The organism is Lonepinella koalarum (assembly GCF_004565475.1).
Classification (GTDB): Bacteria; Pseudomonadota; Gammaproteobacteria; order Enterobacterales; family Pasteurellaceae; genus Lonepinella; species Lonepinella koalarum.
The window spans coordinates 1-115343 of the sequence record NZ_SRHX01000003.1; the positions used below are offsets into that span (position 1 = coordinate 1).

Below are 115343 nucleotides of genomic sequence, written 5' to 3' on the forward strand. Positions count from 1 at the left end.
GCACGGCACTGCCGTCTGAAACCTGTCATCTGAACCCTGATTTCTGATGGTCATAATGCAGTAGCGCCACCTGATTCCATGCCGAACTCAGAAGTGAAATGCTGTGATGCCGATGGTAGTGTTGGGTTTCCCAATGTGAGAGTAGGTCACCATCAGGTTTTTAATTTAAAGCGAACCCCAGTTACGATTGTGACTGGGGTTTTGTCTTTTTATATTTCCTTCAACATCTTCAAAAAATAGGTTGCACGAACAAGATGAGTAGGGGCGTATTGCATACGCCCATGCTTGATATATTTTTCTCAAATCATGGAAGTATCACGTTCTAGGGCGTATGCAATACGCCCCTACAGAAGCCTAAAAAATAATCTATTTTCAAAGGAGTATACTCCTTTACCTATCCTGTAGTCACTTGATATACAAGCAAAAAATACTTGCATAGGATTATGATTGTCTATATAATATACAATAATTCTTATTATATAGGTAAGCATAATTATGACAACCAGCAACCAGCAACCAGCAACCAGCAACCAGCAACCAGCAACCAGCAACCAGCAACCAGCAACCAGCAACCAGCAACCAGCAACCAGCAACCAGCAACCAGCAACCAGCAACCAGCCATATTTGTCATTAGTCTAAAAAATTCCAGTCGCAGAAATATTATTGCTCAACGTTTTAATTACTTTAATATCCCCTTTCAATTTATCGACGCCGTTTATGGTAACTCCTTGAGTGAAGAAGAACTTTCGCTGGTTGATTATGAATTTTATCCTAAAAAATATAACGCCAACAAACCACTCACCCTAGGTGAAATTGGTTGTGCCATGAGCCATATTAAGGTTTATCAGCATATGGTTAAAAAAAATATTGAACAAGCCATTATCTTTGAAGATGATATTATTATTCATCATGAATTTAACAAAATCATCACTGATGTATTAAAAAAAGTGCCTGATAGACGTGAAATTATTTTTCTTGATCATGGCAAGGCGAAATCCCATTTATTTAAACGTAATCTCCATGAAAATTATAAATTAGTGCGTTATCGTAGCCCTTCAAAAAATTCTAAACGTTGTATTATTATGGCAGATGCCTATTTACTTACTCTCAACGGTGCAAAGAAATTATTAAATCTTGCCTATCCCATTAGAATGCCCGCGGATTATCTAACGGGGTTATTACAATTAAATAAACTTAATGCTTATGGTGTTGAGCCACCTTGTATTATGCGACAATCTTTACCCTCTGAAATCGATCAAATTGGAGATAGATATGATTAGGATTAAATTTGGGCAGACGCATCGGGTCTGCCTCTTAATCTAAATTATACCCTTTTGCTATTTCCCCCAAACTGCGCTAAAATCAACCGCACTTTTCATCAATATATTAGAACCTATGCTACTGTCCATTCTTTACATCATTGGGATCACTGCCGAAGCCATTACGGGGGCGTTGGCAGCCGGGCGGGAGAAAATGGATATTTTTGGGGTGATTATTATTGCATCCATGACGGCTATTGGTGGTGGTTCAGTGCGGGATGTCTTATTGGGGCATTATCCATTGGGTTGGGTGAAACATCCTGAATATTTTATTATTGTTGCCACGGCTGCGGTGTTGACGGTGTTTATTGCTCCCTTTATTAATCATTTCATGCGATATTTCCGTACAATCTTTTTAGTGTTAGACGCTGTGGGATTAATTGTGTTTTCCATTATCGGAGCGCAAGTCGCTTTAGATATGGGGCATGGTTATACTATTGCGATTATCGCAGCAATTATTACTGGTGCATTTGGCGGTGTTTTGCGTGATTTGCTGTGTAACCGTATCCCACTAGTATTCCAAAAAGAACTTTATGCTAGCGTTGCTTTATTGGCGATCTGTATTTATATCGGATTGCACGAGCTTGGTATTCAGCACGATCTTGTGGTGATAATAACCTTACTTAGTGGCTTTATTATCCGCTTGTTGGCGATTCGTTTTGAATGGGGACTACCTGTGTTTGATTATCAAGAACAGGAAATTGAGAAAAAAACGGACATTGATCATTTGCCTAAAAAACGTCAATAAGGAACGTTATGGATATTCAAATTGAATTTATTGTACCGCAGGATTTTGATCGTCTATTTACAATTGAACAAGAGGCACATCTTATACCTTGGTCATTAGGGACGTTAACAAATAATCAGGGCGAGCGTTATCATAATCTAAAGATTTTACTCAATCATCAAATTGTTGGCTTTGCCATTAGCCAAATTGTGCTTGATGAAGCGACGTTGTTTAATATTGCTATTGATCCTAAATTTCAGGGAAAAAAACTCGGTTCTATCTTGCTTAATCATTTACTTCAACAGTTACAGCAAAAAGGCATAAAAACACTGTGGTTAGAAGTACGCGAAAGCAATCAAAAAGCCCAAAAATTATATGAACAATGTGGCTTTAATACCGTTTGTGTGCGTAAAAATTATTACCCTACTCTTGATGGAAAACGTGAAAATGCTATTGTAATGGCAGCTTATCTCGCTTTTTGATTTGGCTTGATAAAGTCAGTATAATCACAGAATGAAAAATTAACTGATCTGAAACATAATATGTCTGAAGAAACCACCTTAAAACAAACCGCACTTTTATCATCTATTCCAGTATTATTGCCGGTAATTATTGAGTGTTACGCTATATTCTTACAACAGCAAGTTGAGATAACTTATTTTTCATGCGCTTTTTTAACAGCGCAATTACTTTGCCTTGTGGTTTTTATAAAAGGGGAAATCTGTCCCGGACAACGTGGGCGTTTAATGGCTAGCCAAAGTTTGTTTGCGATTTATTGGTTATGTTCAGGTATTATTGGTTTATTTGGCACGCATCAAGTTGCAATATTAGCTATGTCAGCTTGTGGGTTAATCATGACAATTGTGGCGTTAAAGCAACCTAAAGAAGATGAAACGTTACGTAATAAACGTCTATTTGGGGGGATTATTATAGGGCTGAGCGGCGTTGCTATATATCTATGGTTAATTTTTACTCAACCCATATCTAACGCTATTATTTATAGCCCACTCGCTCAACTGTTCATTGGTGTGATATTAGCAAATTTTGCTTTGCTGATTTCTCGTAACCGCTTGCAAGCGTTTATTGCGTTATTACCCTTTGCGATGTCAGTCTTGTTATTGTTGAATATCATTAGCGTGTTAATTTTTATGTCCATTACTACCAGCCAAAGTGCGGTGCTTTTTACAAATTATTTTGCTCTTTTGGTTTATTTTATTTCCCATTTGGTTTTAATGGCTATTTTAGCGCTGCATATTATTAGAAAAATAAAATTGCGTTACCAAACCCTAGTTGTTTTATTGTTTATCGCCTTATTTTTACCCATTTGGTCTATTTTTTCTTACGTTAGCTAATCTATATGGTTAAGAAATTTCTTGCTTTCTCATTATTACTGTTTATCAGTATGTTAGGGATTGTGACCATATTAATTATTTCACCCCATCATATTGAGCGATTGGTGAATTATTTTTTAGGACAAGAAATTTCCGTTCAAATTGCCGAAAACACACAAGTTTCAACGACAGAGGTGAATTTGAGTTCATTGCTTGTGAAGCTCAATCAACCGTCTTCTTGTGCTTTAGTGCAACTAGAAAATGTACAGGCTCAATGGTGGTATTCCCGATCTTTGCGCGCAGACAAAGCGATTGTGGATTATGCTTGTCTTATGCAATTATCTACATCTGATGAAACACCAAAAAGTCAGCTAAATTTAACCGCGCTTTTGGCTAATGTGCCAAACATGGAGCTAGACATTGCGGATTTACAAGTCATTAATACAGACAGCATAACAGCTGCAGCTGTGCAGCAATTATTACAAAGTCAGTTATCGGCAAAATTGATTTATCAAGATCAGCAAATTAGCTTGCAAGCGAACGGTAAAGAGGGCAATCAGGATCTTGTTAAACTGAATGCCATATTAAAAAATCAGCAATTAACTGGCGATTTAACCTATCAACCCGAAGCTGAACAGCAACATCAATTAAATTTTCAGCTAGCCTTAGCACAACATATATTAGATTTGCCAACACAGGGAAAACTAGATTTACATTGGCAGCGTGATGATTTACCGATAAGACAAGCAGATTTAACTTTTCAATGGCAAGATCAACAAGGTACATTGAGTTTGCAGGATCTTGAGCATCAACAACAGATTTTAAATGTACCGTTTAAATTTGAGCAAAATCAACTACAAATTGAACAAAGTCGTTTTTATTGGGATATTGATGCATTACAGCAACCTTTGCAAGGGGTGTTAAATTTAACCTTGCGAAAACCTACTGAAAATTGGTTGCCACTTGATATAGATATGCGTTTGAGTCTGTTTTCTGCGGGGGAAGCGGGTAAAGGTAATATCGTGATTTATGGTACCAATGGTTCCATTACCAAAGAAAAAATAAATATACCATTGGAAGCACATGGTAACATTAAATATGATCAATCTATTGCTTATGTCGATGCGGTGTTTGATGTACGCGGTGATGAAAATGATTTGTTTGCCTTATTTAAAGAAAAATCCACCTTACGTGTGAATTGGAAAGAACCGAATGCTAATATGAATGTGCGACTACCATTAGCTGATGCGGTTATTGGAAAATATGGGGTTGGCGGACGTTTACAGGCATTTTTACAAGGAGATACCGCTCAATTTTCCGATATTGATTTACATTTAGATGGTGAAGCAAATCAATTTGTGGCGGGGGTAACATCTTTATTTTCCTTGCGAACGCGTGATTTTCAACGTAATGGTGTCACCTTAAAAGGGCGCGATACTAACTGGTGGAAATGGAATTTTAAAGGAAAAGCTACGGTTAAAGCCTTAAAAAGTACCCTTAAGGTCAACGGAAAAGGTGCATGGCAATCCGATAAAGTGGAGATTCATCAGTTGAATGCAAATATAGCACAATTCCATCGGTCGGGTATGTATGTACCGAAAATTGACCTTGGACTAAAAGAAATCATTCGGTGGGATTATGAAGAAAAGCAACTACAAGGATTGTTGCAAGCTAAAATCCCTGAAGTTCGTTTAGATTATGGTGGACATTTTGTACAGCCTATTTTGAATCTTGCTATTAATGGGACGGATATTAAAGATGTGAATTTGGCTGGGGATATGACAGCCGGTGGATTAGGACCAATAAAATTATTCGCCCATTATCGTCATGACGAATTAGTCGGTCGCATTTATTGGTTGGAACAATCTGCTAAGGTATTCCAACCATTGTTTCCACACCATTGGGAATGGGCGATTATTAATGGTACGATTAAAGGACAAACATCTTTTGATGTCAGTTTGGAACGTGGTTTACAAATGGGGGGACACTTTTCTATTCGACAAGGAGAAATTGCTTTTCCAGATGGTGAATTGAAAGGTATTGAATTTGCCCTACCTTATCGCTATATCAATGGCACCGTTGAGCTGGTGAAAAATCCAGTTCAAGTCTCGGTAAAGCATTTAAAATCTGGCGTATTGGTGGCAGAAAATTTACGTGTAAAAGTACAAGGTTATTACCCTTATACTAAAAAGCGACCTTTGACCTTAAGCGAACTTAAATTAGATTTGTTGGGGGGGGATGTGAGCATTAATAAATTTGCCTTACCACAACAGAAAATCGCCAATGTGCAATTACATAATATTGACTTATCTCAGGCGTTAGCCATGGCAGAATATACGCAAGTCGGTTTAACAGGGCGAGTGAATGCCATTTTCCCATTCTGGTTGGAAAATGCCCGTTGTATTATTTGTCATGGTAAAATTACTAAAACTGAGCATCAAGATGTGAATTTAAAATTGGGTTCGGAATTGATCAAAGGGTTAAAATCAGGCGGACTTACCGAAGGGATTTTGGCAGATGTAGTCAGTGAAATGAATTTGCAAAATTTAACTGCCACGGTGAATCTTGAGCCAAATGGATTGTTAATATTATCTTCCCATATAATGGGGTATAATCCAACCAAGAAGCATAAAAATCCAATTACGTTGAATTATAATCATCAAGAAAATGTGTATGAATTATGGGATATGCTTAACTATGGTTCAGCATTTGAACAGAATTTGAAATATGACTTTTATCAAAAACTGACAAAATGAGAAAAATAATTAAATTTACACCGCAGTTTATGCTAATTGCCTTATTGGGGCTCACCGCTTGTACGCCAACCGTGCAGCTAGAAACGCCGAAAGAAGGGATCACGATCAATATGAATGTGGTAGTCGATCACAAAATTAATGTAGAAATGGACGATAAAACCAAACAAGTGTTGGAAAAATAAGCCCTATTGATGGCAAAATTTTGTTAAACTAAGGGGAAATTTACAAGGAAATTATTATGCATTGTCCATTTTGTTCCGCCGAAGAAACCAAAGTCATAGATAGCCGTTTGGTTGCCGAAGGTTATCAAGTTCGTCGCCGTCGTGAATGTACGCAATGTCACGAGCGTTTTACGACCTTTGAAAGTGCTGAATTGATCGTCCCTAGAGTCATCAAGACCGATGGTTCTCGAGAGCCTTTTGATGAACGTAAACTCCGCTATAGTATTCAACATGCCGTTGGTAAGCGTCCTGTTAGCGAAGATGATATTGAAAAAGCAGTAAGTCATATTATTCACCAACTACAAGCCACAGGTGAGCGTGAGGTAGCTAGTAAATTAGTGGGAAATTTAGTGATGGATGAATTAAAGCAGCTTGATAAAGTCGCCTATATTCGTTTTGCATCAGTCTATTTGAGTTTTGAAGATATTAACGAATTTTCCAAGGAAATTGATAAAATCAAGGATTTAGCCTAATGACATTTAGCCCACAAGATCAAGAATTTATGCAACTGGCGTTAGATTTAGCGGCACGGGGACGTTTTACCACATCACCCAATCCGTCGGTAGGTTGCGTATTAGTGAAACAAGGACAAATTATTGGACAAGGTTTTCATTTTAAAGCGGGCGAACCCCACGCTGAAGTAATGGCGTTACGTCAAGCCGGTGTGCAAGCCAAAGACGCCACTGCTTATGTCACATTGGAGCCTTGTTCCCATTATGGTCGTACGCCGCCTTGTGCTAAAGGACTCATTGACGCTGGTGTGAGTAAAGTGATTGCGGCGATGTTGGATCCTAATCCACAAGTAGCAGGACGTGGTTTGCAAATGTTGCAGGATGCAGGCATTGAAACTGCGGTGGGATTATTGCAAGAAAAAGCGGAAGTGCTGAATAAGGGCTTTTTACACCGAATGCGAACAGGTCTGCCTTTTGTACAGTTAAAACTGGCAATGAGTTTAGATGGTCGTACCGCCATGGCGAATGGTGACAGCAAATGGATTACGGGTGAATTAGCTCGATCCGATGTACAACAAGAACGGGCCAAAGCATCCGCTATTTTATCAACATCAGCCACTGTTTTAGCCGATGATCCTAGTTTAAATGTACGTTGGCAACAGTTACCCGCTGATATTCAGCAGCAATATGCCATTGAAAATCTACGTCAACCGATTCGTATTATTTTGGATTGCCAACATCGAGTTTTACCAACCCATCAACTTTTTAAGACCGATTCACCGGTTTGGTTAGTGAGTGATAAAGTACGTGATTTATCGGATTATCCTGATTTTTGCCAGCACATTCAGTTAAAAACCATCGAAAATCAGACCGCACTTTTTACCTTAATGCAAGAACTGGCAAAGCGCCAAGTTAATAATCTGTGGGTGGAGAGTGGTGCGACTTTAGCCGGTACATTAATTGAACAGAAGTTAGTCAATGAATTGATTGTTTATATTGCTCCTAAATTATTAGGTGATCAGGCTAAGGGGTTGTGTAAGTTACCTAATCTGCATCAACTCTCGCAAGCTCCACAATGGCAATTACAATCTGTTGAACAACTCGGTGATGATCTCAAAGCCATTTACCGTAGAAAAGCATAGGAAAAGCAATCATGATAAAAAAATTATTACAATCAGCGTTAATCGGCTTAATTTGTGCAGGTCTTATTTTATTTGTGATTCCTAAATTTACTGGTGGGAGTGGATTAAAATTAACCAGTGAAGTGATCAGCTTCAAAGATGCTGTACGAATTGCATCGCCGGCAGTAGTGAACGTCTATAATCGAACCTTTACCAGTAATTCTAATTTAGATACTGGAACCGTTTCTACCAATAATCTAGGTTCCGGTGTGATTATGAGCAAAGACGGTTATATTCTTACTAATAAACACGTGATTCAAAGTGCAGATCAAATTATCGTAGCTTTACAAAATGGACAAATATTTGAAGCCAATCTGATTGGTTCGGACAACTTGACTGATCTTGCAGTATTAAAAATTCGAGCGGATAATTTATCGACTATCCCACAAAATCCAAAACATCAAGTTCATGTGGGTGATGTGGCTTTGGCAATTGGCAATCCTTATAATTTAGGACAAAGTGTCTCGCAAGGTATTATCAGTGCCACGGGACGGAATGCGATTGGTGAAACCGTAGGGAGACAGAATTTTATTCAGACTGATGCATCGATTAACCGAGGTAATTCTGGTGGTGCATTGATTAATTCCTTGGGTGAATTAGTGGGAATTAGCACGTTAAGTATTGGCAAAGATGCAACTGAAATTGCCGAAGGACTTAGTTTTGCCATTCCCATTGAAATTGCCAATGATGTAATGAAAAAAATTATCCGTGATGGTCGAGTGATCCGCGGTTATTTTGGGGTGCAAAGTAATATTTTATTTAGCAACGGACAAAGTGATGCAAGCAGCAGTGGGATTTTAATTGAAAATGTGGTACCTAACGGTCCGGCTGCCAAGGCGGGTATTCAAGCGGGTGATGTAATGTTGAAATTTAATGATATGGCGGCAAATTCACCGGAGCAAATTATGCAAGTGATTAGCAATACAAAACCTAATACACAGGTTAAGGTGATGATTTCTCGTTTAGGGCGAATTTTTGAATTACCGGTGACCATTGAAGAATATCCGGTGAATTAACATATTTAGCAATAAGGCAAAACAGATGAATAGGATAAAATTCAGCAAATTATCTATAACGGCAATTTTTAGCTTAATTTGTCTTTCTGCTTGTGAGCCGAATAAATCAAATTCAACACAGCTTCATCCGACTTCGCCATCAGTCACACCAGAGCAATCATCTAGCTATCAAGCTGATGTTTTAGTTCGTGGTGTCTATGATCCTTTTATTTTACAACCAGCAGAAATTCGGCAACCTGAACAAAGCGCTTTATTACGAGATTTATTTGAAGGTTTGGTGATTTACGATCCGCAAGGAAATATTGTCGCAGGTATGGCAGAAAGTTGGGAAAGTGCGGATCAAAAAACATGGATTTTTCATTTACGTCAAAATGCCAAATGGTCAAATGGTGAAGATGTAACAGCACAGGATTTTGTCCGAAGTTGGCAAAATTTAGCCTTGTCGGATAATCCGCAGAAAGAATTTTTGCTCTATATGAATATGCAAAATGCTAAGCAAGTGATTGAGCAAAGTATGCCCGTGCAACAGCTTGGTGTACAGGTCTTAGACGAGCATAGTTTACAAATTCAACTAGATAAATCAACGCCTTATTTACCTAAAATGTTAGCGCATATTGCCTTGTTACCGAGCTATCAAGCAACCCCAGAACAAAAAAAGGCGTTTATTACCAATGGTGCTTATAGCGTGGTTGAACAAACGGCAGATCGTATTCAATTAAGCCAAAATCCGTATTATTCAAATGACCATAGGCGAGCTTTTAGCAAAGTAATTTATCAAAAAATTGATGTGCAACATTCTAGTCAACCTATTGATATTATTCAGAATGTTAAACATAAATCGGATAATATCAATTACTTTCCACAGCTTTGTACTTATTTTTATGAATTTAATTTCCGTCATCCCATATTAAAACAAAAAGCGGTGCGAAGTGCGTTAATTTCAATGATTCCAAGTGATATTGTGTCCCAATATCCTTTTGTTATGCCAAATGGGATTAATTATTTACCAAATAATATGCAATTTGAACAGCAACGAGATTTTGAACCGACGCTGGTAGAACAGAAATTACAACAAGCCGGCATTACTGAACAAAACCCACTGAAGCTACGTTTAACTTATGATAATAATGGGTTACATCAACAAATCGCAGAACATTTAATTCGTGGTTGGTCGCAGTCAGATTTAATCCGAGTACAAGCTGAACCGGTGTCTTATCAAACCTTATTAGAAAAACGAGTGAAAGGGGATTTTCAAATTATCCGTTCGGGTTGGTGTGCGGATTATAATGATCCGTCCGCTTTTTTATCTATGTTACATTCCCAAAGCGCGGATAATAAAATGGGATTTTCTGATCCTGAAATTGATCAGTTATTAGCGCAAACCCTATCTCCTGATATTTCTGCACAAAAACGCACCGCAGTTTATCAGCAAATTATTGAACGTACTCAACAAGAATATGTGGTGATGCCGATTTTTCAATATGCTACGCCAGTGAGTATTGCTCCAAACGTGGCTGGCTATAATGTCACTAATCCGACAGGAGTGATTTATAGCAAGGATCTTTATCGCTTAAATTTACCTAAGCCAACTGATATAAAGTAATAATTAATGGCATGGTAATTACACATAACATGGTGGTTACACCATAGATCGCACTGGATTTTTGCGCATCTTTACCATGCAATACAGCAATTTGCGTCACCGTTGCCGCCGCGGGACTAATGGTGGCTAAGAAACTGATTAACGCAATGGTTTCGCCATGTTCGGCAAAACTAGCGAAATGCCCTAATTTAATCACCACCATTAAGCAAAGCGGTACAAAAATAAGACGTAGGAAAGTGACTAAATAAATCCGTTTAGATGACAAAATACTGCGTAATGGAATGCCTGCAATCAACATACCCGCAATCAACATGGCATTGGGTCCGATAAATGAACCGACCGATGATAACGTGCCTACAATAATAGACGGTAATTTTATCTGAAATGCAAACAAAGTAGCACCGATAATAATCGCCCAGATATTAATGTTTTTAATGATTTTACTTAAAGATAGCGACTTTTCACCACAGATCAGACCACGACAATGGGTCCAAAATAATACGGTTTGCACCACGATAAAACAGGTTGCATAAATTATCCATTCATCGCCAAACATAGACATGACCAACGGAATAATCAAATTACCCGAGTTGGAATAAATGGCAGACGCATGCTCCACACCATCTAGTTTAAATATTTTTTTGAGAATAATCCCCATGATAATTAAGATAATATGCAATAAAATTGCCATGGAAACAGAAAGTAGTAAGCCGCGCAATAATTCAGGGCTGTAATCAATTTGGAACGCTTTGAGCATCACTGCTGGGCTAATGATATACACACCGACAGCGGAGAGCGGAAAGGTATCTTTCGGTTGCAATAATTTTGATTTCACCAAACCGTAACCTAATAACACTATTAAGGTGAGTTCAGTGATTTTACTGGCTAAAATTAAGGCAATATCCATAATAGTCGATCTCTTTAACACATAGAATGTCAGTGTACCGACTTTTTTTGAAAATGAAAATAAAAAAGCATGGGGAAAGGGAGAATTTGTTATAATATACAGAAATTTTGGAAAAAAGACCGCGCTTTAAAGGAGCAACTATGTCACTACAATTTAATGCTATCGCCCTATTATTAGTGATTCTCATTTTACTCGGCGTACTTAGCAGCAACAGCTCCATCACTATTTCCGCCACCATTTTATTGTTAATGCAACAGACATTTTTAAGCAAATATATTCCTTTTATGGAAAAAAATGGCGTGGCGATTGGGATTATTATTTTAACCATTGGTGTGCTTAGCCCGATTGTGTCAGGCAAAATTCCCATACCGAATTGGTCGGCGTTATTGCATTGGAAAATGTTTGCAGCTATTGCGGTGGGGGCGTTAGTGGCGTGGTTTGGGGGACGTGGGATTCCTTTAATGAGCAGTCAGCCAATTTTGTTGACGGGCTTGTTAATTGGCACTGTGCTTGGCGTGGCGTTTTTAGGCGGTGTGCCTGTGGGTCCGTTGATTGCAGCAGGGATGCTATCCTTGGTGGTGCTGGGGAAATAAACTGTGAAAGTAAATAAATCAAACAAAACCCCGTTAACGTCGTTACAAAAAACCTTATTCAGCCAACTCAGGGATGTGATGATCCTTGATGAGCGAAAAATTGCTGCTCGGATCAAAGGATTGTCGCAAATTAAACATGAACAAAGCCAACAAGCCGTGGCGGCTGAAATTCAAAGCCAAATTCAATTGGCTCAGGAACGTTTAAACCAACGTAAAACTGCGGTGAAAAAAATAGCATTTCCTGATAATTTGCCTGTTAGCCAACGAAAAGCAGAAATTCAAAAACTGATAAGCGAAAATCAAGTGGTGGTGATCGCAGGCGAAACAGGATCGGGCAAAACCACCCAATTACCGAAAATGTGTTTAGAACTGGGTTTAGGCAAAAAAGGCTTGATCGGACACACCCAGCCACGCCGTATTGCAGCTCGTTCCGTGGCGGCTCGTATTGCGGAAGAATTGCAAACGGAACTTGGCGGTATGGTGGGCTATAAGGTGCGTTTTAACGATCAAGTAAGCGAAAACACGCAAATTAAGCTGATGACAGACGGGATTTTGCTGGCAGAAATTCAAACCGATCGCTATTTAAATCAATATGATACACTCATTATTGACGAAGCCCACGAACGTAGCCTTAATAACGATTTTATTCTCGGCTATCTCAAACAGCTTTTGCCACGCCGTCCTGATTTAAAAGTCATTATCACATCAGCGACTATTGATGTGGAACGTTTTTCTCAGCATTTTAATAATGCTACCATTTTAGAAGTATCAGGGCGAACCTATCCAGTGGAAGTGCGTTATCGTCCAATGTTAGACAACGATGAAGAAGATCAATTACAGGGCATTGCTAACGCAGTAGATGAACTACAAGCCGAGGGCAGAGGCGATATTCTGATCTTTTTAAACGGCGAGCGAGAGATTCGGGATACGGCGGAAATGTTGCAAAAACAAGATCTTCGCCATACGGAAATTTTGCCTTTATATGCACGGCTGTCCGCTCAAGAACAAAATAAAATTTTCCACCCGAGCGGACTGAATCGTATTGTGTTGGCAACTAACGTGGCGGAAACGTCCTTGACTGTGCCAGGGATTAAATATGTGATTGACCCAGGCACCGCACGCATTTCTCGTTACAGTTACCGCACCAAAGTGCAACGCCTACCCATTGAGCCGATTTCGCAAGCATCCGCCAATCAACGCAAAGGGCGTTGCGGTCGGGTAAGCGAGGGCATTTGTATTCGCCTGTATTCGGAAGAGGATTTCAACAACCGCCCTGAATTTACCGATCCTGAAATTTTACGCACCAATTTAGCCAGCGTGATTTTGCAAATGACGGCGTTGGGTTTGGACGATATTAATGCTTTTCCTTTTGTGGATGCCCCCGATAAACGCCATATTCAAGATGGCATTAAGTTGTTGGAAGAATTGCAAGCCTTTGAATTTAGACAAACTAAATTTGGCGAAAAACGCTTTTTAACCCAACAAGGTAAACAGCTCGCCCAGTTGCCAGTGGATCCCCGCCTTGCCAAAATGCTCTTAACAGCGGTAGAACAAGGTTGTTTACACGAATTAATGATTATCGTATCTGCCCTGTCTATTCAAGATCCCCGAGAGCGACCGCAGGAAAAACAACAATCCGCAGACGATAAACATCGCCGTTTTGCCGATAAAAAATCCGATTTTATGGCGTGGCTGAACCTGTGGAATTATATTCAAACCAACCAAAAAGAGCTGACCAAAAACCAATTTCGCCGTTTATGCCAAAAGGATTTTCTCAATTATTTGCGGATTCGGGAATGGCAGGATATTTATCATCAAATCAGAACCCAAGTGCGAGAATTGGGCTTGCCGATCAATTCGGAAGCGGCAAAATATCCGCAAATTCACACCGCACTTTTAAGCGGTTTGCTGTCGCATATTGGCTTGAAAGATAATGAAAAAAGCCAATATTTAGGGGCAAGAAACGCACATTTTGCGATTTTTCCTAATTCGGTATTGTTTAAAAAACAGCCGAAATGGGTAATGGCAGCAGAATTAGTGGAAACGTCTAAACTCTGGGGGCGAATGGTGGCGGAAATTGAGCCAGAATGGATCGAGCCGCTTGCCAAACATTTAACCAAAAGCAGTTATTCCGAACCCCGTTGGTCAAAATCCCGTGGGCAAGTGATTGCCGATGAAAAAGTGAGCCTGTATGGCGTGCCGATTGTGGCAAGTCGCCCTGTGAATTTTAGCCAAATTGAACCGCAAACCTGCCGTGCGATTTTTATCCAATCCGCCTTGGTGGAGGGGGATTGGAATACTCGCCACAAATTCTTTTTTGCCAACCAAAAATTAGTGCGTGAAGTTGAAGAGCTAGAGCATAAATCTCGCCGCCGTGATATTTTGGTGGACGACCGCACCTTGTTTGAGTTTTACGATGAACGCATCGGGGCGGACGTGGTGTCGCAGAAACATTTTGACAGTTGGTGGAAAATCGCCAGCCAAAAAGATCCTGATTTGCTCAATTTTGAAAAATCGTTCTTGATGAATGAAGATGCACAAAAAGTGAGCCAACTGGATTTTCCGAATTTCTGGCAACAGGGCAATATTAAGCTCAAATTGACTTATCAATTTGAACCTGGGACGGACGCAGACGGCGTGACGGTGCATATTCCATTGCCGTTGCTCAATCAAATTGAAATGACAGGTTTTGACTGGCAAATCCCCGGTTTACGCCAAGAATTGATTATCGCTTTAATCAAAGCCTTACCGAAAACGCTCCGCCGCAATTTCGTGCCAGCCCCCAATTATGCCGAGGCGTTTTTAGGGCGAGTAACCCATTTTGATAAGCCTTTGACGGAAACTTTAAGCCACGAGTTCCGCCGAATGACAGGCGTAACCGTTGAACCTGAGCAATGGAATCTTGAACAAATTGCCCCGCACTTAAAAATGACCTTCCGTGTGGTGGACGACAAAGGCAAAAAAATTGCCGAAAGTATGAATTTGGACGAGTTGAAATACTCCCTCAAAGATCGGGTGCAAGCCAGCATTTCCGCCGTGGCAGATGACGGCATTGAGCAATCGGGGATTCATATTTGGAATTTCGACCAACTGCCGCAATGTTATGAGCAGAAAAAACAAGGGTTTACGGTCAAAGCCTTTCCTGCTATTACGGACGAAAAAGATGCCGTGGGGATTAAATTATTTGAAACCGAATACGAGCAAAGCGTGGCAATGCAGCAGGGGTTACGCCGTTTAATTTTGCTCAACGTGCCATCGCCGATCAAATATTTACACGAAAAATTACCCAACAAATCCAAACTGGGGCTGTATTTCACCCCGTTCGGCAAAGTGCTGGAATTAATTGATGACTGTATCGCCTGTGGTGTGGACAAGCTGATCGCCGATTTTGGCGGTTTTGTATGGAATGAAACGGATTTTGACAAACTACGAGATTTCGTGCGAGAAAACCTCAATGATATTACCGTGGACATTGCTCAACAGGTAGAACGCTTGCTCACGCTCACCTTTGAAATCAACAAACGCCTAAAAGGCAAAATGGATTTTACCCAAGCCTTTGCCCTGTCTGACATTAAAGCCCAACTGAACGGCTTGATTTATCAAGGCTTCGTAGAAAAAACAGGCTACGGCCGCCTGCCCGATTTACAGCGTTATCTCCAAGCCATAGACAAACGCCTAGACAAACTCACCCAAGACACCAACCGAGACAGGGCGGCAATGCTGCGAGTAGAACAATGCCAACAAGCCTACAATCAACTGTTAGCAAAACTGCCAAAATCTAAACCTCACTCTGAAAGCGTATTGGAAATTCGCTATATGATTGAAGAACTTAGGGTGAGTTTGTTTGCTCAACAGTTGGGGACAAAGTACCCGATTTCGGATAAAAGGGTGTTGGGGGTGATTAATGAGATTTGATTATTCTGCTTTATTCTGAAAATAAGTTGATTTAATTTTTTAAAATAGTTATATATAAGCCTTAGTCATATTTGTGTCCTACTTGGCAAATATTTGATTGATGTATTGAATGTCTAAACCATCAATTTGATTTAGGAAAATAGAGATGCACTTAAATAAATTATATTTTATATTCACACTATACATAATGTGATTTTTTGGGGATTTTGATGAATACTTACGATTTAGAAAGAGTGTTTTCCAATGAAAGATTTCAGTATGAACTCAATAAAGTAGTAATTGATGTAAAAGAACAAGCGTTAATTGCTCCTAATGAAAAAACTATTGAAACTAAATTTGATAATTTGTTATATAAATTATTTGATGAATTTTTTAAACCTTTGGGTTATGAATATCGACCAATAAAAGAACAAAGTATAGCTCAACCTACGTCAAATTTGTCTTTAAAAACAACCAGAGTAGATACCGCTCTTGAAAATGTATTAATCGAGTTTAAGCAACCTAAGACTTTATATTCTCAAAAAGCCAAAGAAAAAGCCTTTCAACAAACGTTAGATTATATTACTAACATAAATAGAGACGGTGTAATAAAAACTTTCGCAATAGCAACTGATGGCATGGTTTGTGCGGTATTTACTATTGACAGTAAGGGTGAAATAAGAAGTGAACAATATACAGATATAACATATGAACATTATGAGCGTTTAATTAAAGCTATTGTTGGTCTTAATCAAAAAACTTTTGATTCTTCAGCTTTGATTAATGATTTTGCACCAATTAATAATGCTCCAATTCGTAATTTAGCTATTTTACTCTATGAAACAATTAATAATTCAGCAACGACTAAAACTCAAATGTTACTTAGTGAGTGGAAAAGCTTATTTAAATTATCTCATGATGATCACTCACAACAAAAGGATATTATTAAGCGTAAAGAGTCATTGGGCGATTACTTAGGATTATTTTTGACAACAAGGGAAAGTGAATACAATGCTCTTTTTGCCTTGCAAACCGCTTATTCGATTTTAATTAAATTAATTGCTTTTAAAGTTGTGTCACAAATAAAATTTGATGATTCTTTAGTTAGTTATACTGAATTGCTGAATGCTGAATCTAATGCTCTACAAAGTAAAATGGTAGAGTTGGAGTCAGGTTCAATTATTAGAGATTATGGCATACAGAACTTGCTAGAAGGAGACTTTTTCTCTTGGTATTCTACTTCATCTCAATGGACTAATGAAATTGCTGAACAAATTAAGTTGATTATTTTAAAACTCAATAAATATACTACTTTTGATTTCTTTAACTCTCAATTACAAGCAAAGGACTTCTTTAAGAATCTTTATCAGACTGTTATGCCTAGTCCTGTACGTCACGCACTTGGTGAGTATTATACGCCCTATTGGTTATCTGAGCATGTAGTGAATAAAAGTTTAGATTTTTATAATTTAAATAGTAATAAAAAGTGGCGATCTTTAGATCCAACTTGTGGTTCTGGGACATTTATTACAGCTTTAATTAATGCAATTATAAGTTCTTTACCTAAAAAAGATATGGATAAAGGTGATATTTTACGGGAAATTACATCAAGGGTTGTAGGCATTGACTTAAATCCCCTTGCTGTTTTGACAGCTAGAGTTAATTACTTTTTAAATATATCACCTTTTATTACCTTTGATTCTGAAATTGAAATACCGATATATTCAGGTGATTCAGCATATACGCCAGAAATAGTTACAATAGACAAAATAAATTTTATTAAATACTCTTTAGATACTAATCTTCCTAACCATAACCAAGAGGATATGACTTTTCCTGTATATTTTCCTGAAGCAGGGTTACGAAATCTAAAAAAATTCTCTCGTTGTATGATTGAAGTGGAATTAGATATCCTATCCCAAAATATTGACATTGTATATACACGGTTAATGACTTTAGTTCCAGATGAACTGAAAGATAAGAGCATTATTAGTGAAAAAATCTATGATCTTGCTTATCACTTTGTAAGGTTTGAAAAGAAACAATGGAATGGTATTTGGGCAAGAATTATCACTAACTACTTAACAACATCAAAGATAGGGTTGTTTGATATTATTGTTGGTAATCCTCCTTGGGTAGATTGGAAAAATCTACCATCACAATACAGGGAAAAAATTAAATCACTTCAAATAACAAAAACAATTTTTTCAGGTGATGTTAGGACAGGGGGGATTAATCTGAATATTGCTGCTCTTATCACCAATGTTGTAGCTAGTAACTGGCTACATCAAGAAGGTGTAATGGGAATGCTTATGCCCAATACTTTTTTGGTGCAAAAAACCTATGAAGGATATAGGAATTTACTGCTATCAGATGGTAAAAAGGCATATTTTTTAGGTTTTGACGACTGGAGTAAAGCAGGAAATCCATTTGATGGTGTGACTCAAAAATTTTACACTTATTATTTTAGTAAAAATAAGCAAGATTATGCCCAAGGTTTGACGATAGATCGCTATGTTAGAGATAACAACGTGAATACGAATGTAGAGCGGTTAGATGTTAATCAATCTTTTATTAAATATAAAGGAATAGCTTTACAAGGAAATGAAAAAACAACCAATTTTTCTTTGCTATATAGTGACAGTAAGAGCTGTACTCTCAATTTAGATAATATTAAGTTAATTTCAGCTAATTGTTCAGATTATATTGGCAGAGAAGGAGTAGAAGTTTATCCTTTAGAGTTAATGTTGTATGAATTTGTAGAGAATGGCAAAAATACCGACAATTGTGTTACTTTAAAAAATGGGCAATTCCCAAAATCAAAATTTAAAGTAAGTCCAATGCGAATTTTCGTGGAGAAAAAATACTTACGTCCTTTAGTTCGTGGAGTAGATATAATTCCATTCCATGTAGATAGTCAATACATCGTACCTTTTGCTTATGATGAGCAAGACAGCAAACGTGTTGCTATAACACTACAAAAGTTACGAGAAACATCATCATTATTATTTAAACATTTTTTAAATCATCAAGCTATGTTTGAGTCTCAAAATGCTTATAGTAAAAAAATCATCAATGGTGGAGTTGTACCTTTTTATTCAATGGCTCGTGTTGGTGATTATACTTTTGCTCCGTATCATGTCGCTTTTAGAGATAACACTAAAAATGTAGCTTGTGTTGTTCATCAAATACCTATGCCTTGGGGTGAACAAAGAAGCCCAGTGTTTCAAAACCATGCCGTAACTATATCACAACGCCCAGATGGTTCATATATTAGTTTAGATGAAGCATACTATATAGCTGGCATAATCAACTGTGATATTGTTTGTGATTACGTTAAGATGTCATCAGATCTACGCTCATTGCCTATTCGTCCACGGTATCAAATACCTTTATATGGTCTGAATCAAGTAAAAATTCATCAACAAGCAATTACTGCTTTTTCAAAACAGGCACATATACATTATACTAACGTTGAAATTGTAAACAAAATAAAGCAAAAGATCACAGAACATTACTTACTTATGTTAAATATTTTAGCTAATATTTAGCTATTTGAGCCTATTTGAAAGATCAAATAGGCTTTTAACTGTTAATTTATTCTCAAAATATGGAATTATTTTATGTTCCAGCTTGAAAGCTAAACCTCCACAAAATGCGGTGTGAAAAATAGCGTACACAAAAATACGGAAAATATCTATCAAATCCTCCCTCTTTTTACATTAGATAAATTAGAAACGAAAAGTTACCAATTAGCTCATCAAGTATTAGATTTCTAAAAGACGTAATGCAAGCTATCCCTAACCAACATATTTTGTTAGGGATATTTGCTGATGTAAGAAGCTAAAGAAAGTTCTGAAATTGAGAATATTATCACCACACAAGATGATTTGTATCAAAGCAATTTTTCTACGCAGCAATTTGCCACAGTGGCGGCGAAAGAAAGGCAGAATTATGTTCAAGCAATAAGATTGAAATTTAATGTTGTTGAGGCGAATGGATTGATTACGTTTAATTTTAAAAGCATTAATTACCCCACAACTTCCGCCTGCTCCAATACCACTTTCTGCAATACCTTAATTCCCGCCTCAACATCTTTCCATTCAGTAAATTCTAATGGATTATGACTGATACCTTTGTGTGATGGTACAAAAATCATGCCTGTTGGACAAAGGGTCGCCATGTGCATGGCATCATGCCCTGCGCCACTTGGCATCATTTCGAACGAATAACCTAATTCTTGACTGGCACGGCTAATATTTTCAATCATATTATCAGGTAACAAAATTGGGTTATCTGTTGAAATAAGCTGTAATTCAATTTGTAAACCGCGTTTTTTACTTATGATTTCAATTTGTTGTTTCAGTGCTGTAAAAACAGATTGTCGAGCTCCAGTATGTATGCCACGAATATCAACGAGTAATTCGCAATAGCCGGGTACTACATTCATTACCCCCGGTTTGGCGGTTAAATTGCCTACGGTTGCCACAGTGGAATGTCCAGCATCAATGGCGGCTTGTTCCACGGTTAACGCCAGTTCGGCACCGCCTAATAAGGCATCGTGGCGATAGTGCATGGCGGTGGCTCCCGAGTGATCCGCTTGCCCTTGGATATTGACAATACAACGAATCGGAGCGGCGATACCCGTCACCACACCAATCGTTTTTTGTTCATTTTCTAGGCGTGGACCTTGTTCAATATGTAATTCTACAAAGCATTTAAATTCATTTGCTTGACGTTTGGCTTGATCTATTTTATTAAAATCCAAGCCTATATTCGTCAGTGCTTGTTGTAATCCATTACCTTGTTTATCACGTAAATGGCTTAATTTTTGTTGGTTAGCAATGCCACTCATTACTTTACTGCCTAAGGTTGCATAGTTAAAACGGCTAGATTCTTCACAGGTAAAAATAATTAATTCTAAAGGGTGACGGGTGTGTATATTTTGTTCGCAAAGTTGCAACAAAATTTCTAAACCGCCAATAGAACCAAGGGGACCATCAAATTTTCCCGCATTCACCACACTATCAATATGAGAACCAAAGGCTACCACCGGTAGGTGATCTTCAGTTCCTGACTTACGAATAAACAAGTTGCCGATTTCATCATAGCGAATTTGCAGATTATGACCTTGGCATAATTCGACGACATAATTATGGGCTATTTGATCTTCAGGACTAAAGGCAAGACGAGTGAGTTCTCCTTGTTCAGCAGAAATCGTAGATAATTTATCAATAATTTGTTGGACTCTTGACATATTAATAAACATAGAGCTTTATTTTTCCTTATTATTTTTGTGACACAGTTCAAAAATTTGACATTTGCTCCTTTTTATTTTGGTTATTAAGGTACATAATGATGTTGAGTTTAAAAAGGAGGTCAATAATGAAAAATATGTTATTACTAAGTGGTTCAAAATACAAGGACACTGATTATTTAATTCATGCATTACCTTGGTTTGAGGCTTTTTTAAAGGATTATAAAGGTAAAAAAATGGCTTTTGTTCCTTATGCTGGTATTGTTCGGTCTTATGAAGAATATGAACAGATAGTGCAACAAGTCTTAGCGTGTTTTGATATTGAAGTGGTATCAGTACATAGGGGTAAAAAACATCAAGATATTATTGAACAAGCGGATGTGATTGCGGTAGGTGGTGGCAATACATTTTGCTTATTAAAACAAATGTATGAACATCGACTGATAGATGTTATTAGAGAAAAAGTCAATGCTGGCACGCCTTATACAGGTTGGAGCGCAGGTTCAAATGTAGCAGGAAGTTCCATTATGACGACCAACGATATGCCGATTACTTTCCCACCATCTTTCAATGCATTAAATTTATTCCCCCATCAAATTAATCCACATTTTATTTCAGGTAAACCAGCTGGTCATAACGGTGAAAGCCGAGAAGAAAGATTAGCAGAGTTTTTAATTGTTAATCCCAATGCTTATGTTTATGCCTTACCAGAGGGAACGGCATTGCGTATTCAAGGTGAAAAAGCAACAGTATTAGGTTCAACGGATATTTTGAGATTTAGTAACAATATGCAATTAACTACATTACCTGTTAATTCAACATTTCAATATTAGAACTAGCGTAACAATTTAACTGTTTGTTATTACAGTTTATTTTCTTACTAAGGAGAGAATATTATGAATGACGAAATGGGTCAAAAAAAACTTATTGTAGGGACGGTGTCTTTAGTCTGTGCCATTATTTTCTTTGGAGGGGTTGCCAAAGACTTATGGGGTGGCATCTTTGATTTTAGTCAGCTAGCTGGCAAATTTCCTGAATGGTTAAAAACATCGGGTGGGTCAGGTGCTAGGGGCGGCTTTTTATTCGCTTTAACCTTAGCACCAAGCGTCATGTTGGCACTCGCTTTTGTGGCGGTTTTTGAACATTATGGCGCATTATCGGCTGCTTCCAGATGGCTTACACCAATTTTAAAACCTATTATTGGTATTCCCGGTATTTGTTCAATTTCAATGATAGCCAGTTTTCAAAGTACAGATGCCGGCAGTTCAACGACTAAAATGTTACGCACGGATGGGAAAATTAGCTATAAAGAAATGTTAATTTTTGCTGCTTTCCAATTTAGTGGTGGTGCAATGATTACTAATTTCCTTGCTTCTTTCGCGCCATTATTATCTCTTTCTGATAATGAAGGGCATTCTGGTGTTACGTCAATAGCTTTATGTTTAGGTATTATTTTTGTATTTAAGATTTTTGGTGCAAATTTAATGCGTCTTTATGTAAAAAAATTTGTGAAAGATGATGAGGTGGAAGTATGAGTACAGAAAATGGAAAAAAATTGATCACCGATATTTTTGCGGCAGGTGCAAGAAATGGTTGGAACTTGTCGGTACATAGTATGATCCCCAATGTATTAATGGCATTTGTGATCATTTATATACTCAATATGTCTGGGATATTAAAAATCATTGCTGATTATACTGGCTTTATTATGGCACCGCTTGGGCTTCCGGGGGAATCCATTGCTGTGATATTAGCTACTTTCTTAAGTTCTGGTGGCGGTGCAGGTGCATTAGTAGCGTTAGTGCAAGAGGGCATATTAAATGCACATCATATTGCCATTTTATTACCGGGTCTTGCCTTGGTGGGTTCAATCGTACAATATATGGGACGCATATTAGGGGTATTAGGTGTACCGGGAAAACATTACTTTTTCTTATATGGGATTTGTATGATTAATGCCTATTTAGCTATGTTGGTAATGCGTTTTATTCTTTAAATCTGAAATAGTTATAAAGGCAAAGTAATGTCGTGGTAATCCAAAATAGTATTGCCACGATTTTTGATTTTAAATGTGCGGTCTTATGTGTATTTACAGACTCAACATATGATTATTAAGGAGTTATTATGGCTGGATTTAATTCTATTATAGCGATCTTAGGTATAATCGTGACGATTTATCTTCTCATTAAAAAATACGAAACGCGTACCGTATTAATTGGTGTGGGTTTAATTATGGCAATTGTCACCTTGAAACCCATGGAAGCCTTAGATGCGTTTGCCAAATCTATGACATCAGGTGGCTTGATTATGGCGATTTGTTCGAGCATGGGGTTTGCCTATGTAATGAAATTTACTCGTTGCGATAGCCATTTAGTGCATTTACTGACTAAACCATTGAGTGGTTTAAAATTCTTTTTAATTCCTATTGCGACCATTCTCACGTTTTTTATTAATATTGCCATTCCATCCGCCGCAGGTTGTGCGGCGGCTGTGGGGGCAACCTTAATTCCAGTGTTAAAAAGTGCTGGCGTACGTCCTGCGACGGCTGGGGCAGCAATTTTAGCAGGGACTTTTGGTTCAATGATGAGTCCGGGGTCATCTCATTCTGCGATGATTAGCGAAATGTCAGGCTTAACCATTACCCAAGTTAATCTTTCCCATGCGCCTTATACTATGGTTGCGGGAGCGATTGGGGCGTTAGTATTGACAATTCTGGCTATCATACTTAAAGATTATGGTGAGCAACATCGGCAAGCCTATATGCAAGAAAACAAAGAAACCGAAGCACATTTTGAAAAAGTCAATCCATTCTATGCACTTGCGCCGTTAGTTCCTTTAGTGATTTTGGTGATTGGTGGTACATCATTACAACAGGTTTCAGGTTTGGAATGGACCAAAATGGGCGTGCCACAAGCCATGTTAATCGGAGCGATTTATGCCCTTGTGGTGACACGTATTTCACCGATTAAAATCACCGAAGAATTTTTTAATGGTATGGGGAATTCCTATGCCAACGTATTAGGTATTATCATTGCAGCAAGCGTCTTTGTATCAGGTTTAAAAGCCACTGGTGCGGTGGATTCTGCCATCGAATTTCTAAAACAATCTAATGATTTTGTGCGTTGGGGAGCGACCATCGGTCCATTCTTAATGGGGGTAGTGACAGGTTCTGGCGATGCAGCCGCTATAGCCTTTAATACTGCCGTAACACCGCATGCCGTCGAATTAGGTTATACTCATATTAATTTAGGTATGGCGGCGGCGATTGCTGGGGCGATTGGTCGTACCGCTTCACCAATTGCAGGAGTGACCATTGTTTGTGCAGGATTAGCCATGGTAAATCCGGTAGATATGGTAAAACGTACTGCGCCGGGAATGATCTTGGCGACTTTATTTTTAGCGTTGTTTATGTTGTAAAACCCACGCAAAATACACCGCACTTCGCAAAATATCGTAGGGTCGGACCGATTGTCCGACCGAAAACTACGATTCGAATTTAACAGGGGCGGGCAACCGGTCCGACCCTATGATTACCTAATAATAGTTAAAAGGAATGATAAATGACAGATTTAAACCAATTAATTCAATGGCGACGTGAATTTCATCGTTTTCCTGAAACAGGTTGGAGCGAATTTTGGACAACCAGTCGTATCGCCGATTATTTAGAGGAAATGGGAGCAGAATTGCTATTTGGTAAGCAGATTATTAATTCTGAATTTGTGCGTGGACGTAATCAAAAAGTGGTGGATAAAGGGATTCAAAATGCCCTTGCTTATGGTGCAAAGCAAAAATGGTTAGATAAAATGGACGGCTACACAGGTTGCGTAGCCATTTTTGATTCAGGCAAAGCGGGCAAAACCGTAGCATTACGTTTTGATATTGACTGCGTAAATGTGGGCGAAACCAAAGCAGAAAATCATATTCCAAATCAGCTTGGTTTTGCCTCTATCAATGACGGGTTTATGCATGCTTGCGGGCATGATGGACACATTACCATAGGTTTGGGTACGGCGTTATGGTTATCACAAAATAAAGACAAATATACAGGCAAAGTGAAAATTGTATTCCAACCTGCGGAAGAAGGTGTACGTGGAGCAGCCGCGATTGCTGCCAGTGGCGTAATTGATGATGCCGATTATTTTGCTAGTTCGCATATTAGTTTTTGTGCCTTTAGTGGTACAGTCATCCCTGATTTAAAAAATTTCTTATCTACTACTAAAATTGACATTCGTTATCGTGGTAAACCTGCTCATGCAGGAGCAGCTCCTCATTTAGGACGAAATGCTTTGCTAGCCGCCGCTCACGCTGTCACTCAATTACACGGTATTGCTCGCCACGGTAGCGGTATGACTCGTATCAACGTAGGTGTATTAAATGCAGGCGAAGGGCGAAATGTGGTGCCGAGTAAAGCGGAAATTCAGCTCGAAGTGCGGGGTGAAAATAAAGAGATTAACCAATATATGGTGGATCAGGTTATGCAAATCGCCAGAGGGGCTGCCATCAGTTTTGATGTAGCTTACGAAACTGAAATTATGGGGGAAGCAGTGGATATGAGTAACGATAAAGCGTTAGTAGAGTTAGTCAGCGAAATTGCTTTGCAGCAGCCACAAGTCAACGAAATTGTGGATTATGCCTTTAATGCCAGCGAAGATGCCACCATCCTTGGCAGACGAGTACAAGAGCAGGGTGGCAAAGCCATTTATTTTATTCTCGGTGCTGACCGCACCGCAGGTCATCACGAAGCCGAATTTGATTTTGATGAACGCCAGTTAGAAACAGGTGTAAATGTTTATACGGCGTTGGTGGGACGGTTGTTGGGGGATTAAATAAATCATGGCAATAAAATAATATTGCCATGATGTTTATTTAGTAACAACTTTGTTTTTTATTCACAATTCTTACCGGATTATTCTGTTTTTTCCCCTGTTGCTTACGTAACGTTGAATATTCCGGTGGAATTTTTTTTACCGCACTTCTAGCGAATAAACCACATTTCAGGTACAATTCCTCGATTATCTTTTAGGGACTTATTATTTAATTATTTTATATGCAAAATATTCGTAACTTTTCTATCATCGCCCATATTGACCACGGAAAATCAACCCTTTCCGACCGTTTGATCCAAACTTGTGGCGGTTTATCAGATCGTGAAATGGAAGCTCAGGTATTGGATTCCATGGATCTTGAGCGTGAGCGTGGAATTACTATCAAAGCACAAAGTGTCACCTTAAACTATAAAGCTAAAAATGGTGAGACTTATCAATTAAATTTTATCGATACACCGGGACATGTTGACTTTTCTTATGAAGTTTCTCGTTCTTTAGCTGCTTGCGAGGGGGCATTATTGGTGGTTGATGCGGGACAAGGGGTAGAAGCTCAAACCTTAGCGAATTGCTATACAGCGTTAGATATGAATTTAGAAGTGGTACCGATTTTAAATAAAATAGACTTACCCGCAGCTGAACCAGAACGTGTCGCGGAAGAAATTGAAGATATTGTAGGCATTGATGCCATTGAAGCGGTACGTTGTTCCGCTAAAACGGGTGTGGGGATTGAGGATGTATTAGAAGAAATTGTAGCAAAAATTCCAGCACCAGAGGGTGATCCAAATGCCCCATTGCAAGCTTTAATTATTGATTCGTGGTTTGATAATTATTTGGGCGTCGTTTCCCTTGTTCGTGTAAAAAATGGCTCAATTAAAAAAGGTGATAAAATTAAAGTCATGAGTACTGGACAAGCCTATAATGTTGATCGTTTAGGAATTTTTACGCCAAAGCAGGTGGATACGGCAGAGTTAAAAACCGGCGAAGTAGGTTGGGTGGTTTGTGCGATTAAAGATATTTTAGGGGCACCTGTAGGGGATACCTTAACTCACCAACACCATTCTGCCACGCAAGTATTACCGGGCTTTAAAAAAGTAAAACCACAGGTTTATGCGGGTTTATTCCCGATTAGTTCAGACGATTATGAAGCGTTCCGTGATGCGTTAGGTAAATTAAGTCTGAATGATGCATCATTGTTCTATGAACCTGAAAATTCCACCGCACTTGGGTTTGGTTTTCGTTGTGGTTTCTTAGGTTTATTACACATGGAAATCATTCAAGAGCGTTTAGAACGTGAGTACGATCTTGATTTGATTACCACTGCACCTACCGTAGTGTACGAAGTTGAACTCACTAACGGTGATGTTGTCTATATAGACAGCCCAGCGAAGTTGCCACCATTAAGCAACATTGCGGATATTCGTGAGCCGATTGCGGAATGTAATATGCTGGTGCCACAAGATTATTTGGGTAATGTGATCACCCTTTGTATTGAAAAACGTGGGGTGCAAACCAATATGGTATATCACGGTAATCAAATAGCATTGACTTATGAAATTCCGATGGGCGAAGTGGTATTAGATTTCTTCGACCGTTTGAAATCCACATCTCGTGGTTATGCTTCGTTAGATTATGGTTTTAAACGTTTCCAGTCTGCTAATATGGTGCGAGTGGATATTATGATTAATGGTGATCGGGTAGATGCACTGGCATTAATTGTACATAAAGATAATGCTGCCTATCGTGGGCGTGAATTAGTGGAAAAAATGAAAGAATTGATTCCACGTCAACAATTTGATATTGCGATTCAAGCTGCCATTGGGAATCAGATTATTGCACGTTCTACTGTAAAACAGTTGCGTAAAAATGTGTTAGCAAAATGCTATGGTGGGGACGTGAGCCGTAAGAAAAAACTGTTGCAGAAACAGAAAGAAGGTAAAAAACGTATGAAACAACTCGGTAATGTGGAAGTACCACAGGAAGCGTTTTTAGCGATTTTACACGTTGGAAAAGACTAAATAAGGGAAACTATGTCAAAACTTTTTCTACCTATTTTATTAGTGGTGGGCTTTGCGGTTTGGAAAGTGTTAGATTATTTGCAATTACCTAATACATTCTCCATTTTATTGATTTTATTCACCGCACTTTCAGGTGTATTGTGGTGCTATCATCGTTTTTCCGTGTTGCCACGTCGTCGCCGTCAAATTGCTCGTACGGAACAACGTACCGGGCAAACCTTAAGTGATGAAGAAAAAGCCCAAATTGAGCCGATTGGTGAAGGAGAAGAATTTATTTCGTCTTTATTCCCCGTGTTAGCCTTTGTGTTAATTTTGCGTTCTTTTGTATTTGAACCATTCCAAATTCCATCACAATCCATGGAGCCAACCTTGCGAGTGGGCGATTTTATTGTAGTGGAAAAATATGCTTACGGTATTAAAGATCCTGTGTTTCAAAATACCTTAGTTGAAACTGGCAATGTGCAACGTGGTGATGTGGTTGTGTTTAAAGCCCCGCCTCAACCAAATGTTGATTATATTAAACGTGTGATAGGTATTGGCGGAGATCGTGTGCTGTATAATGAGTTGGAAAGAAAACTCACGATTATTTATGCTAAAGATGGCGAGCCTTGTGAAGAAAATTGCGAAAGTAAGGAATTTGCTTATAGTCAGCCACAACAAAATGATGAATTCAAAGCTATTATTGGTAGAAATCCAGACGGTAGTTTTATTTATGGTCCGAGTATGTTGGAATTAACGGAAACGGGAGATGTAGATCATCAAATTCATTGGTTCCCAGAACCAATTTCTGAAGGTTATCGTTATAAAGATTACGAGAAACAAGAGTATTATGTCACCGAATGGATAGTACCAGCCGGGCAATATTTTATGATGGGAGATAATCGTAATATGAGTGAAGATAGTCGTTTCTGGGGTTTTGTACCAGAAAAAAATATTGTGGGGAAAGCCACTTATATTTGGTTGAGTTTAGATAAAAAACCAAATGAATGGCCAACCGGTATTCGTTCTGAACGCTTATTTACGAAAATTAAATAATGAATGATTTAACCAGATTACAAGACAAGATTGGTTATCAATTTACTGATCTTGCTTTGCTAAAACAGGCTTTAACGCACCGTAGTGCGGCCAAAATACATAATGAACGCCTAGAGTTTTTAGGTGATGCTATTTTAAATTTAACTATTGCTCAATCCTTGTATCAGCAGTTTCCAAAATGTAATGAGGGGGAATTGAGTCGTATGCGAGCAACATTAGTTCGAGAACAAACCCTCGCAGAATTAGCACGTCAATTTGAACTTGGTCATTATTTAGTACTTGGTTCAGGTGAGCTTAAAAGTGGTGGCTTTCGCCGAGCCTCTATTTTGGCGGATTGTGTCGAAGCGATTATTGGGGCAATGTCCTTAGATAGCGATTTGAATAGTACTATGGTGATTATTTGTCATTGGTATGCAAAACAATTAGGGGCAATTAAACCGGGTGAAAATCAAAAAGATCCGAAAACACGTTTGCAAGAATATTTGCAGGGTAAAGGATTAAGCTTACCAAGCTATCATATTATTAAAACCGAAGGCGAAGCCCATTGTCAAACCTTTACTGTAGAATGTAACGCGGAAAATTTAGACCGCACTTTTATCGGTGTAGCAGGCAGTCGTCGTAAGGCGGAACAAGCGGCTGCCGAACAAATTTTAAAAGAACTGGATATTACCTAATGACAGAAGAAATTTTACATGATGTAAACAACGATAATCAACCAGCCACTGAAACCTATTGTGGCTTTATTGCTATTGTCGGTCGCCCTAATGTAGGAAAATCTACCTTATTAAATAAAATTCTAGGGCAAAAAGTATCTATTACTTCACGTAAAGCCCAAACTACTCGCCACCGCATTGTAGGGATTGATACGGACGGTGCTTATCAAGCGGTTTATGTCGATACTCCGGGATTACATATTGAAGAAAAACGCGCCATTAATCGTTTAATGAACCGTGCGGCTAGCAGTGCTATTGGCGATGTGGATTTGATTATTTTTGTGGTGGATGGTACGCACTGGAATGAAGATGATGATATGGTGTTAAACAAATTACGCCAAGTAAAAACGCCAGTGGTGTTAGCTATTAACAAAATTGATAACGTAAAAAATAAAGATGAATTATTGCCGTTTATTACTGAATTAAGTGGAAAATTTAACTTTAAAGAAATTGTACCAATTTCTGCTCAACGTGGTAACAACGTACATAATTTGAAAAAAATTGTGCGAGATTCGTTGAAAAAAGGCGAGCATCATTTTCCAGAAGATTATGTCACTGACCGCTCACAACGTTTTATGGCATCCGAAATTATCCGTGAAAAACTCATGCGTTTTATGGGCGAAGAATTACCTTATTCGGTGACGGTGGAAATTGAACAATTTAAACTCAATGAACGTGGTACTTACGAAATTAACGGCTTGATTTTAGTAGAACGTGACGGTCAGAAAAAAATGGTGATCGGTCAAGGTGGACAAAAAATTAAAGTGATTGGTACCGAAGCTCGTCAAGATATGGAACGTTTATTTGATAACAAAGTACATTTAGAACTTTGGGTTAAAGTGAAATCGGGTTGGGCTGATGATGAAAGAGCGTTGCGTAGTTTGGGGTATGTGGAAGAATATTAATATTCAACGCTAAGTCTAAATAAGCTGTATTTGATGTGCAAGTTTTATAATTATCAAAAATTATTGATAATTATAATCAATTAAAGTATATTTGAACTCTTTTTCATTAAGGAAAATAATCTAAAGATCAATAGGAAATATAGAGTATGACACAACAACAAAAAACGTTTTCTGAACGCTTAAAAGCGGCTAATCGTATAACACATGACAGTGTGGATAATCTGGTGATGTCGGTAGAACCGTTTAAGAATAATGAAAATTATGCGAAATTTCTACAATTACAATCGGTTTTTCATAAAGTGGTGGATGGTATTTACAAAGATCCTGCGCTGAATAAAAAGATTCCAGAGCTTGAATACATGGCTCGTTATGATGCCGTAGTTAAGGATTTAGAGGTATTAAATAGCCAACCTTATGAATTTAAAGGCAACTTACCAACACCGCAAGGTAATGCTGCCGTTGGTTGGTTATATTGTGCAGAAGGTTCAAACCTGGGTGCGGCTTTCTTATATAAAGCGGCAGAAAAAAAACTCAATTTTGACGCAGAACATGGTGCGAGTCATCTTGCCGGTCATCCAGAAGGTCGTGGTAAACATTGGCGTGAATTTAAGGTGTATTTGGATAATTTAGGTTTAGATCCAAAAGCTGAAGATGAAGCTATTCAAGGGGCGAAAGACGCTTTTGCTTTTTATAAAGTGGTATTACGTGAGGTGTTTGGTTTGCCTGAGGGATATGAATCCCCGAATCAAAGGGCTTTTCACCCTTAAATAATCCCATAAGAAAGAGCAAGCCGATTAAAATGGCTTGCCTTTTTGTTTATTATACCCGAATATTAGCTTTTTTCTGATAGAGAGCAAGTCAAAGCATAGTAAATTTGGAGTATGCTTTTTTACATGATTGCTCAACTATACCATTGCAATATAGCCATATAACTGGCAATCATTAATAAGATCCATGCCAATAATCTTGTGGTTACTTGGGAGCTGAGTTTTCCCCTTAATTTCATTGAAAAGAAACTCATTGCAAAGGATGTGGACACTACAATAGCTACAATGGTAAAATTGACATAACCAATTTGCCAACTTCCGCTTAATTCTTTAGGTAAATCAACTTGGCGTGAAATATAGCCGATTAAGCTCCCCAATCCACCAATAAACATCATATAATTGGTATAAACAGCGATTTGTTTGGTTTGGACACTCTTTAATTGATTCACCAAAGGTGCCATTATAGAACCGCCACCGATCCCTGTAATACCTGCGATAAATCCCCCAAAAGCACAAACTAACATTCCAGTAAAATGTTCTTTTTTATCGGCTTTTTGTGTATTTTCGTAATTTTTTCTTTTAGATAAAAATGTTTTGAGTGCCAACAGGATTAATGTGATAACAAAAATGCTCACAATGCCTGTTTCTGCCAAAATAAAGCTTAATTCAAAGCCGAGTTGTACACCAATAATCATTCCAATTGACCACAGCAACATACTTTTGATATTAATACTAATATGTTGACGGCGAAATAAAATCAGATTAATTAAGGACGTGGACATCACAATAGTTAAAGATGTGGCTGCAATAATCTGCATTGGTATATTTGGGAACAGGGTTCGCAAAATTGGCACCATTAACACGCCCCCACCAATACCGAAGAGTGCGGAAACGATATTTGTCATTATTCCACTTAGCATTAAAACACTAATCATTGTTATCGTCATTGTTATCTCTCACAAAATATTTTTGTGAGTATTTTGCCGTTATCGGATTTCTTGGTGTTATGATAAAGATCATATAAGTTAAAATAATCGTCATTTATACTTGGGTCATATTCCTAAAGTGCGGTTCAAATAAGGACATTTTATGCAATCTCAACCTTTTCAAATTATGGCAAAACCCGCAGGTTCAATCTGCAATTTAGATTGCCATTATTGTTTTTATTTAGAAAAGCCGCACCTTGCTCAACGTCATATGGATTTTAACTTGTTGGAAAAATATATTGAAAATTATATTCACCAAACGCCACAACAAGAAGTGACTTTTCTTTGGCAAGGGGGCGAACCCACCTTGGCAGGTATTGATTTTTATCGCCAAGCAGTGAAATTACAACGGCGTTATGCAGGGCGTAAAAAAATCTATAATGCGTTGCAAACCAACGGCGTATTGCTTAATACAGAATGGGCAGAATTTTTGCGAGAACATCAATTTCTAGTAGGACTTTCTATTGATGGTACGGAAGCCATGCACGATGCTTACCGTGTTAGCAAAAGTCAGAAAGGCACGTTTAAACAAGTGATGGATGCCTTAAATTTGCTTAAAAGCCACCAAGTAGAATTTAATACACTTACCGTGGTACATAAAGGCAATGTAAAATCAGGGGCAGAAGTTTATCAATTTTTGCGAGAAATCGGCTCAACCTATATGCAATTTATCCCCTTAATGGGGGAATGGGAACAAAAAGCAAGTAGCGAAGACTATGGAAAAATGATGCGGGATATTTTTGATCAATGGTATCCCAATGATATTGGTCGCATTGGCGTACAGTTTATTGAGCAATGGTTAATGGCATATTTAGGCTTAGAACCGAGCCTGTGTATTTTCCGCAAAAATTGTGGCGATCAAATGATTATTGAACAAAATGGTGATATTTATAGTTGCGATCATTATGTTTATCCCGAATATAAATTAGGCAATTTAGTAGAAACCCCCTTGTTAGATATGACTTATTCACCGCAACAACAACGATTTGGACAAATGAAATCCCATCTTTCTGCACGTTGCCAACAATGCCGTTTTCAATTTGCTTGCCACGGTGGTTGCCCGAAACATCGCACAGTGCAAGGTTTTGGCGAACCCCATAACCAATTGTGTGAAGCTTATTATTCTACCTTAGAATACCTTGATCCTTACTTGAAACATTTAGCAAATTACCTAAGACAACAACATCAACATTCTTATTAAATGATGAATTCTTTCAACTATTTTCTGATTTTGTGATCTAGTTCACATTCTGAATATGACAATGATCATACTGCTCTTTTAAAATATCAGGTATTCTAACTGTAATATTTAGCCATGCAAAGGTGAATATGATGAAGAGCCATGACATGTTGAAAACTTCAGTTTGGCTAATTCTTATATCCAATAATTATATCTATTAATGAATAATTCTTATCCAAAGAATTTTGGTTTTTATATGATAATCAAATGATTAACAACACAAAGGTGAACATTATGAAAAGTTGGAAAAAAATGTTAGCAACGGTGGTTGCAGGAGTATTGAGTTTATCATTATTAAGCGGTTGTAAAGAAGATAAAAAAGCAGAATCGGCAAGCTGGCCAAGCCAACCCGTTACCATTATCACCCCGTGGGCGGTGGGTGGTTTAGCCGATCAAATTGCTCGGGCGATGACGGAATATGGCAAAGAACAATATGGTCAACCCTTATTGGCGGACAATATATTAGGTTCAGGCGGTGCGGTGGCGTTGACCGAATATTTGAAAGAAAAACCCAATACCCATAAATTGATTTTAGGTGGCGAAGGCAGTTTTGCTATCGCTCCACTGTCAATGAAAGTGGCGTATAAATTTGAAGATTATGTGCCAATCATCAATATTTATTCTTCTACCTTTGTTTTATTGGCAAACCCTAAAGTGGGTGTCGCCAGTTTTGATGATTTACAAAAACTGATTGCGACAGACAAAACTGTCAAAATTGCCACCAACGGCACAGCATCCAGTGAAGCCATGCAAGTAGCAGCATTGTTTACTGAAATGGAGGGTAAATTTAAAATTATTCCTTATGAGGGGGCGAATGAAGCTTTAACGGCGGTGGTATCTGGCGAAGTGGATTTTGCCGTCACCCACGCATCCTTGGCTCGTGAATTTGTGAAAGCAGGCAATGTAAATCCTGTGGTGGCATTTAATGAAAAACGTTTAGTGGACGATGTGTATAACTTAGATAGCGTAGTTGAACATGGTTATGACACTTGGATGACGAATATTTGTGCGGTCTTTATTCGTGCTGGAACAGATCAAGCCATTATTGACAAAAATTACACCGCACTTAAAGCCATTTTGGAGAATCCAAAATTGCAAGCCACTGCGAAAAATATCGGTTTAACCCTTGATATTAAAGACGGTGCAGCAGTGAAAGCCTATATTGATTCAACCATTGCGAAAGCGGAGAAATATTCTAAATTAGTGAAATAACATTAATTGAATTGCCCCTAATAGATTGGGGGTGATTCGCTTAGAATGTGCAGTTAGGAGAGTATCAATGAAAATTCAATTTAGGCAAGATTTAGTAGGATCAACAGTCTTTTTGATTGTCTCTGTGGTCATTTGGTATTTGATTCCAAGTCAAATTGTACTAACTCACGATGAACCTATTAACTCCCAAACCTTTCCCCGTTTAATTATTGGCTTAATGGGGTTATGTAGTTTGATTTTGTTGATTAAAGAACTGATTAAATGGGGGCGTAAACAGCCTGTCAAAATGGTGGAATTGCATTTTAAACAAGAGTCTCGTTCGGCGATGGTATTACTTTTGTTGGCGTTGTATTGGGGATTAATGCACTGGGTGCCGTTTGCTATTGCGTCCATTATTTTTTCAAGTTTAATGTTACTGTCCTTCGGTTGTCGTAACTGGCGGTATTACGCCATTGTGGCGGCAGTGATCCTGATTATTTCCGTGCTATTTGAATATGTGTTAAAGGTGTCATTACCATAAGGAGATTGTATGTGGGATTTAATGGTTTCAGGTTTTGGCGAGTTTTTTAACTGGGGCAGTTTTCTGTGGATAAATCTTGGGCTGTTTTTAGGCATTGTGTTTGGTTCTATCCCTGGTTTAACCGTAATGCTTTGTTTGGTGCTATTTTTGCCCATCACCTATTCTTTAGGGGCGATTCATTCCTTTATGTTCTTGTTGGGGATCTATTGTGCAGGCAGTTACGGTGGTTCTATTTCAGCAATTTTAATTAAAACCCCTGGTACACCGCACGCCGCCGCCACAATGTTAGATGGACATCCCCTTGCTACTCACGGACAAGCTCAAAAAGCCTTGAATATTGCTTTGTATGCGTCCTTTATTGGGGGGATTGTCAGTGCGTTAGTGTTGCTTTTTTTAGCACCTGAAGTAGCCAGCGTGGCAATGAAAATGGGATCGCCTGAATATTTTCTCATCTGTGCGTTCGGTTTAACCATTATTGCTGGTGTGAGCGGAGAAAGCCTATTAAAAGGCATTATTTCAGGTTGTTTAGGCTTGTTTTTATCCTTTATTGGCATGGATTTAATCAGTGGCAGCACAATGCGTTTTGCCTTTGATAACATCAATTTATACAGCGGATTTGATTTGGTGGTGGTATTGATTGGCTTATTTGCCTTGATTGAAATTATCAACAAAGGATCGACGTTAAAACCCGCTCACACCGAGAATGTGATGAGCAAATCATTGGATAAAGGTCGACTACAAAAAGGCGAATGGGGACGATTAATTAAACCAATGGGAATTGGTTCGCTTTCAGGCATTTTAGTGGGGATTATCCCGGGAACAGGGGCATCCATTGCGTCTTTCTTAAGTTATGACACATCACGCAAAGTGTCCAAAAAGCCCGAAGAATTTGGACACGGCTCCATTGAAGGCATTGCTGCTGCCGAATCCGCCAATAATGCCATTACGGGAACCGCATTAATTCCGTTACTCACCTTGGGTATCCCGGGTGATGCGGCTGTGGCGTTAATGTTGGGAGCCTTGATGATTAACGGCTTAACCCCTGGTCCGAATCTCTTTGAAACTCACGGATCATCGGTGTATGCCATTATGATCGGGTTGTTATTTGTGAATCTGTTTATGCTGCTTCAAGGCAAATATTTGCTCCGTTTCTTTGCCAAAGTGGTGAAAATTCCACAGGAAATTCTGATTCCAATTATCGCCGTATTCTGTTTTGCGGGAGCGTATTCACTCAAAGAATCCATGTTTGATGTGGGGACAACCATTGTGTTTGGCTTGATTGCCTACCTGATGGAAAAACTCGGTTTTTCTGCTGTGCCGACTTTGTTGGGAATGGTGCTCGGGGCATTAACCGAGAAAAATTTCCGCCGTTCCTTAATGATTTCAGATGGCAATTGGGATATTTTTATTAACCGTCCATTCTCGTTAGTCTTTTGTATTTTAATTGGCTTGGTGATTTTGAGCATTATTTGGAATAACACCAAAAAAGTGCGGTCAAAAAATGTGTAATTTTATGTAAGGAAAAAATAATGAGCAGACCGAATATTTTATTCTATTTTACCGATCAACAACGTTGGGACACCGTGGGGGTATATGGTCAACCCCTTGATATTACGCCAACTTTAGATAAACTCGCCGAAGACGGTGTCGTGTTTGAGCAAGCCTATTCATCACAACCTGTGTGCGGGCCTTGTCGTTCTATTTTCCAATCGGGTTTATATCCAACCCAAACAGGCTGTTTTCGCAATAATGTCGCTTTGCCGTTGAATATTAAAACCTTGGCGGATTATTTCACTGAAGACGGTTACGACACCGCTTATGTGGGCAAATGGCATTTAGCCAGCGATGGCGAATTAGAAAAAGAACCCGAAATAGATTACACCGTCACCGCCATTCCCCCTGAACGGCGGGGCGGTTACAAAGGCTTTTGGCGGGCAGCGGACGTACTCGAATTTACCTCACACGGTTATGACGGTTTTGTATTTGATGAAAATATGAATAAATGCGAATTTAAAGGCTATCGAGTGGATTGTATCACTGATTATGCCTTGGAATATTTGGATCAATACAACGGCGAAAAACCGTTTTTTATGACCATTTCCCATATTGAACCGCACCACCAAAACGATCGCCATTGTTATGAAGGCCCTGACGGTTCAAAAGTGCGGTTTAAACATTTCCAACTTCCGCACGATCTGGACGTGTTAAAAGGCAATGCGGCGGAAATGTACCCTGATTATCTCGGTTGCTGTCGCCGTTTAGATGATAATCTCGCTCGGGTGATTGAGAAGCTCAAAGAAAAAGGCTTATATGACAACACCATTATTATTTTCGCATCCGATCACGGTTCGCATTTTATGACCCGTAACCGTGACGAAAATCTCAACGGCTATGATGATTACAAACGTTCTTGCCACTCGTCCGCAATGCACGTTCCTCTGGTGATTACAGGCGGTGCATACAAAGGCGGCAAACGGATTAAAGATTTGGTGAGTACCGCCAGTCTGCCAAAAACTTTCTTGGCAATGGCAGGCATTGATGTGGGCGATAAAATGATCGGTGAAAATTTGCAAAACGTGGTGGAACACAAGGATCCAAACCGTTTAAATGAAGTTTTTGCACAAATTAGCGAAAGCCGAGTTGGGCGTTGCATTCGTACCGAAAAATACCTTTACAGCGTGTTTGCACCGAATAAAAACGGGGGCGAATATGCGGCAAGTGATGTGTATCAAGAAGATTTTCTATATGATTTGGAAAAAGATCCTTACGAGTTGACGAATTTGGTTAAAGATCCGAATTATGAAACGGCAAGAATTGAGTTGCGTGAAAAACTGTGTCAGCATTTAGCCATTGCCAAAGAAAGCAGACCCACGATTTTGCCAGCGGTATAGGGGAAACCTAGATCGGATTCATTTACACCGTATTTTGTTTGAGTGACCAAAGTGCGGTGTTTTTTGCATAAAAATAGGTGCAGATGTTTAGTTTCTGTGTTAATTATATCTTAGATGTTATTGTAGGGGCGTATTGCATACGCCCTAACCTAAATTTGCAAAAATGTTTAAAAATTTGGGGGGACATCAAAGGGCGTATGCAATACGCCCCTACAATATTAATACGAAATATAAATATTGCCAAATAGGTACATAAACGTGATCTAGTTCACAAATCGCTTATTTGGGTATAGTTTTTTCCATTAAATATTTATATCATTAATTTTTATGATAATAAATGAGAGAAAAGAATGGATTTTTTACCGAATGAATTGAAATGTTGCAAGTTAACCCCGTGGGTATTACAAGAAAAAACGACTGTAATTTACAGTCAAGGTCAGCGAGCAACGGAATTTTATTATGTTAAAAGTGGTTTAATCGGTTTATTCCATTTACTGGAAAATGGCAAAGAAAGTTTGTTACGGATTTATCAAGCGGGGGACTATTTTGGCTTTCGTACCTTGTTTAGTCATGACAGTTACCATTGTAGTGCTAAAGTATTGAAAGATGTGGAGTTGGATAAAATAGAATTACATGATTTATCAGCCTTTATTACAGCAAATCCTGATTTTGTCCACCATTTGATGATTCAACTAGCAGATGAATTACAGGACGCAGAACAGCGTTTAGCCAAAGCATCTTATACTCGTAGCCTAGATCGTGTTGCTGACAGCATTATGTATCTTAAAAAAGAATTTCCAGAATATGCTTGGACACATCGTGAAATTGCTGAATTCTCAGGGTGTGAGACGGAAACAGAGATCAGGATAAATCAAGAACTAAAAAGAAAAGGCATAATTTAAATTTGACAGCAGTAGCTTGTGGTATAGCTTATACCACAAGCTAATATTATTAATGATAAAAATTCGCACACATTACTTGTGCAACAGTGCCAAGTGTTGAACCATTACGTGGTTTCACTTGATGTTCACGATGTTTTTGGGGGGTAAATACGACCCCCTCACCCCAAAATTCAGAATATAAATGCGATCCTGTATGAGTCATAATATTAGTTTGACAATTTAAGATCTTATGTTGACGTACGGATTTTGTCATCAGATTTTTATCCTCGAAAATACGGTGTCCAACATGTAAATTAATCACGGTATCAAAGTTGATGAGATTATTTTTTGCACTATCTACCCAAATAGAAGACGTATCCACATAATATTGTGAATTTTGTGATAAACGAACAAAGCCAATTGCAGTTTTTTGTGGGGTATCTAATTGTTCACCGTGAATTAACGCTTGTCGTTCTGGTTGATTGCTACAAGCACTGATGGTTAATGCAGTAAGTAATAAAGCCATTTTTTTCATAATGATCTCCTTAGTGCTAGTGATTTAGCTACATTATGGCATATTTTTAGTAAATGTTGTGCTTTTATTTCGTATTATGTAGGGAAAGAGCAAAGCAAGAAAAATGCGGTGAAAAAGTTGACGTTTTTCCACCGCACTATGCTTCATCAAGGGGTACAAAGGATGATACCAAGAGTTACACAGGATAATTAGCGTTTAAACATTCCACCTAAACCAGCCAGTCCACCCATGCCTCCGCCCATCATGCCTTTCATCCCTTTCATCATTTTTGCCATACCACCACTCCGCATTTTTTTCATCATGCGTTGCATATCGTCAAATTGTTTGAGTAATTTATTGACATCTTGTACTTGCGTGCCTGAACCTAACGCAATACGGCGACGGCGTGAGCCTTTGATAATGTCAGGGTTAGCACGTTCTTTTAGGGTCATGGAATTGATGATCGCTTCCATTTTGATAAACATTTTATCATCCACTTGATTTTTCACATGATCGGGCAAGTTTTTTGCCCCCGGGAGTTTATCTAACATCGACATCATGCCGCCCATTTTTTTCATTTCGATCAGTTGCTCACGGAAATCTTCAAGGGTAAATTGATCACCCTTTTTGAATTTCTTCGCCATTTTTTCGGCTTTTTCTTGGTCGACAGAGCGTTGTAAATCTTCAATTAAAGAAAGGACATCGCCCATACCTAAAATACGTGATGCGACACGCTCAGGATGGAATGGTTCTAACGCATCCGTTTTTTCACCTACCCCTAAGAATTTAATCGGTTTACCTGTAATTTGGCGGATAGATAAGGCTGCACCACCACGTGCATCGCCATCGACTTTGGTTAAGATGACACCTGTTAATGGCAAGGCTTCATTAAAGGCTTTGGCTGTATTGGCAGCATCTTGTCCTGTCATGGCATCCACGGTAAACAGGGTTTCAATCGGATCAAGTGCGGTGTGAATTTGTTTAATTTCTTCCATCATTTCGCCGTCAACGTGCAAACGACCTGCGGTATCTACAATCAATACATCATAGAATTTTAATTTCGCATCGGCTTTAGCGGTTTTGGCAATGTCAACAGGATTTTGTTTGACATCAGATGGGAAGAAATCTACCCCAACGGATTGAGCTAAGGTTTCAAGTTGTTTAATCGCCGCCGGACGATACACGTCAGCAGACACCACTAATACTTTTTTCTTATGGCGTTCTTTTAAAAATTTCGCCAATTTACCCACAGAAGTGGTTTTACCTGCCCCTTGTAAACCTGCCATTAAAATGACCGCAGGAGGTTGGGTGGCAAGATTTAATTCTTCATTGGCTTGTCCCATCGCGGTTTCTAATTCGCTTTGTACGATTTTTAGAAATTCTTGCCCCGGTGTTAAACTCTTATTGACTTCTTCGCCGATAGCACGTTCTTTGACTTTATTAATAAATTCACGTACCACAGGTAAGGCAACGTCCGCTTCCAGCAATGCCATGCGGACTTCTCGTAAGGTATCTTTAATATTGTCTTCGGTTAAACGCCCTTTACCAGTAATGTTACGTAAGGTTTTTGATAGGCGATCAGATAAATTTTCAAACATATTTCGTTCTCGTATTGACAAAAAATTTATCCGATTATACCTGAATTTCCTTGTTTTCACTAGCAAAGGAAGTCTCTAATTGAAATTTCAATTTAGCACGGTTAAAATGAATCGTTATTTTTGCAAAGAAAGGATAAACCAAATTGACAACACCGCCGTATGCTATTTTTGCCATGCTTTTTTACAGCTTTAATATTTTGCTGATCATGCCGATGTTGCTGAAAATTGATGGACAAACTCAACCAAAAAGAACACTCTTTTTATGTACCGCATTTTTGGCTGTGATTTGTCATTATTTGAGTTTTACCGAATTGTTTACTCATCTAACCTTAGGTGCAGATATTACGTTACTTGAAGTCAGTTCCTTAATGAGTTTTTTTATTGCATTATTAAGTACGGTACCTATGTTATGGAATGTACGAACATTGGCGTTTATCTCGCCCATTGTATATGCCTTTGCCTTGATTAATTTGTTAATGACGGAATTTATCCCAAGTCAAATTGTACATCTACAAGTTAATTTATTATTACACATCCTTATCTCTATGCTGACTTATGCGGTTTGTTTTATTGCCATGTTGTATAGTATTCAAATTGCTTGGTTGGATCGTCATTTAAAACGTAAAAAAGCCTTGCCGTCACCTGATTTACCTCCATTAATGTTGGTAGAACGTCATTTTTTCCGAGTGATGTTAAGTGGTGAAATTTTATTAACTATTATCTTATTTACTGGAACATATCATTTACTGCATGCGTTGCAGTTAAGCAACATTCATAAAGCATTGTTTTCTCTATTTGCATGGATTGTTTTTGGTATCCTATTGGTTGGACATTGGAAATGGCATTGGCGTGGAAAAAGAATGATCATTTTCACAATCTCAGGTATGATATTGCTGACGATTGCTTATTTTGGAAGCAAATTTTTCCCAACCTAATGGGAAAAATTGGCAGTGCGGTATAAAAATTCGAAATTTTTCACCGCACTTAATATTGAACGAACACAAGGAACAACCTTTGGACAGTATTCCCCTTAGTACCTTATTTATTATTCTTGCCATTCTGTTAATTATTTCTGCCTATTTTTCTGGTTCAGAAACGGGTCTGTTGTCGGCGAATCGTTATCGCATGCGTTATCTTGCTGAACAAGGGCATAAGGGTGCGAAAAAAACGGAAAGATTGTTGAAAAAAACCGATAAATTACTGAGTTTTATTTTAATCTGTAATAATTTAGTGAATATTTCTGCGTCAGCATTGGCTACGATTATTGGTATGCGTTTATATGGCGATGCTGGAGTAGCTATTGCGACTGGGGTATTAACCTTTGTGATGTTGGTTTTTTCTGAAATTTATCCTAAAACTGTCGCCGCACTTTATCCTGAAAAAGTGGCATTTTTATCTAGTCACGTGATTTCGCCTTTAATGAAACTGTTTACACCACTCGTTTTTTTGATGAATTTAATTATTAAAGGGTTAATTAAAATTACTGGTTTAAAAACCGAAATGAAAGCAAATCACCTGAATGTAGAAGAATTACGTTCTATCGTGAATCAAAGTGGTAAATTTATTCCATCCGCCCACCAAGAAATGTTATTGTCGATTTTAGATTTAGAAGAAGTTTCTGTCGAAGATATTATGGTACCACGTAATGATATTGCGGGGATTGATATTGATGATGATTGGAAATCTATCATGCGTCAGTTAAATCATGCGGCGCATAGCCGAGTGGTATTATATAAAGGTAATATGGATGAAAATGTACTGGGTATTTTGCGAGTGCGAGAAGCGTATCGTTTGATGTTGGACAAAAATGAGTTTAGTAAGGAAACCTTAATTCGAGCGGCTGATGAAATTTATTTTATTCCCGAAAGTACGGTATTAACCGCACAATTACTGAATTTTCGCAGTAATAAGGAACGCATTGGCTTAGTAGTGGACGAATACGGTGATATTAAAGGGTTAGTAACGCTTGAAGATATTTTAGAAGAAATCGTCGGTGAATTCACCACATCTACCGCCCCATCTATTGAAGAAGAAGTGACCGCTCAATCGGACGGTTCAATTTTAATTGAAGGCTCAACCAACATTCGAGATTTGAATAAATTATTTGATTGGAATTTAGACACTGATGAAGCTCGCACGTTTAATGGGTTGATTTTAGAACATTTGGAAGATATTCCCGATGAAGGTGCTGAATTTGAATTAAATGGCTTGAAAGTTACGGTGTTAGAAGTGGCGGATAACATGGTGAAACAAGCGAAAGTAGTGAAATTATAGCCATAGTTTTTACTACGACAATATTGTATCGGACTCAGTCCTTTTAATTTTAGCTGTATGCCGATAAGAACGCATTTGATAATGCCAATCTTGATCAGAATTTTTATGATTTACGAAGTAAAAATCAACGACTTGTTGTTTAAAGAATTGATTATATTTAGTCATAAAGATCTGCACCTTACTAGGTCGGTTATTAATCCAATTTTTGGGAGGCAGATCATTTTTTTCAGTTGCATGCTTAAATACAATTTTAGTTAGCAGTATTTAGCCTAATATTGAAGACTTTAGTCTCTTTTACGACTCAACAACCACCAAGTAATGATCAAGAACATTACACTTGGCATTAACGCTCCGGCTAATGGTGGAACGCTATAGACTAAACTGAGTGGTCCAAAAATTTCATTCACCACATAAAACAAGAAACCAAAGCAAATCCCCGCCACAATTCTTGCTCCAGCGGTCACACTTCGCAATGGTCCAAAAATAAAGGATAACGCAAGCAACATCATCACTCCTACCGAAATCGGTTGGAATAATTTGCGCCAGTAGGTTAATTCGAATTTCTTACTATCTTGTCCCGTTTGTTTTAAGAAACTTATATAATCTGATAACCCTGAAATGGACAATGACGTGGGTTTTAAGGAAAAAATACCTAACTTATCCGGTGTTAAGTTAGTTTTCCATTTATCATTAAGTTTATTTTGAGTAATGATCTGTTCTGCTGTAATGGTAGATGTATTAATATTTTTTAATACCCACTCACCATTTTGATAAACGCCCTGATTGGCATGGCTCATTTGTTCCAGCCTACGGTTATCATTAAAGCGATAAATATAAATATCATTTAATTGGGCATCCTCGGTAATACGTCTGACAAAAATAAAATCATTACCGTCTTTCGCCCATACACCATTTTTTACTGATAACATAGAGCCACCAGAAATGGCTTTTGCTCGCATATCACGAGCATATTGTTCTGTTTGTGGAATCCCCCATTCACCAATAATCATGGTTAACACCACCAAAGGTAGTGCGGTTTTCATCACCGCTAAACCGATTTTTAAACGGGAGAATCCGGCAGATTGCATTACCACTAATTCACTTCTACTGGCTAAATTCCCCAATGCAATTAATGCCCCCAGCAATGCTGCCATCGGGAAAAAAGTTTCAATGTCTTTCGGCATCGTCAATACAGTATATAAAATAGCTTGCAGACTGTCGTAGGAACCTTTCCCTACACTACGAAATTGTTCCACAAATTTAATAATTGCGGAGAGTCCAACTAAGGTTAATAACGTGGCAAAAATTGCCCCTAAAATGCTTTTACCAATATAACGATCTAAGGTATTCATCATGGTGCTTATCCTTATGCCATTTTAGGTTTATTAAACAGGTGGCGGATTTTATACATAAATGCCGTTTCCCAGCTATTTAACACAATCCCTAACAACAAAAATATCACATTCACGAATGGCATCCATAAGGTAGCGTCTAATTTGCCTGCACCACCAGCAGATTTCAATGAACTTTGCGCTAAGAAATAGATTAAATACAATAAAAGTGCGGGTAAAATCTTAGCAAATCTACCTTGACGTGGATTCACACGGCTTAACGGTACTGCCAACAACGCCATTAATGGTACAGCTAACACTAAAGTAATTCGCCATTGTAATTCTGCTTTTGCCGCATTGGAGTTAGATTTATTTAACTCAGCAAAATTTAATGTTTCTGCTTCATCAGATGCTTTTGAATCCACAATTTGATGTCCTAAATAAGCATGATATTGATCAAAATTGGTGATTCTAAAATCTGACAACATCGCTGTGCCTTCAATTCGTTGGCTTTTTTCCAAACTTAATAATTGATCGCCATTTGGCAAGGATGTCAATTCTCCTAATTCTGCTGTCACTACAGCGGGTTTGAAATTCTTTTTCGGTTTCATTTGGAAAATATACACATCATGAATTTTGTTATTATTGATCTCATTAATAAATAACACAAAATCCCCATTATCTGACGACATAAATTGTCCCGAACTTAATGCTGCCATACGTGGGTTAGCCCTGGCATCTTCCACAATATCCGTTTGTTTTTTAATCGCCCATGGCGATATCCATAATGCGTTATAGGCGGCTAATCCTGCGGTAAACACAGATAAAATCAACACTACTTTAACTAATAGGCTTGATCCCACGCCACAGGCGCGCATTACAGTAATCTCACTTTCGGCATAAAGTCGCCCGAACGTTAACAAAATAGCAATAAACAATGACAACGGCAACATTAACTGTGCCATGGTCGGCATGCCTAACCCGAGCAAGGATACCACTAAATCCGCTGGCACTTTACCATTTGCTGCCGAACCTAATACCCTAACTAATTGTTGACAAAAGAAAATCAGAAGTAGAATAAACAAAATCGCCACTTGGCTTTTGAACACTTCTTTGAATAAATATCTATTTAAAATCACGTTATGCCTGTTTTCTGTTACAAGTGTTATGTTACAAAATTTTACTTGCAATTTATAAAAATTGGGTTAATTTAAACCGCACTTTGTCGGTATAAAGCTAGTTGGCTATGATACCTTATTTTTAAGTATAAAAACAGTAGGAAACGAAATGAAATATTCAGCAAATACCACCGTACTTTCCAGTGCAGATGCTATTTTATTAGCTATTTTTGAGCAAGGCGAACTGTCAAATATTGCCAAACAATTTGATCATTGCGGTGAAATTAGTGCGCTGATTAAGTGTGGTGAAATCTCAGGAAAAATCGGACAGATCAGTTTATTACGCCAACATGGGCAACGTTTAATTTTAGTTGGTGCTGGCAAACAAGGCGAAATCAGTGAACGTGAATTTAAACAAATTGCACAAAAAGCGATTCAATTTGTTAAACAAACCGCCACTAAAACCTTGGTTAATGGGTTAACCGATGTAAAAATCAAAGAACGTGATTTATACTGGAATATCCGTTTTGCTCTCGAAATTTTTGCCGCAGAAGATTATATTTTTGATCAATTTAAAAGCAAGAAAAGCGACATTCAACACGTATTAAGTGAGATTATTTTCCATACAGTTGATCCACAAGCAGAACAAGCCATTCAGCATGCTAACGCTATTGCTTTAGGCATCAAATTGGCTAAAGATGTGGCAAACTGTCCACCCAATGTTTGCACACCAAGCTATTTAAGTGAGCAAGCAAAAAACCTTGCAAAACGTACCGCACTTTTAACTACTACCGTGTTAGATGAAAAAGATATGGAAGAATTAGGCATGAACGCTTATTTAGCCGTTTCTCGTGGTTCACAGCATGAAGCCAAATTGAGCATTTTAGACTATAAAAATCATCCTAGCCCTAATGCTAAACCCATCGTGTTAGTGGGTAAGGGATTAACTTTTGATGCCGGTGGTCTTTCCCTTAAACCAGCCGCTGAGATGGATGAGATGAAATACGATATGTGTGGTGCTGCCAGTGTTTACGGCGTAATGAATGCGTTAGTGGAATTGCAATTACCATTAAATGTAATCGGTGTATTAGCTGGTTGTGAAAACCTACCTGACGGTAATGCTTATCGCCCTGGTGATATTCTGACTACCATGAATGGATTAACTGTAGAAGTGCTAAATACTGATGCAGAGGGACGTTTAGTGTTGTGTGATACCTTGACTTACGTTGAACGTTTTGATCCTGAATGTGTGATTGATATTGCGACCTTAACTGGTGCTTGTATGGTAGCGTTAGGTCAGCACAATAGTGGTTTGGTTTCAACCGATGATGATCTTTCTGCCCAATTATTACAAGCGTCACTACAAAGCCAAGATAAAGCATGGCGTTTGCCATTAAGTGAAGAATATCAAGAGCAGCTTAAATCAAATTTTGCCGATTTAGCCAATATTGGTGGACGTTTTGGCGGCGCTATTACTGCTGGTGCATTTTTAGCTAACTTTACTAAAAAATACCGTTGGGCGCATTTAGATATTGCTGGCACTGCATGGTTACAAGGGGCGAATAAAGGGGCTACTGGACGACCTGTTGGGCTGCTTACCCAGTTTTTGATTAATCAAGTACAATAATAAAACATAAGGTGCGTTTATTCGCACCTTAATTTTATTTTATTTATTAGCAATAATCACCGCTCGTTTTGGTGCAGGATAGCCCTCAATGGTTTTACTGTGATCTTCTGGATCTAAAAAATCAATCAGGCTTTCATTGTCTAACCAATCTGTTTTACGCTGTTCTTCCAATGTCGTCATGGCTTCATCTACACAACGTACATGACAAAAACCTACTTTTTGTAACCAGTTAATCAAACAGGCAACAGAGGGGATAAAATACACATTTTTCATTTTGGCATAACGATCTGCTGGCACCAGTACGGTATTCACATCACCATCAATCACCAAGGTTTCTAGCACTAACTCGCCCCCTTTGCGGAGTTGATCTTTTAGTTGACTTAGATGATCTAACGGTGATTTGCGATGATATAACACGCCCATCGAAAACACCGTATCAAACACACCCAACGGTTGCATTTGTTCAATGCCTAAAGGAATTAAATTCGCTCGGCGGTCATTATTGAGAAGTTTACGAACTGCCTCAAATTGGCATAAAAATAATTCTGTCGGATCAATACCGACCACCATTTTCGCTCCTTCGCCCACCATTCGCCACATATGATAACCACTGCCACAGCCCACATCTAAAATGGTGCGATCTTGCAATGCGCTCAAATGCGGTAATACCCGATCCCATTTAAAATCTGACCGCCATTCACAATCAATATGTACACCATACAGATGATAAGGACCTTTTCGCCACGGCATAAGCTGTTTAAGGTGATAAACCAAACGCTGTTGTTCACCGTCCGATAACGGAAAATCTCGCGCCGATTTCACCGCGGTTTTTAAATCAATCTGATCAGCTGTTAAGTGCGGTAAAAAATCCACAATTTTTACCCATTTGGCATAATCACCATGGGTTTGTTTTTCCCATTGTTTGAGTTGCAAGGGCAAGGTTTCGAGCCACGCCGATAAATTAGTGGTGGCAATTTGTTGATAAAAAGGACGAAAATCAATCATAAAATTCATATAAATTTGAGAAAGGTCACATTTTACCTGATTTGTACTTGTATTTCTATTTCACTTTTCGCTATCCTAGACGATTATTTTTTAAATTAGAGATATTGAAATTAAATGAATTACGTTGAATTATTAGTCAATATCACGCCCAACGAGACCCGAATTGCCTTGATGGATTCGGGGATTTTGAAAGAAGTGCATATTGAACGCCAAGCCAAGCGTGGTATTGTCGGGAATATTTATAAAGGTCGCGTGACACGTGTTTTACCCGGCATGCAATCCGCTTTTGTAGATATTGGCTTAGAAAAAGCGGCTTTTTTACATGCTTCCGATATTGTCTCTCATACCGAATGTGTGGATGAAAGTGAGCAAAAACAATTTGTGGTGAAAGATATCGCTCAATTAGTGCATGAAGGGCAAGATATTGTAGTTCAAGTGGTTAAAGATCCTATTAGCACCAAAGGGGCAAGGTTAACCACAGATATTACTTTACCCTCTCGCTATTTAGTCTTTATGCCAGAAAATAGTCATGTGGGCGTGTCACAACGGATTGAAAGCGAAGAAGAAAGAGCGAGATTAAAAGCCCTGACTGAACCCTATTGCGATGAACTTGGCGGTTTTATTGTGCGTACTGCCGCGGAAGGGGTGAGCGAAGAAGAATTAAAACAAGATGCGGATTTTTTAAAACGTGTCTGGCGAAAAGTGATGGAGCGCCGAGCTAAATATAAAACTAAATCTGAGATCTATGGTGAACTCGCACTGACACAAAGAGTATTACGTGATTTTATTGGTCAGGGCATTGAGAAAATTCGTATTGATTCAAAATTATGCTTTGCGGAAGTGAAAGAATTTACCGAAGAATTTATGCCTGAACTCACCGATAAATTAGTGCTATATTCTGGTGATCAGCCGCTATTTGATGTGTATGGGGTGGAAAGTGCCATTAATATCGCATTAAATAAACGGGTTAATTTAAAATCTGGCGGCTATTTAATTATTGAGCAAACCGAAGCCATGACCACCATTGATATTAATACAGGAGCATTTGTCGGTCATCGCAATTTGGAAGAAACCATTTTTAACACCAATATTGAAGCTACTCAAGCTATTGCGCAACAGCTACAATTACGTAATTTAGGTGGTATCATTATTATTGATTTTATTGATATGCAGACCGAAGATCACCGTCAACGAGTCTTACAATCTTTGCAGGAAGCGTTAAGTAAAGATCCAGTGAAAACTAACGTCAATGGTTTTACTCAACTGGGCTTAGTGGAAATGACCCGCAAGCGTACGCGTGAGAGCTTAGAACATATTTTGTGTGACGATTGTACAGCTTGCCAAGGTCGAGGACATACCAAAACCGTGGAAACTGTATGTTATGAAATTATGCGTGAAGTGATTCGAGTACATCATTTATTTTCCAGTGAACAATTTACCATTTATGCCTCTCCAGCAGTGGCGGATTATTTGATTAAAGAAGAAAGTCATGGCTTGCTGGCGGAAGTGGAGATGTTTATTGGCAAGCAGGTTCAAGTTAAGCAGGAAGTGTTTTATACACAGGAACAGTTTGATGTGGTGGTGATGTAAGTGGGATTTCGCCCACAGGGCGACTTACTTTTTCTTTGCTTGTGCAAATAAAAAGTAAGCAAAAAGAAACACACCCCAACTTTGCCTTGTTTCCTGAAAATCCTTTAATTTGCTTAACGGAAAATGGCTGAACTCGCTACGCTCAGACAGATGCCACTTTCCTACAAATTAAAGCATTTTCAGTCGGTAAACATGGGGACTCCGAGCCAAAAATAAAAATAGATTTGACGAAATAAAATTTGTAGGGGCGTATTGCATACGCCCATAAATGCGGAATATTTATATTTTTAGGGGAAAAAATCGAACATTAGGGCGTATGCAATACGCCCCTACATTCTTGTTCCCCGTCTGAACCGCCTGAGCGTTTTGGTATTTTTAGCTAAATTTTGCTTGTCTGAGCGAAGCGAGTTCAAAATTTAGCGTTAAGAAAATACCAAATAAGCGAAGAAAAGCGGTGAAGTCGGGGTGTGCTTTTCTTTGCCTACTTTCTTTTGCACAAGCACAAAATTCGTAGAATTTTGAACGTTGGCTTTGCCAACGGCACGAAGTGCGAGCGTAGCGAGTAAAAGAAAGTATGGTCGCCATCGGCGAAACCCGATCTAACACAAACAACAAAATTTATGTTAAAATCACCGCACTTTTTTATTAACCAAAAACAATTATGCTAAGACAAGTTCAACAATCCCTACTCACTCAAAGCAACCTATCCCTACCTGATCTGCAAAACATCTTCGACATCATGTCGCATCGCCAAATCGACTATGCTGATCTCTATTTCCAACTTAGCCAAGATGAAAGTTGGGTGTTAGAAGATAGCATTATCAAAGAGGGCGGTTTTTATATTGATCGTGGTGTGGGCGTACGTGCAGTCAGTGGTGAAAAAACGGGGTTTGCCTATTCTGACCAGATTAATTTAGCCAATTTACAGCAATGTGCGAATGCGGTAAAAGGTATTGCACTACCTAATCAGGGCAATATTATCAAGCCGTTACGTTTTAATGAAGTGAACGCTATTGCACGTTATGCGGCGATTAATCCTTTAAACACCTTAAGCAAAGAACAGAAAATTGAATTATTGCATTTGGTGGATCGTACTGCACGAGCAGAAAGCCCCTATGTGACTAAAGTCACAGCAAATCTCACCGCACTTTATGAAGAAATGTTAGTAGTTGCCACTGACGGCACCTTGGCAGCCGATATTCGCCCATTAATTCGCTTGTCCATTTCCGTTATGGTAGAAAAAGACGGTAAACGTGAACGTGGTAGTGCTGGTGTGGGGGCAAGAGTGGGCTTAGACTGGTTTTTTGAATCCTATTTAGGTGAACAGAAAGCCGTTTATTTTGCTAAAGAAGCCGTTCGCCAAGCCTTAGTCAATGTGAATGCAGTATCTGCTCCGTCTGGTTTAATGCCTGTCATTTTGGGTGCGGGTTGGCCTGGGGTCCTATTACATGAAGCAGTTGGTCATGGTTTAGAGGGGGACTTCAACCGTAAAGAAAGTTCATTATTTACCGGCAAAATCGGTGAGTTAGTCACTTCCCCTTTATGTACGATTGTAGATGACGGCACGTTACAAAATCGCCGTGGCTCCATAACCGTGGACGATGAGGGAGTGCCAAGTCAATGTAATGTATTGATTAAAGACGGTATTTTGCAAGGCTATATGCAAGACAAAATGAATGCTCGTTTAATGGGTGTTGCCCCGACTGGCAACGGTCGCCGTGAAAGCTATGCACATTTGCCAATGCCACGCATGACGAATACTTATATGTTGGCAGGTTCAAGTAAATTTGATGATTTGATCGCCAGTGTCGATCAGGGTATTTTTGCACCGCACTTTGGTGGCGGTCAGGTGGATATTACGTCGGGTAAATTTACCTTCTCCATGTCGGAAGCCTATTTAATTGAAAAAGGCAAAATCACTAAGCCAATTAAAGGGGCAACGATGATCGGCAATGGGATTGAAGTCATGCAACAGGTGTCTATGGTGGCGGATAATTTAGAAATCGATCACGGTATTGGGGTGTGTGGCAAGGACGGACAAAGTGTACCAGTGGGGGTAGGGCAACCAGCTTGTAAGATTGAGAGAATTACGGTTGGGGGAACAAATTAGATTTTTATTTAATTTGTCTTTTACTTAACCTTTTGTTTGTGGTTAGATCGGGTTTCGCCGATGGCGACCATACTTTCTTTTACTCGCTACGCTCGCACTTCGTGCCGTTGGCAAAGCCAACGTTCAAAATTCTACGAATTTTGTGCTTGTGCAAAAGAAAGTAGGCAAAGAAAAGCACACCCCGACTTCACCGCTTTTCTTCGCTTATTTGGTATTTTCTTAACGCTAAATTTTGAACTCGCTTCGCTCAGACAAGCAAAATTTAGCTAAAAATACCAAAACGCTCAGGCGGTTCAGACGGGGAACAAGAATGTAGGGGCGTATTGCATACGCCCTAATGTTCGATTTTTTCCCCTAAAAATATAAATATTCCGCATTTATGGGCGTATGCAATACGCCCCTACAAATTTTATTTCGTCAAATCTATTTTTATTTTTGGCTCGGGGTCCCCATGTTTGCCGTCTGAAAATGATTAAATTTGTAGGAAAAGTTGTGCTGTTTGAGCGAAGCGAGTTGACAACTTTTCCGTTAAGCAAATTTAATTATTTTCAGGAAACAAGGCAAAGTTGGGGTGTGCTTTCTTTTGCTTACTTTTTCTTTGCACAAGCAAAGAAAAAGTAAGTCGCCATCGGCGAAACCGACTTCAATTAAAAAACTGAATTTTTATTCAAAATCATTGCATAAAAAATCAAATCCTTTTATCCTATCTAAAAAAATAGAGGAAGATCAAAATGCCCCAATACAACAGACAAACATTCGATCAAGTCATGATCCAAAACTACATCCCCGCTAACTTTATCCCCGTCAAAGGAAAAGGAAGCCACGTCTGGGATCAAGACGGCAAGGAATATATTGACTTCACCAGTGGCATTGCCGTTAATTCACTCGGTCATTGCCCTGATGAAATTGTGGAGGTACTCAAAGCCCAAAGCGAAAAATTATGGCATTCAAGTAACTGGTTCACCAGCGAACCGACCCTTGCACTCGCCAGTAAATTAGTTCAACATACCTTTGCAGAGCGTGTCATGTTCGCTAATTCTGGTGCAGAAGCCAATGAGGCAGCATTAAAATTAGCTCGCCGTTATGCAGTAGATAACTATGGTTATCAAAAATCCACCATTATCTCCTTTAAACAAAGTTTCCACGGTCGTACGCTATTTACCGTCAGCGTTGCAGGACAACCGAAATATTCTGATGGATTTGGTCCGAAACCAGCAGATATTATTCATGTTAAATTTAATGATTTAGCCAGCGTAAAAGCGGTGATTGATGATCGTTGCTGTGCAGTGATTGTCGAACCGATCCAAGGGGAAAGTGGGATTATTCCTGCCACCGCAGAATTTTTACAAGGCTTACGTCAACTTTGTGATGAAAATAACGCCTTGTTGATTTTTGATGAAGTACAGACAGGCGTAGGGCGTACTGGCTATCTGTATGCGTATCAAAAATATGGTGTTACTCCCGATATTCTGACTACAGCTAAAGCCTTAGGCAATGGCTTTCCGATTAGTGCCATGCTGACCACCACAGAGATTGCCAAAAGTTTTTCCCCTGGGGTACACGGCACCACCTTTGGGGGAAATCCATTGGCTTGTGCCGTCGCCGAAAAAGTGATTGATACCATTGCTGATGATCAATTTTTGACTCAAGTTAACCTCACTTCTGCACTATTTAAAGCCGAATTAACTAAATTAAATGAACAATTTCATTTATTTAAGGAAATTAGAGGCGAGGGGTTATTAATTGGTGCAGAATTAATTGAAAAATACCAAGGTAAAGCAAGTGATTTTGTCAAAGTGGCAGCAGAAAACGGCTTAATGATTTTAGTGGCTGGACCGAATGTGTTACGTTTTGCTCCCGCATTAAATATCAGTGAACAAGATCTCTTACAAGGGGTTGACCGATTAACCAAAACCTTAAAATGTTTCGCCTAAGATAAAAAGTAAAAAAGCGTTAACCTTGTGATTAACGCTTTTTTGAATTTGGTTGCGGGGGCCGGATTTGAACCAACGACCTTCGGGTTATGAGCCCGACGAGCTACCAAGCTGCTCCACCCCGCGTCTGATGTGGTGTAATATACACTGAAAAATCATGAATGCAAGAAAAAAGATGTAAAATCAATTCGTTTGCCTTAAAAAACAACAAAAAGCATAAAAAATACTAGGGTATATGTCTAAATTTTGATAGGATATTTCCCTTCATTTTCGGATTGATTTATTTTAGGATTTTTAGCAAATGATTCCCAAAAACATGACATACAAAGTAGCAGTTTTAGCCCTTTCTGCTTTACTTATCGCTTGTTCATCTAACAACAAGCAGCCCGCCAAAATAAAAGCCAATGTCGGCAATACAGAAATGCAAAAATTAGGGGCAAAATACAATGGGAGAGTCTATACACCGGAAGTGTTTACTACAGTTTCTAGAGTAGATAACAACAGCCCAATCGTGAATCCCAAAAACTTTATCTACCAATTAAATAACGTACGTCACTATTCTAGCGGTATTACTAATCGCTTTGCTAGCAATTACAGCAAAATCCAACAATGGGTCAATGCTGGCGCCAAAGTCAGTGATTTGGCAAGATACGGTATTTATCCACAAGTCATGGCAGGGGCAGATAATTATCAAAATGTATTAATGACCGGTTATTACTCCCCGGTTATTCATGCTCGTCGCACACCACAGGGTAGATATACTCAACCAATTTATGCTATGCCTAGCCAAAAACGTTTTACCCGATCTCAAATTTATGCAGGAGCATTAGCGGGTAAAGGCTTAGAATTAGCTTATAGTGATTCGATGTTAGATAATTTTTTACTTGGAGTGCAAGGCAGTGGCTATGTAGATTTCGGTGATGGTCGCTTAAGTTACTTAGCTTATGCCGGTCAAAATGGCTTTCAATACACTTCCGTAGGACGTTTATTAGTGGAGGATGGCGAAATTCCAAAGGAAAAAATGTCCGTCCAAGCGATTCGTGAATGGGGACAACGTAATCCATCTCGCATACAAGGCTTGTTAGAGCGTAATCAGTCTTATGTATTCTTTAAAAATGATCCAACCGGTCAAGTCAAAGGTTCCGCCGGTGTGCCATTAGTTCCTATGGCATCGGTCGCATCCGATCGTCGAATCGTGCCATCTGGTACGGTATTATTAGTCGAGGTACCACAAATTGATAATAACGGTAACTGGACGGGACAGCATCAATTACATCTTATGGTTGCCTTAGATGTAGGCGGAGCAGTGAAAGGTCAGCATTTTGATTTGTATCGTGGCATCGGTGATCAAGCCGGGCATATTTCTGGTTTATCAAAACATTATGGACGTGTTTGGGTACTACGTTAATCAGAACGTTAATCCAAACCTAATGTAAATATGATAGAACGAATTGATAATTTTGAGCAACGCTTCGGTGGTATCGGACGATTATATACTCTAGCGGGTCTGGCTCGCTTGAGACAAGCCCATATTTGTGTTATCGGCATTGGTGGCGTAGGTTCTTGGGCTGTGGAAGCCCTTGCTCGTTGCGGTATTGGGAAAATTACCATGATTGATATGGACGATATTTGCGTAACCAATATCAATCGCCAAATTCACGCCCTAACAGGTAATGTGGGTAAGCTCAAAACCGAAGTTATGGCTGAACGTATTGGATTAATCAATCCTGAATGTCATGTACAAATTATTGATGACTTTCTTTCTAACGAAAATTTAGCTAACTATATCACGACAGACTATGATTATGTGATTGATGCAATTGATAGTGTAAAAACTAAATCAGCTTTAATTGCCTATTGCAAACGTAATAAAATCAAACTGATAACTATAGGTGGAGCTGGCGGACAAACCGATCCGACACAAATTCAAATTACGGATTTAAGTAAAACAATCCAAGATCCACTGTTATCTAAAGTCCGCTCTACGCTACGCAGAGAGTACCATTTTAGCCAAAATCCTAAACGGAAATTTGGTATTGATGCGGTTTTCTCGACGCAGCCATTAATTTTCCCACAAGTGACAGAAAATTGTGAAATTTCTGCAAGTATGAATTGTGCCAATGGTTTTGGTGCAGCGACGATGATCACCGCTACGTTCGGCTTTTTTGCTGTTTCTCGAGTAATTGATAAATTACTTAAAGCATAGTTACCCTAACATAAAACTTATTTTATCATAAAAAAAAAGATAGCTTTTTTCCTAAAATAGGCGTAATCTATCCGCACTTTTTACATTTCAAGTAAGGAAAAAATAATGTCTAAATTAACTAAAACAGCTATTGCTAGTGCTATTTTAGCCACTGCTTTTGCCGCTCAAGCGGATATTGTGACTTCAGTCAAACCCTTAGGTTTTATTGCCTCCTCTATTGCCGATGGTGTGCTTGATACTCAAATTATTGTACCCGCAGGTGCCTCACCACACGATTACAACCTAAAACCAACAGATGTGCAAAAAATTAAATCTGCAGATTTAGTCTTATGGATCGGCAAAGATGTGGATAGTTTTTTAACAAAAACGATCGCTCAAGCAGATCAGAAAAAATTGATTACGATTGCTGAAATTGATGGTGTTACCGCATTATTAGAAAAATCAGAACATCACCATCATCATGATGACGGCGACGATGATGATGATCACGACCATGATCACGCCGACCACGATCATGACCATGAACACGAAGGACATCACCATGAAGTGGATGAAAACGGTTTAACTGTCAACTGGCACGTATGGTATTCACCACAAATTAGTCAATTAGTGGCAAATCAGCTAGCTCAAAAATTAACCGAACAATTCCCAGCGAAAAAAGATCTGATTGCTGAAAATTTAGCGAATTTTAACCGCACTTTACAAGAGAAAAATACTCAAATTACTCAACAAGTAAGCACATTTAAAGATAAAGGGTTCTATGTATTCCATGATGCTTATGGCTATTTTAATAATACCTATGGTTTAAAACAAACTGGAGCATTTACCATTAATCCTTTAGTTGCACCGGGAGCAAAAACCATTGCGAAAATTAAAGAAGAAATTGAAGAACACAAAGTAAATTGCTTATTCGCCGAACCACAATTCACCCCAAAAGTGATCGATACCTTAGCAAAAAGCACCGGTGTTAAGGTAGGTCGTTTAGATCCGATGGGCGACAGTATTAAATTAGGCAAAAATGCTTACAGTCAATTCTTGCAATTTACAGCAGATAGTTATGCGAGTTGTTTGAAATAATGTAGCCACAAATAAAATCGAAAAAGTGCGGTGAAAACAACCGCACTTTTTTGTTTAATGCTATAATCTCACCATTCCCAATCTGTTTAGAGAATATCCATGAAACAACTTTTTGCTACCACAGGACGTGGTTTTGAAGAATTACTAAAAGTCGAACTTACCGATCTTGGTGCAACTGAATGTCAAGTGGCACAAGGTGGTGTGCATTTTATGGCGGACGATGAAACCCAGTACAAGGTACTATTGTGGTCGCGACTCGCTTCTCGGGTGTTATTGCCATTGGCACAAAGTAAAATTTACAGTGATTTAGATCTCTATTCCATCATATTATCGCAAGACTGGCTATCGCATTTTGATGAAAGATCCCGATTTTTAGTCGATTTTAACGGCACAAACCAAGAAATTCGCCACACACAGTTCGGTGCAATGCGCGTGAAAGACGGTATTGTGGATTATTTTGAGCGACAAGGTCGGCGTCGTCCTGATGTGGATAAAGACAACCCTGATATTCGGATTCATGCCTATTTAAATCGTGAGAATTTTATTCTTTCGCTCGATTTAAGCGGTGATGCCTTACATTTACGTGGCTATCGAGAGGAAACTGGTGTTGCTCCATTACGTGAAACCTTAGCCGCCGCCATCGTATTACGTTCAGGCTGGAAAGTGGGAACACCCTTGGTGGATCCGATGTGTGGTTCAGGCACTTTGTTAATTGAAGCGGCTCAAATGGAAGCTAAAATTGCACCGCAGTTGCACCGTATGCACTGGGGTTTTGATTTTTGGAAAGGGCATAATCCGTCCGCTTGGGAAAAGGTGAAAACAGAAGCCGTTGAATTAGCTGAAACAGAATTTAACAAAAATCCCCAACCGCATTTTTATGGCTTTGATTTAGATCACCGCGTTATTCAAAAAGCACAGCACAACGCTCAACAGGCTGGCGTAGCACATCTAATTCAATTTAAACAATCTGATATAGGAGCCTTGAAAAATCCACTCGAACATGGCGAAAAAGGGACGGTTATTTGTAATCCCCCTTATGGTGAACGTTTAGGTACCACACCAGCGTTAATTGCCTTATACTCCGTGTTCGGACAACGCTTAAAACAACAATTTGGCGGTTGGAATGCCTCTATTTTTAGTTCAGAACCAAGTTTATTAGATTGCCTACGTTTGCGTTCACATCGTCAATTTAAAGCCAAGAATGGTCCATTAGATTGTGTACAAAAAAATTATCAAATTTCTGACCGCAGTTTAACTGAACCAGAACAAAGTGCGGTGCAAAATTTGGCATTTTCAACCAATAATAATGTGGCTATTGATTTTGCCAATCGCTTACAAAAAAATATTAAAAAAATTGAAAAATGGGCGAATCAACAAGGATTACAAGCCTATCGCTTATATGATGCAGATTTACCCGATTATAATCTCGCCGTAGATCGTTATGCGGATCACATTGTGGTACAAGAATATGCGCCACCGAAAAATATTGATGAAAATAAAGCCCGTCAACGTTTACTTGATGCAGTAACGGCAACCCTTGCAGTCACGGGTATTGAAACCAATAAATTGATTCTAAAAGTTCGCCAAAAACAAAAAGGCAAAAATCAATATGAGAAATTAGCCAACAAAGGCGAATATTTTTATGTGGAAGAATATGGTGCAAAATTGTGGGTTAATTTGACCGATTATTTGGATACGGGATTATTTTTGGATCACCGTTTAACGCGTAAAATGCTAGGCGAAATGGCAAAAGGCAAAGAGTTCTTAAATTTATTTGCTTATACAGGCTCTGCGACTATTCATGCGGCATTAGGCGGTGCCAAGTCCACCACCACCGTAGATATGTCAAATACTTATTTAAATTGGGCAGAACAGAACTTAATTTTAAATGATTTGGACGGTAAACAGCACCATTTAATTCAAGCGGATTGTTTGCAATGGTTGGAAAAATGCGATCGCCAATTTGATCTGATTTTTGTCGATCCGCCCACATTTTCCAATTCAAAACGCATGGAAGACAGTTGGGACGTACAACGTGATCATATTAAATTAATGGGAAATCTCAAACGGATTTTACGCCCAAATGGCACCATCGTATTTTCTAATAATAAACGTGGATTTAAAATGGATGTTGAGAGTTTAGCGGAACTAGGACTAAGTGCGGTGGAAATTTCAAACAAAACCTTACCGCTGGATTTTGAACGCAATAAACAGATTCATAATTGTTGGATTGTACAGAGAACTTAGGACAGATGACTGAGAATAAGGGACAGATAATAACAAAATTCCCCCGTATTTTCAGGAAACAAGGAAAAATCGGGGTCGCTTTTCTTTTTGCTTACTTTTTCTTTGGCGATGCAAAGAAAAAGTAAGTCGCCAACGGCGAAATCTGTTTTAAACGCAAAGAAAAGTAAAAGCTACGCTGCTACCATAACCATAGCAGGACGAATCACCCGACTATTCAATAAATATCCTTTTTGTAACACTACAGTAATTTGATTGGTTTCGAATCCTTCTGTCGGTTGCATAGAAATGGCTTGATGCAATTCTGGATTAAAGGTTTCGCCCACTTCACCCACTGGTTCAATACCAAAACGGGCCACCGTGGCTAATAAATCTTTTAAGGTGAGTTCTACACCATCAAATAAGCCTTTAATACATTCGTCTTCTTTATTCGCTGGCGTGGTTAATGCACGTTCAAGGTTATCAATAGTGTTTAAAATTTCTTTTGAAAATTTTTCTAAGGCAAATTTATGGGCTTTTTCCACATCCTGCTCCGCACGACGGCGGATATTTTCCATTTCAGCTCTGGCTCGCAATAGACTTTCTTGCTCTTTTTGTGCCGCATCAACCAGTTGTTGTTCTAATTCTTGTACACGTAAAATCGCTTCTTCTAACACATCCGTTTCTTCATTTGGAGCCTCATTCTCTGCTTCCTCAGTTGCTTCAACGGATTCCGTTTGTTCTTGCGCGGTTTCTACTAAAATTTCTTCTGTTGGCTGTTTTTCTTGTTCTGTCATCATGTACTCCATTAAAAAATATTATAAAATATGAGCGGTTAAGCATTGTAACAAAGGAATCATCAAATGTTAATCTTTGCTCCAAGTCATTTTCAATGTAATATAAAGGCGTTTTTTTAAAATTCAAGTCGTCACTACAATGGAATTTATCAATAATCATATTAATCCGCTGCATAAAAGCTTTAAAACCATTGCGTTAGTTGGTTATCCACGCAATGATATGACGCTGCAAATGCATAAAAATATTTTTGCATGGCTACAGGAAAAAGGCTATACCGTATTAGTGGAAAGTGAAGTGGGGCAAGCATTAGCACTTCCAACGGAACAGATTGCATCCCTCGAACAAATCGGTAAACAAGCCCAACTGGCTATTGTCATCGGTGGGGATGGCAATATGCTCGGACGTGCCAGAATTTTATCTAAATATGATATTCTATTAATTGGCATCAACCGTGGTAATTTAGGCTTTTTAACCGATATTGATCCGAAAAATGCCTATGCGCAATTACAAGCTTGTTTGAACGGTGAATTTTTTGTGGAAGAACGCTTCTTATTAGATGTCAATATTGAACACAATGGTGTAGTGATAAACAATGGTAATGCCATTAATGAAGCCGTTATTCACCCTGCTCAAATTGCTCACATGATTGATTTTCATGTTTATATTGATGATAAATTTGCTTTCTCACAACGTTCAGATGGCTTAATTATTGCCACGCCAACTGGTTCAACCGCCTATTCACTTTCTGCTGGTGGACCGATTCTAACGCCAAATTTAAATGCTATCACGCTAGTATCTATGTATCCACATACCTTATCATCGCGCCCCTTAGTTATTGATGGTGATAGTAAAATTTCGCTCCGTTTTGCGGATTATAATACACCACAGTTAGAAGTGAGTTGTGATAGTCAATTAGCTTTAAACCTAACCAGTGATGATATTGTTACAGTACAAAAAAGCCCTTATAAACTACGTTTACTACACTTGCGTAATTATAACTATTACAATGTGTTAAGCTCAAAATTAGGCTGGCTTAAAAAACTTTTCTAAAAACTGTAAAAAAATCCTTTACTGTATATTTATTATGAATTATACTGCATTCCATACAGTAAAGGGGATTTTTTATGCTTACACAACTCACCATTAATAATTTTGCCATTGTTCGTCATTTAGATATTGAACTAGCTCAAGGTATGTCAGTGATTACTGGCGAAACGGGTGCAGGTAAATCCATTGCGATTGATGCGTTAGGCATTTGTTTAGGACAACGCACCGAGCTTTCCATGTTACGGGAGGGACAAGAACGTGCTGATGTGTGTGCAACCTTTCATATTGAACCACAAAGTCCAGCTTCCGTTTGGCTAAAACAGCAGGAATTAGAAGACCAAGATAATCCCGAAAGCTGTATTTTACGCCGTATCATCAATCAAGATGGACGTTCTAAAGCCTTTATTAACAGCACACCAGTTTCAGTGGCACAATTAAAAGAATTGGGGGCATATTTGATTCATATTAATGGACAACATGCCTCACAATTATTATTAAAACCTGACTTCCAATTACAAACCTTAGATACCTTTTGTTCACACACCGCATTACTGTCTCAAATGAAAACGGATTACCAACAATGGAAATCGTTGCAACGACAAGTAGAAGAATTTAAACAAAAATGTGCTGAAAATGAAGCGAGAAAACAATTACTACAATATCAAGTAGATGAATTAGATGAATTTAATCTGCAAGAAGATGAATTTATTCAGCTTGAAGAAGATCATAAACGGCTTTCTAATAGCGAACAACTCACTTCACTCGCACAGTCTTTGTTAGGTATTTTAAGCGAAAATGATACGGTAAGTGCCGATAGCCTACTTTATCGAGCCACCCAATATGTTGATGAATTGGCAGAACTTGATTCTCGCTATGCGGAAATTCAAACGATGCTGCAAGACGCATTAATTCAAGTACAAGAAGCGAGCAGTGAAGTACAACACCTTGCTTCCGATATTGAACAAGATCCTTATTTATTAGAAGAAATTGAACAACGCATGAGTCAAGCTATTCATTTAGCGAAGAAACATTATATTTCGCCGGAAAACTTAGTGGAATTTCACCGCAGTTTGAAAGTGGAGCTTGAACAACTGATCGATTATTCTGAAAGTGAAGATGAATTAATTCAACAAGAAAAACTCGCTTTTACTCAAATGCAAGCTAGCGCAATGGCATTACACCATAGCCGTGAAACTGGAGCGGCAAAATTAGCCGAACAAGTAACTCAATCCATTAAACAATTGGCCATGGAAAATGCCCAATTCTTTATTAGATTAAATACAGATTACAGTAAAGTCAGTGCCAACGGAGCGGATAATGTGCAATTTGATTTACAAAGTAACTTAGGGCAATCCGCACAATCTTTGGCAAAAACCGCATCTGGTGGAGAACTATCTCGTATAGCCTTGGCAATTCAGGTATTAACGTCTGATAAGAGTGCTATTCCAACCCTGATTTTTGATGAAATTGATGTGGGAATTAGTGGTGCCACAGCTAGTGTAGTAGGTAAACTGTTACGTCGATTAGGCAGCCAATGTCAAGTATTATGTGTAACTCACTTAGCGCAAGTCGCAAGTTATGGCAATCATCATTTTGTAGTCGAGAAGTTTACCGTAGATGAAAAAACCGAAACCAAAATGACCGCACTTTCTGCTCAACAACGGGTAAAAGCCTTAGCAAAATTACTCGGTGGTCGCAAAATTACCGATACGGCGTTAGCAAATGCACAGGAAATGTTGGATTTGGCGAGTTAAGGGTAGCATAAAATCAGGGTAAATACATCGCTAAAATACCCCGCACTGGCGTACGGGGTTAACATAGTTTCGCTACTCCGTAGCTTTCAATATAGTTAAGATGCGGAGCATCGTGATTTGCCTAGTCCTGTACGCCAGTGCTGGGTATAAAAAACCTCGTACGAATGTACGAGGTTAGTGATTAAATCAGTTAATTAAAAACGATAACCAACACCCAAGAAGTAAACGATTGGATCTAGTCTTACATCTTGAGAATGTTCAACTCCACCTAATTTGAATGTTGCTTTGGTTTTAATTTTTGCATAATCAATAGAGGCGTTAACAAAGAAATTATCGGTGACGTTAATATCTACACCCGCATTTACTGCTACGCCCCATGAATCTTTTAATTTAAGATCGGTAACGCCGGCTAATTTTTCTTGTTCATCAAAGAAAGTAGTATAGTTCACGCCAGCCCCCACATAAGGGCGTGCAACAGATTCTTTGCTACCAAAATAGTATTGAAGGAACAAGCTAGGTGGTAAATGTTTAGTTTTACCTACTAATGTATTACCCAAGGTAATTTTATGACTAAATGGTGTCGCAGCAAGTAACTCAACACCGATATTATCAGTAATTAAATAAGTCGCTGTTAAACCTAATTGTGCATTAGTATTAACATCTAAATCTAACGCAGGATTTTGATCATTTGCTGTATTTTTTACGTTAGTTGGTGATACCGCTACACCACCAGCACGAATTAAAATATCGCCAGCTTGATGAGCCATCACCACACTGCTTAATAACGCAGTGGCTAAACCGATTGCTAATGCTGATTTTTTCATATTGATCTCCTTGATTATTTATTAGGGATTTTATCCCCCATCTATACCCATAAAAAAAATACGTGTTTTACCACGAGAGAAATATACTCTTTTTGGACTGGAAAAACTGTGATCCAGATCATAAAATTGAAAGATTGTTAAAAATTTCTTATTGTTTATTATCTAGTTGTTAATTTTTTAATCTAACAGGCTATTTTGATATAAATCAATTTCTAACTTTTTTATGCATTTATATCTAAAATCGGTATAATTACGTTCAAGCTTATGAATCTCTTAAAAGGAAAAACAATGCCGATTAATTTTACCCAGCTATTTAAGGACAGCTGGCATTTTTTGCAAAATGAACGAAAATTTGCTTTTGCATTTGTGATAATTTTTGTGTTAGTTTCCGCTGGTTTTGGGTTGCTACAACAAGCCATTTTTCCCGTGCCAGAAAATATGGAGCCTCTTAACGAGCAACAACAAATGGATATGTTACTCCAGCAGAGTAGTGATTTGACTTTTTTATGGTTCACCCTAGCAAAAGGTTTAGCCACGTTATTTATTGTATATTGGGGAACCATGACGGTACATCAAATTAGTCAACGTCAATCTCAAGGGTTTGTTCAAACTGCAGTAATGACGTTTAACCGTTTACTCGGTATTATTTTACTCAATATATTGTGCTTTCTGCCGTTTTTTATTGGTGTGATCGGTACGATTGCTGGTGCGTTAAGTCAATCGTCACTCTCCTTTATCAGCCTTTTTTTAATGATATCGGGGATTTTTATTTTAATTCGCCTTTGCTTATCACCGGTTCGCTATTTACTGACCAACGAATCCGTAAAAAGTGCGCTGCAAAATAGTTTAATTTCAGCCAAAGGACGGACTTCGGCACTCTTTTTCTATTGTACCATTAGCTATTTATTTTTTCCGCTTGTCGGTTTTCAACTTGCTGTACTGGCTCAAAATTTACTCCTGACTATAGTGGCTTTGGTGATCATATCCTTGATTAATGTTTTTTCCATTGTGTTTACCTATCGTTTTTATACAGTATTCAATCAGCAGGCATAATATGAAACAACTTTTAGAATTTATTCCTCTTATTTTATTCTTCGCTGTCTATAAATTAGCCGGTGTACGAGAAGCTGCCATCACATTGGTCATTGCTACCATTTTACAAATGGTTATTTTAAAATGGAAATATGGCAAAATTGAAAAACAACAAATTGTAATGGGATGTGCTGTCGTGGTATTTGGTTTGCTTACCGCTTATTTTAATGAAATAAAATATTTACAATGGAAAGTCACCATTGTTTATGCACTATTTGCCATTATCTTGTTAGTAGGACAATTTGGCTTTAAAATACCCCTTATCCAAAAATTATTAGGCAAAGAAATAACATTACCCCATGCAGTCTGGAATAATCTTAACTTAGCTTGGGCCATCTTTTTTATCCTTTGCATGTTGGTTAATATTTATATTAGCCAAGCCTTTTCCGAAGAAGTGTGGGTAGAATTTAAATCTTTCGGTATTTTAGCCATGACATTTGTAGCCACTATCGGCACAGGTCTTTATATATACCGTTATTTACCAAAAGACAAGGAGTGATAAATGAGCTGTAGCATAACTGAACAAGAAGAAAATAGACAATCACAAGGATCCTTATTATTAAGAACCCTGGCTATGCCTTCAGATACCAATGCGAATGGTGATATTTTCGGCGGTTGGATTATGTCACAAATGGATATTGGAGGTGCTATTTTAGCCAAAGAAATTGCCAAAAGTCCGGTAGTAACGGTTTGCGTCGATAAAATGAGCTTTTTACGTCCTATCGCAGTGGGTGATGTAGTTTGTTGTTATGGAAAATTAGTCAACGTGGGACGCACGTCATTGCAAGTCAAAGTAGAAGTCTGGATCAAAAAAGTGTATCAAGGTTTACGTGATCGCTATTGTGTCACCGAAGCATTATTCACCTATGTTGCCATTGATAAAAACGGCAAACCAACGGCAATACCAAAAGAAGATAATCCCGAATTAGATCAAGCTCTTGCTCTAATCAAACAATCCTAATAACCAAGGAGTTTTATATGGAATATTATGTTATTTTTGCTCAAGATAATCCGAATATGTTAGAAACCCGTTTATCTGTTCGTGCACAACATTTAGCGCGTTTAGAACAACTTAAAAATGAAAATCGTCTATTCACCGCTGGTCCAAATCCAACCGTTGATGGAACGGGTGTCACCGGTTCAACTGTTATTGCACAATTTGCTTCGTTTGAACAAGCCCAACAATGGGCGAGTGAAGATCCCTATGTGGATGCTGGTGTTTATCGTGATGTCATTGTTAAGCCATTTAAAAAAGTATTTTAATTCATTAAATGCGTTTATTTGTCGCAGAGAAACCAAGCCTTGCGCGTGCCATAGCGGATATATTACCCAAGCCACATCAACGTGGTGAGGGGTTTATTCGCTGTGGTGAAAATGATTGTGTCACTTGGTGTGTCGGTCACTTACTTGAGCAAGCAGAACCTGACGCTTACAACCCAAATTTTAAACAATGGCGTTTGGAACATTTACCTATCGTACCTGAAAAATGGCAATTAATTCCACGTAAAGCAGTAGCTAAACAACTAAAAACTGTCGAAAAACTCATTCATCAAGCCGATATTCTAATTAACGCCGGTGACCCCGATCGCGAAGGGCAATTATTAGTAGATGAAGTGTTTAATTATGCGAATCTTCCTGCTGACAAATATTCTCAAATTCAACGTTGTTTAATCAGCGATCTGAACCCAAGCGCGGTGGAAAAAGCCGTAAATAAATTACAACCTAACACCCATTTTATTCCGCTCGCCACATCTGCATTAGCAAGAGCCAGAGCTGATTGGCTGTATGGCATTAATATGACCCGTGCTTATACCATTCGTGGGCGACAAGCAGGTTATAATGGTGTACTTTCAGTCGGGCGAGTACAAACGCCCGTGTTAGGCTTAATTGTTCGTCGTGATTTAGAAATTGAACATTTTCAACCCAAAGATTTTTTTGAAGTATTAGCTTATATTGCGAATGATGAAAAAACCGAGCCTTTTTTCACCGCACTTTGGCAGCCGAGTAAGGCTTGCGAAGATTATCAAGACGATGACGGTCGAGTACTTTCAAAAGGGCTAGCAGAAAATGTGGTCAAACGGATTCATCAACAACCAGCTGAAGTCGCAGCCTACGAAGATAAGCGAGAAAAAGAAACGGCTCCTCTCCCTTATTCCCTTTCGGCATTGCAAATTGATGCGGCAAAACGCTTTGCTATGTCGGCCCAAGAAGTACTTGACACTTGTCAAGATTTATATGAAAAGCACAAAATTATTACTTATCCACGCTCCGATTGCCGTTACTTACCTAATGAGCATTTTGCTGAACGCCATAAAGTCATACAAGCTATTTCTACCCATTGTGCAGATTATCAAACCTTGCCTAGTGCGGTTAACTTGGCGCAAAAAAATCGTTGTTGGAATGATAAAAAAGTAGAAGCCCACCATGCGATTATTCCGACTGCAAAAAATCACCCTGTTAGCTTGAATCGCAGAGAACAGCAAATTTATCAGCTTATTGCTCGTCAATATTTCATGCAATTTTGCCCTGATGCGGAATATCGTAAAAGTAAAATTACCTTAACTATTGTCGGAGGTACATTTATCGCCCAAGCTCGTAACTTACAGATTGCCGGTTGGAAAGAATTAATCGGAAAAGAAGATGATGATGAACAATTAGCCCCGCCTTTGCCCGTGGTCAAAAAAGGACAACTGCTATTTTGTCATCACGGCGAAATTGTTAGCAAAAAAACTCAACCCCCTAAGCCTTTCACTGACGCAACTTTGCTTTCTGCTATGACAGGTATTGCTCGTTTTGTGCAAAATAAGGAATTAAAAAAAATTCTACGTGAAACAGATGGTCTAGGCACTGAAGCTACAAGAGCAGGCATTATTGAATTATTGTTTAAACGCGGTTTCTTAGTGAAAAAAGGCAAAAATATTCATAGTACAGAAACCGGCAGAATTTTAATTCAAGCCCTACCAGACATCGCAACACAACCAGATATGACTGCGCAATGGGAATCACAATTAACCAGTATAAGTAAAAAAGAAGTTAGTTATCAACATTTTATGTGGCAACTCACACAAATGCTACCTGATTTAGTGCATTATGTTAATTTTTCGGCGTTACGTCAGATAAATAAGGTTGCCAACAATACAACAGCAAAACCTAAGTTTAATAAACGCAGAACAAAAGATCAAAGTGCGGTAATTTCCGATTAGATTTTCAGCGACTAAATAAAAACCCCTTGATTAAACACTAAATATTCGGTAATATCCGCATGTTTTTTAGAAAATAAATTTATCGCAGAGAAGATATTACAATGTATAACGCATTATTATTTATTTACCTTATTGTGTCCATCATTATGATCGGACTTATCCTTATTCAACAAGGGAAAGGTGCCGACGCGGGAGCGTCATTTGGTGGTGGTGCATCAGGTACAGTATTCGGTTCTGCTGGTTCAAGTAACTTTTTATCTCGTTCAACGGCTGTTTTAGCCATTATTTTCTTTGCATCAAGTATTATTCTTGGTAATTTGAATGCTCACCATGATAAAGTAAAAGAGGGTAAATTTGATGATTTATCCCAAGCTGCTCAACAGTTGGAACAACAAAAAGCGGTTACTCCGGCGTTAGAAGAAAATAAAAACGCAGATATTCCACAAAACTAAAATAAAACCCTATTAAATGCGCGCTGGTGGTGGAATTGGTAGACACGCTATCTTGAGGGGGTAGTGCTTCACGGCGTGCGGGTTCAAGTCCCGCTCAGCGCACCAATCTAACAAAAAAGACTATTTGCGTAGTCTTTTTTTATTTGCCGTACTCTTACGCCGACATACATAAACACCAGTTCAGAAAAGGCTTTATTACAAGCCTAGTAATTAACAATTTAATAATAACAGCCTATTTTAAATTAATGGGCTGTTATTATCTATAGGGTTTATACAGTAACATTTTTAGCATAAAAAACGGCTAAAAATGGAAAATAAGGGGATAAATTTTCAAAAAAGAAAAATATTTTTAGAAAAAAAGAAAATATCAACACTTTTATCTACTATGCCGGTTCTTAATTTCGGTCAAAGTGAAAGTCATCCCACAATTAGATCTGAAGAACTGATCTGCACTTTTGTAGTTTCAATCACAAATAATCTTATTACTTAATTATACCACAAGCCATTCTAGCTCCGCCACCGCCCAATGGAGCAGGGTGGTCGGAATGATTATCACTACCTACATGAATCATTAATGAGCGACCTTTGATTTCGGCTAACGTTTTTATTCGTGGAGCCAATACAGGATTGTTTGCGTTCCCATCCACATCGGTATATAGTGCAGGTAAATCACCTAAATGCGCTTCATCAGACCATGGAAAACCATGCTTCTTTGTATTATGTGGATCCCAGTGACCACCAGCCTCTAAACCAGCAATTAATTCACCATCTTTCTCTTTCGGATCACAACTAGGGTTCTCGTGAATATGGAAACCGTGTAAACCAGCTGTCAAACCTTTTAATTCAGGAGTAAATACTAAACCATAGTTGGATTCTGTCACATAGACATGTCCAAGTGGTTTATTGCCATTTACCGGATCCAGTAATTCCATTTCTACGGTTAAGGCGTTTTTATCTTTAGCATGATGCACAGATTCATGATCGTGCGAGTGTGCTGCTATCGGTAGGATAACAATCGCTAAACTCAGTACTAACAATGTTTTCTTCATAACTTACCTCAAATGAATAATTATTTAGTGTAAAGTAATAGAAAACGACAATGAATTCCATATCATTTTCTTCGTTCAATAATATACAAATTAAGTTAATTATTCAAATCTAAATAATTAATGAAAGATACGAATAGGCGAAAGGCATATTACGCTCTTGATACATAATCCCCAGTTGCTATCCATTTATAAGTTGTTAATGCTTCTAATCCCATAGGTCCACGAGCATGTAATTTTTGTGTACTTACTGCTACTTCTGCCCCTAAACCAAATTGACCACCATCGGTAAATCTTGTGCTAGCATTGACATATACTGCTGCCGCATCTACTTGTGATACAAATTGTTGCGCCAATTTTTGCGATTCCGTTAAAATCGCTTCTGAATGCTGACTACCGTATTCCCGAATATGCTCAATGGCTTGTTCAATATCTTTTACAATGACCACATTTAAATCTTTGGATAACCACTCTTGGCGTAGCTCTTGATCTTGTACTGGCTGGACATTGGCACCTGCTTGTTGCAAGATTAAAAGTGCAGCGGAATCTGCATGAAATTTTACCTGTTTTGCTTTTAAATGTTCGGCTAGTTTTGGTAAAAATTGGTTAGCAATACTTGCTTGCACTAAAAGTGTTTCTAACGTATTACAAGTGCTAGGACGTTGGGTTTTAGCATTATCAATGATGAAAAGTGCTTTATTTTGATCCGCACTTTGTTCCACAAAGGTATGACAAACACCAATACCTCCGACAATGACAGGAATAGTGGCATGCTGTTTACAGAGTTCATGTAACCCTGCCCCGCCACGGGGGATAATCATATCTACATAACGATCTAATTTAAGTAATTGCATGACGAATTCACGATTGGGATCGGTAATGGCTTGTACAGCTTCTTTTGGCAAACCCGTTTGCTCAAGAGCGGATTGTACGACTTCCACCAATACTTTATTCGAATATTGGGTTTCTTTACCACCACGTAAAATCACTGCATTACCTGTTTTTAAACAAAGGCTTGCTACATCAATCGTAACATTTGGGCGCGCTTCATAAATCGTACCAATCACACCTAGTGGAACTCGTACACGTTCTAATTTTAAACCACTATCTAATACTCCACCATCGATTAATTTACCCACAGGATCGGCAAGGGAAATTACATGACGTACATCATTGGCTATACTTTTTAAACGATCCGGTGTAAGTAATAAGCGGTCAATAATTGCTTCGCTCAAACCTGCTTGTTGCGCGATTTCAATATCTTTAGCATTCGCTTGTAAAATGCGATCCTGTTGTTGTTCAAGTTGATCAGCAATTTGTTGTAACGCCTTGTTTTTTTGTTGTTGAGAAAGTTGGGAAAGGATAAAAGCGGCTTGTTTGGCAGCTTTACCCATAGCAATTACATCAGTCATTTTTTCGTCCAGTTAATTTAAAGGTTGATTTAGAGTTTGAATTTGTTGCCAAAAATGGCGTTTTTCCTTGGGATCTTGTTTTAATGTCGCGAGATCGGGGCTTCGCCATTGTGCGATGGAATGTTGACATAAGGGCAAAGCGCGGTCAATTTTTTCAGTACTTTTGCTGATTAGCCAATAAATGACTTCTTGTTCTATATTAAGATGATTGGCTTGTTCAAAATCAATAAACAAACAATCATTCGGTTTAATCTCGCAACTTAGTAACACATCCTGCATAAATTTTTCATTGAGTGAAAATGGGATGTCGGTAATAATCACTAAACGAATATTTGCAGACACCTGAATATTCACCACCCCTTTTAACACATCAGGACGACGTAATTTCCATTGGCATACACCCATTTGTTGCAAAAGTAGATCGCGACGATTCAAAATGTTATCCATAAAAATAAAAACGAGAGAGTATTGTAAAGGGGTTTTGGAATTTCGTAAATAGCATTTTATTGCGTATAATAGCCAAAATTTTTACATAGGAATATCTTATAATGCTGAGTCTTGAAAGCCAAGTTTTACAACGTCATCTTGCTTTTTTTGAACATAAATCTGTTTTATTTGCTGGGGGAGTTAATGATGATTTTCCAATGCAAATTCGTTCGCAGGGAAAATCTGTCAAGATTTGGTCTTGTTATTTTGATTATGTGAACCACTTAAAAGACAAAAGTGCGGTGCATTTTGGCGAAATTTTTCAGGATCAAGCGGATTTGATGGTTTTTTACTGGACGAAAAATAAGCAAGAAGTACAGTTTCAATTAATGCAATTATTGGCAAATGCTAGCGTTAATCAGGAAATTTTAATTATTGGTGAAAATCGTTGTGGTGTGCGTTCGGTTGAGAAAATGCTTTCGCCATTTGGTGAGATTGGCAAAATTGACAGTGCCAGACGTTGTGGGTTGTATCATTTTTGTTTAACAGAAGTGCCACAATTTGAGTTTGCAACCTATTGGAAGACTTACCAAAATCAGAAACTTGGAGAATTAAAAATTCAAAGTTTGCCCGGGGTATTTAGTGCTAATGAATTAGATCTCGGCACAGATTTATTGCTTTCTACACTTAATCATACAATTACTGGTGATGTTCTTGATATTGGATGTGGTGCTGGGGTGATTGGGGCATTTATTAAGCAACATAATCCACAAATTAATTTGGTGATGAGCGATATTCACGCGATGGCGATTGCTTCGGCTAAACGGACGTTAGATGAAAATGGGGTGGCTGGTGAAGTGATAGCGAGTGACGTATTTTCCCATATTCAAGGTAAATTTGATTTGATTATTTCTAATCCGCCATTTCATGATGGTATTGATACGGCGTATCAGACTGTAACGACCTTAATTGAACAGGCACAACAACATTTAAAATCAGGTGGAGAATTGAGAATTGTAGCCAATGCGTTTTTGCCGTATGCGGATTTGTTAGATCGCTGTTTCGGTCGGCATCAGGTATTGGCGAAAACGGGCAAGTTTAAGGTTTATGCTGTTAACGTTTAGGATAGAGATCCCCGTCCTCTCGTACGGGGAAATGTTAAATAGTTTTAAGTGAATTAATCACCAAATCCCAAAACCGTTCCCGATCTAACTTGGTTGCCACAAAGGTATTACAAGGTTTCGGAGGATAACGGAAATCGGCTACGGTCATACCTAAAGTATGGGTGCCAGTTAATTCGATATTAATAGGCACTTGTTTCACTTCAATTAAGGTTGGGTCGATAATATAAGCTACTGCACAGACATCGTGTACAGGAGGTGCATCAAAGTTTTGGTTCTTTTTGTACATTTTGCCAAAGAAATCCAGCAAGTCCACCACAAATCTTGACACGGGCGTGGCAATATCTGCAATACGTTGCACCACATCAGGGGTAGCCAAGGCTTGGTGGGTAAGATCTAAACCCACCATGATGACTTTCCAGCCCGCATTAAACACAATATGAGCGGCTTCTGGATCAATCTTAATATTAAATTCGGCAACTGCTGACCAGTTTCCGGTATGATAGCCTCCGCCCATTAGTACCACTTCTTTAACCCGATTAATAATGCGTGGCTCAAGGCGAGCAGCTAAGGCGATATTGGTTAATCCGCCAGTTGGCACTAGAGTAATGGTCTTTTCAGGGTGTGACATTACCAAATCAATGATTAAATTGACGGCGTGTTGCTCGCTTAGGGATTGTGTTGGTGTTGGTAATACTGGACCATCTAACCCCGTTTTGCCATGAATATTCGCCGCATTTTCTACTTCTCTCACCAGCGGACGGTCCATCCCCTTTGCAATGGGAATACCACGAATATGAGCAATTTCCGCTACGGCTAAAGCATTGCGAGAAACCTTATCAATAGTTTGATTTCCCACAACAGTTGTAATAGCGAGTAATTCAATATTTGGATTGCCGTGAGCCAGTAAAATTGCAATGGCATCATCGTGACCGGGATCGCAGTCTAAAATAATTTTTTGTGCCATATTTTCTCCTACCTATTATCCATCCCCCGTACTTTCGTATGGGGCTAAGCATAGTGACGCTACGCCGTAGCTTTTATCCCAAGATGCGGAGCATCGTGATTTACTTAGCCCTGTACGCCAGTGCAGGGCAGATCATCCTTTTCTCAACAAAAACACCCCATGCTCACTCAAATGCACAAACGCGCTTTCAGCTTTCGGATCAAAATCTTCAGGATTGCAATTAACTAATAGAGCTTTTCCTCCCCAGTTAGCTACAATTTCCCAATGGTTCCCCATATACACCGCACTTTTAATTTGACATCGTTGACTAGCTTCACCTTGGTGTTTTAAGCGAATGGCTTCGGGACGAATTCCCACTAAACATTCTCCATCAGGTAAACCAAATTGATCAGCACTTGGCAAATGGAATTGGTAGTTATTAATCGTTACTTGATTTTGCGAAAGGATACCTTCAAAAATACTGCTTTCACCCATAAAGTTGGCTAAAAATAACGAATTAGGACGTAAATACAATTCTTTGGCAGGCGCTTTTTGCATAATTTTGCCTTTGTGCATGACGATTACTTCGTCTGACACCGCAAAAGCTTCAGCTTGATCATGAGTTACATAAAGTGAGGTAATTCCCAAACTTTGTTGTAACTCACGGATTTTTTCTCGCATAGAACGGCGTAAATTTGCATCTAAATTACTCAATGGTTCATCAAATAACAACACTTTCGGTTTTAACACCAAGGCACGAGCCAAAGCGACACGTTGTTGTTGACCGCCTGAAATTTGATCCACAAAACGATCTTCAAAGCCTACGAGATCCACCAATTCCAAAGCTTCTTTCACTCGTTGTTTGCACTCTTCACTACTTATGCCTTGCATTCGTAAACCATAACCCACATTATCGCCGATAGACATGTGAGGAAATAACGCATAGGACTGGAACACAATACAAATATCCCGATTTTGAATGGACGATTTGGTGACATCTTCGCCGTCAATAAAAATTTGCCCTGAAGTAGGCGTTTCTAATCCTGCTACCAACCGCAATACGGTGGTTTTTCCACAACCCGAAGGCCCGAGCAACGTGACCATTGTGCCGCGTTTAATGGTTAAATCTAAATTATCAATCACAACCGCTTTACCAAAGGCTTTCGTGATATTTTTTAATACTAAGAAATCTTGACTCATAATTTACAACCTTTATTAATTCATTGTTTTCGCTTTGGAACGGGAAATGCGAGTGTCGCCCACGATCCAGTCAAAGAATAAGATAATTGCCATCATCACCACGATTAAAATTGAACCATAAGCAATGGCAATACCATATTCGCCGTCTTCTACACGGTTTAAAATATAGGATGTGGCGACCCTTGTATCTGCGGTTACTAAGAACACGATGGCACTAACTGTAGTCATCGCTCGTACGAAACTGGTGACTAATGCCGATAATAACGCTGGTTTTAATAATGGGAATACGATATACCAAATGGTTTTAAATGAACTACCTTTTAAGGAAAGCGAGGCTTCATCTAAGGATTTATCTAGCTGACCCAATCCAGCCACCGCCGAACGCATCCCCACCGGCATATTACGCATGACCATGGATAGAATAATAATCATGCTCGTTCCTGTTAGATAAATTGGAGCATCATTAAAGGCTAAAATATAAGATACCCCCGCGACAGTTCCCGGCACGGCAAAACAAAGCAAGGTTAAGAATTCCAACGTTTTTTTACCTTTAAAATCACGACGTACCGTCACATAAGCAATCAACAAACCAAACAACGCTGTAATCGGTGCAGCAGTAGCAGCAAATAACACTGTTTGAATCAAAGATGGCCAAGCTCCATCACTAAATCCTTGACCAAATAAAGTGATATAGTTTTTTAAGGTTAAGGTATAGTCTACGCCCCAGTTTACTGTAAAGCTACCGTAGAAAATGCTGCCGTATAGAGTAAGATTAAAACAAATCCAAAATGCTAAGATAAAAATAATCGTCCATTTTAGCCCTGCAGGTAAATCTTGTGTTTCCCCACGATAAGATTTGCCCGAAACTGTTACATAGGAGCGATTGCCAATCCAAATATATTGAATCACGAAAATCGCTAAGGAAAAAATTAATAATAGTGAACCTAGCGTACTAGCGGAGGCGTAATCTAATTGCGATCCTGCAATATAAAAATAAATTTGCGTGGCTAACACATCAAAACTACCGCCTAGCACCAATGGGTTACTAAAATCTGCCAAAGATTGAATAAATACAATCAAGAACGAGTTTGCTAGGGCCGGGCGTAACAACGGGAAAATAATGCTATAGAATGTTTGATAGCGGTTGGCTCGTAAGGTGTAAGAGGCTTCTTCAATAGACGGATGAATAGATTTCAACGCACCATCTAAAATCATGAAAGACATTGGTGTAAATGCCAAAATCTGCGCAATCGCGATACCGTTAAAACCATATAGCCAGTTATGGTTAGTAAAGCCTAAATATTCATCTAAAAATTCCGTTACATAACCTGAACGCCCCAGCATTAAGGTTACCCCAAGACCGACCACAAATGGTGGTGTCACAATTGGTAAAATTGAGAAAATTTTACCAATAAACGCCGTGCGTCTCGCAATTCTAGTGGTATAAAGGGCAAAAGCTAAGCCAAAAATGGTGGAAACGATTCCCACAAAACTCGATAAAGTAAGGGAATTGGTAATTACTCGAACAATATAATTTTGGCTTAATATACGTAATACTTGTTGTGGAGCGAAAGTATCACCGTCATAAAACATAGATACGAAAATTGCCACTGTTGGATACACAATAAAAAAGGCAATTAATAAGATAATAGCCAAAATTGAACCAATAATAAATTTATCCCCTTGCATTACTTTCAATTTTGCTAAAGCAAAAGTAGCAATAGCAGAAAGTGTACAAATGAGAATAAGCACTGAGTAACCCATGGATATTTTGTAAATCATTGCACTGATAAACAAAAATAAAAAGTTGAAGCCAACTAACGCTAATTCAGTTTTAGCTTGCTTTTCTGTTGGTAAATTTAATTTTGCAATAATTAGAAAACCAACTAATGGTAAAAACCATAAAATAGTTAAATTAAATGATGACCAACCCATGGCATCATAAAATTCATCGGCGGTACTTTCCAACAAGCCATAATCTAAGGCTTGAGATGGTAGCACAAGAAAAGCAATTAAAGAAAGCAACAACCAAAAATGACTGGTCTGCATAAAGGGTGTTTTTGCGGAATACATATCATCTCCATTTTTGTATGAGGTACATCATTCAATCCGTATGATGTCGTAGTATAAAACGATATTAATACTACGTAACTTGCTTAATTATGTTGGAAAAAACAGGTAAATGATACGATATTTCTAAATGTAATTCTGTGACAGAGATCACAAATTGGGAATATCAATATCCTTTTAGGATAGAAAATATTATTTATATGCAATACATGACTAATAATTTAGCCATGCATTGTATAGCTTTCAAATAATCAATTTGCCAATTTTACTTCATTTACCCATTTATTAATAAGGCGAGTTCTTTCTTCTGTTGAACCGTATTTCTCGAAGTCGTAGTTGATTAGATTTAATGTATTAGGATCAAAAGCGGCTGGAGCTTGTTCTGCTGTGGTGTTGGTTAGAATTTGGAAACTATTACCTTTTTTCCAGGCGGTTTCTTGCCCTTCTTTAGATAATGCCCAATCTACAAATAATTTAGCATTATCCAAATTTCTCGCTCCTTTTAATATACTCACGCCACCCAGTTCATAACCTGTTCCTTCGCAGGGGACAACCATTTCGATTTTAGCCCCTTGTTGAATTTGTAACGCATAATCATGTAAGAATCCAATACCAATGGCTGTTTCACCACGAGCTGCAGCATTGGCTGGGGCGAAACCTGTTTTAGTATATTGTGAAATGGAAGAGTGTAATTGTTTGAAATAATCAAATGCAGTCTGTTCGCCCCAGAGTTGAACAAAAGTGGCGATAGCGACATAGGCTGTCCCCGAACTTTGCGGATCGGCAATTTGAATTTCACCTTTTAAGCGTGAATCGGTTAAATCTTTCCAACATTTTGGCACTTCGTTAATGCCTAATTTTTTCAGACGTTCGGTATTTACGCCGAAGCCCAAAATTCCCATATAAATAGCGGTGGAATAATTGCCTTTCACTTTACCTGGTTCTTGGAATTTTTCCACAATTTCGTCAATATGTTTGGATTTATAAGGTTGTAACAACCCCATTTCAGCCGCTTGAGCTTGCGGATCAAAAGTACCGCCATAGACAACATCACCTTGTGGATTATTTTTTTCAGCTTCTACTCTTGCTAAAGTTGATCCTGCACTAGCACGAATAAAAGATGCTTTTACATCATATTTTTTGCTGAATGCTTGCGTTTCAGCCTCACACATTTCATTTGTGGCTGTACAATAAACAACTAGACGACCTTTAGCTTGAGCCGATATGGATAACAACATTGTCGTACCTAAAAGTGCGGTGGAAATGATAAAAGAAATTTTATTTGGTTTCATAATAACCTCACTTAGTTAGTTAAACGTTAATATTCGGAAGTTATCATAATATATTAATGGTTTTAAATCTGTGACAAAGATCACAAAATGAAAAATAAAGTTTCATTTTATTTCTTTTTCTGCTGTTTTATTTTGATTGTTTAAGGTAATAGTTCGAAAAATAGCTTGATATTATAATATTGATAATAAGCTAAGCGATTTTTAGTGAAAGATTTAACCCAGCTAATGCAGCTTTATGCTGTGGAGATAGATCTCTGTCAGTGATGATAAGATCTAGTTTATTCATGGGGAGGACGACATTAAAGCCGTTACGGTTAAACTTTGTGGAGTCAACCACGGCGACAACTTTGGACGAAACAGATGCCATGACACTGCTAATGTGGTAGCCTTCGTTAAAAGTGGTTAAACCAATGTGCGGATCGACACCGTCTGCACCCACAAACATAATGTCCGCACGAATCCCTTGTAGGGCATTTTCTGCCATTGTGCCGTGCATAGAACGTGTTTTGTGGCGAACCGTTCCGCCACAAAGGACAAGGGTTATATCCGGGGAATCAGACAAAATAGTAGCAGCGGGTAAGTTATTGGTGATAACCGTAATGTTTTTGATTTTTAGTAACTGGTGGGCGATCATCATGGTGGTACTACCGCTGTCTAAAATAATGGTGTTGCCTTCTTTAATTAGTTTGGCTGCGGCGTAAGCGATTTGATTTTTGGGATTTTGGGAAAGTGAATAGCGTTCTTCTAATTTAGTTTCAGTATCTTCCGATTGTGGTGTATTTAACAATCCTGCACCACCGTGAAAGCGAATCAATAAACCTTGTTTTTCTAATAGGCGTAAATCCGTGCGAATAGAAACTTCGGAAATATCAAATTGTTGTGAAAGGTCGCTGACCAGTACTGTGCCATTTTCTTTCAATAATTTAATAATTAGATTGCGTCTTTCAAAGGTATTCATCATTTTCCCTTAATAAATAAAAGCGTGTAAAAGTTTCACACGCTTTTATTATACGCTTTTTTAATCAAATTTTAAGACTATTTTTCCATTCATTGGCTTTCCGTCTAATTTATTGACTTCTTCAACATAGTTTTCAATAACATTGATTGAAGAGATAAGTGCGGAGGTATTGATTTTATTTTCTTCAATTAATTTTGTCGCATCTTGCCACTCTTGACCAGGCCAAGGGGCAGAATAGTTCATCCAAGATCCCAATATGGTTAATTCTTTGCGTAAAATCAGCCCAAATGTATTGGGATTGAGCGATAATTCATTATGCAATGTGCCAATTAAGGCTAATTGTGCTTTAGACCCTGCTATTTGAATAGAAAGTTCTACGGTTTTTGGCACGCCAGCGGTTTCTAAAATTAATTGATCAAAGCGTTTCTCTACGAGCTGCAGACTTATCTCTTCTGCCGACAATAAAGCCGAATTGAATACATAATCTGCCCCAAGAGAGGTTGCAAGATCCAATTTGTCTTGATTGATATCAATAACCGTCACGCTATTTGCCCCTAAGGCTTTAGCACATTGGGCAGCTAATAAGCCAATCGTGCCAGCACCCACCACAATCACATTTTTATTGGCACAGCCTTGTGCTAAATAAATGCCATGTAATCCCACGGTGATGGGTTCAATAAACGCACTTTGTAATTCATCAGCTTGTGCAGGCATTTTAACCAAATTGTATTGATTAACACAAATATACTCCGCATTTGCCCCGAATCGTCTTGAGCCGATAAAATTGTAATGTTTACATAGCGAGTAAAATCCTTTTTCACATTCAGGGCAGTTAAAACAAGGTTGTAAAGGGGCACAAGCCACCAAATCCCCTTGCTTTAAATCCCTGACATTTTCTCCAACTTGTTCTACAATACCACTAAATTCGTGACCCAGAACAATGGGATAAAAATGCGTACCATGATGAAAAATACGGGGAATATCGGAGCCACAAAGCCCCGAATAACGCACTTTCACTAATACATCGTTAGCATTTTCTATCTTTGGTTTATCCAGATCCTGAATAACCATTTGTCTATTTGCTTGAATGACGACCGCTTTCATCTTAAAACACCTTATTTGGACACTGCACTTTTTTCTGTATTTTCAATTTGTTGTGCTTTTTCATAGGCTTTTGCTCTACGCCAAGTCAGTACAACTGCAGCAAAATAAATGATACCAATTACAGTAAAGCCAACAATGTTTTCAAGGGTTAATGCTTGAACCAATAAATAAGTAATTGGTGATCCACCCTGATCCATAGAAGCCACTTGTTCACCAACTTTTAATGTACCTGCATTCGCCGCCAATTGGGTATTTAGCCAAATAGTTTGCGTTGCGATCCATAAAGTGATTGACATAATGATTGTGCCTGAGATCAAGGTTCTAAATAAATTACCTTGATGTACTGCCACTGCCATTGCTACAAAAAAACCAATGGTGGCTAAATCGCCGAATGGCAAGACTTGGTTACTAGGAAGTAACACGGCAATCAGAATGGTTAATGGAATAAAAATCAAACTAGCAGATACCACGGAACTATGTCCCAACAATAAAGCTGGATCTAAACCAATTAAGAAATCTTTACCACCAAATTTGGCTTGTAATTTTTTGCGAGCTTGTTTGGCGATTGGGGTTAAACCGTCCATAATGGGTTTAATGACTCTTGGCATTAATAACATGACCGCAGCGGTTTTAATGGCAAGTTGTAAGGTGTCTTTAAGATTGTAGCCCGCCAATAATCCAATCACGATCCCCATAATAAAGCCCACGGTGACAGGTTCGCCTAAAGGACCAAAGCGTTTTTGCAGATCATCGGCGGAGAAATGAATTTTATTTAAACCAGGGATTTTATCAATAATGGTATCCACCAACACCGCAATTGGACCAAGATAAGCCGAAGTGCCGTGTGGAATCGCAATACCGTCTAATTCAAAGAAATGTTTGGTATCTTTGGTAAACCAATCCCCTAATTTATAGGCAAAAGCTGCATGAATCACTACACCTAAAATCCCCAACCAATATGAACCTGTTGCAATATGCACTAACGCCCCAGTAAAGGTCATGTGCCAAATATTCCAAATATCCACATTCACCACACGGGTCATTTTTAATACCAACATCAAAATATTCACCGCAATAGCGATGGGAATCGCCACTAAGGCAATTTGTGAGGCCCAAGTTATTGGGGAAGCCCCCGGCCAGCCTAAATCGATCACATTTAATTGAATATCAAAAGTATGAGCCATGGCTTTGGCGGCTGGACCAATGGAATCTAGCATTAACCCAATGACCAAGCCAATTCCCACAAATCCGATACCAATTTGTAACCCTGCTTTAAACGCCTCACCAAATTTCATGCCTAAAAATAAGGAAAAGATAATAATCACAATTGGTAACATTACCGCTGGACCTAAGTCCAAAATGTATTGCATAACTTCGTTAAACATAATTTTACCCTCTTAGAATAGTTAGGATTTTGTCTTTTAATTCATCAATGCCAACGCCTGAAACGAAAGGCATGCCATGAACAATGGGAATGTCACCAAAACTTTGCGAAATTTTGGCAGTAGTACAAATTAGATCCGTGTCATCCACATAACTGCTAATTTCGCTCACTCGGCATTGCACAAGTTCCAGTGGAATATTATGTTCCGCACAAAGCTCTTTGATTTCTTCTGCTGCCAAGGTAGAGGTGGCGACCGCACCACCGCAGGCAACAATAATTTTCTTTTTCATAGCTCACCTCCTAGGGATTAATTAAACGTTAAGTGTTGCTTTATTAAAGTGGGTAATAGGCGACTTGGCGTGGATATTAATTGCTCAACAAATTGATTATCTTGTAATTTCCCAAATAGCGTTTTAAGCACATTTAATTGTTCTTTAGGATCAGTGACCACTAAAGCAATAATAAAATGAACGTCTACTGTGCCATCATCATCTGCTCGGTTAAATGCTACGGTTTTATTAGGACGAATAAAATAAATCGCAGGTTTTAACGCATGTTCCGCTTCACAATGGGGAATCGCCACCGCATAATGTTCTAATTCAATACCCGTTGGAAATTCGTCTTCACGTTCAAAAACAGATTGGCGATAACTCGCTTTCACAATATGGCGAGCAATAAGTTCATCTGCAATGTGATTTAATGCTTCGCGAAAATCATGAAAGGAAATATCGGTTTTGATTAATACGTCAGTATTCATAGGTTACATCCTTTTATTTTTATGATTTACCGTGACAACCAAAGGCATAATCCGCTAGGACAAGCTGAATTTTATCGATGATTAAATGAATTGGTGTGCAATCCAGATCACCCGTGACAACTCGGTGGTATTGTTCTGGCAAATATTGGCTAAGCAATCCTAATGGAATTTCTATTGGCTCTAAATTATGGATTAATTTTTCCACTGCGTGATGAATACGCTCATGTGGCCAATAATAGCGGATTCTGTCGGATAGACTAAAATGTAGATCAACCATTGCCTTTGAGTGAGTAGGTGAATAGTATTTTTTCCAATAGGTTGGTTCATCTTGCATCACCTGATCGATCACGGAGATCAAATGACTTTGCTGTTCTGGTGATACCAATTCTTTTTCAATATTCGCCAACGCAAACAACGCTTCTCTTAAAGCAAAGGTTAAAGCAGGTCCTACTTTCAGAATCGCAAAGTGATCTTCAACTAAATGACGATAAGATGGACGAGTTTGATAATCGGTGGAATGTGCTTCAAAAATATAAGGTGTTTTTTCAATAAAAGAAGATAATTCTCTTGCTAAATCAGGTTGATAGAGAATAACATTGGCGTGATCAAATTCCACCCCAGGTTGAACCACGAGTCCAATAACACGACAAAAAGCCTGATGTAACCCTAAATCTTCAAAGGCTTTTTTATGCGTATCTATGGTTTCTTGTACACTTGACACCGTAGTCACATCAACAGATTGAATCGCATGGGCTTCACCGCCAGGGACAGGCACTTCCGTTCCGATAATGTAGGTAATATTATTGCGTTCTTGTTCCGAAAGTGAGTTTTCAATGGCTTGAGCCAAAATAGCCGCTCGTTCTGCAACGATCTGTGGCGGAAGTGGCGTAGGATCATCGGCACAGGACATAGACGTATCCAAATGAATTTTCTGAAAACCTGCCTTGACATAGTCAATCACTAAATCTTTAGATTTTTCCACCGCACTTTGTGCAGATTCATGTTGCCAACAATTTGGACCAAGATGATCACCGCCTAAAATCAGACGTTCCAACGGAAAATCAATTTTTTCAGCGATTTTATGCACAAAATTTTTAAAATCAATCGGTCTCATTCCTGTGTAACCGCCAAATTGGTTTACTTGATTGGATGTGGCTTCAATGAGAACCTTATTATTTGTATGGAGATCAAAACGCAAAGCCGCTTCAATCACTAAGGGATGAGCCGAACAAACGGAACAGATGCCAACAGCTTGCCCTGCTTTATGTTTTTCAACCAGTGCTTTCATTTTTATTTATCCTATTGTGTAATCGGTGTCGCTGTATTCGTTAATATATCATTTAATATTCTAATATTATTCAAACCTTGCGTTTTAATCCATTGAATAGCTTGTTCTTTTCCCTGTTGTTTGAACATATCCGCACTTCCTGCCCAAGTGGCACGTCCACATAATACGCCGTTAAATGTAGAACCTGCCTGTTTCGCAAAAATCAAGGTTTGCTGAAATAATTCAGGGCTGACTCCCGCACTGAGAAAAATAAAGGGTAAAGGCGTTGCTTCACTTTGTTGTTTGAAAAAGGATTTCGCTACTTCTTGACTATAAACACTTTCATCTTGACTAAAACCTTCCACATAATTCATATCCACAGGAATTTCTACTTTTAACACATCCACATTAAAGCGTGGATCTGAAAATAGCTGCATGGCTTCAATCACTTTTCTTGGTTTTAATCTTGCAAATTCTTTCGAATCCGAAATCTGACTATCATAAGTAAGAATTTCTAAGAAAAACGGCATATCTTCAGCCACACATTCAGAACCCACACGTTCCACAAATGCCTTTTTGATGTCATTAATTTCGTTACCTTCATCAATATCAATGTAAAGCAATAACTTAACGCCATCTGCTCCCTTTTCTTTTAATTGTTTTACCGAAACGCCATCAATCAAATCGGGAAAACGCCCCACTTTCGTTTTGTCATAACCTGTTTTTTCATAAGCCATAATTAATCCACACTTAGGATCTTTTAAATTTGCTGCATCCCAGCCATATTCAGGATCTAACAAAATGGCAGATGCCTCAGTGGTTAAATATTGAGAAACTAACCCTTTGAAAGCGGTGATGTTATTATCGCTTACATCTTCCCCAAGCATTCTTCTCAACGCCCCACGCTGATCAATAGCTAATGCTCGAAAAATTCTTTCACTGCCGTAAAGTTTGTTTAGACGTTGTTGTTTAAGCGAAATGCACATAATTACCTACCTTTTTGTTTTGTATTATTTCGTTTTATTTTGAATATTTTCATTTTATTTAAAAAAGAGAGATTGTAAATAACCTTTTTTCAGAATTGTGATCTTTGTCACAGTTTTCAATAAAAATAGGATTCCAAAAAGAAATGTAGTATCTGTTTCTTTTTATGCTAAAATATGTCCAGTTTATTCTATAAAAAACTGGACATTATTTATGTTAAGAAATAACACCGATTCAAAAAATCAAGTGCTACAAGATATTCCAAGAGGTATTGTTTTTGGATTCAATGAGTTAGAAAAAAGCTCAAGCACACAGGCTATGATAAAAATGCTTAATAGAAAAGTGGTTAAAGGTGAACTGGTGAAATTATCCAAAGGTCGCTTTTATAAGCCTGAGAAAACGATTTTTGGGCAGTTGCAAGCTCCGATTAATGAAGTAGTAAAAGACTTTTTATACAAAAATGGAAGCTGTATTGGTTACCTAACAGGTTTGAGCATATACAATCAGTTTGGGCTAAGCTCACAAGTGAGTTCTGTTATTCAAATTGGACGAAATAGCTTACGTCCAGCATTACAACGATTACAGTATAAGATCCATTTTGTTCAGCAGAAAAATATTATTACGCAACAAAATATTCCGTTGTTGCAATATTTGGATTGTATTCGTTTTATAAAGAAAATCCCTGATAGCACCGTGAGTAAGGCGGTTTCTCGTTTGTTGAGCCTATTAGATGATTTTTCGGATGAACAAAAAGAGGCAATGGTAAGCCTTGTATTACAATATCCTCCATCAACAAGGGCATTATTCGGGGCAATGCTTGAATATTGCCAACAATATTCGCTCGCAGATAGCCTATTTGATACCTTGAATCCCATTACAACATATCAATTTATTGATGTTGATAAGATTTTACCGAATACGAATAAATGGAATATAGTATGAAATTACATGAGAATCCTGAATTATTTCAGCAAGCGATTCGATATACTGCGGATAGTTTAAAGATACTTCCAATCTATGTAGAAAAAGATTATTGGGTTACCTATGCTTTGTGGGTTTTGTTTTCTAGTGAAATGACTGCGAAAATTGTGTTTAAGGGCGGTACGTCACTGGCAAAATGCTATGGACTGATTGAGCGATTTTCCGAAGATATTGATTTAGTGATCATACGAGAACAAAATGAATCCGATAATCAAGCGAAACAAAAACTAAAAAAGATTGAGCAAATTATTTCAGAAAAATTGCCAGAAATGCCAATAGAAAATTTAACTCATCGAACTGGAAAAATAAGGAAAACTGCTCATAGTTACCAACACTATTTTAGTGGTGATTATGCTCAAGCCAGAGATTTTATTGTATTGGAATCTACTTGGTTGGGCTATTTTGAACCCTTTGAAAGTAAGAAAATATCTTCACTTATTGGCTTAATTTTAGCTAAGAATCATCAATCTGAGATAATAACGCAATATGACCTTGGCGATTTTCCAGTTAATGTGTTAATGCCGAGCAGAACACTTTGTGAAAAAATAATGAGCCTAGTTCGTTTTTCTTATGATCCCAACCCTATTACCGCACTAAGAAATAAAATACGTCATATTTATGATATTCATCAATTACTGAGCAGGGCAGAATATCGGCGTTTTTTTGATGGGTCTGAATTTGAAAAAATGCTAGTTAGAGTGGCTCGAGATGATATTCATAGTTTCAAAAATAATAACCAATGGCTAAGTCACCATCCTGTGGAATCTCTGGTATTCAAAGATGAAACAATATGGGAGCAATTAGAATTTCCTTACCAAAATGAATTTGGTAAGTTAGTCTATGGGAATTTACCGAATTTTAATGATATTAGATTTACGTTTGAGAAATTAAAAACTCGTCTTGCTAAGATTAAACAGTGGGATATAGTTGTTAAAAAACAAGGCTAAGTACATAATAAACTTAGCCTTATCATTCAAACTGCGGTTATTTTTTGTAATTTTTATCATTTAGCCAATTTAACTTCATCAACCCACTTCGTAATTAAGTGTTTACGTAAATCGCTCGCACCATATTTATCAAAATCATAATTAATTAAATTAATGGATTTAAAATCTAAAGAATAAGGTGATTGTTTCGCTTGGCTATTGGTTAAAATTTGATGAGTTTCACCCTTTTGCCACGAAAGTTCTTGTGCTTCAGCGGATAACGCCCAGTCTACAAATTTTTTCGCATTTTCAAGGTTTCTGGCGCCTTTAATAATACTCACGCCCCCAATTTCATAGCCAGTCCCTTCGCAAGGTACGATTAATTCAACAGGTGCACCTTTTTCTTTTTCAATGGAATGTTCGTGTAAGAATCCTACTCCAATAGATGCTTCGCCACGGGCTGTATTACGGGTAGCGGTATTACCTGATTTGGTATATTGTGATACGTTTTTATGTAAATCTTTTAAGTATTGGAAAGCCTGATCTTCGCCCCATAATTGTACAAAAGTGGCTAAAGCAGTGTAAGCAGTACCAGAACTTTGTGGATCAGCAGCTTGAATTTCATTTTTTAAACGTGGATCAGTTAAATCTTTCCAACATTTTGGTATAGGAATATTTAATTTTGCGAGACGTTCTGTATTGACGCCAAAACCTAAAATGCCTAAATAAATCGCTGAAGTATAATTGCCTTTGACTTTAGCCGGATCTTTTAATTCATCAGGAATAAATTGCAAATTAGGTGATTGATATTGGACCAGTAAGCCCATCTCACCCGCTTGAGAATGGGGATCTAAGGTGCCACCATACCAAACATCACCTTGTGGATTGGCTTTTTCGGCATCTATTTTGGCTAAAATACTGCCTGTACCGCCACGAATAAAACTGGTTTTAATGCCAGTTTTCTTTTCAAAAGCGAGAATTTCTTGTTCGCACATCGTATTTTGAGCACTACAATATACAACTAAGCGACCACTATTAGCCGCATTTGCGATAGCATTTTGGTTAAATGCTACGCTACCGAGTAAAATAGTGGAAAGTGATATTGCCATTTGAGAAGTTTTCATAAGCTCTCCTTTTTATTGAATATTAAAGGATTGGGTAGGATTACACTATGCTGACACATGTCCTACCCAAATTAAATGATAAAGCGATTTGTTTGAAAAAATTATTTCGCTAATTTAACATCTTGTACCCATTTTTCAATTAGGCGTTTGCGTTCAGCACTATCACCATATTTCTCAAAATCATAATTGATTAGGTTTAACTTGGTTGGATCAAATGCTGTTGGAGATTGTTCAGCAGTGGTATTGGTGAGAGTCTGGTGAGAATTACCTTTACGCCAAGCGGTTTCTTGTCCTTCTTTGGAAAGCACAAAATCGACAAATAATTTTGCATTGTCAATATTTCTTGAACCTTTGATAATACTTAAACCGCCCAATTCATAGCCAGTACCTTCACAAGGCACAATCAATTCCACAGGGGCTCCAGCTTGTTTTTGCACGGCGTAATCGTGTAAGAATCCGATACCAATAGTTGCTTCACCACGAGCGGCACTGTTAGATGGGGTGATACCTGATTTGGTGTATTGGGAAATATTTGGGTGTAATTGTTTGAAGTAATCGAATGCGCCTTGTTCACCCCAAAGTTGCACAAAGGTCGCAATAGCGGTGTAAGCGGTGCCTGAACTTTGTGGATCGGCAATTTGAATTTCGCCTTTTAAACGTGGATCGGTTAAATCTTTCCAGCATTTTGGCACCTCGGTAATGCCTAATTTTTTCAAACGCTCAGTATTTACGCCATAACCTAAAATTCCCATATAAATAGCCGAAGCATAATTCCCTTTCACTTTACCAGGATCGCGAAAACGTTCTACGATTTCATGAATATGTTTTGATTCATAGGGTTGTAATAATCCTAATTCTGCAGCTTGTGCCTGTGGATCAAATGTACCACCATACCATACATCCGCTTGCGGATTATTTTTCTCCGCTTCCACTTTGGCAAATGTACTACCAGAACCATTACGAATAAAGGATGTACGTACATCGTATTTCTTCCCGAATTCTTGGGTCACTGCTTCACACATTTCATTGGTGGCACTACAATACACCACTAAACGACCTTTGGCGAGAGCTTGAGTAGATAGCATTAAACTTGCACCTAAAACTGCGGTGGAAATTGCAAAAGAAATTTTATTGAATTTCATAGAATACCCCTATTGATTAAATGTAATTATTAAAATGCTTTCTCATAATAACGGTTTTATGAATTTATTTCTGTGAGATAAGTCACAAAAATAAAAATTCGTTGCGTTATACTTAAAAATTTGGTTAAAAACTGTTAAAAAAGCCGATTTTTCTTTATAATCAGTCAAATTATTCCTTATTGAGAACATTTATGTCTGAAAGTTCGTCTAAAAATTCAAATTGTATTATTATTGCCATTGCCGGCGCATCTGCATCAGGCAAAAGTCTTATTGCTTCTACCGTTCACAAAGAACTTTGTGAAGAATTGGGATGTGAAGATATTGGTATTATTGCCGAAGATAGTTATTATAAAGATCAAAGTCATTTGGATTTTGAAACCCGTATAAAAACCAATTATGATCACCCAAATTCTATGGATAGAGAATTATTAGTCAGTCATTTAAAAGCCTTAAAATCAGGTCAATCGGTAGATATTCCTGTTTATAGCTATGTGGAACATACTCGTACTAAAGAAGTGACCCATTTTACCCCGAAAAAAATCGTGATTTTAGAGGGGATTTTATTGCTTACCGATGAAAATGTGCGTAACGAATTGTCCATGTCGGTGTTTATTGATACGCCGTTAGATATTTGTTTTATTCGCCGTTTACAGCGTGATATGGTGGAACGTGGGCGTTCCATGGAATCGGTGATTGCACAATATCGTGCCACGGTGCGACCAATGTTTTTACAATTTATTGAGCCATCTAAGCAATATGCAGATGTCGTAATTCCACGTGGTGGAAAAAATCGTATAGCGATTAATATGTTAAAAGCTCAAATTTTGAATTTATTAGGTAAATAGAGGCGAGCAAGATGAGATTGTGTGATACGGATATTGAAAAATATTTAGATCAAGGCATTATTTCCTTAACGCCACGGCCTGATAATAGCAAAATCAATGGTGCCACTATTGATGTGCGATTAGGCAATTCGTTTCGAGTGTTTCGTGAACACAGTGCCCCTTTTATTGATGTTAGTGGTCCAAAAGAAGAAGTGGCGGCACAGCTAGACTTGGTGATGAGTGATGAAATTATTATCGCTGATGGTGAAGCCTTTTATTTGCATCCCGGTGTGCTTGCGTTAGCCACGACTTTAGAGAGTGTGAAATTGCCTGCTAATGTGATTGGCTGGCTTGATGGGCGTTCTTCTTTGGCGCGTTTAGGTTTAATGGTACATGTCACTGCTCACCGTATCGATCCCGGTTGGGAAGGCAAAATTGTGTTGGAATTTTATAATTCGGGCAAATTGCCGTTAGCATTACGTCCGAATATGATTATCGGGGCATTGAGTTTTGAAATTTTGAGTGGCAATGCGGCGCGTCCTTACACTAGCCGTGAAGATGCTAAATATAAACACCAACAAAGTGCGGTAGCGAGCCGAATTAATCAGGATAAATAACATGCTTAAAAAAATAAGTGCGGTGCTTTTATTGTTAATTTTAGTTTTTTCTGTTTTTGTTTATATCCAAAAAGGAAAAATGGAGCAGAAATTAACCGCACTTTTGTCAGAAAATGCTGTTCAGGTTGATAAAATAGATATTGATTTTTTGCCTAGGATTTCAGTTAAATTCATTAATGTTGATTATGTATCCGATGAGAATCAGCAACTTCAAGCACAGTCTTTACAAGCTGAATTAAGTTTTTGGGGATTGTTAACCGGTGATATTGGTTTGCAATCTTTTGTGATGCAGCAAGGAAAGATTTTTTATTCAAACTCCCTATCCCCTGATATGAAAGATATTCATTTTCTGTTAACACCGAAATCTACGTTGTCTGTTCAGGATCTATTGGATTGGTTAAAATCTTTTAATGCCGGCAATATGAGATTGCCTACTTCCGAGTTAACTTTTTCCGCTAAAACGGCACAGAATGATCAAATTGAATTGAAAACGATCCTTGCCATCAATTTTAATGGAGTTCAATTTTCTCATTTAGATGGTGAGGTTCTATTACAGAATAAACGTTTATTTAATCAAAATAAATTTATCTTACACGCAGAGCAAGGTTTTGTAACCTTTATGCCAAATAATTATGCCATTACATTGATTCACCCTTTGTTTAATCAAGTTAAATTAAATTCCATTGAAATTACGTTAGAGACTAAAAATGCGTTATCCATTTCAATACAACTTTCTCATGTCGCCAATAATGGTTCATTATCGGTAAAGCTGAACGAGCAACAAAATCAATATATTTGGCAGCTAAATGGTAAGCAGTTACCCTTAGAAGATTGGCTAAAAGCCTTTAATATTGCAGCGTTAGTAACAGGTAGGGCAGATGCACAAATACGTTTGTTATCTAAAGAAATAATGCCTACCAGTGGGGAATTTTATTTTGATGTGATGAATGGCAAAATAAAAGGCTTAAATGTACTGGCATTAATCAGCCGGTATGCGCCCATTAATTTTGATGAAAGCACTAAAAATATCGATACATCCTTTGATTTTGCTCAGACTAAATTTCAATGGCAACCGGATGTTATTCAAGTCGATCAAGCTAAAGTACAACATAAATATTTTATCTTGCAAAGTCAAGGTGTCGTGGATTTGCTCCAAGGGCGTTGTGATTTTCAAGCGAATATTGCGCTAAATGAGCAGCGTTATCAATCCTTAGCCTTACCTGTGCGATTCTTTGGCAGTTGTCAATCACCAGAATATAAAGTGGAAATCAACCGCAGTTTTCGGGATCAGTTAAAAAATTTTATTAAAGAGAAATTAAAATAATGTTAGAGGCGAAAAAAATAGACCGCATAGGTTATTTTCGTGTGGTGGCAATGGCATTTGCTGCTTTTGTGTTTAATACTACCGAATTTGTGCCAGTCGCATTGTTATCGGACATTGCCAGCAGTTTTACCATGGACGTGGCAAAAACGGGGTTGATGATTACAGTTTATGCATGGATTGTGTCCTTGGCATCTCTGCCATTAATGTTGGCAACCGCGAAATTAGAACGTCGTAGTTTATTGCTTAAAGTCTTTATCTTATTTGTGGCAAGCCATCTGTTATCGGTGTTGGCGTGGAATTATTGGGTGCTGTTATTGGCACGTATGGGGATTGCCTTTGCGCATGCAATTTTCTGGTCCATTTCGGTGGCGATGGCAATGCGAGTTGCACCAAAAGGCAAGCAAACCCAAGCCTTAGGCATGATCGCCATGGGATCTGCCATGGCAATGGTGTTAGGTTTACCGATCGGGCGAATTATTGGTCAATGGTTAGGCTGGCGAGCGACGTTCGCGGTACTTGGTGTGGTAGCGTTTACGATCATGTTAATTCTGGCAAATTTATTACCACGTTTACCGAGTCGCAATGCTGGTTCATTATCAAGTTTACCCTTATTGGCAAAACGCCCATTGTTAATCGCTACCTATATTGTGGTGATGTTGATTGTCACCGCACATTTTACTGCTTATAGTTATATTGAGCCTTTTGTGATTAATATTAGCCAGTTAAGTGAAAATATTGCGACGGCTATTTTGTTGGTTTTCGGTGTGGCAGGATTGGTCGCCAGTTTGTTATTTAGCCGACTTTATCGTTTTTTCCCAATAGGATTTATTATCACAGCATTGATCATTGTCATCTCCTCATTGTTTGCTTTTTATATAGTAAGCGACTACGTTACGCTATTATTTATTCAAGTTTTTATTTGGGGAATTGGTATTTCAGCCGTGAGTTTAGGCCTTCAAATGCGAGTGTTAAATTTCGCCCCTGATGCTACCGATGTCGCCACTGCGATTTTCTCAGGCATTTACAATATCGGGATTGGTGCCGGGGCGTTAGTGGGTAATCAAGTAATGCAACATTGGGGCTTAGCGAATATTGGGTTTGTGGGTACGGCTGTTGGTGGCGTAGCAGTGTTGATTTTTGTGTTGAGTTGGTTGAAATATCGAGCAATAAATTGATGAAAAAAACGCACTTTTTAAATTGCCGTTCAATTTAGTTTAAAAAGTGCGGTTAAAAAACAGATGTTTCTTCCCCCTAATTAGCAATATATTTCCTATACGCCAACCACCAAACAAAACCCGCAAAGCCCACTGCCACCCAATAAATGCCTTGATAATCAATCAGATTGATTAAGCGGAGTGCCACGAAGCCGCCGATGTAGCCGCCGAAGGTGATCACGGAAAATTGTAGGGAGCTGTCCAATGTGGGGAATTGGGCTTTGTCCATGAGAATGGCGAGTAACACGGGGAGAAGCACGCTGTAGCTCATGCCGAGTAATACGATAAAACAGGCGATGGCAATGCTTGGGAAATGGAGATATTCGCCCACAAGGAAAATGCTGATGACCGCGATTTGGATAAATAAAATGCTTTGCACTAAAATATTGCGTGAATATTTTTTCAGCAACGGAATGCTTAAAGGGGCGGCGATAATGCTGGCGATGGGCGAGATGACGGCGAGTAAAAAGCCGATTTGTTGCGGTTGCCAACCGAGCGTGTTGAGTTTGGGGATAAAGGTGCTGGCGAGCAAAGAGTATGGCACGCAGGAAATAAACAAAATAATCAGCCAAATCCAGCCTGTGTTGGGGGCTTGCCAAAAGCTGATTAGGCGTTTGAAGAAAAAGCCAAGGCTATATTGATTGGTTTGCAGGCTTGCTGGCGGTTCACGGTAAGCCAAAATTTGCAGGCACAAAGCGAAACTGAGCAAGCCCATGATCAATGTGGTGGTGTGCCAGCCGTAATGTTGATACACCCAAAGCATTAAGCCGCCGCCGAGCATGCGTCCTAGTCTTGCTCCCACAATGTGAAACATGCCGCCGTAACCCCGTTCTTTGCTCGGTAATAATACGCAAGTTAAGCCAAGGGCAGCACAACCAAACAGCACGCTCATGAGACTTAATACGCCGCAAATGAGCAATAAAACGGCAAAATCTTGTACGGGATTGATAAAATATAACGCCACAAAACAGGCAAATAACAGATGAATGGATAACGCCAGCCAGCTTTTAAATTTGCCGAAACGGGGGAGATAAAAGCGTTCTAAAATGGGCGTGAGTAAGGCACTGATGGTTTCAAAGGAGGCTAATAAATACACCCAGCTAATGAGTTCCAGATCCACTTGTTGATCTTTTAAAATGGTGATCAGGCTGATTAAATAAAAACTCACCACCACAAATTTAAAGGTGGCAGTGGTGAATAATAATGCCCAGTCTTGTTTGCGAAGTGGGGCTTGGGTTGGCGTTGTTTCTGTCATGGTTTCTGTCATAGTTTCTGTCATAGCCGTTCTCGCTTTTGCCAAAAACGGGCGTAAATGCCTTGTTTGGCGAGTAATTGTGGGTGTGTGCCCTGTTCGGCGATATAGCCTTTATCCAGCACATAAATCTGATTTGCCGCCACAATGGTGGATAAACGGTGGGCGATAATCAAAATGGTTTTATCTTTCACCAAGGCATTTAACGCCTGTTGCACGGCGAGTTCGTTGTAGGTGTCCAATGCTGCGGTGGGTTCGTCTAACAGCAAAATCGGGGCATCTTTTAAAATGGCTCGGGCAATGGCAAGGCGTTGTTTCTCGCCCCCTGAAAAATTCGTGCCAATATCGCTCACTTGTGTGGCATAGCCCTGTGGCAGTTGCGAAATAAAGTCATGACATTGTGCCAGTTTCGCCGCTTCAATTACGGCTTTATCATCGGCATCGGGTTTTGCCATGCGGATATTGTTTAAAACGCTGTCTTGGAACAAATACACATCTTGAAACACCACGGAAATCAAGCTCATTAACTGGCTTTGGCTCATGTGGCGAATGTCCACGCCACCAATGGTAATCCGCCCTTGTTCGGGGTCGCCATGGCGGAGCAGTAATTTTAACAGCGTGCTTTTGCCACAGCCGCTACTGCCTACAAAGGCGGTGAGCGTTTTTTCGGGCAAACAAAAATCTATTTGATTTAACACCGCAGTTTTTTGCTGTGGATAGGTGAAATGGACGTTTTCATAGCAAATATCATAGCTGGTCGGCAAGGTTTCTGCCTGTTTTTGGCTCAGTTCAGGCAATGCCATTAAAGCCGCTAGTTTTTCGCTGCTTATCATAAACATTTCCAGCAGCGATGCCATTTGCACAAAGAAATTTAACACGTCCGATACACGGGCAATTAAAATCATGATTGTGGCGAGCATTAGCCAATGGCTACTGCCTGTGATTACCCAAATTGAGCCTAACAGCAAAATCACTAACAAGGCAAATTGCACGCTGGAGGTAATAATCAAATTGGGGATTTCGCCTTTTTTCGTGCCAATTTGTTGAATTTTCGCCACATCTTCTGCCACTTGGTTAAATTGATTTTGCTTGCTGGATAATTGTTGGGTGGATTTCAGCACGGTTAAACCTTGGGTAAATTCCACCGCTTCGGCTTTGAGCCGACTGTTGGCTTCCGCTAAAATGCTGAAACCCCGCCGAAAGGCTTTCCGCCGCCATAAATAAAGGGGGGCAATTAGTGGCAGTAATAAACAAATGAGTAAGGCAAAACGTCCGCCACCGTCTAAAAAAAGGAGAGCCAGCACTGCCCCTAAAGGAATACAAAGGGCATGCACAATAATATTCATCAAGGTAAAGGCGAACCCTGCCGCTTCGTTGATACTTTGCACTAATACCGCATTAATTTCCCCCGACCGCAAACCGCTTAACAGCACCAACGGCACACGGCGAAGTTTTTCGCCCAATTCCGTGCGTAATTGATGAATGGCGAGATTAGAATAACCTTTGGTATCATAGGTTTCCGCTTGCATGCGTAACAAAATGGCAATCAGCAACAACACAATAATTTTGCCTAACGCCCAATATGCGTCCGTTGAGCCTGTTTCTAGGCTGATAAAAAACGGGTACAACAGGGCAATGCTGATGCCAAATAACAGGGCAGAGATTGCGGCTAAACCTAAACGCACCAACAATTTTCCTTTTTGATCGCCCGCACTATTGAGCAAATGGGCGTAAGAACGCAGCAGGTTTTGGCTGTGAAAGGTGGCGGGGTTGATATATTGGTCTAATTTCATTTGGCATTCTCCAAAACCCAATGATTGGCTTGTTGATAGGCTTGCCATAATTGTTGATAAGGCGTGGAATGGGCGAGCAAGTCTGCATGGCTGCCTTGTGCCACCATTTTCCCTTGTTGCAAATAAATAATCTGATCCGCTTGCACAATATTTGCCAATCGATGTGCCACCATAATCACGGTTTTATTTGCCATTAATTGGCTAAATGCCGCCATTAATTTGGCTTCATTTTCAATATCCGAATAGGCAGTGGGTTCGTCTAACAACAAAATGGGGCGGTTTTGCAAAAAGGCACGAGCGATAGTCAACCGCTGTTTTTGCCCGCCTGAAAGCAACTGCCCCCGTTCGCCCACGGGTGTTTGATAGCCTTGTGGCAAAGTGATAATAAAATCATGCAGATAGGCTTGTTTGGCAGCAGCTATCATATCCTGTTCCGACACATTCTCTACCCCATAACAAATATTTTCTGCGATGGTGCCTGAAAATAAAAAATTGTCTTGAAACACCACGGAACACAGCGACATTAATTTATCCGGGGCGATGTCTTTGATATTCACGCCACCAATACAGATTTCCCCTTGGGTAATATCCCAAAATCGCAATAATAGACTTAACAACGTGCTTTTGCCTGAGCCTGATTGTCCAATAATGGCAGTGAAACTGTTTTGTGGCACGGAAAAATCTACGCCATTTAAAACCGCGGTTTTTTTCTCGACTGTTTTTTCGCTTGCTTTTTCATAAGCAAAACTCACCTGCTTAAAACAAATATCAAATTTTTCAGGCAGTTGCGGCTGTTGGCTGACGGTCAACTCTGGCATAGCTTCAATTTCATTAATGCGTTCAATGGACGCACGGGCTTTTTCCATTAAATTAAATAAGCCCATATAAGGGTGCATGGTTTCAATTAGCCCCATGGCTAACACCAAAAAAGCAAATAGGGTAAACGGCGAAATCAGCTCATAGGCAGATAATATTGCCCCCAAACCAAGCAAAAAAATCATCATCGGCATGGGGGTAAATAAGGTGCGAGCAAGTCTTGTGGAGAGATCCACTTTCACCAACCAATCTCGCATAATTTGGCTGAAATGGCTTAAGGCTTGCTGAAAACGCCCGTAAGAACTCTCGCCTGCGTCAAAGGTTCGCACCGTTGCCATGCCTTGCACATATTCAATAATGGCACTGTTAATTTTGCCTAACGCCAAGCCATATTCACGGCGAAACAGCTGACCCCGTGCCACCATGCGTTTTAACACCCATAAAATCAGCAAACTAAACGCCAACACGGCAGCCGCAAAAGGCAAATTTAACCAAGCCAACGCCAGCAACACAAAAATCGGCGTACTGTAGGCTTCCGCTTTTAGGGGCGGGGCATCGGCGACAAAAGTATGCAAAGCATGCACATCGTCAATCAACACTTTGGATAACGCCCCCGAGCCAATAGTTTGCACATCGCCCAAGGGCAGCTTGCCAATTTTTTGCGATAAACGCTGGCGTAAAATTTGCTCCAAGCGAAAGGCGGCATAATGGGATTGATCATGAGATTTGATTTTCAGGCTGTAATAAACCACGGTGAAAATCAATAACGCCACTAAATAAACATAAGGAAATTGCCCTGTTGATACTTGATGAATAATGCCAATCATCAACAACCAAATGGCGACTTTCATGCCTTGGGCGATTACGGCTAATATCATAGATAACCGTAATTGTTTCGCCACGGGCTGGCAAATTTCCTGATGTTTTATGCTCATGATCTTTCCTTTCTTTCGCCTTTTATTTCGCCTTTTATTTCGCCCTAGCCATTAAAAACGAAACTCGGTAGAAATCCCATAAAGTCTTGGTTGCTGACTGACGGCTTCTAAACGGTTATAAAATGGCACATGGGTGATTTTGCGATCATTAAACACATTGTTGACAAACAACATCACCCGACCTTGTTTAAAGTTATAGGCAAGATGGGCGTTGGTTTGCGAATAAGACGAAATTTTGCCGAAATCATCGTTGGCATTGTTGGAGTAATAACCATCGGTAAATTGGGCATCCACGCCAATTTCCCAACCTTGTTGCCATTTATATGTGGTGCCGAGATTGAGCGTATAATTTGGTGAACGTCTTAATTTATTGCCTGCATAACTTGGAGAAAGGTCATAGCGTTTAATTTTGGTTTTTAACAAACCAAGGGCGGCATGGAGATACCAATTTTCCGTGGCTTGCCAATTGACGTTAAACTCTGCCCCGTAGGTAATGGCTTTTTCCGCATTGCCAATTAAGGAGCTGCCATAAGGCAATTGAATATCTTTGTAACGGTTATAGAACACATTGGTGTTTAATTCCAAGGTTTTGTCTTCACTTAACCAGCGGTGATAAAGCTCATAATTCCATACATATTCAGGGTCGTATTCATAGGTGATACAAGGCCCGTAACCTGCATATGTTGGTGGGTAAATACAGCTAAAGGTAATCCCTGCTCCACCTGGGTTATAACCCCGACCGACTTTTACCCCTACACGTTGTTGTGGCGAAAATTTGTAGGCAATGTCCACTTTTGGCAAGAAAGTTTTTTCGGTTTTATCCCGATGAATGGCTAATGCTGCCGTGCCACCGTGGCGTTGATGACGTTCTTCTTCATAACGGGCAGAAAGTAAAATTTCCAACCAGTCCACAGGTTCATAGGTCAATTCTCCAAACACCGCTTTGGTGGTGATTTTATCGTCAAAGGTGTTTTTGCCACCCATGGCGTTATTCATGCCGACCCATTCATCTTGTTTCGATTGGAAATAATACAAACCGAGTAAGCCCGCATATTTGCCGTCCGTGGTTTTAAATTTCAACACAGGTTCAATTTGAAATTCATCGCCGTCCACATTGGCTGGGTTGCCGTTATAGCCATTTGGGGCGAGTGGGGATGCGGCTAAACGATCAATTTTGTATTTGGAGTAAACCAGTTTGTTTTCCCATTTCCATACATCATTAAGTTGTAACCCCGTATCCAACACGCCACTATTGGATTTGGTGACAAACACAGGACGCAGGGTGGATGATGCCTGAGGTGTGCCAGCGGGCAAAATGTTCATTTCATTTTGTGGTGAACGGCTACCAATATAATTGTAGGTTAAACGGGCATAGAAATCAGGGAAAGCGGACGGTGTCCATAATAATTTGGCCCGCACCGTGTTGGTTTCATATTTTCTTGGATCGCCTACTTCAGGATAAGACGGCAAATCTTGGAAACTGGTGCGATTTTGCCGTTCTGCTGCCAAACGGAACGCCAATTCATCTTTCACCAACGGCCCTGACAACATAATGGCATATTGGCGATAATTTTGATTGGCAAAACTCGCTTTGGCAGCCCCTTCAAATTCGTGGGTTGGGTCATTAGACGTCATCACCACCGCCCCTGCAATGGCATTTCGCCCTTGAGCATAACTTTGTGCGCCCCGATACACTTCCACTTGTTTCATATCCCACAAGGATTTGGTGCCAAACGCCAGTTCATTGTAGTTTGCCGAACGTCCATCAATGGACAAATTCATTCGTGGACGAGATCCTGCGAAAAATGCCACTGCACCACTAGCAGGCCCTGAACCATCAGTTCCCCGAATCACAGGCAAATCATTGCCTAAGCCCGTATCTAACACGTTAGGTGTATTTTGCAACACATGCGTGCTGGAAATTTTGGTAGCTTGCTGTTTCAGATCTTTATCCGTGGTCACCGCAAGACTCGACCCCGTTTCTTGGGTAGAACGCTCAAATTTCTCCCCCGTGACCACAATTTCTTCAAGATAAGTCACATTGTTTACTGGGCTTTCGGCAGCCGTTGCGGTATGATGAAACGTGAGTGAACAAACACCGATGAGTATAACAGGTTGTTTTTTTAGTGTTATAGGCATAATGGTTTCTCCAAAAAAGTTGAACTTAGGTTTACAAAATGGAAATAATATGACTGGTTTTGTAAAGTTAATATAATTTTATTATTTTGTAAATGATAATTTATCGTATTCGTATTTTTTTTAATGATTGGTGGGAAATTTGGATAAAAAAGAATTAATTAAGAAAGCAGCACAAACACTCTTTTTTCAATATGGTTGGGAAAAAGTCTCTATTGGTGAGATTTGTCAACAAGCCAATATTAGTCGCGTCACCTTTTATAAACACTTTACTAACAAAAAAGAATTGCTTAAACAATTATTTACTGAACAAAAAGAAGAAATGTGGCAGGCTTTTAATGATTTGTTAGAAAATGCCAAAAGTCTTGATCTGCTGATTCAGCGTATTTTTCAACTACAAAAACATGCCATGCAAACGTTATATTCTCAAGAGATGGTATATGATTTGCAACATCACAAAGATGAAGAATTACAGGCTTTTTTTGCGGAAATGGAACAAGAAAAATACCAATTTATGCACTATTTTTTTACCACACTGCAACAAAAAAGTATCATTCGTGATGATTTTCCCGTATTGTTAATTGAGATTTTTATTCGCAAAATTGATGAGCTTAAAACTGATCCCGCTTTGCTCCAATGCTATCAAGGCAAAGATCAGCAATTTTTAAAAGATATATTGAGTTTGTTGATGTATGGGATTGCGGCAAAGGCATAAAAACCGCGGTGTAAAAAATGAAAATTTTTTACACCGCACTTTTGCTACCTTTTCGACTTCTTAATAAACTTCATCAATCGTTTCCGTTTGCGTAACTGAGTTGGCGTTAGCGTATTACGTTTGCCTGCAAACGGATTATTGCCTTCTTGGAATTGAATCCGAATTGGGCTGCCGATAATTTTTAGGCTGCGGCGGTAGTAGTTGGACAGGTAGCGTTTGTAGCTGTCGGGGAGTTTATCCATTTGGTTGCCATGTACCACGATAATCGGCGGATTGTAGCCACCGGGATGGGCGTATTTGAGCTTGATGCGGCGACCTTGTGCCAATGGCGGTTGGTGTTCATCCGTTGCCATTTGCAAAATGCGAGTGAGTAGGGATGTGGTCATTTTTTGCGTGGCACAAGCGTAAGCTTCTTGTACCGATTCAAATAAATTACCTACGCCACTGCCGTGTAACGCCGAAATAAAATGCACACGGGCAAAATCAATAAAATCTAAACGGCGATCGAGTTCGAATTTTACTCGATCTTTTACCGCTTGATCCAAGCCGTCCCATTTGTTCACCACGATCACCAGCGATCGCCCTGTATTTAAAATAAAGCCAAGTAAGGATAAATCCTGATCGGAAATGCCTTCTCGGGCATCAATGGTGAGCAACACTACATTGGCATCTTGAATAGCTTGTAAGGTTTTGATAACCGAGAATTTTTCCACGGTTAAATGAACCTTGCCACGCTTGCGAACGCCGGCGGTGTCGATAATGGTGTAATGTTGACCATCACGTTCCATAGGAATGTAAATGCTATCTCGGGTTGTGCCGGGCAAATCATAAACCACTACCCGATCTTCGCCTAAAATGCGGTTAGTGAGGGTAGATTTGCCTACATTTGGGCGACCTACAATGGCGATTTTGATGTTTTTATTTTCGGGCTGATCGCTTTCTTCTTCCAGGGCTTCATCTAGCAGAGCCGTATCATTTTCATCGGAAAAATCAAAGTCATTATCCCATTCATCTTGCTCAGAATCTTGGTTATTTTGCACCGCAGTTTCTGTCGCATTAAATTGAGCCGCAAAAGGGGCGAGTACCTCTTCAATTAATTGTGTTACGCCACGTCCTTGGGAAGCAGCAATTTGAGCAATTTCGCCCAGACCCAGCTGATAAAATTCCGCACAATGGGAATCCGCATCAATACCGTCCGTTTTATTAGCGACCACCACGGTGGTTTTATTCTGGCGTTGGCGTAAATATTGGGCGATGCCAATATCGGCTGGAGTTAAGCCCGCTCGTGCATCCACTAAAAACAGCACGATGTCCGCTTCTTCAATGGCAAGCAGTGATTGCTCTGCCATTTTTTCTTCCACGCCTTCTTCCGTGCCGTCAATCCCGCCCGTGTCAATCACGATAAAATCAAAGCCTGCCACATTGGCTTGCCCGTATTTGCGATCTCTGGTTAAACCTGGAAAATCTGCTACCAAGGCATCACGAGTGCGAGTTAAGCGGTTAAATAGGGTGGATTTTCCTACGTTTGGGCGACCCACTAGAGCGATGACGGGGGTGGGTATTTCGGGCATTGGAGTCATTGGTGTTGTCATAAAAACCTTAAAATTTAAGTTATAGCTCAGCAATATTCAGCAATATAATATCGGATATTATAGCGGATTTTGTTACAGATGAAAAATAAGCAATAAAAAAGCACCCAAAAAAACTTAGGTGCTGAATAAATTGGCGGAATGGACGGGACTCGAACCCGCGACCCCCTGCGTGACAGGCAGGTATTCTAACCAGCTGAACTACCACTCCGCATCATAGGAGTCAAAATGAAAATAAATTGGCGGAATGGACGGGACTCGAACCCGCGACCCCCTGCGTGACAGGCAGGTATTCTAACCAGCTGAACTACCACTCCGCACTGGTGAGACGCATAATAATAGCGAATGAATTTTCCGTCAACCCTTTTTTGCCATCTTTGAATTGCTTGCTTAATTAATGCACGGTTTGTCTATTTTCAAGAGCGGGGTTTAATCGTTTGACCCAAAGGCAATTATCCTTACTTTTTTTATTAATCAGCTTAATATAATCTTGATGCGCTTGAATTTCATCTTCTGTTAGGGTTAAAACGGGTAAATTTTGCGTAAAATTCACCGCACTTTGTGTTTGTTGTATAGTGCTGTTTATCCCTTTTTCATTTTCAACATCATCAAACAAGTTTTTTTGCCCACCTGTCATCGCAAGGTAAACATCACCAAGAATTTCTGCATCCAGTAATGCACCATGTAATGTACGTTTACTGTTGTCAATATTTAAACGATCACATAGAACATCTAAGCTATTGCGTTTCCCCGGGTATTGCTGACGAGCGAGTTGCAAGGTATCCGTCACAAGACAAATTTCATCTGTTTTTACATTAAAATGATGTTTACGAAATTCATAATCCATAAAGCCGACATCAAAGGGAGCGTTATGAATCAGCAATTCAGCACCACGAATAAAATCAATAAATTCTTGCGCCACAGCGGTGAAGTCTGGCTTATCCGCTAACATTTCATCGGTAATACCGTGTACTTTGATGGCCTCGGGATCGACAGGACGATCAGGTTTAATATATAAATGTAATTTCCGCCCAGTATAGCGGCGATTAATCATTTCTACGGCACCGATTTCAATAATGCAATGTCCTTCATAATGTGCACCAAATTGATTCATCCCTGTGGTTTCCGTATCCAGTACAATTTGGCGATTGGTATCAATATTTACGTTCATATTTTTGTGATCTTTGCTAGAATGTAGGGGAGGACCGATGTGTCTGCCCGTTATTTTTAATTATTTTTTTATTTTAACAGATTTATGCAAAAACAAATTGAAATTTTTACTGATGGTTCTTGTTTAGGTAATCCGGGAGCTGGTGGAATAGGTGTTTTATTGCGTTATAAACAGCATGAAAAAACGCTTTCTAAAGGTTATTTTAATACCACCAATAACCGTATGGAATTGCGGGCAGTGATTGAAGCTTTAGCCAGTTTGAAAGAACCTTGTAAGGTGACTATTACAAGTGATAGCCAATATATGAGAAAGGGGATTACCGAATGGATTTTTAATTGGAAAAAGAATAATTGGAAAGCCAGTACAGGTAAGCCTGTGAAAAATAAGGATTTATGGATACAGTTGGAGCAAGAAATTCAACGCCACCAAATTCAATGGCTATGGATAAAAGGGCATGCCGGGCATCGCGAAAATGAGATTTGCGATGAATTGGCAAGATTTAGGGCGGAAAATCCGACCTTAGAAGATGTGGGTTATCACCCTTGATAGTTAAAATAAATTGAATCAATTATGAAAATTAATTTGTAATACCTATCAATATTGCTTATAATAAACTCATCAAAACAATATGATTAACCAATAGAAGGAGAATGTTATGACAAATAGTATCGGTTTAAACACCGCATCATCACAAAAAATTGCTGAAGAATTAAATAACTTATTAGCCACTTACCAAGTATTCTATATGAATGTGCGTGGTTATCACTGGAACATCAAAGGTGTTCAATTTTTCTCGTTACACGAAAAATTTGAGGAATACTACGATGATTTAGTGGAAAAAATTGATGAAATTGCAGAGCGAATTTTAACCTTAGGTTATATCCCAAGCAATATATTTAGTGAATACTTGAAAGTATCAAAAGTGCAAGAACACACAGGCGCCACTTCTGCACAGGATACTTTACAAGGTGCATTAAAAGGATTCCAAATCTTGTTACAACAACAACGTGAGATTTTAGCACTTGCTGGCGATGCAGATGATGAAGGTACGGCTTCTTTAATGAGCGACTATATTAAAGAACAGGAAAAAACCATTTGGATGTTAAAAGCCGCTTGTGTAAGTTGCAATGCCTAATCTTTCTGATTAGAACATAAAAGCAAATCTGGCAGCCATTGATGTCTGCCAGATTTTGTCGATTAAGTCTGATTAGTTTGTTATGAATCGTGATTTAGGGCAAAAGATTAAAACTTACTGCAAAAATTCACCACCACTTTTATCCCTTACAACAATGGGCTTACCAATCTAACCGCATTTTCTACTACGCCCCACCACGATGAACGGCGTTGCCATTTATCGTTGTTTACCCATTGGCTATGGTTTAGATAGTATTGTTGCAAGACTTGCACTGTTTGGCTAGTGTTATGGTCATAAATGGCAAGGCTGATTTCTAGGTTTAAAAACATACTGCGTAAATCCATATTGACTGTGCCGAACAGGGTGAAATCATCGTCTATACTGAGCAATTTAGCGTGCAATAAACCGTCTTGAAACAAAGCAATTTTGACCCCAGCAGCTAACAGGGCTGGATAATGGGCGCGTGATGCATAATGCACCAAGCGTGAATCGCTTTTTTTCGGTAAAATTAAGGTGATGTCGATGCCCCGTTTGGCGGCATTAATCAAGGCGGTGAGCAAATTATCATCAGGCACAAAATAAGGTGTAGTGATGATGATTTTGTGCTTGGCTTGATACAAAGCCGCCAAAATACACTGATAAATCACCTTATCACGCTGTTCTGGCGATGATGGCACGACTTGCACTAAAGCATTATCATGGGTGTGATAGTCATTTAATTTCGGAACGGTTTGGTGTGCTAATTGCTGTAATTGCTGCTCAATATCGACTGTTGGAAGGTCATTTTCAAGATAAAAATCACTAAAAAACACCGCGGTTAGTTCTAGCACCACCACCCCACGGCAACGCATCATCACATCAATCCATTCGCCCACACCACTGTGTTGCTTAAAGTGTTTAGGATCGACCAAATTAAAACTCCCTGTATAAGCGATTTTTTGATCCACAATCATAATTTTACGATGATTACGCAGATCGCTACGTACAAAAAAGCTCTTTAACAACCCCACTGGAAGCATAGCTTGTACACGCACTCCAGCGGCAGCCAAGATTTTGGGGTAATGACTGCGAAAAAATCGGCTGCTCCCCACCGCATCTGCCAAAATCACCACATCCACCCCACGTTTAGTCGCTTCTAATAGGGTATTAAGCAAAGTTTCAATGCGTCCTGTGGGTTCAATAATATAAAAAGCAAGTAGGCAGGAATGCTCGGCTGCCTGAATATCGGCAAGCATGGCAGTAAGAATTTCATCAGTCGTGCTTAAAAGTGTTAAATCATTGCCATTGGTGACATCAAAACCACCATCTGTGGCGGCGGCTTGGCTTATGCCCTGATAAGTTAGAGGTAAATCTTGTTTGCGATGCCAAAATTGATTCTTGGGGAAGTGAGCATCGAATTGTTGATACAAACCTTGTAATTCAGCATTGCGTTTAGCACGCTGATTACCTAGTCTTGGTTCGCCCAGCAAGCTATACAATGCTATACCTCCCACTGGAAAACCAAAAATCAGAAATAACCATGCTAATGCCGATCCACTATTGCGTTGTTTGTATAGGATGCGGATGGCATAAACTAAGGTGAGTGAGAAATAAAGTATTGTCCCAATCAGGGTGAAATCCATAGATGAGCCTGTGGTATTTGGTTAAACTAATGTTAATGATTATGCCATAAAAATGGCATTTGCCAAGGGGAAAAATGGTTGCTGAAATAAGTAAAAAAAGACTACACTTTTACTTAATCGTACAAAAGTACGGTCTTTTTCTCGCTATTTTTAGAACAAAAAATCCTAAAAAATTTCCTTATATTTGTCTCTAATTTGTTACGCTATACTTAGAAACTTTACACAATAGGAAAAAAGCCATGCTCACACGTCGTAAACTACTTAAAACCACTAGTCTTTCTGTATGGGCTGTTCTTTGGAGAACGCCTATGGGCAGATGCACCACTTCCCCCAGCACAAATCATCACTATGGAAAACTTCCCTAACGCACAATTTTTTGAAAAAGCCCACTACCAACTTGCCAAACAAGCCGCTGGCGAAGGGATTGTATTGCTCAAAAATAACGGTGTATTGCCACTGAAAACAGGTACAATTAGTTTATTCGGCAGTGGGACCAGACAGACTAAAAAAAGGGTACAGGATCGAGTGATGTGAATGAGCGTTATCTGGTAAGTATTGCTGACGGCTTAACTAAAATAGGTTTTACGCTGAGCAGCACCGCTTGGCTAGATAGTTATGACAAGATTTACCAAAAAAACGTGCGGTATAGAAAAAAAGCATTAAAGACAAAGTCGCTCAGGGCGAAAATTTTACCTTGACTTATTTTGCCACGCATTTTTTCAATCCTACGGAAAATAGCATTGCCGATAGCGATGTGGCAGGCACGCAAACGTCTGTTTATGTGATTAGCCGTTTGTCGGGCGAAGGGGTGGATCGCAAGAATGTTAAAGGCGATTTTTTATTGTCCGACAGCGAAACACAAAACCTGCAATGCCCTGGGCGAGTTGGGGCAGAATGTGATTTTGCTTATCAACACAGGCGACTTGATTGATTTGTCATTCCTGTCGCAAATCGGTGTAAACATCAAGGTGCAAAATACAGGTAACCGCAGCGGTAAAGAAGTGGTTCAAGTGTATGCAACTTTGCCCAATATTCAAGGGATACAGCGTCAGCCAAAAAAATTAGTCGCCTTTGCCAAAAGCCAAAACCTTAGCCCACAGGCAAGTAAAATTCTTGCTTTAACGGTAAACGTAGCCGATTTAGCACGCTTTGACCCAAGCCAAACAGTGTGGGTGATTGATGCTGGCTATTATGGCTTGTCTGTCGGCAACAGCTCGACAGATTTGCAAAACATCGCCACACGCACTAACAAATTCTGCCCCATACTTGTGGCGCGCATCACTAAATCGGTCGGTACTTTACCGTTCACCGCGGAATTGAGCATACGCACTAACTGCTGGCTAAAGAAAATCACCAACAGGATAAACAGAATCGCTATCTGACTTTTAAAAATTTCTTTGGTTAAATATCGGTTTAAAATCACTATCTTGTTCTCGAGTTTTTGGGATTATCTTGAAATCAGGTATTCCCTAAGGAAAATAGGGGGTATTTTAACAGATAATCAAAGCGTGAGGAGATTTTGACAGTTTTTTGATTTTGGAAATAAGTAAATTTGTGAAGTAAAACGAGAAGAAAAAATTGCAAATGTGCGCCAAAATTTTGATGCACATTTGCTAGTTTTGCCACGACAACCTTTATCTCTACAAGCCCCCCAGCGCCAAATACTTCATTTCCACATACTCATCAATGCCGTATTTCGAGCCTTCGCGCCCAAGTCCTGACTGTTTCACGCCGCCAAAAGGCGCGGCTTCATTTGAAATCAGCCCTGTGTTGATGCCAACCATTCCATATTCGAGCGCATCAGAAACTTGCACAATGGTTTTGATATTTTGGGCATAAAAATAAGACGCTAAGCCAAATTCGGTGTCGTTCGCATACTCAATCGCTTGCTCAATAGTGTCAAATTTAAACACGGGCGCAAGTGGGGCGAAAATTTCTTCTTTGGCAACCAGCATTTCGCTTGTGGCATTTTTGACAATAGTCGGCTCAAAAAACAGACTTTCACCGAGCCGTTTTCCGCCAGTAACCAGTTCTGCGCCTTTAGCGAGTGCATCATCAAGGTAGGCTTGCACTTTTGCAACCGCATTTTCATCAATCAAAGGCCCGATCTGCACGCCATCATCTAAGCCGTTGCCGATGTTTAATTCACGCGTAGCATTGCTGAATTTTTCTACAAATTCATCATACACGCTCGATTGCACATAAAAACGATTCGCGCACACGCAAGTCTGCCCAGCATTGCGGAATTTTGACAAGATTGCGCCTTGCACGGCACTCTCAATATCCGCATCATCAAACACAATAAAAGGCGCATTGCCGCCAAGTTCCAGTGAGACTTTTTTAATGGTACTGGCACACTGTTTCATTAGCGTTTTACCCACAGGGGTTGAACCCGTAAAACTAAATTTTTTAACGCGATCATCAAACGTCAGCACTTCACCGATTTCACGCGCTGAACCCGTAATCACATTAAACACACCTTTGGGAATGCCTGCTTGCTCGGCTAACACCGCAAGCGCCAAAGCAGAATAAGGTGTTTGCGAAGCAGGGCGAATGATGAAAGTACAACCTGCCGCGAGCGCTGGTGCTGCTTTACGCGTAATCATTGCATTCGGGAAATTCCAAGGAGTAATCGCGGCACACACGCCGATCGGCTGTTTATTCACCACAATACGCTGAGTCGCACTCGGCGCAGGAATGGTATCGCCATACAGGCGCTTCGCTTCTTCCGCAAACCACTCAATATAGCTTGCGCCATAAGCGATTTCCCCTTTCGCTTCCGCCAGTGGCTTGCCCTGTTCAAGGGTGAGTAACAGCACTAAATCGTCTTGATGTTGCATAATCAGCTCAAACCAACGGCGCAATAAGTTTGCCCGTTCTTTGGCAGAACGCTTTTTCCATCTGTCAAACGCCTTACTCGCAGCCTTAACCGCTTCAAGCGCTTCATTTCTACCCATATTAGGAATTGTGCCGAGCAAGCGTTGATCCGCAGGATTCGTTACCGCAATGGTCGCGCCATTTTGTGCATCAAGCCAAAAGCCATTGATGTAGCATTTTGTTTGGAAAAGAGATGAATTTTTGAGTTTCATTGTATATTCCTTGTCTTAAATAAAGCCTTTGCCATTGAAAGCGGATTGATAAATCGCCTGTATATCTTGCAAAGAGAGTAGCATAGGGCTGCGTTGCAATAAACGTGTTTGTTTAATCGCATCGTTACTTAAAGCGTCTAATGCGTCTTGTGGAATATTAAAATCTTGCAATGTGGCTGGAATGCTGACTGTATTAACCAGTTCTTTTAAGGCAATAATACATTTTTTTGATGCTTCTTCGGCGGATAAATTCGCCACATCAAAGCCCATTGCTTGGTAAATATCCTTTAATTTTTCGGCGCACGCTGAGCGGATATAGCCCATTACATAGTAGAGCAACACCGCATTTGATTCGCCGTGTGCAATATGAAATTGCCCACCTAACGGATAAGCTAACGCGTGTACGGCGGCACAACCTGCATTAAAAAAAGCAAGTCCTGCTAAATAGCTGCCGTAACTCATATCGATTCTTGCTTGGCGATCGTTGCCATTTTTCACGGCTTTATCCAGCGATCGAGCGATCAATTTGATGGCTTGTAACGATAATCCTTCGCTAATCGGCGTGGCATTGACTGAAACATAAGCTTCAATGGCGTGCGTGAGTGCATCAATGCCTGTAGCAGCAGTTACTCGTGCTGGCACAGAGACCGTTAATTGTGGATCGACAATTACCGAATCGGCTAATAAATAATCGTGCACCACCACATCTTTACTGCTAGCTAACGATAAGACGGAAATATTGGTTACTTCCGAGCCTGTTCCTGCTGTAGTCGGGATCATAATTTTAGCTAAGCCTTGAGATGAGAGTATTTTCAAGCCTGTGAGATTAAGATAATCCGCCACATTGCCGTCTTGTGTCGCAAGCACTGCCACCAGTTTAGCTAAATCTAACGCACTGCCTCCCCCCAGTCCGATGACCAAATCTGCATTTTGCTGACGTGCAAATTGCACCAGCTTTTCTGCCACCGCAAGCGGTGGCTCAGCCACCACATCGCTATTTACTACAGAGCTTACGCCAATTTGTTGCAGTGTATCGACAATTTGCTTGGTTAAACCACTTTGCGCTAAAAAAGGATCGGTAATAATCAGCACATTTTTTGCCCCAAGGCGTGCCACTTCATCGGGTAATACGCTTAAACAGCCCCAACCGTGAAAATTTCTTGTGGTAAATGTGGTTCTAAGTACGAGAGATTCAGTTGCATTAGTCATTGTGTTCTTCCTTCAGTTGTTTATCGTGATCTTTGGTGAAAGTATAGTCCACTTCACCACGGAAAAAGTCTTTGCCATAAATCAATAAGCAGAGAATAATCCCGGCAGCAAATGCCCAAGCTGCACCTTGCATACATAAAATTGATGCCACAATGCCAGCAATACCTAAATCTTTGCCACTTTTGGCTTCTAACACACCAATTTTCATATTCACATAGCCTTGAATTAACAAGGTTAAAGCCAGTGCCACGCCCAGAATCGGTTGAACAAGGCTGACAATCGGCATTAATAACAACCCTGTATTTGTCCCCCAACGGAAAGAACCGATACCGCCGAAAAAGGAATCCATCGCTTTACGTCCTTTTTTCCAACGTTCGATCATCACCACTTGCATTGCTGACCAAATCGGGCCACACATCGTAACATCAGGGCCAATAATGCTCATCACCGTATTACGTCCACCAAAAATTAAATGCGCACGGCTTGATTTATATTCCACTTTTTCATCCGCACGCTGTTTCTGACCGTCTGCAATTAACGCTTTATTTTGCAAAATATCGCCGAACAACACAATGTAAGTGGCAAGCACAGTAGGAATGGCAGAAAGATACATTGCAAGTGGTGGAAAACCAACGCCAAACACCGTGTATTCATTCCATAAGGTTTTAAAATCAGGGTGCGAAAATTCCCATTTAATCGTAGGCCAGCTTGCTTCACCAAACAGTGGCGCAATCAGCACGGCTAAAATAATAATCGGGAAAATCCCCAATTTGCCCAAAACACTAAAAAACGGATATTTCGTTTGTAACTGGGCAAAATGCGTGGAATAAAGCAGATAAAAGCCAATCCCCACTGCAATACTAATTGACCAAGGGAAGCTTTCAAAGCGTCCGCCCACTTTAAAAATCGAGATAATCGCCGCAAAGCCTGCGCCAATAATAATGCCTGATTTAATCGCAGACGGAATAACTTGCACGATTTTAGACGCGAGTTTGGTTGTGCCTAAAAAGATCGAAAACAATCCGAGCATCATTTGAAAGGCAATCAGTGAATGGATTCGCTCAGGGCCTTCGGGGAATTGCTGGCAGTAAACCATAATTAGCGGAATGGCTGGGGTAATCCACCCTGGCACGCAAGGATCGCCCAATAAATGGTGTGCTAAATAAAACAAGCCATTTAACACCACAATCGCAAGTGCGACTTCAAACGGCATACCTAATAATTGCGTTAATAAGGGGATCGCCGCAAGATCGACCGCACACATCAGCAAGCCTTGCAAATAATCGGGCCATTCAAAGCGATAATGAATAAAAGGTAAGCGAATTTGAAATGGGCCACAAGGGATATAAGGGGAGACTTCGCCGTCTTGGCGTGTTTTCCACGTATTGAATAGTTTCATATTTCTCTCCAAACATACAAAGTATGCGAACAAACAGAATGAATGGAATGGTGTAACAATACCGCACGTTACATCGGTTAAAACAGCTTAAGACATAAAAATGAATACGTAATCATATTTATGAATACGTATTCATTTTAGAAGTAAAAAAGAAAAGATCAACAATTTTTTAACAAAAGATCAGATTTTTTGCGTTGAACCACGCAAAAAGAGTGAAACGGGCAGGGTGATTCTAAAGTCATCTTGTGCATTCGGTTCAGTTTCGATCATCTCAATCAATTTTTTGATCGCCATTAACCCCAAACAAAGATTATCTTTATTGCCTACAGTGGTGAGCTGGATTAAGTGATTTTGGCTAAGTTCCACATTATCAATGCCAATCACGCTAATATCTTGTGGGACTTTAAGCCCCAAAGAGACTAACACATCCATTGCGTCAATCGCAATTGCATCGGTTGCGGCACAAATGGCAGTGGGTAGTTTACCTGATTGATGTAGGCGTTGTAGTAGTTTTTTCAGATCGGGACGATCGAGATGTTTATAGTTAATGGAACGTACCTTAATCTCCTGTTTTTTCAACTGTTTTAAGCCCTGTTTAAAACCTAAAAAACGATTTTTAAAGGTACTGACAATATCCGATGCGCCAATCCATAAAATATCTTTATGACCATAATCCAGCAAATGTTGCAACGCTTGAACGCCTGCAGCAAAATTATCAATTTCAACAAACTGCCCCACGTTATTATGGCGGCGATTAAAGCTAACAAAAGGCAAGCCCAGTTTTTGTAACTGTTCAACAATAGGATCATTGAGCAAGACACAGGACATAATTAGCCCATCAATTTTATGACTTAACGCCAATTCATAAATGCTTTTAGCATTTTCAACGGTCGAAAAATGCACGTTCACTTTATAACCAAGCGATGTGGCATAATTGACAATATGCGTTGTGGTATCCACATAAAAGGGATTAGATAAAGGGCCTGAAATCAAGGAAATAGCATAGGTTTTTTTGGAAACCAAACTTCTTGCATTGGCATCGGGTATATAGCCTAGCTCATCTATCGCTTTTAAGATTTTTTCACGCGTTTTCTCTTTGACAAGCTCAGGATAATTCAGCACGCGCGACACGGTTGCCTGCGAAACCCCTGCTTTTTTGGCGACATCTTTAGATGATGGCATAACTATTCCTACCCGATTATTCCTACAGATAACGAAAAAATGCTAGAATGAGTACAATTTGCGTAACAATTTTGTTTTTGCGTTACGCTAAAATGTGCGCCCATTTTTTCAGTGCAATTTACAAAATTCCTGAAAAATTAAGGCGCATCATACCTTTTTTTGCTATTTTTGACTATGAAAAAATCACAGGAGTAATGATGCAATTTAGCTTAAACACGCGAGCAATCACAAGTCAAACAAGTGATATTGTGGAATTTCTAATAATTGATGCGGTATATATAAGCAAATTAAGGTAGGCATCAGGATAAAGTAGCTTCCCGGCGGTGGCGATTTGATTAGGCGTGACAACATACTCACGGTTGCAATAATCAAGCACCGAAAAATCAGGAAATTAATGACATTTTATATTTACTTTATGATTAGATAGATAAAGAAAATACTATCATTCATAATGTCAAATCACAAATTTAAGATGGAAATGAAATGCTTACACGCTTTTTTAGATTAAAAAACAACCAATATGCTTTTCTTTATATCAATATGTTTTCTCTTTCAGCGATTGATTTCGTTGTATAAAAAGATTACTTGAATTGTACAAAATAAAACCATTATACTTCGTTTTAGATGATAAAAATTAATCAATAACGGAGCAAAATATGAAATATTTAGTTACAGGTGCAGATGGTAAATTAGCAGGACGTGTTGCGGAAATTATGTTAGAAAAAGTCAGTGGTAACGACTTGATTTTTACGGTGCCTAATTTGGCACGATTAAATTCGGAAAAACGGGCTAAATGGGAAGCTCAAGGCGTGATGGTACTTGAAGCGAATTATGACAATCAAGAGCAAATGATGGAAGTCTTTTCAAAGGCAAACCGCATATTCTTTATTTCCAGTATCCTTAATGGTCCAAAACGTGTGGAGCAACATCGCAAAGTGATTACTGCTTGTGTGGCTGCCAAAGTGCAACACGTTACTTATACATCGTTTTTTGGTGCGAACCGAGAGGGCTATAATCAGTATGTATTGCCTGATCACCGTGCCACTGAAAAAATGTTGAAAGAAAGTGGTTTGACCTATAACATTATGCGTAACAATTTGTATATGGAAAACTATCTCACTACATCTGTGATGTTAGCCATGTTAAGCAACAATGTATGGGGAAGCAATGCTGGTGAAGGCAAAGTCAGCTGTATTTGCAAAGATGATAGTGCGGAATGTGGAGCAGCGTTGTTATTGGGCAAAGGTGAGCCGAATAAAGATTACGATTTAACCTGTTCGGAAGCACTTAGTCAGCGTGAGATGTGCGAAATGATTGCCGAAAAATCAGGCATTCCTTTTGTGTATAAAGCGATGAATGATGCAGAATTTTTGGCTTACTTGCAAGCCTTGCATATTCCAGAAACTACCGATGGTGATTTCTCAAAATCCCCACTACCATTTTGTAGCAACGATATGGTGACCAACGAAGGCGGTATTGCCGAAGGTCAAATGGGGATTGTAACACACGATGTGGAAAAATTAACAGGACATAAACCACGTGAAGTACGTGATTTGCTTGATGAATATAGCTATGTATGGAAAAACAAAGTGAGCCACTGGCGAGATCTGTATTAGAAAAGTGCGGTAGTTTTTTATTGTTTTTTGGCTAGTTATATATGATATAACCTTGTTTAATGCTGTGAATATGCACAATATTCACAGCATTATATATTTACGACACTCGCCCATTCTCAATATGAATCACCTGATCGCAAATTTGCATGGTTGAGGTTCGGTGGCTGACTAAGATAATTAATTTCTCTTGTTTTACTTTAAGTAATGCCTGTAAAACCATGGCTTCATTTAAGCTATCTAAGTTACTTGTAGGTTCATCAAGTAAAATAATTGGGGCATTATGTAAGAAGGCTCGGGCAATGCCAATGCGTTGTTTTTCACCGTCTGATAGGCTGTTACCCAATTCGGTAATTTTCGTTTCATAGCCTTCAGGTAAGCTCATAATAAAGTCATGAATAGATGCTTTTTTAGCCGCTTCAATAACCTGTTGTTGGCTGGCATGGCGTTTTGCCATGATAATATTTTCATAAATACTTTCATTGAAAATATAGGTTTGTTGCGTAATGTATGCCATATTTTCACGTAAACTTTGAGTGTTGA

At 39.1% G+C, this 115343-nt stretch carries 100 protein-coding genes, 4 tRNA genes, 1 rRNA gene and 3 pseudogenes (1 of these 108 running past the window's edge); 65 read left to right on the forward strand and 43 right to left on the reverse strand.

All coding sequences use genetic code 11. From position 1 onward, the window contains the following. The first annotated feature begins 42 nt into the window (after positions 1-42). The 11 genes from rrf (at position 43) to E0709_RS04710 (ending at position 10606) form a co-directional block, all read left to right on the forward strand. Positions 43-158, forward strand: a 5S ribosomal RNA gene (gene rrf, locus E0709_RS04660). A gap of 285 nt (positions 159-443) precedes the next feature. Beyond that, the gene (locus E0709_RS04665) at positions 444-1280 is read left to right on the forward strand and encodes a glycosyltransferase family 25 protein (protein WP_135107929.1); all 837 of its coding nucleotides are present in this window, start codon (positions 444-446) and stop codon (positions 1278-1280) included. 115 nt (positions 1281-1395) lie between these two features. Beyond that, on the forward strand, positions 1396-2067 hold the full coding sequence (locus E0709_RS04670; RefSeq protein WP_132301058.1) for a trimeric intracellular cation channel family protein: 672 nt from the start codon (positions 1396-1398) through the stop codon (positions 2065-2067). A gap of 8 nt (positions 2068-2075) precedes the next feature. Continuing rightward, complete coding sequence (gene rimI, locus E0709_RS04675) at positions 2076-2528, forward strand: ribosomal protein S18-alanine N-acetyltransferase (protein WP_132301056.1); 453 nt, start codon at positions 2076-2078, stop codon at positions 2526-2528. 60 nt (positions 2529-2588) lie between these two features. Then, entirely contained in the window at positions 2589-3398 is an 810-nt protein-coding gene (locus tag E0709_RS04680; RefSeq protein WP_132301054.1) for a hypothetical protein, read from the forward strand. A gap of 5 nt (positions 3399-3403) precedes the next feature. Next, on the forward strand, positions 3404-6133 hold the full coding sequence (locus E0709_RS04685) for a YdbH family protein (protein WP_132301052.1): 2730 nt from the start codon (positions 3404-3406) through the stop codon (positions 6131-6133). Beyond that, positions 6130-6315 carry a YnbE family lipoprotein gene (locus E0709_RS04690; RefSeq protein WP_132301050.1) on the forward strand — a complete coding sequence of 62 codons (186 nt, stop codon included), beginning with the start codon at positions 6130-6132 and terminating at the stop codon, positions 6313-6315. Before E0709_RS04685 ends, E0709_RS04690 begins: the two co-directional genes overlap by 4 nt. Positions 6316-6371: 56 nt before the next feature. After that, a complete protein-coding gene (gene nrdR, locus E0709_RS04695) occupies positions 6372-6827 on the forward strand; it encodes a transcriptional regulator NrdR (protein WP_132301048.1) in 456 nt (151 codons plus the stop codon). Next, positions 6827-7948 (forward strand): bifunctional diaminohydroxyphosphoribosylaminopyrimidine deaminase/5-amino-6-(5-phosphoribosylamino)uracil reductase RibD, encoded by a 1122-nt coding sequence (ribD, locus tag E0709_RS04700; protein WP_132301046.1) that lies wholly within the window; start codon positions 6827-6829, stop codon positions 7946-7948. Before nrdR ends, ribD begins: the two co-directional genes overlap by 1 nt. An 11-nt stretch (positions 7949-7959) precedes the next feature. Continuing rightward, complete coding sequence (degS, locus tag E0709_RS04705; RefSeq protein WP_132301044.1) at positions 7960-9003, forward strand: outer membrane-stress sensor serine endopeptidase DegS; 1044 nt, start codon at positions 7960-7962, stop codon at positions 9001-9003. A 25-nt stretch (positions 9004-9028) separates the two neighbouring features. Then, complete coding sequence (locus tag E0709_RS04710; protein ID WP_132301042.1) at positions 9029-10606, forward strand: peptide ABC transporter substrate-binding protein; 1578 nt, start codon at positions 9029-9031, stop codon at positions 10604-10606. Here the strand turns inward: E0709_RS04710 and E0709_RS04715 are convergent. Further along, positions 10584-11513, reverse strand: coding sequence for an AEC family transporter (locus tag E0709_RS04715; protein ID WP_132301040.1), 930 nt, complete (start codon positions 11511-11513; stop codon positions 10584-10586). The genes E0709_RS04710 and E0709_RS04715 overlap by 23 nt on opposite strands. A gap of 140 nt (positions 11514-11653) precedes the next feature. Here E0709_RS04715 and E0709_RS04720 point away from each other — a divergent pair, with 140 nt between their 5' ends. From E0709_RS04720 to E0709_RS04735, 4 genes and pseudogenes are all read left to right on the forward strand, one after another. Next, the gene (locus E0709_RS04720; RefSeq protein ID WP_132301038.1) at positions 11654-12106 is read left to right on the forward strand and encodes a DUF441 domain-containing protein; all 453 of its coding nucleotides are present in this window, start codon (positions 11654-11656) and stop codon (positions 12104-12106) included. 3 nt (positions 12107-12109) lie between these two features. Next, the gene (hrpA, locus tag E0709_RS04725) at positions 12110-16021 is read left to right on the forward strand and encodes an ATP-dependent RNA helicase HrpA (RefSeq protein WP_132301036.1); all 3912 of its coding nucleotides are present in this window, start codon (positions 12110-12112) and stop codon (positions 16019-16021) included. Positions 16022-16230: 209 nt separating this feature from the next. After that, positions 16231-19551: an Eco57I restriction-modification methylase domain-containing protein gene (locus E0709_RS04730; RefSeq protein WP_132301034.1), complete on the forward strand. Its 3321-nt coding sequence runs from the start codon at positions 16231-16233 to the stop codon at positions 19549-19551. Between the two features lie 300 nt (positions 19552-19851). Beyond that, positions 19852-20127 (forward strand): annotated as a pseudogene (locus E0709_RS04735) (Fic/DOC family N-terminal domain-containing protein); the annotation flags it as partial. Here E0709_RS04735 and E0709_RS04740 read toward each other — a convergent pair. After that, positions 20031-21269, reverse strand: a complete 1239-nt coding sequence (locus tag E0709_RS04740; RefSeq protein ID WP_132301032.1) for a Zn-dependent hydrolase — start codon at positions 21267-21269, stop codon at positions 20031-20033. The pseudogene E0709_RS04735 and the gene E0709_RS04740 sit on opposite strands and share 97 nt — an antisense overlap. Positions 21270-21385: 116 nt before the next feature. On the opposite strand from E0709_RS04740, the gene pepE reads away from it, so the two are divergent. The 10 genes from pepE (at position 21386) to E0709_RS04790 (ending at position 31518) form a co-directional block, all read left to right on the forward strand. After that, positions 21386-22090, forward strand: coding sequence for a dipeptidase PepE (pepE, locus tag E0709_RS04745; RefSeq protein WP_132301030.1), 705 nt, complete (start codon positions 21386-21388; stop codon positions 22088-22090). A gap of 63 nt (positions 22091-22153) precedes the next feature. After that, positions 22154-22792 carry a nucleoside recognition domain-containing protein gene (locus E0709_RS04750; RefSeq protein WP_132301028.1) on the forward strand — a complete coding sequence of 213 codons (639 nt, stop codon included), beginning with the start codon at positions 22154-22156 and terminating at the stop codon, positions 22790-22792. After that, positions 22789-23253 (forward strand): YjiG family protein, encoded by a 465-nt coding sequence (locus E0709_RS04755; protein ID WP_132301026.1) that lies wholly within the window; start codon positions 22789-22791, stop codon positions 23251-23253. Before E0709_RS04750 ends, E0709_RS04755 begins: the two co-directional genes overlap by 4 nt. A 128-nt stretch (positions 23254-23381) precedes the next feature. Continuing rightward, a complete protein-coding gene (dcuC, locus tag E0709_RS04760; protein WP_132301024.1) occupies positions 23382-24674 on the forward strand; it encodes a C4-dicarboxylate transporter DcuC in 1293 nt (430 codons plus the stop codon). Between the two features lie 143 nt (positions 24675-24817). After that, a complete protein-coding gene (locus tag E0709_RS04765) occupies positions 24818-26083 on the forward strand; it encodes a M20 family metallo-hydrolase (RefSeq protein ID WP_132301022.1) in 1266 nt (421 codons plus the stop codon). Positions 26084-26304: 221 nt separating this feature from the next. Next, the gene (gene lepA, locus E0709_RS04770; RefSeq protein ID WP_132301020.1) at positions 26305-28098 is read left to right on the forward strand and encodes a translation elongation factor 4; all 1794 of its coding nucleotides are present in this window, start codon (positions 26305-26307) and stop codon (positions 28096-28098) included. A gap of 12 nt (positions 28099-28110) precedes the next feature. Next, a complete protein-coding gene (gene lepB / locus E0709_RS04775) occupies positions 28111-29133 on the forward strand; it encodes a signal peptidase I (protein WP_132301018.1) in 1023 nt (340 codons plus the stop codon). Beyond that, a complete protein-coding gene (rnc, locus tag E0709_RS04780; protein WP_132301016.1) occupies positions 29133-29807 on the forward strand; it encodes a ribonuclease III in 675 nt (224 codons plus the stop codon). Before lepB ends, rnc begins: the two co-directional genes overlap by 1 nt. Beyond that, complete coding sequence (era, locus tag E0709_RS04785) at positions 29807-30751, forward strand: GTPase Era (protein WP_132301014.1); 945 nt, start codon at positions 29807-29809, stop codon at positions 30749-30751. The genes rnc and era overlap by 1 nt, the downstream gene beginning before the upstream one ends. A gap of 146 nt (positions 30752-30897) precedes the next feature. Continuing rightward, a complete protein-coding gene (locus tag E0709_RS04790) occupies positions 30898-31518 on the forward strand; it encodes a biliverdin-producing heme oxygenase (protein ID WP_132301012.1) in 621 nt (206 codons plus the stop codon). A gap of 134 nt (positions 31519-31652) precedes the next feature. On the opposite strand, the gene E0709_RS04795 is transcribed toward E0709_RS04790, so the two are convergent. Then, positions 31653-32465, reverse strand: coding sequence for a sulfite exporter TauE/SafE family protein (locus tag E0709_RS04795; protein ID WP_132301010.1), 813 nt, complete (start codon positions 32463-32465; stop codon positions 31653-31655). 142 nt (positions 32466-32607) lie between these two features. Between E0709_RS04795 and E0709_RS04800 the strand changes: the two genes are divergently transcribed. The 6 genes from E0709_RS04800 to E0709_RS04825 all read left to right on the forward strand — a co-directional run bounded on the left by E0709_RS04800 (position 32608) and on the right by E0709_RS04825 (position 39269). Further along, positions 32608-33705 (forward strand): anaerobic sulfatase maturase, encoded by a 1098-nt coding sequence (locus tag E0709_RS04800; RefSeq protein WP_132301008.1) that lies wholly within the window; start codon positions 32608-32610, stop codon positions 33703-33705. A gap of 273 nt (positions 33706-33978) precedes the next feature. Further along, the gene (locus E0709_RS04805) at positions 33979-34956 is read left to right on the forward strand and encodes a tripartite tricarboxylate transporter substrate binding protein (protein ID WP_243640848.1); all 978 of its coding nucleotides are present in this window, start codon (positions 33979-33981) and stop codon (positions 34954-34956) included. Between the two features lie 67 nt (positions 34957-35023). Continuing rightward, positions 35024-35476 (forward strand): tripartite tricarboxylate transporter TctB family protein, encoded by a 453-nt coding sequence (locus E0709_RS04810; RefSeq protein ID WP_132301006.1) that lies wholly within the window; start codon positions 35024-35026, stop codon positions 35474-35476. A 9-nt stretch (positions 35477-35485) separates the two neighbouring features. Continuing rightward, positions 35486-36985, forward strand: coding sequence for a tripartite tricarboxylate transporter permease (locus tag E0709_RS04815; protein ID WP_132301004.1), 1500 nt, complete (start codon positions 35486-35488; stop codon positions 36983-36985). A gap of 20 nt (positions 36986-37005) precedes the next feature. After that, positions 37006-38367 (forward strand): sulfatase family protein, encoded by a 1362-nt coding sequence (locus tag E0709_RS04820; protein WP_132301002.1) that lies wholly within the window; start codon positions 37006-37008, stop codon positions 38365-38367. Between the two features lie 350 nt (positions 38368-38717). Continuing rightward, the gene (locus tag E0709_RS04825) at positions 38718-39269 is read left to right on the forward strand and encodes a Crp/Fnr family transcriptional regulator (protein ID WP_132301000.1); all 552 of its coding nucleotides are present in this window, start codon (positions 38718-38720) and stop codon (positions 39267-39269) included. A 49-nt stretch (positions 39270-39318) separates the two neighbouring features. Here E0709_RS04825 and E0709_RS04830 read toward each other — a convergent pair whose 3' ends face one another. Both E0709_RS04830 and ffh read right to left on the reverse strand, forming a co-directional pair. Beyond that, a complete protein-coding gene (locus E0709_RS04830; protein WP_132300998.1) occupies positions 39319-39783 on the reverse strand; it encodes a surface-adhesin E family protein in 465 nt (154 codons plus the stop codon). Between the two features lie 188 nt (positions 39784-39971). After that, complete coding sequence (gene ffh, locus E0709_RS04835; protein ID WP_132300996.1) at positions 39972-41360, reverse strand: signal recognition particle protein; 1389 nt, start codon at positions 41358-41360, stop codon at positions 39972-39974. A gap of 173 nt (positions 41361-41533) precedes the next feature. On the opposite strand from ffh, the gene E0709_RS04840 reads away from it, so the two are divergent. Together E0709_RS04840 and E0709_RS04845 are read left to right on the forward strand one after the other, a co-directional pair. Further along, positions 41534-42295: a cytochrome C assembly family protein gene (locus E0709_RS04840; protein WP_132301108.1), complete on the forward strand. Its 762-nt coding sequence runs from the start codon at positions 41534-41536 to the stop codon at positions 42293-42295. Between the two features lie 79 nt (positions 42296-42374). Next, entirely contained in the window at positions 42375-43634 is a 1260-nt protein-coding gene (locus E0709_RS04845) for an HlyC/CorC family transporter (protein ID WP_132300994.1), read from the forward strand. A gap of 284 nt (positions 43635-43918) precedes the next feature. Here the strand turns inward: E0709_RS04845 and lptG are convergent, their stop codons facing one another. Then, positions 43919-44989, reverse strand: coding sequence for an LPS export ABC transporter permease LptG (lptG, locus tag E0709_RS04850; RefSeq protein ID WP_132300992.1), 1071 nt, complete (start codon positions 44987-44989; stop codon positions 43919-43921). A gap of 11 nt (positions 44990-45000) precedes the next feature. After that, complete coding sequence (gene lptF, locus E0709_RS04855; protein ID WP_132300990.1) at positions 45001-46104, reverse strand: LPS export ABC transporter permease LptF; 1104 nt, start codon at positions 46102-46104, stop codon at positions 45001-45003. A gap of 148 nt (positions 46105-46252) precedes the next feature. Between lptF and E0709_RS04860 the strand changes: the two genes are divergently transcribed. Then, entirely contained in the window at positions 46253-47710 is a 1458-nt protein-coding gene (locus E0709_RS04860) for a leucyl aminopeptidase (protein ID WP_132300988.1), read from the forward strand. Between the two features lie 39 nt (positions 47711-47749). On the opposite strand, the gene cmoB is transcribed toward E0709_RS04860, so the two are convergent. Beyond that, on the reverse strand, positions 47750-48715 hold the full coding sequence (cmoB, locus tag E0709_RS04865) for a tRNA 5-methoxyuridine(34)/uridine 5-oxyacetic acid(34) synthase CmoB (RefSeq protein ID WP_132300986.1): 966 nt from the start codon (positions 48713-48715) through the stop codon (positions 47750-47752). A 114-nt stretch (positions 48716-48829) separates the two neighbouring features. Between cmoB and rng the strand changes: the two genes are divergently transcribed. Next, positions 48830-50305: a ribonuclease G gene (gene rng, locus E0709_RS04870; RefSeq protein ID WP_132300984.1), complete on the forward strand. Its 1476-nt coding sequence runs from the start codon at positions 48830-48832 to the stop codon at positions 50303-50305. 375 nt (positions 50306-50680) lie between these two features. Here the strand turns inward: rng and E0709_RS04875 are convergent, their stop codons facing one another. Continuing rightward, the gene (locus tag E0709_RS04875) at positions 50681-50890 is read right to left on the reverse strand and encodes a hypothetical protein (RefSeq protein WP_132300983.1); all 210 of its coding nucleotides are present in this window, start codon (positions 50888-50890) and stop codon (positions 50681-50683) included. A 76-nt stretch (positions 50891-50966) separates the two neighbouring features. On the opposite strand from E0709_RS04875, the gene tldD reads away from it, so the two are divergent. From tldD to E0709_RS04890, 3 genes are all read left to right on the forward strand, one after another. Beyond that, positions 50967-52415 carry a metalloprotease TldD gene (gene tldD / locus E0709_RS04880; RefSeq protein WP_132300981.1) on the forward strand — a complete coding sequence of 483 codons (1449 nt, stop codon included), beginning with the start codon at positions 50967-50969 and terminating at the stop codon, positions 52413-52415. A 60-nt stretch (positions 52416-52475) separates the two neighbouring features. Next, entirely contained in the window at positions 52476-52685 is a 210-nt protein-coding gene (locus E0709_RS04885) for a hypothetical protein (protein ID WP_132300983.1), read from the forward strand. A gap of 461 nt (positions 52686-53146) precedes the next feature. Further along, positions 53147-54349: an aspartate aminotransferase family protein gene (locus tag E0709_RS04890; protein ID WP_132300977.1), complete on the forward strand. Its 1203-nt coding sequence runs from the start codon at positions 53147-53149 to the stop codon at positions 54347-54349. 49 nt (positions 54350-54398) lie between these two features. Here E0709_RS04890 and E0709_RS04895 read toward each other — a convergent pair. Further along, a tRNA-Met gene (locus E0709_RS04895) sits at positions 54399-54475 on the reverse strand. A gap of 175 nt (positions 54476-54650) precedes the next feature. Here E0709_RS04895 and mltA point away from each other — a divergent pair. The 4 genes from mltA to rlmKL all read left to right on the forward strand — a co-directional run bounded on the left by mltA (position 54651) and on the right by rlmKL (position 59879). Next, complete coding sequence (mltA, locus tag E0709_RS04900; RefSeq protein WP_132300975.1) at positions 54651-55757, forward strand: murein transglycosylase A; 1107 nt, start codon at positions 54651-54653, stop codon at positions 55755-55757. Between the two features lie 33 nt (positions 55758-55790). Next, positions 55791-56555: a tRNA cyclic N6-threonylcarbamoyladenosine(37) synthase TcdA gene (gene tcdA, locus E0709_RS04905; protein WP_132301106.1), complete on the forward strand. Its 765-nt coding sequence runs from the start codon at positions 55791-55793 to the stop codon at positions 56553-56555. 105 nt (positions 56556-56660) lie between these two features. Further along, positions 56661-57632 carry a zinc ABC transporter substrate-binding protein ZnuA gene (znuA, locus tag E0709_RS04910; RefSeq protein ID WP_132300973.1) on the forward strand — a complete coding sequence of 324 codons (972 nt, stop codon included), beginning with the start codon at positions 56661-56663 and terminating at the stop codon, positions 57630-57632. A gap of 99 nt (positions 57633-57731) precedes the next feature. Further along, a complete protein-coding gene (gene rlmKL, locus E0709_RS04915) occupies positions 57732-59879 on the forward strand; it encodes a bifunctional 23S rRNA (guanine(2069)-N(7))-methyltransferase RlmK/23S rRNA (guanine(2445)-N(2))-methyltransferase RlmL (RefSeq protein WP_132300971.1) in 2148 nt (715 codons plus the stop codon). 170 nt (positions 59880-60049) lie between these two features. On the opposite strand, the gene grpE is transcribed toward rlmKL, so the two are convergent. After that, on the reverse strand, positions 60050-60652 hold the full coding sequence (gene grpE / locus E0709_RS04920) for a nucleotide exchange factor GrpE (RefSeq protein ID WP_132300969.1): 603 nt from the start codon (positions 60650-60652) through the stop codon (positions 60050-60052). A gap of 160 nt (positions 60653-60812) precedes the next feature. On the opposite strand from grpE, the gene E0709_RS04925 reads away from it, so the two are divergent. Further along, the gene (locus E0709_RS04925; RefSeq protein ID WP_132301104.1) at positions 60813-61703 is read left to right on the forward strand and encodes an NAD(+) kinase; all 891 of its coding nucleotides are present in this window, start codon (positions 60813-60815) and stop codon (positions 61701-61703) included. 74 nt (positions 61704-61777) lie between these two features. Beyond that, positions 61778-63454, forward strand: a complete 1677-nt coding sequence (gene recN / locus E0709_RS04930) for a DNA repair protein RecN (protein WP_132300967.1) — start codon at positions 61778-61780, stop codon at positions 63452-63454. 194 nt (positions 63455-63648) lie between these two features. On the opposite strand, the gene E0709_RS04935 is transcribed toward recN, so the two are convergent. Then, complete coding sequence (locus tag E0709_RS04935; protein ID WP_132300965.1) at positions 63649-64278, reverse strand: OmpW family outer membrane protein; 630 nt, start codon at positions 64276-64278, stop codon at positions 63649-63651. Positions 64279-64566: 288 nt separating this feature from the next. On the opposite strand from E0709_RS04935, the gene E0709_RS04940 reads away from it, so the two are divergent. The 7 genes from E0709_RS04940 to E0709_RS04970 all read left to right on the forward strand — a co-directional run bounded on the left by E0709_RS04940 (position 64567) and on the right by E0709_RS04970 (position 69130). Beyond that, positions 64567-65331, forward strand: coding sequence for a hypothetical protein (locus E0709_RS04940; RefSeq protein WP_132300963.1), 765 nt, complete (start codon positions 64567-64569; stop codon positions 65329-65331). Between the two features lies 1 nt (position 65332). Beyond that, positions 65333-65869, forward strand: coding sequence for a septation protein A (locus E0709_RS04945; RefSeq protein WP_132300961.1), 537 nt, complete (start codon positions 65333-65335; stop codon positions 65867-65869). Between the two features lie 3 nt (positions 65870-65872). Then, the gene (yciA, locus tag E0709_RS04950; protein ID WP_132300959.1) at positions 65873-66331 is read left to right on the forward strand and encodes an acyl-CoA thioester hydrolase YciA; all 459 of its coding nucleotides are present in this window, start codon (positions 65873-65875) and stop codon (positions 66329-66331) included. A gap of 17 nt (positions 66332-66348) precedes the next feature. Next, positions 66349-66633 carry a YciI family protein gene (locus E0709_RS04955; RefSeq protein WP_132300957.1) on the forward strand — a complete coding sequence of 95 codons (285 nt, stop codon included), beginning with the start codon at positions 66349-66351 and terminating at the stop codon, positions 66631-66633. 8 nt (positions 66634-66641) lie between these two features. Continuing rightward, entirely contained in the window at positions 66642-68573 is a 1932-nt protein-coding gene (locus E0709_RS04960; protein ID WP_132300955.1) for a DNA topoisomerase III, read from the forward strand. Between the two features lie 101 nt (positions 68574-68674). Then, entirely contained in the window at positions 68675-69025 is a 351-nt protein-coding gene (gene secG / locus E0709_RS04965; RefSeq protein ID WP_132300953.1) for a preprotein translocase subunit SecG, read from the forward strand. 20 nt (positions 69026-69045) lie between these two features. Beyond that, a tRNA-Leu gene (locus E0709_RS04970) sits at positions 69046-69130 on the forward strand. Between the two features lie 377 nt (positions 69131-69507). On the opposite strand, the gene sodC is transcribed toward E0709_RS04970, so the two are convergent. The 3 genes from sodC to E0709_RS04985 all read right to left on the reverse strand — a co-directional run bounded on the left by sodC (position 69508) and on the right by E0709_RS04985 (position 71918). Next, positions 69508-70074, reverse strand: coding sequence for a superoxide dismutase family protein (gene sodC, locus E0709_RS04975; RefSeq protein WP_132300951.1), 567 nt, complete (start codon positions 70072-70074; stop codon positions 69508-69510). Between the two features lie 149 nt (positions 70075-70223). After that, positions 70224-71483 (reverse strand): glutamate-5-semialdehyde dehydrogenase, encoded by a 1260-nt coding sequence (gene proA / locus E0709_RS04980; protein ID WP_132300948.1) that lies wholly within the window; start codon positions 71481-71483, stop codon positions 70224-70226. A gap of 12 nt (positions 71484-71495) precedes the next feature. Further along, positions 71496-71918, reverse strand: coding sequence for a DNA polymerase III subunit psi (locus E0709_RS04985; protein WP_132300947.1), 423 nt, complete (start codon positions 71916-71918; stop codon positions 71496-71498). Between the two features lie 113 nt (positions 71919-72031). On the opposite strand from E0709_RS04985, the gene rsmC reads away from it, so the two are divergent. Continuing rightward, a complete protein-coding gene (rsmC, locus tag E0709_RS04990) occupies positions 72032-73033 on the forward strand; it encodes a 16S rRNA (guanine(1207)-N(2))-methyltransferase RsmC (protein ID WP_132300945.1) in 1002 nt (333 codons plus the stop codon). A 34-nt stretch (positions 73034-73067) separates the two neighbouring features. On the opposite strand, the gene uriH is transcribed toward rsmC, so the two are convergent. The 11 genes from uriH to E0709_RS05045 all read right to left on the reverse strand — a co-directional run bounded on the left by uriH (position 73068) and on the right by E0709_RS05045 (position 84994). Beyond that, positions 73068-73997, reverse strand: coding sequence for a uridine-preferring nucleoside hydrolase UriH (gene uriH, locus E0709_RS04995; RefSeq protein WP_132300943.1), 930 nt, complete (start codon positions 73995-73997; stop codon positions 73068-73070). 132 nt (positions 73998-74129) lie between these two features. Next, on the reverse strand, positions 74130-75179 hold the full coding sequence (gene fbpC / locus E0709_RS05000) for a ferric ABC transporter ATP-binding protein (RefSeq protein ID WP_207905226.1): 1050 nt from the start codon (positions 75177-75179) through the stop codon (positions 74130-74132). A gap of 12 nt (positions 75180-75191) precedes the next feature. Next, entirely contained in the window at positions 75192-77225 is a 2034-nt protein-coding gene (locus E0709_RS05005) for an ABC transporter permease (RefSeq protein ID WP_391540689.1), read from the reverse strand. A gap of 272 nt (positions 77226-77497) precedes the next feature. Beyond that, positions 77498-78538, reverse strand: coding sequence for an ABC transporter substrate-binding protein (locus E0709_RS05010; RefSeq protein ID WP_132300937.1), 1041 nt, complete (start codon positions 78536-78538; stop codon positions 77498-77500). 190 nt (positions 78539-78728) lie between these two features. Continuing rightward, complete coding sequence (locus E0709_RS05015; protein ID WP_132300935.1) at positions 78729-79496, reverse strand: DeoR/GlpR family DNA-binding transcription regulator; 768 nt, start codon at positions 79494-79496, stop codon at positions 78729-78731. A 60-nt stretch (positions 79497-79556) separates the two neighbouring features. Next, the gene (gene gatD / locus E0709_RS05020) at positions 79557-80600 is read right to left on the reverse strand and encodes a galactitol-1-phosphate 5-dehydrogenase (protein ID WP_132300933.1); all 1044 of its coding nucleotides are present in this window, start codon (positions 80598-80600) and stop codon (positions 79557-79559) included. Positions 80601-80611: 11 nt separating this feature from the next. After that, the gene (locus tag E0709_RS05025; protein ID WP_132300931.1) at positions 80612-81985 is read right to left on the reverse strand and encodes a PTS galactitol transporter subunit IIC; all 1374 of its coding nucleotides are present in this window, start codon (positions 81983-81985) and stop codon (positions 80612-80614) included. Between the two features lie 4 nt (positions 81986-81989). Continuing rightward, a complete protein-coding gene (gene gatB / locus E0709_RS05030) occupies positions 81990-82274 on the reverse strand; it encodes a PTS galactitol transporter subunit IIB (protein WP_132300929.1) in 285 nt (94 codons plus the stop codon). Between the two features lie 17 nt (positions 82275-82291). Next, entirely contained in the window at positions 82292-82741 is a 450-nt protein-coding gene (gene gatA, locus E0709_RS05035) for a PTS galactitol transporter subunit IIA (protein ID WP_132300927.1), read from the reverse strand. Positions 82742-82760: 19 nt separating this feature from the next. Then, positions 82761-84029, reverse strand: a complete 1269-nt coding sequence (gene gatZ, locus E0709_RS05040) for a tagatose-bisphosphate aldolase subunit GatZ (RefSeq protein WP_132300925.1) — start codon at positions 84027-84029, stop codon at positions 82761-82763. A gap of 11 nt (positions 84030-84040) precedes the next feature. Beyond that, positions 84041-84994: a tagatose 1,6-diphosphate aldolase gene (locus E0709_RS05045; RefSeq protein WP_132300923.1), complete on the reverse strand. Its 954-nt coding sequence runs from the start codon at positions 84992-84994 to the stop codon at positions 84041-84043. 211 nt (positions 84995-85205) lie between these two features. Between E0709_RS05045 and E0709_RS05050 the strand changes: the two genes are divergently transcribed. Together E0709_RS05050 and E0709_RS05055 are read left to right on the forward strand one after the other, a co-directional pair. Beyond that, a complete protein-coding gene (locus tag E0709_RS05050) occupies positions 85206-85934 on the forward strand; it encodes a DUF6088 family protein (RefSeq protein ID WP_132300921.1) in 729 nt (242 codons plus the stop codon). Then, positions 85931-86920: a nucleotidyl transferase AbiEii/AbiGii toxin family protein gene (locus tag E0709_RS05055; protein WP_132300919.1), complete on the forward strand. Its 990-nt coding sequence runs from the start codon at positions 85931-85933 to the stop codon at positions 86918-86920. The genes E0709_RS05050 and E0709_RS05055 overlap by 4 nt, the downstream gene beginning before the upstream one ends. Positions 86921-86976: 56 nt before the next feature. On the opposite strand, the gene E0709_RS05060 is transcribed toward E0709_RS05055, so the two are convergent. Together E0709_RS05060 and E0709_RS05065 are read right to left on the reverse strand one after the other, a co-directional pair. Further along, positions 86977-88023, reverse strand: a complete 1047-nt coding sequence (locus tag E0709_RS05060; RefSeq protein WP_132300917.1) for an ABC transporter substrate-binding protein — start codon at positions 88021-88023, stop codon at positions 86977-86979. A 101-nt stretch (positions 88024-88124) separates the two neighbouring features. Further along, complete coding sequence (locus E0709_RS05065; RefSeq protein ID WP_132300915.1) at positions 88125-89165, reverse strand: ABC transporter substrate-binding protein; 1041 nt, start codon at positions 89163-89165, stop codon at positions 88125-88127. Between the two features lie 191 nt (positions 89166-89356). On the opposite strand from E0709_RS05065, the gene udk reads away from it, so the two are divergent. Genes udk through E0709_RS05085 form a run of 4 tightly spaced genes read left to right on the forward strand, consistent with a single transcriptional unit; the run spans position 89357 to position 93105 of the window. Then, entirely contained in the window at positions 89357-90010 is a 654-nt protein-coding gene (gene udk, locus E0709_RS05070; protein WP_132300913.1) for a uridine kinase, read from the forward strand. An 11-nt stretch (positions 90011-90021) separates the two neighbouring features. After that, the gene (gene dcd / locus E0709_RS05075; protein WP_132300911.1) at positions 90022-90606 is read left to right on the forward strand and encodes a dCTP deaminase; all 585 of its coding nucleotides are present in this window, start codon (positions 90022-90024) and stop codon (positions 90604-90606) included. 1 nt (position 90607) lies between these two features. Next, the gene (locus E0709_RS05080; RefSeq protein WP_132300909.1) at positions 90608-91930 is read left to right on the forward strand and encodes a hypothetical protein; all 1323 of its coding nucleotides are present in this window, start codon (positions 90608-90610) and stop codon (positions 91928-91930) included. After that, a complete protein-coding gene (locus E0709_RS05085; RefSeq protein WP_132300907.1) occupies positions 91930-93105 on the forward strand; it encodes a sugar transporter in 1176 nt (391 codons plus the stop codon). The genes E0709_RS05080 and E0709_RS05085 overlap by 1 nt, the downstream gene beginning before the upstream one ends. A gap of 76 nt (positions 93106-93181) precedes the next feature. Here the strand turns inward: E0709_RS05085 and E0709_RS05090 are convergent, their stop codons facing one another. Genes E0709_RS05090 through E0709_RS05105 form a run of 4 tightly spaced genes read right to left on the reverse strand, consistent with a single transcriptional unit; the run spans position 93182 to position 100079 of the window. After that, positions 93182-94423 (reverse strand): MFS transporter, encoded by a 1242-nt coding sequence (locus tag E0709_RS05090; RefSeq protein WP_132300905.1) that lies wholly within the window; start codon positions 94421-94423, stop codon positions 93182-93184. Next, positions 94420-96189 (reverse strand): ABC transporter ATP-binding protein, encoded by a 1770-nt coding sequence (locus tag E0709_RS05095; protein WP_132300903.1) that lies wholly within the window; start codon positions 96187-96189, stop codon positions 94420-94422. The genes E0709_RS05090 and E0709_RS05095 overlap by 4 nt, the downstream gene beginning before the upstream one ends. Further along, a complete protein-coding gene (locus E0709_RS05100; RefSeq protein ID WP_132300901.1) occupies positions 96186-97940 on the reverse strand; it encodes an ABC transporter ATP-binding protein in 1755 nt (584 codons plus the stop codon). The genes E0709_RS05095 and E0709_RS05100 overlap by 4 nt, the downstream gene beginning before the upstream one ends. 51 nt (positions 97941-97991) lie before the next feature. Continuing rightward, the gene (locus tag E0709_RS05105) at positions 97992-100079 is read right to left on the reverse strand and encodes a TonB-dependent receptor (protein WP_132300899.1); all 2088 of its coding nucleotides are present in this window, start codon (positions 100077-100079) and stop codon (positions 97992-97994) included. 139 nt (positions 100080-100218) lie between these two features. On the opposite strand from E0709_RS05105, the gene E0709_RS05110 reads away from it, so the two are divergent. Beyond that, positions 100219-100791, forward strand: coding sequence for a TetR/AcrR family transcriptional regulator (locus E0709_RS05110; RefSeq protein WP_228777392.1), 573 nt, complete (start codon positions 100219-100221; stop codon positions 100789-100791). A 44-nt stretch (positions 100792-100835) separates the two neighbouring features. On the opposite strand, the gene der is transcribed toward E0709_RS05110, so the two are convergent. The 4 genes from der to dnaQ all read right to left on the reverse strand — a co-directional run bounded on the left by der (position 100836) and on the right by dnaQ (position 103551). Beyond that, positions 100836-102353 (reverse strand): ribosome biogenesis GTPase Der, encoded by a 1518-nt coding sequence (der, locus tag E0709_RS05115; RefSeq protein ID WP_132301102.1) that lies wholly within the window; start codon positions 102351-102353, stop codon positions 100836-100838. 161 nt (positions 102354-102514) lie between these two features. Further along, a tRNA-Asp gene (locus E0709_RS05120) sits at positions 102515-102591 on the reverse strand. Between the two features lie 29 nt (positions 102592-102620). Beyond that, positions 102621-102697, reverse strand: a tRNA-Asp gene (locus E0709_RS05125). Between the two features lie 77 nt (positions 102698-102774). Next, the gene (gene dnaQ, locus E0709_RS05130) at positions 102775-103551 is read right to left on the reverse strand and encodes a DNA polymerase III subunit epsilon (RefSeq protein ID WP_132300895.1); all 777 of its coding nucleotides are present in this window, start codon (positions 103549-103551) and stop codon (positions 102775-102777) included. A gap of 84 nt (positions 103552-103635) precedes the next feature. On the opposite strand from dnaQ, the gene rnhA reads away from it, so the two are divergent. Next, the gene (rnhA, locus tag E0709_RS05135; protein ID WP_132300893.1) at positions 103636-104097 is read left to right on the forward strand and encodes a ribonuclease HI; all 462 of its coding nucleotides are present in this window, start codon (positions 103636-103638) and stop codon (positions 104095-104097) included. 109 nt (positions 104098-104206) lie between these two features. Beyond that, positions 104207-104686 (forward strand): Dps family protein, encoded by a 480-nt coding sequence (locus E0709_RS05140; RefSeq protein ID WP_132300891.1) that lies wholly within the window; start codon positions 104207-104209, stop codon positions 104684-104686. Positions 104687-104832: 146 nt separating this feature from the next. Here the strand turns inward: E0709_RS05140 and cls are convergent, their stop codons facing one another. After that, positions 104833-106308, reverse strand: a complete 1476-nt coding sequence (cls, locus tag E0709_RS05145; protein ID WP_132300889.1) for a cardiolipin synthase — start codon at positions 106306-106308, stop codon at positions 104833-104835. A gap of 348 nt (positions 106309-106656) precedes the next feature. Here cls and E0709_RS05150 point away from each other — a divergent pair, with 348 nt between their 5' ends. From E0709_RS05150 to E0709_RS12505, 3 genes and pseudogenes are all read left to right on the forward strand, one after another. Beyond that, positions 106657-106842 (forward strand): hypothetical protein, encoded by a 186-nt coding sequence (locus E0709_RS05150; RefSeq protein WP_132300887.1) that lies wholly within the window; start codon positions 106657-106659, stop codon positions 106840-106842. A gap of 160 nt (positions 106843-107002) precedes the next feature. After that, positions 107003-107239 carry a hypothetical protein gene (locus E0709_RS05155; protein WP_135107930.1) on the forward strand — a complete coding sequence of 79 codons (237 nt, stop codon included), beginning with the start codon at positions 107003-107005 and terminating at the stop codon, positions 107237-107239. After that, a pseudogene (locus E0709_RS12505) lies at positions 107130-107513 on the forward strand (fibronectin type III-like domain-contianing protein); the annotation flags it as partial. The gene E0709_RS05155 and the pseudogene E0709_RS12505, both read left to right, overlap by 110 nt. 70 nt (positions 107514-107583) lie before the next feature. On the opposite strand, the pseudogene E0709_RS05165 reads toward E0709_RS12505, so the two are convergent. The 5 genes and pseudogenes from E0709_RS05165 to E0709_RS05185 form a co-directional block, all read right to left on the reverse strand. Next, positions 107584-107731 (reverse strand): annotated as a pseudogene (locus E0709_RS05165) (LptF/LptG family permease); the annotation flags it as partial. Between the two features lie 217 nt (positions 107732-107948). Beyond that, on the reverse strand, positions 107949-109397 hold the full coding sequence (locus tag E0709_RS05170) for an NAD-dependent succinate-semialdehyde dehydrogenase (protein WP_132300883.1): 1449 nt from the start codon (positions 109395-109397) through the stop codon (positions 107949-107951). Between the two features lie 15 nt (positions 109398-109412). Next, entirely contained in the window at positions 109413-110606 is a 1194-nt protein-coding gene (locus tag E0709_RS05175) for an iron-containing alcohol dehydrogenase (protein WP_132300881.1), read from the reverse strand. Continuing rightward, the gene (locus E0709_RS05180; RefSeq protein ID WP_132300879.1) at positions 110599-112005 is read right to left on the reverse strand and encodes a hypothetical protein; all 1407 of its coding nucleotides are present in this window, start codon (positions 112003-112005) and stop codon (positions 110599-110601) included. The genes E0709_RS05175 and E0709_RS05180 overlap by 8 nt, the downstream gene beginning before the upstream one ends. A 180-nt stretch (positions 112006-112185) precedes the next feature. Further along, on the reverse strand, positions 112186-113187 hold the full coding sequence (locus E0709_RS05185) for a LacI family DNA-binding transcriptional regulator (RefSeq protein ID WP_132300877.1): 1002 nt from the start codon (positions 113185-113187) through the stop codon (positions 112186-112188). A 656-nt stretch (positions 113188-113843) separates the two neighbouring features. Between E0709_RS05185 and E0709_RS05190 the strand changes: the two genes are divergently transcribed. Beyond that, the gene (locus tag E0709_RS05190) at positions 113844-114803 is read left to right on the forward strand and encodes an NmrA family NAD(P)-binding protein (protein ID WP_132300875.1); all 960 of its coding nucleotides are present in this window, start codon (positions 113844-113846) and stop codon (positions 114801-114803) included. A 97-nt stretch (positions 114804-114900) separates the two neighbouring features. Here E0709_RS05190 and cydC read toward each other — a convergent pair whose 3' ends face one another. Beyond that, positions 114901-115343: the final stretch of a thiol reductant ABC exporter subunit CydC gene (gene cydC / locus E0709_RS05195; protein WP_132300873.1), read on the reverse strand. 1216 nt of this gene lie beyond the right edge of the window; 443 of the gene's 1659 nt are visible here — the last part of the coding sequence; the start codon falls outside the window, past its right edge — the gene reads right to left on this strand; it ends in the stop codon at positions 114901-114903.

Excerpts from the sequence above, each read along its gene's own strand:
- E0709_RS04665 (WP_135107929.1), top strand. The coding sequence starts at position 444 with ATGATTGTCTATATAATATACAATAATTCTTATTATATAGGTAAGCAT.
- E0709_RS04670 (WP_132301058.1), top strand. The coding sequence starts at position 1,396 with ATGCTACTGTCCATTCTTTACATCATTGGGATCACTGCCGAAGCCATT.
- rimI (WP_132301056.1), top strand. The coding sequence starts at position 2,076 with ATGGATATTCAAATTGAATTTATTGTACCGCAGGATTTTGATCGTCTA.
- E0709_RS04680 (WP_132301054.1), top strand. The coding sequence starts at position 2,589 with ATGTCTGAAGAAACCACCTTAAAACAAACCGCACTTTTATCATCTATT.
- E0709_RS04685 (WP_132301052.1), top strand. The coding sequence starts at position 3,404 with ATGGTTAAGAAATTTCTTGCTTTCTCATTATTACTGTTTATCAGTATG.
- E0709_RS04690 (WP_132301050.1), top strand. The coding sequence starts at position 6,130 with ATGAGAAAAATAATTAAATTTACACCGCAGTTTATGCTAATTGCCTTA.
- nrdR (WP_132301048.1), top strand. The coding sequence starts at position 6,372 with ATGCATTGTCCATTTTGTTCCGCCGAAGAAACCAAAGTCATAGATAGC.
- ribD (WP_132301046.1), top strand. The coding sequence starts at position 6,827 with ATGACATTTAGCCCACAAGATCAAGAATTTATGCAACTGGCGTTAGAT.
- degS (WP_132301044.1), top strand. The coding sequence starts at position 7,960 with ATGATAAAAAAATTATTACAATCAGCGTTAATCGGCTTAATTTGTGCA.
- E0709_RS04710 (WP_132301042.1), top strand. The coding sequence starts at position 9,029 with ATGAATAGGATAAAATTCAGCAAATTATCTATAACGGCAATTTTTAGC.
- E0709_RS04715 (WP_132301040.1), bottom strand. The coding sequence starts at position 11,513 with ATGGATATTGCCTTAATTTTAGCCAGTAAAATCACTGAACTCACCTTA.
- E0709_RS04720 (WP_132301038.1), top strand. The coding sequence starts at position 11,654 with ATGTCACTACAATTTAATGCTATCGCCCTATTATTAGTGATTCTCATT.
- E0709_RS04730 (WP_132301034.1), top strand. The coding sequence starts at position 16,231 with ATGAATACTTACGATTTAGAAAGAGTGTTTTCCAATGAAAGATTTCAG.
- E0709_RS04740 (WP_132301032.1), bottom strand. The coding sequence starts at position 21,269 with ATGTTTATTAATATGTCAAGAGTCCAACAAATTATTGATAAATTATCT.
- pepE (WP_132301030.1), top strand. The coding sequence starts at position 21,386 with ATGAAAAATATGTTATTACTAAGTGGTTCAAAATACAAGGACACTGAT.
- E0709_RS04750 (WP_132301028.1), top strand. The coding sequence starts at position 22,154 with ATGAATGACGAAATGGGTCAAAAAAAACTTATTGTAGGGACGGTGTCT.
- E0709_RS04755 (WP_132301026.1), top strand. The coding sequence starts at position 22,789 with ATGAGTACAGAAAATGGAAAAAAATTGATCACCGATATTTTTGCGGCA.
- dcuC (WP_132301024.1), top strand. The coding sequence starts at position 23,382 with ATGGCTGGATTTAATTCTATTATAGCGATCTTAGGTATAATCGTGACG.
- E0709_RS04765 (WP_132301022.1), top strand. The coding sequence starts at position 24,818 with ATGACAGATTTAAACCAATTAATTCAATGGCGACGTGAATTTCATCGT.
- lepA (WP_132301020.1), top strand. The coding sequence starts at position 26,305 with ATGCAAAATATTCGTAACTTTTCTATCATCGCCCATATTGACCACGGA.
- lepB (WP_132301018.1), top strand. The coding sequence starts at position 28,111 with ATGTCAAAACTTTTTCTACCTATTTTATTAGTGGTGGGCTTTGCGGTT.
- rnc (WP_132301016.1), top strand. The coding sequence starts at position 29,133 with ATGAATGATTTAACCAGATTACAAGACAAGATTGGTTATCAATTTACT.
- era (WP_132301014.1), top strand. The coding sequence starts at position 29,807 with ATGACAGAAGAAATTTTACATGATGTAAACAACGATAATCAACCAGCC.
- E0709_RS04790 (WP_132301012.1), top strand. The coding sequence starts at position 30,898 with ATGACACAACAACAAAAAACGTTTTCTGAACGCTTAAAAGCGGCTAAT.
- E0709_RS04795 (WP_132301010.1), bottom strand. The coding sequence starts at position 32,465 with ATGACGATAACAATGATTAGTGTTTTAATGCTAAGTGGAATAATGACA.
- E0709_RS04800 (WP_132301008.1), top strand. The coding sequence starts at position 32,608 with ATGCAATCTCAACCTTTTCAAATTATGGCAAAACCCGCAGGTTCAATC.
- E0709_RS04805 (WP_243640848.1), top strand. The coding sequence starts at position 33,979 with ATGAAAAGTTGGAAAAAAATGTTAGCAACGGTGGTTGCAGGAGTATTG.
- E0709_RS04810 (WP_132301006.1), top strand. The coding sequence starts at position 35,024 with ATGAAAATTCAATTTAGGCAAGATTTAGTAGGATCAACAGTCTTTTTG.
- E0709_RS04815 (WP_132301004.1), top strand. The coding sequence starts at position 35,486 with ATGTGGGATTTAATGGTTTCAGGTTTTGGCGAGTTTTTTAACTGGGGC.
- E0709_RS04820 (WP_132301002.1), top strand. The coding sequence starts at position 37,006 with ATGAGCAGACCGAATATTTTATTCTATTTTACCGATCAACAACGTTGG.
- E0709_RS04825 (WP_132301000.1), top strand. The coding sequence starts at position 38,718 with ATGGATTTTTTACCGAATGAATTGAAATGTTGCAAGTTAACCCCGTGG.
- E0709_RS04830 (WP_132300998.1), bottom strand. The coding sequence starts at position 39,783 with ATGAAAAAAATGGCTTTATTACTTACTGCATTAACCATCAGTGCTTGT.
- ffh (WP_132300996.1), bottom strand. The coding sequence starts at position 41,360 with ATGTTTGAAAATTTATCTGATCGCCTATCAAAAACCTTACGTAACATT.
- E0709_RS04840 (WP_132301108.1), top strand. The coding sequence starts at position 41,534 with ATGCTTTTTTACAGCTTTAATATTTTGCTGATCATGCCGATGTTGCTG.
- lptG (WP_132300992.1), bottom strand. The coding sequence starts at position 44,989 with ATGATGAATACCTTAGATCGTTATATTGGTAAAAGCATTTTAGGGGCA.
- E0709_RS04860 (WP_132300988.1), top strand. The coding sequence starts at position 46,253 with ATGAAATATTCAGCAAATACCACCGTACTTTCCAGTGCAGATGCTATT.
- cmoB (WP_132300986.1), bottom strand. The coding sequence starts at position 48,715 with ATGATTGATTTTCGTCCTTTTTATCAACAAATTGCCACCACTAATTTA.
- rng (WP_132300984.1), top strand. The coding sequence starts at position 48,830 with ATGAATTACGTTGAATTATTAGTCAATATCACGCCCAACGAGACCCGA.
- E0709_RS04875 (WP_132300983.1), bottom strand. The coding sequence starts at position 50,890 with ATGGCGACCATACTTTCTTTTACTCGCTACGCTCGCACTTCGTGCCGT.
- tldD (WP_132300981.1), top strand. The coding sequence starts at position 50,967 with ATGCTAAGACAAGTTCAACAATCCCTACTCACTCAAAGCAACCTATCC.
- E0709_RS04885 (WP_132300983.1), top strand. The coding sequence starts at position 52,476 with ATGGCGACCATACTTTCTTTTACTCGCTACGCTCGCACTTCGTGCCGT.
- E0709_RS04890 (WP_132300977.1), top strand. The coding sequence starts at position 53,147 with ATGCCCCAATACAACAGACAAACATTCGATCAAGTCATGATCCAAAAC.
- mltA (WP_132300975.1), top strand. The coding sequence starts at position 54,651 with ATGATTCCCAAAAACATGACATACAAAGTAGCAGTTTTAGCCCTTTCT.
- znuA (WP_132300973.1), top strand. The coding sequence starts at position 56,661 with ATGTCTAAATTAACTAAAACAGCTATTGCTAGTGCTATTTTAGCCACT.
- rlmKL (WP_132300971.1), top strand. The coding sequence starts at position 57,732 with ATGAAACAACTTTTTGCTACCACAGGACGTGGTTTTGAAGAATTACTA.
- grpE (WP_132300969.1), bottom strand. The coding sequence starts at position 60,652 with ATGACAGAACAAGAAAAACAGCCAACAGAAGAAATTTTAGTAGAAACC.
- recN (WP_132300967.1), top strand. The coding sequence starts at position 61,778 with ATGCTTACACAACTCACCATTAATAATTTTGCCATTGTTCGTCATTTA.
- E0709_RS04935 (WP_132300965.1), bottom strand. The coding sequence starts at position 64,278 with ATGAAAAAATCAGCATTAGCAATCGGTTTAGCCACTGCGTTATTAAGC.
- E0709_RS04940 (WP_132300963.1), top strand. The coding sequence starts at position 64,567 with ATGCCGATTAATTTTACCCAGCTATTTAAGGACAGCTGGCATTTTTTG.
- E0709_RS04945 (WP_132300961.1), top strand. The coding sequence starts at position 65,333 with ATGAAACAACTTTTAGAATTTATTCCTCTTATTTTATTCTTCGCTGTC.
- yciA (WP_132300959.1), top strand. The coding sequence starts at position 65,873 with ATGAGCTGTAGCATAACTGAACAAGAAGAAAATAGACAATCACAAGGA.
- E0709_RS04955 (WP_132300957.1), top strand. The coding sequence starts at position 66,349 with ATGGAATATTATGTTATTTTTGCTCAAGATAATCCGAATATGTTAGAA.
- E0709_RS04960 (WP_132300955.1), top strand. The coding sequence starts at position 66,642 with ATGCGTTTATTTGTCGCAGAGAAACCAAGCCTTGCGCGTGCCATAGCG.
- secG (WP_132300953.1), top strand. The coding sequence starts at position 68,675 with ATGTATAACGCATTATTATTTATTTACCTTATTGTGTCCATCATTATG.
- sodC (WP_132300951.1), bottom strand. The coding sequence starts at position 70,074 with ATGAAGAAAACATTGTTAGTACTGAGTTTAGCGATTGTTATCCTACCG.
- proA (WP_132300948.1), bottom strand. The coding sequence starts at position 71,483 with ATGACTGATGTAATTGCTATGGGTAAAGCTGCCAAACAAGCCGCTTTT.
- rsmC (WP_132300945.1), top strand. The coding sequence starts at position 72,032 with ATGCTGAGTCTTGAAAGCCAAGTTTTACAACGTCATCTTGCTTTTTTT.
- uriH (WP_132300943.1), bottom strand. The coding sequence starts at position 73,997 with ATGGCACAAAAAATTATTTTAGACTGCGATCCCGGTCACGATGATGCC.
- E0709_RS05005 (WP_391540689.1), bottom strand. The coding sequence starts at position 77,225 with ATGCAGACCAGTCATTTTTGGTTGTTGCTTTCTTTAATTGCTTTTCTT.
- E0709_RS05010 (WP_132300937.1), bottom strand. The coding sequence starts at position 78,538 with ATGAAACCAAATAAAATTTCTTTTATCATTTCCACCGCACTTTTAGGT.
- E0709_RS05015 (WP_132300935.1), bottom strand. The coding sequence starts at position 79,496 with ATGAATACCTTTGAAAGACGCAATCTAATTATTAAATTATTGAAAGAA.
- gatD (WP_132300933.1), bottom strand. The coding sequence starts at position 80,600 with ATGAAAGCGGTCGTCATTCAAGCAAATAGACAAATGGTTATTCAGGAT.
- E0709_RS05025 (WP_132300931.1), bottom strand. The coding sequence starts at position 81,985 with ATGTTTAACGAAGTTATGCAATACATTTTGGACTTAGGTCCAGCGGTA.
- gatB (WP_132300929.1), bottom strand. The coding sequence starts at position 82,274 with ATGAAAAAGAAAATTATTGTTGCCTGCGGTGGTGCGGTCGCCACCTCT.
- gatA (WP_132300927.1), bottom strand. The coding sequence starts at position 82,741 with ATGAATACTGACGTATTAATCAAAACCGATATTTCCTTTCATGATTTT.
- gatZ (WP_132300925.1), bottom strand. The coding sequence starts at position 84,029 with ATGAAAGCACTGGTTGAAAAACATAAAGCAGGGCAAGCTGTTGGCATC.
- E0709_RS05045 (WP_132300923.1), bottom strand. The coding sequence starts at position 84,994 with ATGTGCATTTCGCTTAAACAACAACGTCTAAACAAACTTTACGGCAGT.
- E0709_RS05050 (WP_132300921.1), top strand. The coding sequence starts at position 85,206 with ATGTTAAGAAATAACACCGATTCAAAAAATCAAGTGCTACAAGATATT.
- E0709_RS05055 (WP_132300919.1), top strand. The coding sequence starts at position 85,931 with ATGAAATTACATGAGAATCCTGAATTATTTCAGCAAGCGATTCGATAT.
- E0709_RS05060 (WP_132300917.1), bottom strand. The coding sequence starts at position 88,023 with ATGAAAACTTCTCAAATGGCAATATCACTTTCCACTATTTTACTCGGT.
- E0709_RS05065 (WP_132300915.1), bottom strand. The coding sequence starts at position 89,165 with ATGAAATTCAATAAAATTTCTTTTGCAATTTCCACCGCAGTTTTAGGT.
- udk (WP_132300913.1), top strand. The coding sequence starts at position 89,357 with ATGTCTGAAAGTTCGTCTAAAAATTCAAATTGTATTATTATTGCCATT.
- dcd (WP_132300911.1), top strand. The coding sequence starts at position 90,022 with ATGAGATTGTGTGATACGGATATTGAAAAATATTTAGATCAAGGCATT.
- E0709_RS05080 (WP_132300909.1), top strand. The coding sequence starts at position 90,608 with ATGCTTAAAAAAATAAGTGCGGTGCTTTTATTGTTAATTTTAGTTTTT.
- E0709_RS05085 (WP_132300907.1), top strand. The coding sequence starts at position 91,930 with ATGTTAGAGGCGAAAAAAATAGACCGCATAGGTTATTTTCGTGTGGTG.
- E0709_RS05090 (WP_132300905.1), bottom strand. The coding sequence starts at position 94,423 with ATGACAGAAACTATGACAGAAACCATGACAGAAACAACGCCAACCCAA.
- E0709_RS05095 (WP_132300903.1), bottom strand. The coding sequence starts at position 96,189 with ATGAAATTAGACCAATATATCAACCCCGCCACCTTTCACAGCCAAAAC.
- E0709_RS05100 (WP_132300901.1), bottom strand. The coding sequence starts at position 97,940 with ATGAGCATAAAACATCAGGAAATTTGCCAGCCCGTGGCGAAACAATTA.
- E0709_RS05105 (WP_132300899.1), bottom strand. The coding sequence starts at position 100,079 with ATGCCTATAACACTAAAAAAACAACCTGTTATACTCATCGGTGTTTGT.
- dnaQ (WP_132300895.1), bottom strand. The coding sequence starts at position 103,551 with ATGAACGTAAATATTGATACCAATCGCCAAATTGTACTGGATACGGAA.
- rnhA (WP_132300893.1), top strand. The coding sequence starts at position 103,636 with ATGCAAAAACAAATTGAAATTTTTACTGATGGTTCTTGTTTAGGTAAT.
- E0709_RS05140 (WP_132300891.1), top strand. The coding sequence starts at position 104,207 with ATGACAAATAGTATCGGTTTAAACACCGCATCATCACAAAAAATTGCT.
- cls (WP_132300889.1), bottom strand. The coding sequence starts at position 106,308 with ATGGATTTCACCCTGATTGGGACAATACTTTATTTCTCACTCACCTTA.
- E0709_RS05150 (WP_132300887.1), top strand. The coding sequence starts at position 106,657 with ATGGAAAACTTCCCTAACGCACAATTTTTTGAAAAAGCCCACTACCAA.
- E0709_RS05170 (WP_132300883.1), bottom strand. The coding sequence starts at position 109,397 with ATGAAACTCAAAAATTCATCTCTTTTCCAAACAAAATGCTACATCAAT.
- E0709_RS05175 (WP_132300881.1), bottom strand. The coding sequence starts at position 110,606 with ATGACTAATGCAACTGAATCTCTCGTACTTAGAACCACATTTACCACA.
- E0709_RS05180 (WP_132300879.1), bottom strand. The coding sequence starts at position 112,005 with ATGAAACTATTCAATACGTGGAAAACACGCCAAGACGGCGAAGTCTCC.
- E0709_RS05185 (WP_132300877.1), bottom strand. The coding sequence starts at position 113,187 with ATGCCATCATCTAAAGATGTCGCCAAAAAAGCAGGGGTTTCGCAGGCA.
- E0709_RS05190 (WP_132300875.1), top strand. The coding sequence starts at position 113,844 with ATGAAATATTTAGTTACAGGTGCAGATGGTAAATTAGCAGGACGTGTT.